Source organism: Rhodococcus sp. KBW08 (assembly GCF_003852455.1).
Lineage (GTDB): Bacteria > Actinomycetota > Actinomycetes > Mycobacteriales > Mycobacteriaceae > Rhodococcus_F > Rhodococcus_F baikonurensis.
In genome coordinates this window covers 57672-173014 of the sequence record NZ_QAJJ01000016.1, presented here as the reverse complement: position 1 = coordinate 173014, position 115343 = coordinate 57672, and the positions used below count along the sequence as shown (strand labels likewise).

Sequence of the window (115343 nt, the reverse complement as noted above, 5' to 3'; positions counted from 1 at the left end):
TCGGAGCCGAGCCGGTCGAGCCACCACTGAGCCACCGGCAACAACGGCACGTGGCCAACCCCGCCTCCGGGAAGTTCTTCGAGCACCTCGGGTTCGTCGTCCTTGGTCGATGCCAGCAAAACCGCAAGACCGGCGACCGATTTCACCTCGAAGACGTCACGCGGGGTGAACACGAGCCCGGCGTCGCGGGCACGGGCGACGAGCTGAATCGACATGATCGAATCGCCGCCCATCGAGAAGAACGAGTCGTCGACGCCCACCGATTCGACACCGAGGACATCGACGAACAAGGCGGCCAGCGTGCGCTCGGTATCGGATTCGGCAGCCCGCGAGCGTGCCTGGGTTGCTCGCAGGTCGGGAACCGGCAGGGCTCGGCGGTCGAGCTTTCCGTTGGCAGTCATCGGCAGTTCGTCGAGCACGACCACCGCCGCAGGAACCATGTACGGGGCCAGAGCCGAGCCTGCGAACGCGATGACGGCCTCGGGATCGACAGTCTGAGCATCGTTGGCGGGCACGACGTATCCGACGATTCGCGCGGCGCCTCCGTCACGTTCGAGCGTGGTCACCACGGAATGCGCGACCCCGGGGTAACGAGCCAGAACTGCTTCGATCTCGCCGAGTTCGATGCGGAATCCACGAATCTTGACCTGGAAATCGCCTCGGCCCTGGTACTCGAGTTCGCCGTTCTTGTTCCACCTGGCGAGGTCGCCGGTGCGGTACATCCGCGAGCCGGCACTGCCCGCGGGATTGGGCACGAATCGTTCGGCGGTGGTGCCGGCGCGGTTGCGGTAACCGCGGGCGAGTCCGTCGCCGCTGACGTACAGCTCCCCCGTGACTCCGACCGGGACGCGGTGTAGGCGATTGTCGAGGACCCACGCCGTGATGCCTCTCGACGGGCGACCGATCGTCACTCGATCGGCCGGGGACATCGGCTCGGTGATGCTGGCGACGACCGTCGATTCGGTCGGTCCGTAGGCATTGATCATGATCCGGTGATCACTGACCCAGGCGGCGACGAGATCGGGCGGGCAGACGTCGCCACCCGTTCCGATGCAGACCAGCTCGTTCAGTTCGCTCGGATCGACTGTAGCGAGAGCAGCGGGGGTGATGAAGGCGTGCGTGATGTGCTGGTCGGCGATCAGGCTCGTCAGTTCGGTTCCGCCGATGATGCTCGGTGGAGCGATGACCATCGTGGCCCCGGCACCAACAGCCATCAAGAGTTCGAGAATCGAGGCGTCGAAGCTCGGTGAGCTGAAATGCAGCGTGCGGGAGGTCGATTCCACTCCGAATCGACTACGTTCCTGTTCGGCGAGTGCCGAAAGCCCACGGTGAGTGACCATGACGCCTTTGGGGACGCCGGTGGAACCGGAGGTGTAGATGACATAGGCAGGATTGTCCAGAGAGACCGTTCCCGACAGTTCCGAGGCCTCCAGCCGCTGATCTCCGAACTGTTCGAGGGTTGCCAGTGTCTCGGCCTGATCGAGCAGAACTGCGTCTGCCTCGTCGGGGACGACACCCACATGCTCGGCGGTGGTGAGGACGACGCCCGCTCCCGAGTCGTTGATCATGTGATGTACGCGGTCGACGGGGTACGCCGGGTCGACGGGTACGAATGCGGCGCCGGTCCGAGCAACCGCCCAGATCGCGACCACGGAGTCCAGTGAGCGTGGCAATGCCAGGGCGACAACGGATTCCGGACCTGCCCCGCGGCCGATCAACAGTCGTGCAAGCCGATTGGCGCGGCGGTCCAGATCGGAGTACGTCAGATGTCGGTCGCCGAAAATCAGTGCAGGTCTTTGCGGTTCGTCGACGTACTTCCGCTCGAGCAACGTCGAGAAGTGAACCTGGTCGGGAAGTTCCGGTGCAGACACGACGCTGATCGTGTCGGTGTCGACCACGAGATCGATGTCGCCGACCGGCGTGTGCGGTGATTCGGTCACCGCACCGAGGATCCGAATCAGATATCGAGCGAAACCTTCGACGGTCGACTCGTCGAACAGGGCGCTCGCATAGGTGAACCCGGCCTCGATTCCCGCGGGCCTGCCTTCCTCGTCGAACTTCTCGGCAAGCGTGAGTTGCAGATCGAAATTCGAGACGGCGGATTCGAGTTCGAGGACCTCGACGTCGAGGTCCGTCAGACGAACCGCTGGTCGACTGGTGTTCTTGAACTCCAGCATCACCTGGAACAACGGTGAATGCGAAGTCGACCGCTCCGGAGCCAGCGCATCGACGACGCGCTCGAAGGGGACGTCTGCATGAGCGAAGGCGTCGAGGTCGGTGCTGCGAACTCTGGCCAACAGATCGGTGAACGAGGCTGCCGGGTCGACGTCGGCGCGAAGCACCAATGTGCCGACGAACATACCGACCATCGGATCGAGGAGGGCATTTCCGCGCCCGGCGATCGGTGAGCCGATCGTGATGTCTTCCATGCCGGACAACCTCGCCACGAGCACTGCGTATGCGGCGTGTATCGCCATGAACATACTGCTTCGGTGTTCGATCGCGGTTTCGCTCAGACGACGGTGGATGCCGGCATCGATGTCGAATCGAACGACGCCGCCCGAGAGATCCTGTACACGCGGCCGCGGTCGATCTGCGGGGAGCGCAAGAAGTTCGGGAACACTCGCCAGTTGACGTGTCCAGTACTCGAGCTGACCGGCAAGAGTGCTGTCCGATTCGTCGATCCGACCGAGAGCCCTCTCCTGCCAGATAGCGAAGTCCGCGTACTGGACTGGAAGAGGAGACCAGTCGGGCGCCTCACCTCGATGCCGTGCCGAGTACGCGGTCATCACGTCGAACGCCAACGGTGCCATCGAGAATCCGTCGGCGCAGATGTGATGGACGACCACAGTCAGGACGTGATCTTCTGGGTCGACCTCGATCAGTTCCGCCCTGATCGGCGGAGCCTGCGTCACGTCGAAGCCCCTCGAGGCGACACGTTCGATCTCCCCGAGCACCGCTTCGGTGTTCGCGGCCACCACCGGCAGCGCACCCAACGCTTCACCGGGTTCCACGATCACCTGCGCCGGCACTCCCTCGATCATGGGAAACAGCGTGCGCAGCGATTCGTGGCGAGTAAGCACGTCGGTGATCGCGCCCTCCAACGCGGCAACGTCCAACCGGCCTCTCAGCCTGATCGCAATGGCGACGTTGTATGCCGCGGACGTGACGTCGAATTGATTGACGAACCACATGCGCTTTTGTGCCAGCGAAAGCGGGATCGTCTGTGGCCGCGGCAAGGCCTCGAGCGGAAGGACTACCGGTCCCCCTCGCGCCGTGGCGCACTCGACCGCCAACTGTGCAACGGTCGGCGCGTCGAACAACTCTCTGATCGACAGGTTCAACGACAGCGAATCGTTCACGCGCGCCACCGCGCGGGCAGCGACGAGACTGTTTCCGCCGATCTCGAAGAAGTTGTCGTGAACACCGACTGCCCCGGATTCCAGAAGCTCTTCGAAGATCGCCGCCAATTGCGCTTCGAGCGGTGTTCGCGGCGCCAGATACGTCTGCGAGCTGTCGAAGCTGGGCGCGGGCAGAGCCTTCCGATCGAGCTTGCCGGTCGAGCCGAGCGGGAACACGTCGAGGGCGATGACCACTGCAGGGACCATGTAGGCCGGAAGGAGACCTCTCAACTCGGTGCGTAGGCCGTCCGTGTCGATCGAAGTGCCGGTCGCTGCGATGACGTAGCCGACCAAGCTGTCACCGACGACGTCGTCGTGATGGACGAGAGCAGCAGCTTGCGCGACGCCGGGCAGCCTGAGCAACGCTGCTTCGACCTCGGCGAGTTCGATGCGCTGGCCGCGGATCTTGACCTGGAAATCGCGTCGACCGACGTAGTCGAGCAGCCCGTCGGCGCGCCACCGGACGACATCACCGGTGCGGTACATCCGGGTGCCCGACGGGCCGTACGGATCGGCCACGAATCTGTCTGCGGTCAGATCGCTGCGCCCGAGGTATCCGCGCGCCAGTTGTACTCCCGCCAGGTACAGCTCGCCGTGAACGCCGACCGGAACGGGATGCAGCCGCCCGTCGAGGACATAGAGCTGGGTGTTCCACACGGGCGCACCGATGGGAACGGTGACGGTCATGTCTGGGGTGAATTCGGCGGCGCTGACGTCGACGGCAGCCTCCGTGGGGCCGTACAGGTTGAACAATCCTGCAGAACTCAGACGGGTGAACGCCTCCGCAGTGGTCGGCGCAAGAGCTTCACCGCTGCAGAACACCTGACGCAGGCTCGCGCACTGCCCGGCAGTCGCGACAGCGACGAATTCCGCGAGCATCGACGGAACGAAGTGCGCCGTCGTGACGCCCTTTTCCGCGATCAACGCCGACAGGTATCCGGGATCTCGGTGCCCCTCCGGTTCCGCGATCACCAACTGCGCGCCGGTCTGCAGGGGCCAGAACAGTTCCCACACCGAGACGTCGAAGGTCACCGGAGTCTTGTGCAACACCACGTCCGACGTGTGAAGTGGGTAGGTGTCCTGCATCCACAGCAGGCGATTGACGATCGAACGGTGCGATACTGCAACACCTTTCGGCCGACCCGTCGATCCGGACGTGAAGATAACGTAAGCAGCATTGTCCGGGTGGAGGGGTCCGACCCGATCAGCGTCGGTGATCGGCGCCGTCGTGGACACCTGACGATCGAGATCGACGTCGACGATCGGGACTCGCGAGGGAAAAGCTCCGTGGTCCTGGGGCCTGCTCAGCACGCAGACGGGTTCCGCGATGTCGAAGACGTACGCGATGCGTTCGGCGGGATGATCGGGGTCCACCGGGACGTATGCCGCACCGGCACGGATCACGGCGTGGACCGCGACGAGTAGTTCCGGAGACCGGCGAATCGACACCGCGACGCGCATGTCCGGGCCGACGCCTCGGCCGATGAGGGTTCTGGCGAGATCGCTCACCCTCGCGTCGAACTCCGCATACGTCAGCGTTCGCTCACCGAAGATCAGCGCGGCCTTCTCGGGTGTCCGGGCTGCCTGCTCTGCCGACAGGTCGGCCAGGGTAGTGATCGGTACCGCGTGCTCGGTGGCATTCCACCGCTCGAGGACCAGTTCTGCCTCGCCCGGAGCTGTGAGGTCGACGTCGCCGACGACGGAGTCCGGATGCGCAGCTACCGCGTCGAGCAGCATCGTGAAACGATCGGCCAGGCCCGACATGGTGTCCGAGTCGAAAAGTTGACTGGCGTAGTTCATCTGGCCGTCGAGATGGTCGCCGCGATCGGTGAGGATGACCTGAAGATCGAACTTTGCCGCGCCCGTGGACAGTTCGTCGACCGTGACCTCGAGCTCGGGCAAAGTGACCTCGGTGGGAGCGGCGCCCTGCATCACCAGCATCACCTGGAACAGCGGCGTCTGGCGCTCTGCGAGGGATTCGACGAGTACGTCGTACGGGACTTCGGTGTGCTGCAAGGCCGCCACGTCGACGTCGCGGACACGGGTGAGAACTTCACCGAAGGTGAGCCCGCCGTCGAGAACGGTCCTGAGCACCACGGTGTTGACGAACATCCCGACGACGTCGTCGAGGGCGCGCTCACTCCGCCCGGCCACCGGAGTGCCGATCGTGATGTCGTTCGCTCCGCATTCTCGGCTGAGCAGGACGGCCAGTGCGGCGTGGATCACCATGAACGTGCTGACATCGCTGCGCGCCGCGATCTGGGCGACGCGGCGGTACGTCGCGGAGTCGATCCGGAAATCGAGATTGCCCCCGCGCAGTGAGACGCCCGCCGGCCGCGGATGATCCATCGGAAGTTCCGCGAGCTCCCCGCGGTCGGTGAGGGCGTGCGACCAGAACCGCAACTGCTCCGCCAGAATCGAATCCGGGTCGGACGCTTCGCCGAGCGCACCGCGTTGCCACTCGCTGAAATCGCCGTACTGCACTTCGAGTGGCAGCCACGCCGGAACGCGTCCGCTCGCCCTCGAGGCGTACGCGACCATGACGTCACGAGCCAGCGGCGCCATCGACAGGCCGTCCGCTGCAATGTGGTGCACGACGAGGACCAGGGTGTGCTCACGTTCGTTCACTTCGAGCAGAGTGGCGCGGATCGGCACCGATTCACTGACGTCGAATCCCTCTCGCGCAAGTTCACTCGCCCGCGCTGCGGCCGCTGCGGCCGGCACCGTTTCGACCTCGAGATGATCGAACATCTCGTCCACACCGAGAACGTGCTGTACCGGTCCACGAGCGCTCTCGGGGAAAACGGTCCGCAAGACCTCGTGCCGAACGATCACGTCCCGCAGTGCGGTGAACAGTGCGTCGACGTCGAGGTCGCCGGTCATCGAAACCGCGATCGGAATGTTGTACGCCGGCGAACTCGGATCGAGTTGATTGGTCAGCCACATTCGTTGCTGCGCCAGAGATACCGGTATCCGGTCAGGGCGATCGATACGCGTCAATGCGGGGGCACGTGTGTTCCGCGAGTCCGCGAGGTCGGCACGTGCAGCGAGAGCGGAGACGGTCGGCGCCTCGAAGAGGTCGAGAACGCTCAGCGTCGTTCCGAGCGCTCCGTTCACCCGCGACACGACGCGGGTCGCGATCAACGAGTCACCGCCGAGGTCGAAGAAACTGTCGTCTGCTCCTGCGCGGGTGATGCCGAGCAGATCGCAGAACACCGCCGAAATGCGCTTCTCGGTCGAGGTTTCGGGGGCACGGTATTCGGCCGAGCCGCCCGCCGAGTCGATGTCCGGTAACGCTTTCCTGTCGATCTTTCCTGCCGGAGTCAGCGGAATGGAATCGAGGACGACGATCCTCGACGGAACCATGTGGGGAGCCAACGAGGATCTCGCGTGGGCGATCAACTCGGAGTTGTCGATGTGTGTGCCCGCAACCGCTGTGACGTACGCGGCCAACAGTGTTTCCCCACTCGGGCCCGCAACTCCGGCGGTGACGGCCTGCGCGACGCTCGGGTGGCGGCGCAGTACGTCGTCGATCTCGCCGAGCTCGACGCGGAAACCGCGGATCTTGATCTGGAAGTCGCTCCGGCCGAGGTACTCCAGCTCACCGTCGCCGTTCCACCGCGCGAGGTCACCCGTGCGGTACATGCGCTCTCCTGCAGCACCGTTGGGGTCGGCCACGAATCGTTCGGCCGTGATCGTGGCACGCGCGTGGTATCCGCGCGCCAAGCCGACACCGCTCACGTAGAGCTCTCCGGCGACACCGATCGGCACCGGCTGAAGCCGCGAGTCCAGGAGGACGGCTGCGGCGCCGCGCATCGGCTTTCCGATGGTGACGGGAACATCGCTGCTCAATGGTCCGGTCAGGGTGGCGACGACGGTGGTTTCGGTCGGTCCGTACGCGTTGAACATCGAGCGTCCGTGTGACCATTGATCTACCAGCGCGGGTGAGCAGGCGTCGCCGCCGGTCACGACCACTCGTAGATCCGGTAGGCCGGCGGGATCGACTGTAGCCAGCGCGGCCGGGGTGACGAAGGCGTGGGTGACCCGGCCGACGCGCATCACCTGGGCCAGTTCGTCGCCGCCGTACACGGTGGGCGGCGCTATCACCATCGTCGCCGCGCCGCCGAAGGCAAGGAGAAGTTCCAGTACCGAGGCGTCGAAACTCGGCGAAGAGAAATGCAGGGTGCGGTCGCCTGGTTCGACTCCGAACCTGACTCGTTCTTCGTCGGCGAAGCTGCTCAGTCCACGGTGACTGACCACGACGCCTTTGGGGACGCCGGTAGATCCCGAGGTGTAGATCAGGTACGCCGGGTCGTCGTAGCGCACCCGGGAGCGACGTTCGGAGTCGTCGACCGGTGCATCCGAGCGGTATGTGTTCGGTTCGTCGGTGCTGAATTCGTCCAGAAGCAGCCAGTCCACCGAATCGGCGAGCCCTGCATGGTGTTCCCCCACGCTGATTCCGACAACAGCTCCCGAATCGGTGAGCATGTGCCGAATACGATCTTCGGGGTAGTGCGGATCTATCGGAAGGAAGGCACCGCCGGTCTTCGCCACCGCCCACGTCGCGGTCACGGATTCGATCGACCTCGACAGCGCAAGGGCGACATAGGTGCCGGGGCCGACTCCCCTGTCGATCAGTTCGCGGGCGAGTTTGTTCGACTCGGCGTCGAGTTCCCGGTAGCTCATCTCACGATCACCGAAAACGAGCGCTGGGGTATCGGGGTTCACAGCCGCGGCCCGGCGGAGGATGTCGGGAAGGGTCAACGGGGCGGACGCGGTCGCTCCCCGTGCCGGTACCAGGGACTCACGCTCGAACTCGTCGAGAAGATCGAGGTCTCCGACCGGCGTTCGCGGGGCTGCTGCTGCGCCGGCAAGGATGCGTACCAGTCGCGAGAGGAAGGCTGGGACCGTGGATTCGGCGTAGTGCTGCGTGGAGTATGCAACCTCGAGGGCGCCGGTATCCGCGTGGACCCCGATCGCCACATCGATGCCGGTAATCGCTGTCTCCTGCGAGCCGTCGTCGAGATGGACGTGCAACTCGGGCAGCTCGGGGACACCTGCTGCCGATCGAAGAACCAACGTTTCGCGTTCTCGAGCGAGAGAACTCACGAACTCGTCGAAAAACGCTTCCGGATCGACCTCGCAGCGCAGAGGCAAAGTCCCCCACTCGGTCCTCGTTCCGATCAACACGTCACGGCGCTCGGTCGATCTCGACAACAATGCCGCAAATGCCGCGTGGACAACGGCAAAGAGTGAAACACCTTCCGTACGCGCGAATGTGGCGACCGCGGGATCGAGCGGGACGCTCAGCCGAGTCGCGCCGGTGGGCTCCGATTCTGCGTCGATTCGCTCGAGCCCCAGGATGGAGCCCTCGTCGGCGTCCCCCAGATATCCAGCCCAGAACCTTTCGTTTTCCCTCCGCCGCGCGCTGCGTGCCCCGGCCTCGGCGCTTGCCGGATGAATTCGGCTCATCGGCGTGCCGGCCGGTGCTGCTGACAGTTCTGCGACCAACTCGGTGAACGCCCGGTGATGTTCGGCCAGTTCGTCGTGACCGTAGCGATTGGGGTTTCCGCGAAAATCGATCAACGTCTGCGCCGGATCGCCGCTCTGGTACACGTTGACCAGCAGATCCTCGACCGGACCCGACGTGACGATGTGATATTCACCGGTCAGCGGCCCCAGGGTTATCTCTTGCCGGAAGAGCATCACATTCATCATCGGACCGGACAGACGCGCGTCGCCGACGGTCAGACCGGCATCACGTCGAATGTCCTCGAGGCTGCATCGCTGATGACGAAGCGCACCGAGAAGTTCGAGTTGGACCCGCCCGACCAGGTCGTCGACGCTTTCGTCGGGGTCGACGTGGATGTGAAGTGGCGCGACGTTGACCAGCATGCCGCCGGACCGTTGCAGCGGGGCCGTCGTCCTCGCGGAAACCGGCAAGTTGATCAGAACGTCGCCGTAGCCGGTGTTGCGAGACAGGTAGCACGCCAGTGCTGAAATCAGTACCGCCGCCGGAGTCGCCCCGGAACGCGAGTTCCATTCGTCCAACGCGGCAAGGCTTTCCGTCGACATCGAGGCGCTGACGAGCTCACTCCGAGCGGTCGGGGGTCCCTCGCGGGTCGCCAACGTCGAACCGTGTTCGACGCCCGCCACTCGCTGGGCCCAGTACTCGCGGTCGGCTTCGAACCGACTCGATTCTCGGTACTTCTGATCGAGTTCGGACAGCGTCATGACGTCGAGTGCCTTGTTCACCGCAGGCTCTCGACCTTCGACGGCTGCGGTGTAGATCGCCGCAATCCTATTGACGATCGTCATTCCGCTGTATCCGTCGAGAGCGACGTGATGAATTCTGGTGTACCACAGGTAATCCCGATCACCAGTTTGGAGAATTGTCATCTCGACGAGACGATCGCGAGTCAGATCGAGCGTCGTCGCGTAATCGTTGTCCATCCACTCCGACGCAGCCTGCCGAGGGTTCTCACGCTCGCGGAAGTCGAAGTAGTCGATGCCCGGGTCGATCGTGAAGTCCACGATCTGGCACGGCTCCCCGTCCGGGTACATCAACCGTAGAAACGGCGATTCGAACTCGTGGGCAGCCTCCACTGCGGCGCGACTGAGCAGTTGCATGTCCAGATCGCCGTGGAACTCGATGTACTGCGCGATGAAGTACGGGACAGTCGGGTGAAGTTGCTGCGCGAACCACATACTGCGCTGCACCGCTGACAGGGGGAACGCTCCCGCCGGCAGGCTTCGCGATCCGGTCAGCGGATCGATCCTCTTGTCGGTATCCATTACGACCACCCCCACACAGCGTTGTGACGATCAGCGCCGGGAACTGTGGCTCGGGGATTGAAGAGAAACATCGCACCGCCTCGATATCGAGTGGAAACCATGTGGCGATCCTGCGAGAGCGCAGCCGAAGGTCATCGACCTCGACGAAGGGTCGCTTCGAAGTCCGAACCTCCCCGAAGGTCCGAACTCAGGATCAAAATTTGTCGTCGTCAGGCGTCAGGAGCACCGCAGTGCTGCAGTGCTCGACGCAAGGCTAGAAACCGGTTGCCCACACCTGCTTCACCGGAAACGTTCGGCTTCACGGGCAAGTTCGGTCAACCGTTCACATAACTGCGTGAGCTCGGAACTCTGGGCGCCCTCGGCGACAGCTGTCGCTACATCTTCGGCGGCGCAGCGAACCTCGAACATTCGATCCACCAGTTCGACAGCCTCGATTGCGGTCAAGATGACGGCATCAGCCGGGATGGACGTGCCCTTGACGGCGTTGCGCTGCTCGTATGCGCGCTGGCGACAGGACTGGCTGCAGTACCGGCGACGTCGACCCACTCCCGTGACCGCAACCTCGCGGCCACACCACACACACGGATTTCCGGAACGCGCAGTCTGCGGTGATCCGACGCGTGTGCTTTCAGCCATGAGTCGACACTGTACTCGAGATTCGGACGCCTTCGATGAACGCGCACGGCACCCGGTAAGATGGAGAGGTTGCGTCTTCTCGCCACACGGGAACCAATCGGGTGCTCGTGGCGTTGTAGATGAGTGTGAGCGTCTACTCCCCAAGTCAGGGCGCCCACCAGCGGTGACGAACGAAGAGAGGACACCACCATGGCAGATCGCGTACTTCGAGGTAGCCGTCTCGGAGCTGTGAGCTACGAGACCGACCGTGACCATGACCTCGCGCCCCGTCGTATGGCCAAGTACAAGTGCGAGAACGGCGAGATCTTCGACATCCCGTTCGCGGACGAAGCCGAGATCCCCGGCACCTGGTTGTGCCGTAACGGACTCGAAGGCACCCTCATGGAGGGAACTGCTCCCGAAGCCAAGAAGGTCAAGCCTCCCCGCACCCACTGGGACATGCTGCTCGAGCGTCGCTCGGTCGAGGAACTCGAAGAGCTCCTCAAAGAGCGTCTCGATTTGCTGAAGGCCAAGCGTCGCGGCGCATGAACTAGCACTTCGATCAAGACCGTCCGGTTCTACACCGGGCGGTCTTTCTCGTTCTTCGGGGAGTGATCGTTCACAAGTCGACGTCATACTTCGGCCCTTCTTCGACGTGGCAACTCCGGGATGCCTCGCCGTAGTGAAAAATGTTTCAGCACAGCGTCATTCAGCATCCAGGCGCACTCACGGGCCGACAGTGCGCAAATCCTGGATTCGCGCTGGAGAACCATCGGCACTGCTTCGTGCACCAGTGTGAGCTGTATCCCCCACCCTGCGACACACCAAACTTCCAGCTGTCGAGCGGCGTCCGAATTCGACTGCCCCGAATGTTCGCGGACTAGTCGACGGTGAACCTTCGCATCGCCAGATGCCCGAATACGCCGACCAGAATCAATGTGACGCCCGCGGTCACGGAAACCGAGTCGGTCACCAGCCCCGCAATACCGGTCACGGCTACGAACACCGGCAGAAAGTCGAACAGCCTGAAAATCGACTGCGGGGGTTCGGTTTCGCGACCCTGCGCCTGAGCAGCCTTGTTCGGCGCGTACTCGGGATACCACTCGGTGAACGAGATCGCGAAGAACGTTCCGAGCAACTGCAGAATCCATCCGGTCCAGAAGTTGTCACCGTCGTGCAGCCGTGCATCTCCGAACAGGCCCACCGCAGCCGACCAGGTGAAGGCGAGAGCCCACACTGCCGTGATGACGTAGTTGATGCGCAAGAACAGTGGCGTCGTCCAATACTCTTCGGGCGTCGACTCTTTCGCGTACTGCAACGTGAACGGATTACGAAGCAGGATCGACCCGAAGGCAAAGACCACCAGTGCGATGTTGGTCAGTTCCCCGCCCCAGAGTTCGAACCACCGAATCGTGTTCGCCGACGCGAGGAGCCCGATGGATGCCAGAACGCCGAAGAACACGACGTCGAAGACCTCCAACAGCTTCACGGTACCGCCGCGCCGGTGACTGGCCGCCAAGATCAGCAGCGACAACCCGAGCGCAGCGGCCGCGGATTCCTCGAACCTTCCCGGCCCGGAGAGCAAAGACAGCAGGATCCACGGTGACAGGCCGGCGAGAGGTGACTGCAGAACCGCGTCGACGACACTGGTCTTGCGAACTGCAGTCTGGGGCTCGGTCTTCTCAGGCTCGGTCTTGTCTGGCTCGGTCACGGGAGGCCGCCTTTACGCAGGAACGGGTGGCACAGCGAGTACCCGCGTAGGTGCCCCTCGGAACATCGAGTGCCCGATATCCGTTGCTCGGCTCAGACTGCCGCAGTCTCCTCGGGTGATTGCTCAGCCTGATCTCGGCGCCGGGCTACCACGGCCATGGCAATCGCGCCGACCGCGATGATGCCGAGCACGATCTCCGGCGCCGGGCCTACTCGAGTGGCGAGAGTGGAGCTGGTCGAGAGTGGCACCTTCGCCACCAGTGCCGCCGGCACGAACAGGTCGGTCTGCGAAGTCACTGCACCATCGGGACCGATGATGGCACTGACACCACTGGTTGCGGCGACAACGACGGCGCGGCCGTGCTCGACTGCACGCACACGAGACATTGCCAGCTGTTGATACGTCATCTCGGTGTCCCCGAAGGTGGCGTTGTTGGTCGGTACCGCCAGCAGTTGCGCACCGTTGCGCACCGATTCCTGGAACGCTCGGTCGAACGCCACCTCGTAGCAGGTCGCGACGCCGATCGGTACACCCGCTGCGTGGACGACACCGTTGCCCTCGCCGGGTACGAAATTACCCGCGCGATCGGCGTACGAGGAGAAGTTCCGGAAGAAGCTTCGGTAGGGCAGGTATTCGCCGAACGGCTGAATGATCTTCTTGTCGTGCTGTTCCTGAGGACCGTTGGCGCCGTCCCACACGATCACCGAATTGGTGGTCGTACGATCGGCATTCACGAGTACGGTGCCGACAAGAATCGGCGCTCCGATGGCTTCGGAGGCTCGGGTGATGTCGGCCGCGGCATCGGCGTTCCGCAGGGGGTCGATGTCCGAGGCGTTCTCCGGCCAGATCACGACGTCAGGCTGATCGACGCGGCCTGCGTCGACCTCGGCAGCAAGTTTCACGGTTTCGGTGACGTGGTTGTCGAGGACCTGCTTGCGTTGCGAATTGAAGTCCAAGCCCAACCGCGGAACGCTTCCCTGAATGGCGGCGACGGTGATCGTTCGGTCTCCGGAATCCATGGTGGACAGGAACGGCGACATCACAAGAGCAACGATCACGGGCACGAGTACGGCGGCAACAGCTCCGAAGAATCCGCGGTCCCATCGTTTGGCCGCGACAGCGACGGCAACTGCTGCCAAGCCGGTACCGGTCAGGGCCACCGCGAAGCTGAGCAGCGGCGCACCGCCGACACTCGCGAGTGGGAGGAGCCACCCTTCGGATTGGCCGAATGCGAGCCTGCCCCAGGGAAATCCACCGAAAGGAACGCTGGAACGAAGCCACTCGGTCAGCGTCCAGGTCGCGGCAATCCACAACGGCGCCCACGGCAATCTCGCCACCAGGACCGCAAGCAACCCGAACAGTCCGATGAACAACGACTCCACGGCAGCCAACGCGATCCACGGGACCGCGCCCACGAACACACCGATCCACGGAAGCAACGGCACCAGGAAACCGAGACCGGCCAGATACCCGTAACCGAATCCGGCACGAAGGCGCAGTCCGCCACGACCGAAGTTCGTCAACACGCATGTCAGAAGAGCGATCCCGACTGGCGCCAGAAACCACAGGGGGCGGGGTGGGAATCCGGCGAAGATCAGGAATCCACCTGCGGCTGCGTACAGCGAACGTAGCCAGGCGGAACCGGTGAGCACCGCATTCACGCGTGAGCGGTCACCGACGGGCGCCTGGGCGCCGGCCTCACTCACTCGTCGAGCCGCGCTGATAGACAACGCGTCCACGATGAACCGACTTGATGCAGACCGGAATCGGCGCATCTTCCGCCAACCTCGGCAGAGCGGGTACTCGCGAGCGCGGATCGGTAGACCATCGCTGAACCGAATCGGCCGGTGCGCTCACTTCGAGTTCGCCTGCCTCCCACAACACGTAGGAGGCCGGTGCGCCCGGATTGAGGGTTCCCGCTGCGCCGTCCCGCACTCCGCCCGCGCGCCAGGCTCCGCGTGTTGCCGCGGAGAAGGCCGCACGCGGCGAGATTCCACTTCCGTCGGTGCGGTGCTGGACAGCGGCGCGCAGCATCGCCCACGGCTCGATGGGGGTGACCGGGGCATCAGAGCTGAATGCGAGTGAGACACCCTTACCGGCAGCGGGTGCGAACGGATTCAACGCTGCTGCGCGGTCGTCTCCCAGGCGTGTGGCGTACAGACCGTCGGTGCCACCCCACAGTGCGTCGAATACCGGTTGGACGCTCGCAATGACGCCCAACGCCGCGAAGGTCTCCGCGTCGGCCATCGACATCATTTCCGCGTGCTCGAGACGGTGACCCAGCGCAGCGAGCTTGGGGCCACCCAGTTCGTCGGCGACCTTGCGGAACGCGGCAGCTGCCGACGAGACGGCGCCGTCACCGATGGCGTGGAACCCGGCCTGGACTCCTGCAAGCGTGCAGGCCCGGATGTGTGCGGCGATCGCGTCGACGTCGAGATAAGCATTACCCGTCGAATCTGGTTGGTCTGCATAGGGTTCGAGCAACCACGCGGTATGCGAACCGAGCGAGCCGTCGATGAAGAGATCCCCGCCGAGTCCGTGCGCTCCGGTTTTGTCGAGGAGTGCCCGAGCATCCGACTCGCTGTCTACGCGCTCACCCCAATAGCCCCGAACCTCCACGCCGTGGTCGTGGGCCAGCAGTTCCTGGAAGTCGGTCAATCCCGAGATGTCCGGTCCTCCGCACTCGTGCACGGCAACGATCCCGCGGGAGGCGCACAGATCGAGCGCCGCGGTGCGGGCAGACGCGCGCTGATCTTCGGTCAGCAGGTTCCGAGCGGCATTGCGCGCGAGGTGGTGTGCGTCGAAGGTCAACGGGCCGTCGGCCGAGTATCCGGCAGTGTCGGCGAGGCCGGAGATCCCGTCGCGCAATGCGCTCGAGCACGCGGCCGAGTGAACATCGATCCGCGAGAGATACACCTTGCGGCCAGGGGCGGCCGCGTCGAGATCTTCGGTCGACGGCGGCGTCTGATCGGCCCACTCGGTGTCGTCCCAACCGTGTCCCCAGATGACTGCGTCGGGATGGGCGGTTTCGGGGTTTGCCGCTGCGAATGTTCGTACTCGCGAGAGGCATTCGTCCAGTGAGTTCGCGCCCACGAGATCCAGACCGACGAGATTGAGGCCCAGTGCAGTGATGTGGACGTGGGTGTCGACGAATCCCGGAGTGACAAACGCACCGCCCAGGTCTTCGACCTCCGCGGCGGGATGCAACGCCCGTCCGGCGCGCTCGTCGCCGACCCACACGACGGTGCCGTCGGTGATGGCGATCGAGGTCGCATCAGGTGCAAATGAACTGTAGATCCGGCCGTTGACCAGCAGACGAGTAGTCACGAGCACCCAGTCTGCCTGTTAGTGCTGCGGCCCCCGCGAACGGGTGGGTGTATCCGTGTCCAGAATCTCACCCTCGAGGACCAGTTCCTTGCCGTTGCTGGCGACGTACTCGGTGGTTTCGGGTGTCTCGACGATGATCTCTCCGTCGATCACCTCGCCGTTTCCGCGCATGCGTGACGCATAGCCGACGGTTCCGGCGAAGGCGTCACCGCCGGCGGCAAATGCTGCTGCACGCTTGCCTGCCAAGAGGACCGCCAGTGGGCGGAGCGCCCAGCGGGTCGGTGGAATCAGAAGGAGAAGTCCCAGAACGGAAGTCACGAGTCCGGGCACGAACATCAAGGCGGAACCCGCAGCCACCAAGGCGCCGTCGGCGACCGCCAGTGACGGCGACCCCTCACCTCGCGTGGCCTTGCGGAAGCCGTCCATGACTCGTCGCCACTGCGAACGCATGAGGATCAATCCGACAAGCGAACCGGCGAGAAACAGCAGCACTGTCCAGGCGACACCGATGGCGTTGCCCACGATGACCAAGGCTGCGATCTCGACGATCACGTAGAGGAGGAATACGGCGGCGATCATGACGTCCCCTTTCAGACGGTCTATTCGTTCAACGCTCGGGGGGCCGGTTTTTCTCCCGACAACGACGCACAGGTGCAAAAACAGTGGGGTGCCGTGAGTCACACGGGCCTCCGTCGCTCACATGCGACTTGCCTGGCGTTAACTAACGCTCCGCTAACGATTCTAAACCTCAAGTTGACGTTGAGACTCTGCGCATGGTCAAGTCACTTCGGGCCGCATTTCCCGGCCTCATGAAATGAAGGAGCCCGACATGAGCCGACTCCCCGGCAAGACACTCGCCCGACGCATTCCCGCTGCCATCGCCGGCACTGCCGCCGTCGTGGCACTCACCGCCGGCAGCGCGATGATCAGCGCGGGAACCGCGGCCGCAGAACCGGTAGTACCCGAAGGGATTGCCGCACTGATCGCGCAGGCCGCAGCCATCTCCCCCGAAGCCTCTGCTGCTGTTCAGCAGTTGATCGGCACGGCAGGCGCTGATCAGATCACGGCCGCCCTCGATCTGCCGGACATCGGCGTCACGAAGCCGCAGTCGTTCATGTACCCCGCGCCGACGGTCGGGTGTGGCGTGGCCGGTGAACCCGTCACCGTCACCCTCAGCTCCGCACAGGCCGGTCCGAACTTCCCGTTGCCGCCGTGGGTCGAGGCCGACCACCTTCGGTTCCAGGCAATCCCGGGTTACGTGGGCATTCCCAAGACCTCAGGGTTGAGTGTCGCCTGGATCAACATCGGCACGTTCAAGGGTGGCATCGTTCCGTTGGACGAGAAGTTGCCGGTACTCGATACGCCGTTGCTCTCGAAGGTTGTAGACACCGGTGACGGCAAGGTGTTTGCCGCCCTGTTCGGCAACGTCGACTACGCGGACGGCAAGACCTGCATCGTGCTGCCCACAGTGGGCGCATTCGATGCCTGAGCAGAGCCAAGCGCTCGCAGCCTGACCGGCGGCCGGCCTACGCGCCCGGAGTCACCAGTCCGGTCTCGTAGGCCAGCACCACCGCCTGCACACGATCACGCAGGTCGAGTTTGGTGAGAATCCGTCCGACGTGCGATTTGATCGTCGATTCGGACAGGTACAGCTGCTGTGCGATCTCGATGTTGGACAGTCCCGTGGCGACGTGTCCGAGGACTTCGCGTTCGCGTTCGGTGAGGACGTCGAGGACCACCGGATCGCGTCGCGGTGCCGGCCCGTCGACGATGAATCTCGACAGCAGCCGACGAGTCACCTTCGGGGAAACAACCGCGTCACCGGCCGCCACGCTGCGGATGGCCGACACCAGATCCTCGGGCGGGGTGTCCTTGAGAAGAAACCCGCTGGCTCCGGCGCGCAGGGCGCCGAGCGCGTGTTCGTCCAGGTCGAACGTCGTCATCACCAGGACCCTGGATTCGATCCCGGACGCGAGAATCTGCTCCGTCGCTTTCACTCCGTCGACAATCGGCATCCGCACGTCCATCAACACGACGTCAGGCTTCAACGCCACCGCCGCGGCGACTGCCGCGGCTCCGTCACCGGCCTCGCCGATGACCGAAATGTCCTTATGTGCTTCGAGCACCATGTTCAGGCCCATCCGCATGAGTTCCTGGTCGTCGACTAGCAGCACGGTGATGGGCACGGCGTAAACCTATCGGGCCAGAGACGTCGGTGCCAACGCGATTGATCCCGGCCGGTATCAATCGTGGATCTCGAGCGGCACCTCTGCGTACACACGCCAACTGCCGTCGGGGCGTCGGCCGGTCTCGAGTGTTCCGTGCAGTACCGCCACCCGCTCACGCATGCCGACCAGTCCGTTGCCCGAGCCGTGCGCGAAGGTCGAACTCGACGTTCCGTTGTCTACGACCTCGAGCAGTACCGCGGTCTCGGTGCGGCGCACGGTGACTCGGGCCTTCGGGTTTGCGCCGGCGTGCCGGAGAACATTGGTCAGCGATTCCTGGACGAGGCGGTGAATGCCCAGGCTGACGGACGGACTGACGTCGTCGAGTTCACCGGTCAGCTCGAGGCGCACGCCGAGCCCCGCGGCACGCATCATCTCGACGACCTTGGCGATACCGGCTGTTCCGTGTTGCGGCATCGCGTCGCTGCTGACCTCGGTGCGCAGAAGGGAGACGGTACGGCGAAGCTCGGCAAGCGCGTCACGTCCGGTGCTGGAGATGTTGCCGAGCGCCTTCTTGGTCAACGCCGGATTGGAATCGACCGCGTACGAGGCGCCATCTGCTTGCACGATCATCACACTGACCGCGTGGGCGACGACGTCGTGGAGTTCGCGGGCGATTCGGGTTCTTTCCGTGGCCACCGCGTCCTCGGCGCGTCGATCCCGTTCGTACTCGGCCACTTCGAGTCTGGCGGCCACTTCCTCGTCGTAGGCGCGGCGCGCGCTCAAGAACTCGGCGGTGATCCAGGCGAGTGCATACAGCAGTGTCGCGATGATGATCGTGAGGATCACGTCTTCGCGGATCACGAGCAACGAGAGAGTCATGTCCAGGGCCAGGAAGCAGGCGAAGATCGCCCCGGTACGTCGATCGACATAGGCAACGAGGGTGTAGAGCGAGACCCCGAGAGCCAGCAGACCTGGATGTTCCGCAGCCGGATCCCCCGTCGCCCACATCACCAGGGTTGCGAAGTACGACATGGACAAGATGGACGCTGCCGAGGTGCGCGGAAACTTGCGGCGCCACACGACCGGCAGACAGATCAGAAACCCGACGACGAGCTGAGGCCATCTCTCCTCGCGGGGCGAGCTGACGAACGTGACAACTTCGAGCGCGAAGAAGACGAGCGCCAGAGCGCTGTCCGCGATCATCGGCTTTCCTCGCAGCCACAGGCTGAACCTCCGCATGTGCTCAAGAGTGTCACAGCTGTGAAAGAGTCACCGCCGTGGATATTGCTGATTGGGGACTGCTGATGACGGCAGCGACGGCGGCGGGTTGGGTGGACGCCGTCGTCGGCGGAGGCGGATTGATTCTGTTGCCCGCACTCTTTCTGGTCGCCCCGCAATTGACCCCGCAAGCGGCGCTGGCCACCAACAAACTCACGGCGTTCACCGGGACAAGTGCCGCGGTGTACACGTTCTCGCGTCGAATCCCGATGGAGTGGCGGCAGATGGCGCCGGCAGCCGCGTTGGCTGCGGTGACGGCCGCGTGCGGAGCGGCTGCCGTTTCACTGATCGACAAGAAGTACTTCATTCCGATCGTGATGGTGGTCCTCGTCGCTGTCGCCGTCTTCGTGACACTGCGTCCGACGCTGGGGACCACGATCGCCACTCATCGTCCGACGCAGCGCAAGACCGTCCTCGTCCTGCTGCTCTCCGCCGGGCTCATCGGCCTCTACGACGGTCTGCTCGGACCCGGTACGGGCACGTTCCTCATCATCAGCTTCGCCACCTTCCTCGGAACCGAATTCGTTCGGAGCGCAGCGATGGCGAAGGTGATCAATCTCGGCTCCAATTTCGGCGCGCTCGCGTACTTCGCCGTCACCGGGCATGTCTGGTGGAGTTTGGGTTTGGCGATGGCGGTGTGCAACGTTCTCGGCGCGGTCATCGGTTCGCGGATGGCGTTGAGCAAGGGATCCGGGTTCGTCCGGATCACGCTGTTGGTTGTCGTGATCGCCATGGTGATTCGCCTCGGATGGCAGCAGTTCGGCTGAGATCGGCGGTCGTCGACTAGCGTCGTGTGCGTGACCGTCACCCGAGATGTCGATGCAGATTTCCTCGCCCTCCCGTTGCGAGCTGTCGCTGATGCGGCGCTGTCGGCGGCGAAAACAGCCGGTGCCCAGCACGCCGATGTTCGTGTCCACCGTGTGCTCACACAGTCGATCCGGTTGCGCGACGGCGTAGTTCAGGCCGTGTCGGACGGAGACGAGATCGGGGTCGCCGTCCGCGTGATCGTCGACGGCACGTGGGGATTCGCCTCGCACGCCGAGGTGTCCCCTGACGTCGCGGCTGCGCTGGCACGCCAAGCGGTCGAGGTCGCGAAGGCATTGCGCTCGCTCAATCGGGATCCGGTCACCCTCGCCGACGAGCCCGTCTACGCCGACGCGACGTGGGTGTCCCCGTATCTCGAAGATCCCTTCGCGGTGCCGACGGCCGACAAGGTAGCCCTGCTGGTCGACTACTCCGGACGGCTTCAAGCCGCTGACGGCGTGGACCACGTCACGGCGAGTGTCCTCCAGGTCAAGGAGCAGACTTACTACGCGGATCTGGCCGGTTCGTCGATCACCCAGCAACGGGTGCGTCTGCACCCCGAACTCGAGGCGACTGCCGTCGACAAGTCTGCCGGCAGCTTCGAATCGATGCGTACCTTGGCGCCGCCGGTAGGGCGCGGATGGGAGTACCTCGGAGCGGAAAGCACGTGGAACTGGGGTGACGAGCTCGCGCAGATCCCGGAGTGGCTGGCCGAGAAGACCAAGGCGCCCACTGTCGATGCAGGTCCGACCGATCTCGTGATCGATCCGACCAATCTGTGGCTCACGATCCACGAATCCGTCGGGCACGCCACCGAATACGACCGCGCAATCGGCTACGAAGCGGCCTACGCCGGTACATCGTTCGCGACGCCGGACAAGCTGGGAACGCTGAAATACGGAACGCCACTCATGCACGTGACCGCCGATCGTAACGAAGCGCACGGCCTGGCCAGCGTCGGATTCGACGACGACGGAGTCGCCTCACAACGGTGGGATCTGGTCGCCGACGGAACACTGGTCGGATATCAACTCGATCGAGTGTTCGCGCCGAGGCTGGGGCTGACGCGTTCCAACGGCTGCTCGTACGCCGACTCCGCACATCACGTTCCCATCCAGCGTATGGCCAACGTCTCGCTCTCCCCCGACCCTTCTACGGACACCTCGACCGCAGACCTGATCTCGCGAGTCGAGAACGGCATCTACGTCGTCGGAGACAAGTCCTGGTCGATCGACATGCAGCGCTACAACTTCCAGTTCACCGGTCAGCGGTTCTTCAAGATCCGCGACGGAAAGCTCGACGGCCAGGTGCGTGACGTGGCATATCAGGCGACGACGACGGACTTCTGGGGCTCGATGGAAGCCGTCGGCGGTGAGTCGACGTGGCGCCTGCAAGGCGCATTCAACTGCGGCAAGGCGCAACCCGGCCAGGTTGCGGCGGTCAGCCACGGCTGCCCGTCCGCTCTGTTCCGCGGAGTCAACATCCTCAACACTCGTTCGGAGGCTCAGCAGTGATCGATCCGCAGCAAGTCGTCGAGCGTGCATTGGCCGCGAGGACGGTAGACGAATCGTTGGTGATCGTGACCGATGCGAGTGAGGCGTCGCTGCGGTGGGCCAACAATTCGATGACCACCAACGGAGTGTCGCTGTCCCGGACGTGGACGGTGATCTCGATCGTGCGCGAGGGAGACATCGCGAAGGTGGGCACTGTCAGTTCCAGCAGTGTCGATCCGGAGCAGATTTCTGCACTCGTGAAAGCAAGCGAACAAGCTGCGCGCACAGCCACTCCCGCCGACGACGCGTCCGACCTGATCACCCAGTCGGCGGCCGAGACCGACTGGGGCCTGCCGCCCGCCCTGACCGACATCGGTGTCTTCGCGCAGTTGGCTGCCGACCTGTCCACGGCCTTCGACGGCGGTGACCAGCTGTTCGGGTTCGCCCACCACCAGATGCACACCACCTGGCTCGGATCTTCGACGGGCGTGCGACGCAGAACTGCTCAAGCGACCGGCTCCGTGGAGATCAACGGTAAGCGCGGCGACGCCAGCGCTTGGGTCGGATCGGGGACCGTCGATTTCAGCGATATCTCGATACCGAACCTGTTGTCGCAATTGACCACTCGACTCGACTGGGCGGGCAATACCGTCAGCCTGCCTGCCGGCCGCTACGAGACGATTCTTCCGCCGTCGGCTGTGGCGGACCTGATGATCTATCTGATGTGGACCATGGAGGGTCGCGGCGCCGAAGAGGGGCACACCGCACTTTCCTCCACAGGCGGCACGCGGATCGGTGAGAAACTGGGTGCCTTGCCACTCACGCTGACCTCCGACCCCGGCGCCGAGGGCTTGCAGTCCGCGCCGTTCGTGATCACGACGTCGTCGAGCGAATCCGTCTCACTGTTCGACAACGGTATAGAGATCGAACCCGTCGACTGGGTCCGAGACGGCGTCGTCAATGCGCTGGCGTACCCACGCCACGCTGCACGAGAATTCGGTCGACCTGTCGCAGTTCCCGGCGAGAATCTCATCCTGACCGGTGGTGACGACACCTCGATCGAGGACATGATCGCAGGTACCGAGAAGGGTCTACTGCTCACAACCCTCTGGTACATCCGTGAGGTGGATCCGACGACGCTGCTGTTGACCGGACTCACCCGTGACGGGGTGTATTTGATCGAGGACGGCAAGATCGTCGGCGCCGTCAACAACTTCCGTTTCAACGAGAGCCCGCTCGATCTGCTGCGGCGGGTCACCGAGGCTGGACGCACCGAGATCACACTCCCGCGCGAGTGGAAAGACTGGTTCACTCGGACAGCGATGCCGCCGATGCGCATTCCCGATTTCCACATGTCCTCGGTCAGTCAGGCGCAGTGATGGCGAAGGTCGTGATCGCCGGTGGCACCGGTGCTCTCGGCCGCCGGATCAGCGACGATCTCGCCGACCGCGGTTATGACGTCGTGGTTCTGACTCGGTCACCGAAACCCGGCAGACACAGGCAGGTTCAGTGGGACGGCGTCACGGTAGGCGACTGGGCAGGAGAACTCGACGGCGCCGCGGTGATCAATCTGGCCGGCGAGTTGGTCGATCGCCGACCCACACCGGCAAACATCGCATTGCTCACCAGTTCCCGAGTCGATCCGACCCGCGCGCTGGTCGAAGCGTCGAAACTACTGGCGAACCCTGTTCCGGTGTGGATCCAGGCGAGCACGCTCGCAATCTACGGCGATGCGGGTGAGAGCCGATTGGACGAGGATTCTCCTCTCGCTGACGGGCCGCCTCAGATGACCGACGTCGCAAAGGACTGGGAGGCATCGGTCGAGGGCGCCAACACGTCACGAGTAGTGATCCTGCGGACCAGCGTCGTCCTGGAAAAAGGCACGCCGGCACTCGAACGACTCCTGTTGCTCGTGCGTCTCGGGCTGGGTGGACGCGTTGCCTCGGGTAGTCAATGGACCAGTTGGATTCACATCGACGACTGGCTGTCGATCGTGCGGTGGGCCCTGGAACCCGATTCAGCTGCCTCGGGCGTGGTCATCGCGACTGCTCCGGATCCCGTCCGAAACTCAGAACTGATGGCCGGGCTGCGCAAGCACCTTCATCGCCCACCTGCGCCGCCGACGCCCGCATTCATGGTCAGAATCGGCGCGTTCCTTTTGCGCAGTGACGCTGCCCTGGGCCTGACGGGTCGTCATGCCGTGTCGAAAGTGTTGGCGGACAACGACTTCTCGTTCACCTATCCGCGGTTCGATTCAGCGTTGGACGATCTGCTCGGCAACTGATGCGCGGTCAGGCTGCAGTGATGGCAAGTCCGATCGTTCCGGTCTTGCCGCGGCGCAGGAGACTGCCTTTCATGGTGATCCAGCCCAGGATTCCGTAGCGACGCGCGATCGCGTCGCGAGCATGATCGGTGCCCGGTCCGTCGAGGATCTCGGCGACGGCGGCAACCGATTCACCCTTCGGATTTCCCCGAGCGTCACACGCAGCCACGGTGACTGACGGGTTTCGCCTGATGCGCTTGACCTTGTAGGAATCTGTGACGGTCCACATCAGGAGCTTGTCGCCGTCCGGTGCGGCCCAGAGCGGAGTCGCCACCGGCGTTCCGTCCTTGCGAAAGGTCGTGAGTAGGACGTATTTGGCCTCGGAGACACGCTTGAAGTCGGGGTTCACTCCTCGAGGATAGGTGTGAGTGCCTCCCGCTGAACACAGACCGACTTCCGCGACTATCTGGCGACCGCTCAACCTCGGCTGAAACATGCCACTTATGCACGATTTATCCGGTTTTCTGAGGCATTGAAGACGCCGTTTCGTCCACAAACTCCACCTCCAGTTATTCTAAGGCAAATCGCCGAACTGGGGAGTCGAACAAACACATGCAGCGTCGTGACTTTTTCAAAGCGGCCGGGATGGGCGCAGCCGTTGCAGCCGCGACACCGCTCATGTCGACCTCGATCAGCCACGCCGCCCCCGCACCTCTGCGTGAGCTACCGATGGGTGCCGATCACTACCGCGCACTCGTCCCCGAGTTGTTCGCACCCTCGCCTACTCCCCCGGAGCATTCCGAGGCCATAGTCGTCGGTTCAGGTTTCGGCGCCAGCGCCACCGCTCTCCGGTTGGCGCAGAGCAGCACGCAGGTCACGATCCTCGAGCGCGGGCTTCGCTGGCCGCACGATCCGCAGCGGGAGATTCACACCTCCGACATGCTGGCCGACGGCCGCGGAGTGTTCCGGCGAACATCGTTCACCAACCTCACCGGGCTTCCCGTGGTGTGCGACTACTTCAGCGGCGTCCTCGATGCCACCGACTACGAACACATCTCGGTCTGGCGCGGCGCTGCCGTCGGCGGTGGTTCCATCATCTTCACCGGCGTGATGATTGCGCCCGAGCGCCGATTCTTCGAAGCAGTCTTCGGCAATTCCCTCGACTACGACGAGATGGCGTCCACCTGGTACCCCAAGGTGCGCCAGATGCTGCGTCTGAGCCCGTTGCCCGAAGACATCTACCAAACCCCGAACTTCGGCCACTCCCGTCGTTGGGACCAGGACGCTCGTCGTGCCGGATTCGATCCGCAACGCATCGACGGGATCTGGAACTGGGACGTGGTGCGCTCAGAACTCGACGGCCGAACCCGAGCCTCGGCCACCGTCGGGGACAGCAACATGGGTAACTCCAACGGCGCGAAGTTCGACCTCACGCAGAACTACATTCCCGCCGCCGAAGCCACCGGACGAGCCACCGTCTGTTACGGACATCAGGTGCTCGCGATCAGTCGCGAACGTGATGGACGCTACGTCGTCGACGTCGAATCGACGGATCCGACGGGTGGCGTTCTGGCCCGGAAGACTCTTACCTGTGACCGTCTGTTCCTCGGCGCCGGTTCGATCGGCACCTCCGAACTGCTGGTACGCGCCCAGGCGACGGGCGCGCTGCCGAACCTCAACGAACACGTCGGTAAGGGCTGGGGAACGAACGGCGACGCCGGGATGGTGCGCTCGTTCGGCTTCAGTGACGGCACTGCGCAAGCCGCACCGTCGGCATCACGCATCGTCGACGAGTCGGGAATGCCACTCTCCCTGGAAAACTGGTACGTCCCCGGGCTACCCGTCAACATCGGCATGCTCGGAACCTTGGGTATGACCCTCGATTCGCAGCGCGCCGACTTCGCCTATGACGGCGGCTCCGATCGGGTGGTGCTGAACTGGCCGAAGAACGGCAACGACGCCACCGTCGAGGCCCTGCGCGCCGTCCAGAACAAGATGGCCTTCGCCGGCACCACGCTGCCGTCCGCCCTGCCGTTCGCGAAAGACGTCAATTCCTCGTTCACCGCGCATCCCCTCGGCGGTGCGGTTCTGGGCAAGGCCACTGACGGCTACGGGCGAGTCAAGGGCTACGACGGCCTGTACGTGATGGACGGCGCGGCCATTCCGGGCAGCACCGGCACCGTCAATCCCTCACTGACCATCACTGCTCTGGCGGAGCGGAACATCGCTCAGATCATCAAGTCCGGACGCTGAAACACTTCAGCGCCCGGACCTGCCGGTAATGCTCGAGGTTTACTCCCCCTCGAGTTCGCCTTCGGTTTCGAGGTACACCTGACGCAAGCCGTCGAGTGTCTTCTGCTCGGGGTGCTCCCACATGTTGCGCTCGGCGGCTTCGAGGAGCCGCTCGGCGATTCCGTGTAGCGCCCACGGATTGGATTGCGTCATGAACTTCTGGTTCTGCTCGTCCAGAACGTAGGTCTCGGCGAGCTTTTCGTACATCCAGTCCGCGACCACGTTGGTGGTGGCGTCGTACCCGAAGAGGTAGTCGACGGTGGCTGCCATCTCGAATGCACCCTTGTACCCATGACGGCGCATCGCGTCGAGCCAGCGGGGATTGACCACGCGCGCGCGGAAAACACGCGCGGTCTCTTCCGAAAGTGTGCGTGTGCGAACCGATTCCGGCCGAGTGCTGTCGCCGATATATGCCTCGGGCGACTTTCCGGTCAGCGCGCGCACGGTGGCAACCATGCCGCCGTGGTACTGGAAGTAGTCGTCCGAATCGGCGATGTCGTGCTCACGCGTGTCGGTGTTCTTGGCCGCCACGTTGATTCGACGGTATGCACTGCGCATGTCGTCGGCTGCCGGGATTCCGTCGAGCCCACGTCCGTACGCGAAGCCGCCCCAGTTGGTGTAGACCTCGGCGAGGTCGTCGTCACCGCGCCAGGTCTTGGAGTCGATGAGTTGCAGCAGGCCGGCGCCGTAGGTTCCGGGTTTCGAACCGAAGATACGGGTGGTCGCACGCCTGGCGTCGCCGTGCTCGGCCAGGTCGGCCTGTGCGTGGGCGCGCACGTAGTTCTGCTCGTCCGTCTCGTCCAGTGCCGCGACCAGTTGAACGGCGTCGTCGAGCAATGCGAGCACATGCGGGAATGCGTCACGGAAGAATCCGGAGATGCGGACGGTGACGTCGATGCGCGGGCGGCCGAGTTCTTCGAGATCGATGACTTCGAGGTTGACGACGCGTCGGCTTGCCTCGTCCCAGACGGGGCGAACACCGAGGAGCGCAAACACTTCGGCGATGTCGTCGCCGGAGGTACGCATGGCGGCGGTTCCCCACACCGACAGCCCCACCGAGCGCGGGTACTCGCCGTGATCGGCGAGATAGCGAGCGGCGAGCGACTCGGCCATCGCCTGACCGGTCTCCCACGCCAGGCGTGAAGGAACTGCCTTGGGGTCGACGGAGTAGAAGTTACGACCGGTGGGAAGAACGTTGATCAGGCCGCGCAGCGGTGACCCGCTCGGGCCGGCGGCGATGAATCCGCCGTCGAGCGCGTGCAGGACCTGCTTGATCTCGTTGTCCGTCTGCCGCAGACGCGGAACCACTTCGGTTGCGGCGAACTGCAGGATCTTCACGACGGTCTCGTCGTCGCTGAGGTCCTCGGCGGCAGCGGGGTTCCAGTCGGCCTCGTACATGCCGCGAACCAGAGCGTGCGCCTTTCCCTCGACGTCGTCGACACGGCTTCGGGACTCGTCGCCGTCTTCGCTGAGCCCGAGAGCCTCACGCAGACCAGGGACGCTCTGTTCGCCGCCCCACATCTGACGGGCACGGAGCATGGCGAGAACCAGTTCGATTTCGGCGTCGCCCTCGGGCGCGCGGCCGAGAATGTGCAAACCGTCGCGGATCTGGACGTCCTTGATTTCGCACAGCCAACCGTCGACGTGCAGGAGCATGTCGTCGAACACGTCTTCTTCGGGCCGCTCGGCGAGGCCGAGGTCGTGGTCCATCTTGGCCGCCCGCATCAGCGTCCAGATCTGCTGGCGAATGGCCGGGAGCTTGGACGGGTCGAGTGCGGAGATGTTGGAGTGTTCGTCGAGCAGCTGCTCGAGGCGGGAGATGTCGCCGTAACTTTCGGCGCGGGCCATCGGCGGGATCAGGTGATCGACGAGCGTCGCGTGAGCACGCCGCTTTGCCTGTGTTCCCTCGCCCGGGTCGTTGACCAGGAACGGGTAAATCAGCGGCAGGTCGCCGAGCGCTGCGTCGGTGCCGCAGTTGCTGGACATGCCGAGCGTCTTGCCCGGCAACCACTCGAGGTTGCCGTGCTTACCGAGGTGAACGACGGCGTCGGCGCCGAATCCGCCGTTGTCCGGTGTCGCGGCGATCCAGCGGTATGCCGCGAGGTAATGATGGCTCGGCGGCAGATCCGGGTCGTGGTAGATCGCGACGGGCTTCTCACCGAATCCGCGGGGCGGCTGGACCATGAGGACGATGTTGTTGAATCGCAGTGCCGCGATGACGATTTCGCCGTCCGGATCCTGCGATCGGTCGACGTACAGCTCGCCGGGCGCTGCGCCCCAGTGTTCCTCGACCCCACTGCGCAGTTCTTGGGGCAACGTGGCGAACCATTCGCGATATTTTGCTGCGGAGATTCGGATCGGATTGCCCTCGAGCTGCTCGGCGGTGAGCCAGTCGGGATCCTGGCCACCGGCCGCGATCAGGGCGTGGATCAGCGCGTCGCCGTCCTTCGCCGCCAGGCCGGGTACTGCGTCAGGACCGTCGACGGGTCCGAGGTCGTAACCGGCAGAACGCATTTCAGTGAGAAGGTCGATTGCGCTCGCCGGAGTATCGAGGCCGACGGCGTTGCCGATACGAGCGTGCTTGGTCGGGTAGGCCGAGAGCATGAGTGCAACGCGACGCTCGGTGGTGGGAATGTGGCGCAGCTTGCCATGGCGGACTGCGATACCGGCGACACGGGCAGCGCGCTCGACGTCGGGGACGTACGTGGACAATCCGTCGGAGTCGATTTCCTTGAAGGAGAACGGGACGGTGATGATGCGACCGTCGAATTCCGGCACCGCCACCTGCGTCGCGACGTCGAGAGGCGACAGTCCGTCGTCGTTCTCGTCCCAGGTGGCGCGGCTACTGGTCAGGCACAGGCCCTGCAGGATCGGGACGTCGAGTGCAGCGAGTGCAGCGACGTCCCAGGCTTCGTCGTCGCCACCGGCGGAAGCGGTCGCGGGCTTGGTGCCGCCGGCAGCAAGAACTGTGACGACCATGGCGTCGGCGCGGCGGAGTGTGCTCAGAAGTTCGGCTTCTGCGGTTCGCAGAGATGCGCAGTAGATCGGGAGCGCGGTGCCTCCGGCCTCGGCGACGGCGTCGCACAACGCCTGGATGTACCGGGTGTTTCCGGCCAGATGCTGGGCGCGGTAGTACAGAACTGCGATGACGGGACCGGTCGCCGAGTCGAGGTCGGGCGCGAAATCAGCGATTCCCCAGGAAGGCAGGTGAGCCGGCGGCTCGAAACCGTGGCCGGTGAGCAGAACGGTGTCGGAGAGGAAGTGGTGCAGCTGTGCCAGATTCTGCGCGCCACCCTCGGCCAGGTAATTGTGGGCCTCGGCAGCAACGCCGGCGGAGACCGTCGAGCACTCCATGAGGTCGGCGTCCGGCGCGTGCTCACCACCGAGGACGACTACGGGGAGTCCGGAGGCGAGGACCATGTCCAAGCCGTCTTCCCAGCTGCGACGGCTGCCGAGGATACGAACGATCACGAGGTCGACGCCGTCGAGCAAAGGCGGCAAGTCTTCCGAGACCAACAAGCGTGAGGGGTTGGCCCAGCGGTAGGAAACTCCGTCGCCGGCTTCCTGGCTGGCGCGGGCGCTCAGCAGATCGGTGTCGGACGTGGAGAGCAGAAGAATCACGGGTGAAGCCTTCCTGGGGTTTCGCGCCCCGTGGCACAGATCTGTCATCGACGGCGGTTGAGGGTCTGACTCGTGTTTCCGAGCGGAAACGCGTCCCGCTCGAGCAACACTCACAGTGGCGCGACCGCACCGGACTTTCACCGGTTTCCTCAACTGCCGTCACTGGTGGTGGTGATGCTACCGGTCCGCAGAAGGCACTCATGACAGGTCGTACCCTGGAGCCATGCCCACGGACCGTTCACAGCCAGACGCGTGCCCGGGTGCACTGCAAGTTCACCACGCCGCCGACGGCGCACTGGCACGCGTGCGCCTACCCGGCGGACTCCTCACCCCCGCCCAATTGCAGACGCTCGCCGACGCAGCGCGCGATCTGGGCAACGGCCAGATGGAACTCACCTCGAGGGGCAACGTCCAACTGCGCTCGGTCTCGGACCCCGAAGCCTTCGCAGCGCGAATCGCGTCGGCCGGTCTGCTGCCGTCCGCGACGCACGAGCGAGTGCGCAACATCCTCGCGTCCCCACTGTCCGGCCGTATCTGGGGCGTCGCCGATATTCGTGAACTGGTCCACCGGCTCGATTCCGCCATCCAAGCGGATCAGGCATTGGCGGACCTGCCCGGGCGAACGCTGTTCACCCTTGACGACGGGCGCGGAGACATCACCGGGCTACGGGGCGATTTCGGACTCCACGCGCGCAGTGCCACCGAACATTCACTGGTGCTCGCGGGTCACCACACCACTCACCTCGTACAGGCGGACGACGCCGTCGAATTGCTCATCGAGGCGGCTCGATCGTTCCTCGACGTCCGCGACAAGCATTGGCGCCTGGCCGAGGTTCCGGACGGAATCGAGCGCACTCTCGAGCAGTTGGGTCTGAGCGCCGAGTCCACCGGTGCGGCAGATCTCACGGCGGATGCACGGCCCACCATCGGTTGGATCGAGCAGCGAGACGGAACGGTCGCCCTGGGCGGCGGCCTGCGATTCGGGCTGCTCGACGCTCGGCTGGCCGAGTTCCTCGCCGCCGTCGACAAACCCGTCGTCGTGACGCCGTGGCGATCGGTGCATATCTTCGACCTCGACGAATGGGCTGCCGAGCAGGTAGTCCGGGTGTTGGCGCCGATGGGGTTGATCTTCGACGAGAACTCACCGTGGCTCGACGTCACCGCGTGCACCGGAAGCCCGGGATGCGAGAAGTCGCTCGCCGATGTGCGCACCGACGCCATCACCGCGGTAGAGCAGGCAGAACTGCCCGTCGTCGGGCGCCAGCACTGGGCCGGGTGCGACCGCAGCTGCGGACGTCCCCGCGGGGACGTAGCGGATGTGATTGCGACGGGTGACGGTTACCGGGTGAATCCGGCCGATCGGTGATGCCTCTATCGTGTGGCACATGATCGAGTACATCCGTGACGGCGCGGAAATCTATCGCCAGTCCTTTGCCACCATTCGGGCCGAAGCCGACCTGAGCCGTTTCCCGGCGGATGTCTCGCAAGCTGTAGTGCGCATGATTCATGCAAGCGGCCAGGTCGATCTCGTCGACGACGTCGCCTTCACACCCGGTGTCGTCTCGGCTGCGCGTGCCGCTCTGCGCGACGGCGCGCCGATTTTCTGCGACGCTCAGATGGTGGCTGCCGGCATCACGCGCAAGCGTCTGCCCGCCGGCAACGACGTCATCTGCACCCTCGGAGATCCGCGGGTTCCCGTGCTGGCGTCGACCATCGACAACACTCGCTCGGCGGCTGCTCTCGAACTGTGGGGAGCCAAGCTCGAGGGCGCTGTTGTCGCAATCGGAAACGCACCCACCGCACTGTTTCATCTCCTGAACCTCATCGAAGCCGGCGCGCCCCGTCCGGCCGCCATCGTCGGAGGTCCGGTCGGCTTCATCGGTGCTGCCGAGTCGAAGGAAGCCCTCATCGAACACGCCAGCGGGATCGATCATCTCGTGCTCCGCGGCCGACGCGGTGGCAGCGCGATCACTGCGGCCGTCGTCAACGCGATTGCGAGCGAAGTCGAATGAGCGCAGGCAAGCTCTGGGGTGTCGGTATCGGCCCCGGCGATCCCGAATTGGTGACCGTCAAGGCCGCCCGCGTCATCGGCGAGGCCGATGTGATCGCATTCCACTCCGCGCGGCACGGCAAGAGCATCTCCCGCGCAGTTGCAGCGCCGTACATGCGCGACGGCCAGATCGAAGAACACCTCGTCTACCCCGTCACCACCGAGACCGTCGATCATCCCGGTGGATACCAGGGCGCGATGGACGAATTCTACGAAGCAGCTGCCGAGCGATTGGCAGCTCACCTCACGGCCGGTCGAACCGTCGCGCTGCTCGCCGCCGGCGATCCGCTCTTCTACAGCTCCTACATGCACATGCACAAGAGGCTGGCCGATCGCTTCGACGCCGAAGTGATTCCCGGCGTCACCTCCGTCAGCGCGGCGTCTGCTGCCCTTGGAAAACCGCTGGTCGAGGGTGAAGAAATCCTCACGATCCTGCCCGGAACATTGCCGCAGGCCGAGCTGACCAGGCGGCTCAAGGAAACCGACGCCGCAGCCATTCTCAAGCTCGGACGCACGTTCCCGCCGGTCCTGCAATCGCTCGAGGATTCCGGCCGCCTGGGCGAAGCGCACTACGTCGAACGCGCGAGCACCACACGTCAACGCGTCGAATCCGCTGCCGAGGTCGACCCGGACGGAGTTCCGTACTTCTCGATCGCCATCGTTCCGAGCCCGTCGAACAACCCTCGACCTGCAACCGAGTCGCGCGGCGAGGTGGTCGTGGTCGGACTCGGACCGGGCGACACCGCGTGGACCACACCCGAAGTGGCGCATGAACTTTCGTTGGCCACCGACCTCGTCGGCTACGGCCCCTACGTCGATCGAGTTCCGACGCGTCCAGGCCAGCGGCGCCATTCCAGCGACAACCGCGTCGAAGCGGAACGCGCCGCGATGGCGTTGGACCTGGCGAAGAACGGCGCCCGTGTAGCTGTCGTCTCGTCGGGAGATCCCGGCGTATTCGCCATGGCTGCAGCAGTTCTCGAAGTTGCCGCCGAAGACCAGTGGCGTGGCGTGCCGGTCCGCATCCTTCCCGGCATGACGGCGGCAAACGCTGTCGCCAGTCGCGTCGGCGCTCCCCTCGGGCACGACTACGCGGTGCTCTCGCTGTCTGATCGCCTCAAGCCGTGGGATGTCGTCGCGCGCCGTATCTCGGCAGTTGCAGCCGCGGACATGGCGTTTGCGGTCTACAACCCGGCGTCCAAGTCCCGGACGTGGCAGGTCCAGGCCATGAAGGACCTCGTACTCGAGCACCGCTCCCCCGAGACTCCTGTTGTCATCGGGCGCGATGTTGCCGGCGCCGAGGAATCCGTTCGCGTCGTGACCCTCGGTGAGCTCGAGCCTTCCGAGATCGACATGCGGACTCTGCTGATCGTCGGCTCCTCGATGACAACCGTCGTCGAAACCGGTTCGGGCCGTCAGGTGTTCACCCCGCGGCGCTACCCGGAGTGACATCCACGCAGCGATAGCATGGCGTCATGCCCGTCAACCGGACCCGGAAAGCCAGATACGCGCGCAAGCGCAAACGCCGAATGGATCTGGTGGAGCACGACCTGTCCGCCGAGCAATGGTCCGCGCTCAAAGCCGCCTGGGGTGGATGCGCGTACTGCGGTGAGCCGGACGGGTCGCCGCAACGTGACTGCGTGCTGGCGATCTCCCGCGGTGGGCGCTACACCCTCGACAACATCGCACCGGCATGCCGCTCGTGCAATGCGAGCAAATGCAACAGCGAGGTCACTCTCTGGTTGCGGCGCAAGGGGTATGACGAGAAGGCCTTCCTCCTGCGCCACGCGGAGATCGGCATCGAGATGAGGGCTCAGTTCTCGGAGCAGTCGTGACGACCCCGGACGAGTTACGCCCGATACTCGACGAGTTGATGGAGTTCGAACCTCTGTTTCACCGAACGCGAGTAGCAATGTCACGAGACGAGTTCGGTGCGGTCGTCGACCCGGGGTTCCGCGAAATCGGCGCCTCGGGTGCGCGATACACCCGCGACTACGTGCAATCGGTAGTCGAGAGCCGGCGACTCCTCGGCGAAGTGAACGACGCGGCCGAACTCGGGTGGACAGTTGACCGGCCTGCGCTGAACCGAATCGCTCCTGACGTGTATCTGGTGACGTATCGGCTGGCCCAGGCGCATCGGGTTACCGAGCGATCATCTATCTGGCGGTTCACGGAGAATCGATGGAGTGTGCTGTTTCATCAAGGAACAGTCGTGGAAAGTGGCCTGGAAGCGTGAACGAATCGATCCACAACCCCACCATTCCGCTTTGGGTGGACATCACCTTCACCGTCTTCGTTCTTGCCTGGATCTTCATCACGATTAGCGCGCTCGTGGCGATCGTGCGCACCGACTTCGACCGCTCGGGCGGCAAATTCTGGTGGTCGGCACTGGTGATCGCGGTGCCTGTACTCGGTGCGCTCGTCTGGTTGTTGTTCGGACGACCCCCGCGTGACTCCAGGTCCCGAACCTGATCTACACCGACGGTCCGGCAGTAGTCTGAGTACGGTCCGGTGCTGTCACTCTGCTCGTATCAGGGGAGAACAACGAGATGAGACTACTTCGATACTCGATCAACGTCACCCTCGACGGCTGCTGTCATCACGAGGCGGGGCTACCACCCGACAAGGATTCGATGCGCTACTGGACCGCTCAGATTGAACGAGCAGATGCCTTGCTGTTCGGCCGTGTGACCTACGAGATGATGGAGTCGGCGTGGCGGCGTCCCGCAACGGATGCGTGGCCTGACTGGATGGACGAGTGGGAGATCCCGTTCGCCGATGCCATGGACCGGGCGAAGAAGTACGTCGTGTCGAACACAGTGAGCGGGGTCGATTGGAATGCCGAACTCGTGCGAGGCGACTTGGGGCCAGCGATTCAACGGCTCAAGGAGCAGCCCGGCGAAGGCCTGTGGGTTGGCGGCGTAACACTCCCCCTGGCATTGGCAGACCTTGGACTGATCGACGAGTACGAGTTCGTTGTGCAACCGGTCCTCGCCGGACACGGACCGACGTTGCTCGCGGGCCTGCGCGAGCGCATCCGACTCGAGCTCGTCGATCGCCACGAGTTCCAGTCGGGCGCAGTCGCCGTGCGATATCGGCCTGCGCGAGGACCGGCTAGACATGACTGACTAATGCGAACATTCCGCTCCCACCACCGGAATCAAGTGGTGAGGCATCGCGGCGTCGACCTTGGTCGTGTTGGAGGTTTGTGGTGGAGAAAGACCAACGCAGTCACCGCGACTGCGTTGGTGCAGTCCAGCATCGAACCTGTCCGCGCACCTGACTACTCGTCGAGCCGCTATTTCATCAGCAACGTGACGTCCCCGATGACGTATCTGCGGGCTGCGAATGACCTCGCACTGGTGACCGTCTCTCAGGACAACTGCGGTAGCTGGAGTTCGATAGTCGTTGAAGTCAGATCGAATTCGGGATATGCCACGGTGATCCACAATGGCCCCAGAGGGGGTGGGCTGAGGAAGTATTCGCCGCCAGTGGTGATGCCGTACAGGTTCTCGGCGATACCACGCCACGAACGGCCACCATGCAACCACGGCTCGTTCGGGTCGTCGGGGTAGTCACCGGGGTGGGTCGAGTTCGCGAGAATCGGCCCGGTGATGGTGTCGACAATGAGTCGAATTCTGTGCGGTTCACCGGGTTTGATCCGGGATCCGAAATTCATCTGTTCATTGCTCGGCTGGTTCAGGGATGGCATCTGTTCGACTGTTGTTTCGTGGGCCACGACATGAAAAGCCAGCCCGGTGCGAAACAATCGCAGGCTTTTCAATCGGAGATCGATGGCTGAGTTGGTCTTGAACGGCAGAGCTATGTCGAATGACACGCGGAGTTCGGAATCGCCCCGAGGGATCCTTCGGTAGTCGGGGAGATCGCGGCTACGAATCAGTTGTTCGGTGCGGGATCGTTCAGGACGGTTCAGAGCGTCAAGTTGCGTTGCCAGTCTCGGATCCGGGATGTCGTCGCCGGCGAGCCGAAGAACCTGTCCGCTGCGCAGTAAATGCGCATCCCACCGCGGAGTGGACCGTACGTAGGCGAAATTGATGCGTTCCGACATTCGTAATCCTCTCGGTACCCGGATCCGCTCCAGATCGGTCCCGTCCCTGGACTATCTGCACGCTACGATACCGCCCGTCGAGCTAAGCGGTCGCTGGAACTTCCGAAGCCGCACATCAGCCGTTCAAAGCGCCGGTCTTCGAACCGGATCCGAGGTAACTCAGGTTTTGATTGCTTCCATATCTTCACCGCTCGTGGATCTGTTCAAATCACTGCCTCTGTCGAGCCGTTTGTGGGCTGCGGGAATGCGAAGTTGCGTAAGTTCATCGATAGCTGACCGCGGCGGTGATCTGCTGCGGCCTCACTGATTTGGCCAGTTCTCTCCCAGTTGGTCAGCGCGTCGTGGGGTCCGACCTGGCGCGCACCATTGGTCGACATCGTATCGGCGCCCGGCGGCGCCGGACGCCGATACGTGTTCACGTCAGCTCACGGCGCTCCCGCCGAGGTGGCGGGCGAAGAACCGAGCCGAACTGTCGCGCTCGTAGTCGGGCACCGGATAGTGCCTGCCCGAGTAGGCGTGCAGCGTCTTCTCCTTCGATCCGAAGGCATCGAACAACGCCACCCCTGACGTGCGGTCGTAATCCTTGTCGTCCCAAGGGATCCGATACTCGACCGGGACCGTGAGCTTTCGCGCTTCCTCGAGGAGGGAGTCGTCGACAAAAACTCCGCCGAAGCTCACGGCAGCGATCCTGGATTCGACAGGGGCCAACATCAGCCCGGTAACGACCCCTAGCGACACGCCGCCGAAGCCGATCGGAGCGTCGGCGTCGATCTCGGGCAGCGCTTGCAGGGCGTCCAGGGCGGCCTGCCATTCCGGCACTGCACGCTCCGCCAGCGACCGGCTGTACTCGACGACGATCGGGGCGATCGGCTCGTGGGCCGCCCGGGCCTGGTGGATCGCCTCGACCCACTGTTCGTCCTGGGCGTTCCGCGGCCGGTCGCCATGTCCGGGCGCATCGATTGCAGCGACCGTGAACCCGTGGGAGCTCACGCTGTGGAGCGCGCTCGCAACCAGTCCCGGTGCTTTCTTGTGCATGCCGCCGGAGTGCCCGGACAGCAGAAGTGGTGATCCGACGGATCCGGATGCGGGTGACCAGAGGACACCGGTGATGTCGTCTACAACGAAATGCCGTTCGACGACACCGTTCGATGTTGTCTCGGAAGTGAATTCGATGGTCTGAGAATGAGATTGCATGGTGCTACCTTTCGGGATTGCCTAGTCGAGGCGCTCCCGGCGACACCTACGTCAATCGCCGATCCGTGAACACGAGTGGGAGCACCCACATGGTTACTGCGTTCATGGGTCTCACCTCCTGGCGTGTTGTCACGGTCTCGCACAAGCTATCAATCCGAACCGGACCTCGTCCAATCAATTTCTCGCCCGCTGATCCGACAGACGGCTCAGCCACTTCTACGATCATGTGTAGTAGATTCCACACCGTAACCAACCGGTCGTTATGGGGAGTCGAATGTCGGTCGATCCAGTTTTCGCGCAGTACAGCGACTACGCTTTCGCGTCGTCTTTCGCGATTTACGTTCTCGCCCTGGTTCTTTCCGTTGTCGACTTCTCCAGCACACCCCTCTCGACCGCAGCGCGACCGGCACTCGTATGTGTCGGAAGCGCATCGAATCCAGCATTGCCCGGTCGGATCGCTTTGCCGCCGAATCGAACCCGTGCGCATCGTGCGGGTCGCGCTGCCGTGTCTCTCACCGTCGTCGCCCTGGTTCTCAACGTCACCGCGCTTGCACTTCGCGGCATCTCGACGCACCGATGGCCTCTCGGAAATCTCTACGAGTACGCGCTCTTTCTCAGCGCGGCATTGGTGGCATGCTGGCTGGTCATCCTGCGGCGGTACCCGATTCGCTCGTTGACCATCTTCGTTCTGGCCCCCACCGTCGTGCTTCTGTTCGTCGCTGCTGCAAGCATGTACGCGGAGGCAGCGCCTGTCGTCCCCGCTCTTCGTTCGTACTGGATCGGCGTACATGTCACGATCATCGTTGCCGCCTCCGGCATCCTTACGTTCGCAAGTGCGGTCAGCGCGCTTTTCATTATTGCCGAAGTAGGTCCGCAGGCGAAGAATCCCGCGTTGCGTTGGATTGCGGCCAGGCTGCCGTCATCCGAATTGCTTGACCGCGTGGCTTACCGAACAACGATCGTCGGGTTCCCGCTGTTCAGCATCGGGGTGATCTGCGGGGCGATCTGGGCGGAAGCCGCGTGGGGACGTTTCTGGGGCTGGGACCCCAAGGAGACGGTCTCGTTCATCTCCTGGGTTCTCTATGCCGCGTACCTCCATGCGCGCGCCACCGCCGGGTTGAAGAACATGCGTGCGGCATGGATCAATGTTGCTGCGCTCGCAACAATGCTCTTCAATATGTTTGCAATCAACTACGTCGTGTCGGGATTGCATTCGTACGCTGGGTTGAATTGACACCGACAACGGGTCATACCCGCGATCGGTCGACGCTCTCGCGGACGGCGCGGATGTAGCGGCGCGTGACAAACGCTTGCACTCGACGTCCGATCGGAGCGCCGAGACGCACCCACCACGTTCCCGGCTTGGAGAACGCGATGATCTCGATGCGGACCGCTTTGCTGGCCTCGTCGAACTGGACGACAAACAGCTCCTCCCCACATTCGGGGTGGCCGGCGCGGGTTCCGTATGCGAAGCCCTTGCGATTGGGTTCGTCGACGACGTAGACGATCCGAACTGGGATAGTCACCGGACCGAGTCCGAAGGTCGCATCGTGGCCAGCCACGGCGGTCGGGGCCGCCGTACGGACGGTCAGACCGGCTCCGCGGTGCATTCCCCAATTCAGGACGGTACGAGCGGCAACCTCGAAATCCTCACGTCCGGATCCGACAGTCGCGCTCTCGTGAACGTGGTGATAGCCGGCGGGGAGAACGCCGGACGTTGCGCCCACCTCGAGGTACGTCAGCCCGCCCGGGCCGGACGCCATCACGGCTCGCGTCGGTGGCTGAGGATGTTGATCACGTGACCGTCGGGGTCGGCAGCGAAGAACCTGCGCACACCCCACGGCTCCTCCGTGACGGGATAAACGATGGTGTCGCCGCGCTGCACCGCGGCCTCGTACGCTGCGTCGAGATCGTCCACCTCGACGGAGACGTCGGGAACCACGGGCGCGTGAGCGTCGTGCGTCATGACGCTGATCTGCAAGGACGGATCCGTCGGCGAAGCCAACGTCACGATCCACCCGTGATCCATGACAACTTCGAGGCCCAGCACTTCGGTGTAGAAGCGCTGCGCGGCCTCGAGCGAACTACTCGACAGATCCGAAACTATCCGCGTGACGGCCATGTCCCGCAGGTTACGCCGCCGCCGGAGTCCACCGCGACTTGACGAGCCGTTCGATGTCACCGGAAAGTTCGTCGCTGACGATTCCTGGAAGCAGGATCTGCCACATCTCGTCGACACGATCCGGAAGATCCGAGCGTCGGGTGAGAACGTTCGAAACCAGCTGTACCCCGGTGAATGCCGAGGGCATGAACCTGCCGAACGATTCTGCGCTGACCGATTTTCGGATTTCACCTTTCGCCTGAGCTCTGGCGGTGAGATCGGTGATTGCCGAGATCCATTCGGCGTACGGTTCCACCGGCCCCTCGTACGTGCTCAATTCCAACGTGAGGCGAATGCCCGCGCGAACGATCGGCTCGTCGACAATCTGGCGTGCCATTTCGTGCGTGAGCATGATCATCTGTTCCAACGGGTCCTTACCCGTCGCGGAAATCGCCTGCACCGATTCGATCGAGAGCCGATGCTGTTCAGCAATGATGAATTGGGCGAGCTCGTCCTTCGACGCGAAATGGAAGTACAACGCGCCCTTGGTAGTACCGGCCCCCGAGACTATGTCGGCCATGCTGGTGCTGCCGTAACCAGTCTTCTCGAACTGCGCGGCCGCGCCGGCAACGATTTGCTGCCGAGTCAGCTCGGCGCGTGCTTGCTTGACCACTGAATCCCTCTCGTCCTCCCAAGGCCCCCGCCCAGCAAACCCCACGGTTCGCGCCACACTTCAGCTATACCCAAAAACTTCACAATTGCCCCACATTACCAGCGCTCCTTCCATTGCTTCAATTACGAATGCAACAAAGTCGCTGGTCAGACGTCCGATTTAGAGGGAATCTCCTCTCCCCAACGTGCTTTCGTCAACCCGCGCACGATCTACCAACTCTCCGACGAGGAGCGTCAATTCCATCATCTGGTCCGTGATTTCCTCACGCAACTGCGCGGCATCTGCCTCGGAAATCGCCCCGGACTTGGTATCGAAGGACATCAACAACTCGATATTGGTGCGCAGTGCAGTGAGCGGAGCCAGAAGGTCCTGGCCCGCTTCGGTGATGAGACTTCGCTGGCGCGCTCGCGATTCCGACAACGTCCCGAGCATCCGATTGAAACTGACTGTCAACGACGCCAACTCGTCATCACCGGTCACAGGGATCGGCGCGAGATCATCCGTTTCGGCAACTCGCCGCGTCGCCGCAGTGAGTCGCGAAATCGGCCGTAATCCTGTGCGTGCCACAGCATCTCCGGCCGCGTAGGCAAGGGCGATACCGGCCGCCCCGAGAGCCGCCAACACCACTGCGAGTCGCTTGAGGACCGAACGCGTCGGCCCCAGGGACTGGGCGACAACCAAAGTTTGGCCCGCAACCGAGGGTTCGACAAGAATTCGATACGCATCGACGGTTGCGATCGTCTGCGACGAATTGCCGTCTGCGATCGACCTGATGGCGTCTGCACTGGTGCTGAACGGCGGCAGACCGGGGGTCGCCGTCACCAAGGCGCCGTCGGCAGTGAGAAGCCCCACCGCCTGGATGACCGCGGTATCCGCGCCGGCCGTCAATCCCAGAACCGGTGTGACACCGCCGAAATTGACGGTGTCGGTGATCGCGTCACTCGTGCGCTCGAGTTGCCGATCGACGTTGCCTTGCAAATAGGCGTTGAACACGATGTACACCGCCGACGCCGACACGATCACTGCGATAGCCACCAGGCCTGCGGTCAGCAACTTCACGCGTGCATGGAGCGTCCGAACGTGAATTCCCGTTGGTTTTCGACGGCTCATTCCGGGAACCGACACTCTCATGCGCGGTCCCGCAGTGCGGCGTCGAAAGATCCCAACATCCCTCCAGTATGGTCACGGAACCTTAGACGAACCTGAAGCGAACGCCCTGTCGGCCTCACGGCGCCGTTCCACGACCGAAAGCCGTGAGCCAGTCCACGGCCCCGGCTTCGGTGTCGAATGCCTCGACCGCCTCGGGGGCCGGTGGTCGCTCGACGACGATTACCGGGATCGACAGCTGCCTGGCCGCAGCGATCTTTGCGTACGTCTGTTCGCCGCCACTGTTCTTGGTGATCACGACGTCGATGCCGTGAGCCCGCATCAGATCGACTTCTGCTTCGACGTCGAATGGGCCACGTGCGAGTAGCAAATGCGAGTGAGGCGGCAACGTCCCGGACGGCGGATCGATCGAGCGCACGAGAAACGAGACGTCCTTCACACGGTCGAACGCCGCAACTCCTTGCCTCCCGATCGTCAAGAATGCGTGGGAGCCGACCCTCGGCAGCAAGTCTGCGGCGTGATCGAGATCGCGTACCGGAAGCCAGGTGTCGCCGAGTTGCTCACGCCACGGCGGGCGTCGGTACATGGCATACGGCACGGAATTCGCGACGCACGCCTCGAATGCATTCTTGGTGATGCGAGCGGCGAACGGATGCGTGGCGTCGAGCACTGCACGAATGTCGTTGTCCGACAACCACTCCGAGAGCCCTTCCGCCCCCCCGAACCCGCCGATGCGCACTTCCCCCTCGGGCCACCGAGGATCGCGAACCCGGCCGGCCAGTGAGGTGACAACTTCGAGGTCTGCTGAACCTGCCAACCGAGACGCGATCACTCGGCCTTCGCCCGTGCCTCCGAGTAGGAGTACGCGACGACGGACACCTGCCGAGGTCAGTGTGTGCTTCTCTCACGCGCTGCCGAGTAGAGGTAGCTGTCCGGAAATCCTTCCGCAGTCAACACTCGGCCGACGATCACAACGGCCGTCTTCGTGATGCCGGCTGCATGGACAAGTTCGACGATCGTGTTCAAAGTGCCTCGAACAACGATCTCCTCGGGCCGTGAGGCAAAGGCGACCACCGCCACGGGGCAGTCTTCGCCGTAATTTTCGGCCAACTCGGATGCGATCTGTTCGATGCGATGAGCGCCGAGATGAACCACCATCGTGGCGCCGCTGCGGCCCAGGGACCGCAGATCCTCACCCTCCGGCATTGCCGTCGACAAGGTGGAGACACGGGTGAGAACAATGGTCTGGGAGACGCCTGGAACGGTCAGCTCGCGCCCCAGCGCGGCTGCTGCCGCGGTAAATGCAGGAACTCCGGGAACCATGTCGAAATCGACGCCCGCGGCGTCCAGACGGCGGGCCTGCTCGGCCACAGCGCTGAAGATCGACGGATCACCGGAATGCAGGCGCGCGACGTCCAGCCCGGCCGAGTGCGCTTCGACAAGGATCGCGGTGATCTCGTCCAGGCTCAGGCGAGCGGTATCCACGACCTGTGCGCCGACCGGGCACCACTCGAGCAATTCCGCCGGAACAAGGCTGCCGGCGTACAGGCACACGGGGCTCGCGGCGATAATGCGCTGCGCGCGGACAGTGATCAGATCGGCCGCACCGGGACCCGCACCGATGAAATGAACGGTCATTGTGAGGATTCCTCCGGCGTATCGGTGTCCGCGTCTGCAGACGGCTGACTTTTTGTGACGGACCATTGGACCACCGGAAGTTGCGGGCGCCAAACGTTGAACGTGCCCAGTGGCTCGGCGCGCTGAACCTGGAAGCGTCGCAGCGTCCCTCCATGTCGGCCCATCCAGCCGAGCAGCAACGATTCGGATTCGGCGGTCACGGCGTTGGCGACAAGACGTCCACCCACGCTCAGCTGCTCCCAGCACGCATCGAGCATTCCCGGTTGCGTGACGCCGCCGCCGACGAACACCGCGTCAGGACGACGAGCCTCGTTCGCGAACGCCTCGGGTGCGGTTCCTTTCACCGCCAACGCAGGCACGCCGAGATTGCGCGCATTGGTGCCGATCTGTGAAACACGGCTCGCAACCTTTTCGAATGCTGTTGCGGTGCAACGCGGGTGGGTTCTCATCCACTCGATGGCCACGGTTCCCGACCCGCCGCCGACGTCCCAGAGGTGTTCTCCCGGCGCCGGCGCGAGTGCGCACAACGTCAGCGCACGAATCTCCTGTTTGGTCATCTGACCGTCTCCGACAAACGCTGCATCGGGTAGTCCCGGGATTCGAGTCAGCCTCAACGGATCATCGGCCGCGATGCACTCGACGGCCAGAACGTTCAACGCGTCCACGTCCTCGTCCGCGTGATCCCACTCGTCCGCAACCGTGACGGTCCGCGATTCCTCGGCCCCACCCAGCTGGGCCAGCACAGTCAGGATCGATCGACCGAATCCCGCGCCGGACAAGAGACGAGCCACCTCCCCCGGTGTCGCGCGGCCGTTGCTCAAAACCAGCAGGCGCGCACCACCTGCCACTGCCGCCAACACGGTCGCCGAGTCTCGGTTCACCAGGCTCACGACTTCGATGTCGGCCGACGCCCATCCCATTCGCGCGCTCGCCAATGCCACCGACGACGGGTGGGAGATCACTCGCACGTTGTCCACGCCGAGCAGCCGAACCAACGTGACGCCGAGGCCGTGGAACATCGGGTCACCGCTCGCGAGTACACATACTCGCCGATCGGCGCTCTCGGCGAACATCGACGGCAACGCCGGGATCATCGGAGACGGCCAGGTCAGCCGGGTGGGCGCACGTCGCGCCCCGAGGTGTGTCGTCGGGACCAAGTCCAACTGTCGCGACGACCCCATCAGGACCTCCGCGCCGAGGATTGCGCCCTTTGCACTTTCGGACAGCCCGTCCCAGCCGTCGGCACCGATGCCGACGATCACCACCGGGTGTGCGGTCATCGCGGCATCCGGCGCCAGATCGTCTGAGGCAGAAGCCGCATGACGAAGAACACCGGCTGCAGGATTCGCGGTACCCACACACGCGTCGCCCCGGAGTTCAGTCCCCGTACGACGGCGTCGGCGACCTGCGACGGGGTGCTCGACATCGGGGCGGGCGACATCCCTTCCGTCATCTTGCCGATGACGAATCCCGGCCGTACCAGCATCAATTGGACGCCCGAACCGTGCAGTGCGTCGCCCAGACCGCTGGCAAATCCGTCCAAGCCGGCCTTTGCGCTTCCGTAGACGTAGTTGGCGCGGCGAACCCGAACGCCGGCGACTGACGAGAACACCACGATCTTGCCGGTTCCCTGTCGGCGCATGATCTCCGCGAGGTGCGTGAGGACGCTGATCTGAGCCACGTAGTCGGTGTGCACCACCGCGACCGCATGCGCCGCGTCGGTTTCGGCACGCGCCTGATCGCCGAGAATTCCGAAGGCCAGCACTGCAACCGAAATCCGACCATGCTTGGCGACCACGGCGTCGAGGAGGTCTCCGTGCGTATCCACGGCGTCGGCATCGAACTCGACGGTGGAGACGCCGATCGCTCCGGCGTTCCTGAGCATCTGCTCCTGCTCCGACAGCTCGCCGCTGCGCCTGGCAGCCAGAACGATGTTGCGGCCCGGCGCGAGCCTGACCGCGATCTCGAGGCCGATCTCACTTCGTCCGCCGAGGAGCAGTACCGTCTCGACGTCATTCACGTTCGCACCCGCAGTCACCGCTCCAGTGTCCTGGATTACCGTCGTGGCATGACGCTCACCCCCTCCACCACACCATCGTCACAGCAGACTCTCACCGAAGACGGGCTGAAGTTCGTCGGTGAGTACCACCTCGCGACACTCACGACGTTGCGTCCGAACGGCACCCCACACGTCGTGGCCGTCGGATTCACCTGGGACCAGGAAGCCGGAAAGGCGCGCGTGATCACCAGCGGTGGTTCGCAGAAGGCGATCAACGCAGCGCGCGGTGGATACGCCGCAGTCAGTTCGGTCGACGGCGGCCGCTGGCTCACGCTCGAGGGGCCGGCACGCGTGCTCACCGACGCGGACTCCGTGGCCGACGCCGTCCGGCGCTATGCCGAGCGGTACCGCCAGCCACGGGTCAACCCCGCGCGCGTGGTCATCGAAATCGACGTCACACGCATACTCGGGTCCGCAGCGTTCAAGGAAAGCTGATCAGTCGAGGACAGTCAGGCCGTGCGGACGGTTGTTGAACGACTCGCAACCGTCCGCGGTCACGACGACGATGTCCTCGATTCGGGCGCCCCAATTTCCGCGGAAGTAGATTCCCGGTTCGATACTGAAGGCCATACCTTCGACGAGTTCGATGGTGTTGCCCTCGACGATGTACGGCTCTTCGTGCACGGACAGCCCGATACCGTGGCCGGTGCGGTGAACGAACACCTCCGCAAGTCCCTGTGCGGCAAGAACTTCACGGGCGGCAACGTCCACCGATTCTGCGGATACACCTGGCCGCACCGAATCGACAGCAGCCTGTTGCGCCGCCTCGAGTACCGCGAACTGTGCTGCAACCTCCGCCGACGGCTGTCCCATGCTGTACGTGCGGGTGGAGTCCGAGTTGTATCCGGGCTCGACCGGTCCGCCGATGTCGATCACCACGACATCGCCGCTCTCGATCACCCGGTCCGAGACCTCGTGGTGCGGGTCGGCTCCGTGTGGGCCCGATCCGACGATCACAAACGCAGCCTCGGTGTGCCCCTCTTCGAGAATCGCCGCCGAAATCGCCTCGCCCACTTCGGCTTCCGTACGACCGACGATCAAGAACTCTGCCATGCGGGCGTGAACACGGTCGATCGCCGCACCGGCCCGTCGCAGCGCCTCGATCTCGGCGTCGTCCTTGACCATCCGCAATTCGCGCAAGACGCCGGTGGCCAGGATCGGCAACGCACCCAACGTGTCTGCCAGGGGGATCAAATGCAGCGCGGGCATCGCGTCCGTCACTGCAACCTTGGCACCGGCCGGGAGTTGAGCCGCCACAATGGCATACGAATCAACACCGTCGACCCAGTCGAGGACGGTCAACCCGAGGTCGCCCACTGCCGATTCCTTCAACGACGCCAACTCCAACCGAGGAAGTACGACGGAGGCCTTCGCGGTCTCCGCAGCGATGACCAACGCGGTCAAGCGCTCGAACGAATCAGCCCGAGAACCCGTCAGGTACCGCAGATCCGGACCGGGAGTCACCACCAGACCGTCGAGTCCTGCTGATCGAGCCAACTCGGCGGCGCGAGCGATACGTGCGCCGTACACGGCGCTGGAGAATCGGGAATCCTGTTCGGCTGGAGACGTCATGGCTTACAGGTTAGTGCCGACTGGCAGGATGGTGACCATGAGTGGGCCATTGCTTCTCCTCGACGGTGCCAGCCTGTGGTTTCGTGCGTTCTACGCGCTGCCCGAGTCATTCGTCGACCCCGACGGAAGACCTGTCAACGCGGTGCGCGGTTTCACCGACATGGTGGCGTCCCTGATCACCAAACACCAGCCGAGTCGTCTCGCCGTATGCCTCGACTTGGATTGGCGACCGCAGTTCCGCGTCGACGCCGTCCCGACGTACAAAGCGCATCGCGTCGAAGAAGGATCTGACGGTTCCTCCGAAGAAGTTCCGGACACGTTGACACCTCAAGTCGACATGATCATGGACGTACTCGCAGCAGCGGGAATCGCGACGGCGGGTGCTGTCGGACTCGAAGCCGACGACGTGCTGGGCACGCTTGCCGCCACCGAGCGCGAAGATCTCACCGTCGTCGTCAGTGGTGACCGCGATCTACTGCAGGTTGTCACCGACGAGTACGTGCCCGTTCGTGTCCTCTACGTGGGCCGTGGCCTGTCCAAGGCAGAACTGTTCGGACCGGTCGAGGTTGCCGAGAAGTACGGAGTGCCCGGAGACCGTGCGGGTGAGGCCTACGCCGAACTCGCGGTACTGCGAGGAGACGCCTCCGACGGTCTACCCGGCATCAAAGGTGTCGGTGAGAAGACTGCGTCGACGCTGATGCTCCGCTACGGCTCGTTGGCCGGACTTCGGGCGGCCGCGGCTGATCCGGAATCCGACATGGCCAAGGGAATTCGCGCAAAACTCACTTCACCGGAAGCAATGGCTTACCTCGACGCTGCATTACCCGTCGTTCGGGTGGTTCGCGACGCGGACGTGCAGTTCTCGAAGGACGACCAACTCCCGGCGACCCCCGTCGATCCCGCACGATTCGAGGAAGTGGCGGCCTCGCTGAACATCGAACGCTCGGCCGGCCGGCTTGCCGCCGCGCTGAAGGCTGCGGCGGCAAGCCGTTCCGATCAGTAGAGCGTCAGCTCGGGCGGCTTACCTCGTACGTGCCGTTGTCGTCGACAAACGTCACGGTCACGTTCGACTTCACGCCCGCGATCGAGAGCGTGCAGGTGAACTTGTTGCCTGACTTGACTTCCTGATCCGCGGGGCACTGAACATTGCTCACGTTCTTTGCCCCGTAGGACTCGGTGACGATCTTCTCGACGCCGGCCTGAGCCGCGCTCTGATCGAGCGTGTTCTTGCCGAAGACACCGAACACCAGAGCTACCACGACAGCTGCCAGAACGACGAGAACACCGATCGCACCGAAGATCAGGGGCTTCTTCGACTTACCCGACTGGTTTCCGGGCGCACCGGGACTCGGGAACGGCTGAGCCTGGTTCCACTGGTTCTGCTGCCCCGGAGTTTGGCCGGGAGTCGCGGCGCCCCACGCCTGCTGCGGTGCGGCGGCAGGAGGCTGACCCCACGCCTGGGTTGCGTCAGGTGCCTGCTGTTGCCCGGGCTGTCCCCACGGCTGACCGGGAGGCTGCTGCTGGGGCTGTCCCCACGGCTGTTGCTGGCCGGGTTGTCCTTGCCCAGGCTGCTGCGGCTGACCGTACGCAGGCTGACCACCCGGCTGCGCGGGCTGCCCGTATGCAGGCTGTCCCCACGGCTGTTGCTGGCCGGGTTGTTGACCGGGCTGCGGTGTCTGACCAGGCTGACCCCACGGCTGTTGCTGGCCGGGCTGCTGACCAGGCTGCTGTTGACCGCCCGGCTGCTGAGGATTCTGCCCCCACTGCTGCTCGTTCGGCTGCTGCTGATCACCAGGACCCCATTGCCGATTCGGATCGTTCGGTCCGTAAGGCCCGCTCATGTTCGCCTCCCACTCGAAATACCAGTCTGCGAATCAAACCACATAGTTGAGGTCATGCTGCGTCGACAGCAACTACCCCGCGACGAATTGCAGCTACCGCCCGCGCCGCAGTCTTCGCAACGTCGGCATCCGTCGAAGTCAGGCGGACCTGATCGAGGAGGTCGATCACCTGACGACACCAGCGAACAAAATCACCCGCAGACAGTGCACGGCCCTGCACTCCGGCCGCGATCAGCGCGTCGACAAGCGAGTTCTCACTCGCCCAGTGATAAACGGCAGTGACGAATCCGAGATCCGGTTCCCGCGTCGGCGGTAGCTTGTGGCGAATCTCGTCCGACCGCAGTTCGCTCCAGAGTCGTTGAGTGTCGTTGAGCGCGTGACGAAGTGCCGCCGTCGGCACCCGGTCAACGGTGTCGCCGTCCCGACGCGATTCGTAGACCACCGAGGACACGACGGCTGCAAGTTCGGCCGGGCTGAGACCCGTCCACGCGCCGGTTCGCAGGCACTCGGCGACCAGAAGGTCGCTTTCCGAGTAGATGCGGCTGAGTCGTCGTCCGGATTCGGTGACTTCTGGGGCTGCTTCGGCAGTCATGTACTCACGCTCTTTGAGTAGCGCGATGATTCGGTCGAACGTCCGCGCCAGCGAGTTGGTGGTGGCCGCAGCCTTTTCCCGCATCGCCTGTGTTTCGCGGGCCAGGCGGTTGTAGCGCTCACCGATCCGGCTCAGATGTTCGCGATCAGGCCAGCTGTGGCACGGATGCGACCGAATCGCGCGACGCAAAGTAGCGACCTCGGCGTCCTCGGACGCGCCCGCTTTGTGGCGCTTCTTCCGCCTGGGCGCACTGATCCCGGTACTTCGCAACGCCGAAGCCAGATCGCGCCGGATCCGGGCGGTGTGGTGATCGACGTGCTTGGGCAGGCGCATCTTTCCCAGGACCTCGGCGGCTTCGGGGAAATCACCCGACGAGAGACGGCCGGCCCACTGATCGGCAGTCAGAACGAGCGGTCGTGGGTCCTTCGGATCGTTGTCCGGGACGAGGACCACAGCCACTCCGGAATGACGACCGATGGGAATTGCGATGACGTCGCCGCGGGCGAGTGCACGGAGGGACTCCACCGCATCTCCGCGGCGGTCCTCGCGGCCCTTACGTTCGAGCGCACGCTCGCGCGCACCGAGCCGCTCACGCAACGACGCGTATTCGAAGTACTCGCCGTCTGCACCGCCGAGTTTCTCCTGCAAACCCTTCAGTGCTTCTTCGTTCCGCTCGATGCCACGCACCAGGCCGACCACCGAGCGGTCCGCTTGGAACTGTGCGAAGGAACGCTCGAGCAGCTTGCGTGAATCGGCCGCACCCATGCGCTCGACCAGATTGATCGACATGTTGTAAGAAGGCCGGAACGAACTGCGGAGCGGGAACGTCCGAGTCGACGCCAATCCGGCGACGTCCGTCGGCTCGACACCGGGCTGCCACAGGACCACAGCGTGCCCTTCGACGTCGATACCGCGTCGGCCGGCTCGACCAGTCAGCTGCGTGTATTCCCCCGGCGTCAGTTCGGCATGCGATTCGCCGTTGTACTTGACCAGCCGTTCGAGCACCACCGTTCGGGCCGGCATGTTGATCCCGAGGGCCAACGTCTCGGTCGCGAAAACCGCCCGCACGAGACCTTTGACGAACAGTTCCTCGACTGTCTGGCGGAATGCCGGCAGCATGCCGGCATGGTGAGAGGCCAGTCCGCGACGCAACGCCTTGCACCAGTCCCGATATCCGAGAACTTCGAGATCTTCCTCGGGGAGTTCGCCGGTGTGCTTTTCGATGATGGTGTCTATCTCGCGAACCTGCTCCGGGGAAGTCAGGTCCAGCCGGGATCGTATGCACTGTGCAAGAGCCGCATCACAACCGGCACGGCTGAAGATGAAGGTGATGGCCGGTAGCAGTCCGGACTGATCGAGCTGAGCGATGACGTCAGGTCGCGGCAGGGGCCGGAAATCATTGGAACTCTGGTAGCTGCCACGGCGTCCGCGGCCACGCGGCTGCCAGCTCTCGACGCGTTCGAGAGCCTGACGCTGTTTGACGTGGCGAACCAGATCCTGGTCGACGAGCACGGTCTTCGGCCCAGCGGCAGGGTGACTGCGGCTGTCGAAGAGATCGAAAATTCGTCGACCGACCATGATGTGCTGCCACAGCGGAATCGGCCGCGTTTCGTCCACGACCACAGTGGTATCTCCCCGAACGGTCTCCATCCAGGCGCCGAACTCCTCGGCATTGCTCACGGTGGCCGACAAGCTCACCAGGCGAACATCCTCGGACAGGTGCAGGATCACTTCCTCCCACACCGCCCCGCGGAATCGGTCGGCCAGGTAGTGCACCTCGTCCATGACGACGTGCGAAAGCCCGCGCAGCGCCTCGGAGTTGGCGTAAAGCATGTTCCGCAGGACTTCGGTGGTCATGACGACCACCGGTGCGTCGGAGTTGATACTCGAATCACCCGTCAGCAGGCCGACTTCGCTGGCGCCGTAGCGCTCGACGAGTTCGGCGTACTTCTGATTGCTCAACGCCTTGATCGGCGTCGTGTAGAAACACTTGCGTCCCGCTGCCAGAGCCAGGTGGACAGCGAACTCGCCGACCACGGTCTTGCCTGCGCCGGTCGGTGCGCAGACAAGGACTCCGTGGCCCGCTTCGAGCGCAACGCATGCCTTCACCTGGAAAGGATCGAGTTCGAACTTCAGGCTGGACGCGAACGTGCTCAGTTCACTCTTGTTCATAACCACCTCGTCAGGGTTTCACACGCCGCCGACGTGGTGGCACGGCGCTCAGAGAGTGTCGGTGAAATCCTGGCCGGGCGCGTTGTCGCCGGCAGTGTCGGATTTCTCCGCGACCGAAGCCTTGGACTTGGACTTACGTCCGAACAATCCACTGGATTCGGCCTTGGGTTTGGTCGGATTGTCGAAAGCCTCGTTCAGATCGGACGGAGCCGAGATGGAGGAAGCTTCCTCGTCGGACAGTGCGCCCCAGTCTTCGCCGGCTCGCTTGGCCTTGCGCTTGTCGTTGAGACGAGCGATCTGGACCGCGACCTCGAAGAGAAGCGTGAGAGCCAGAGCGAGCGCCAGCATCGAGAACGGATCCGAACCCGGCGTGGCAACTGCAGCGAATACGAAGAGCCCGAAGATCAATCCTCGACGCCAGGCCTTCAGACGCTCGTACGTCAGAATGCCCGCAAAGTTCAGCACGACCACGAGCAGTGGAATTTCGAAGCTGACACCGAAGATGAGCAGCAGATTGATGATGAAGCCGAAGTACTCCGAACCACTGAGCGCGGTGATCTGGACGTTGTCGCCGATGGTCAGGAGGAAGTGCAAAGCCTTCGCCACGACGAGGTACGCCAGGATTGCGCCGAGAATGAAGAGAGCGGCACCGGCGGTGACGAATCCGACCGCGTATCGACGTTCCTTTGCGTAGAGGCCCGGGGTGATGAATGCCCACAGTTGGTAAAGCCACACCGGGCAGGCAAGAACGATGCCGGCGGTGAGCGCCACTTTGAATCGCAGCATGAACTGCTCGAACGGACCGGTCGCCAGCAATCGGCACGCGTCGTCGGTGCTGAGGTTGGCGCGACTCTCGGACGGAAGCTCACAGTACGGTCCACGAAGCAGATCGCCCAGACTTTCGAGACCGAGTATCGAGTGTGAGTACCAGAAGAAGCCGAACGCCGTGGTGATGATCACGCCGAGGAATGCGAACAACAAACGAGTCCGCAATTCGTACAGGTGGTCGACCAACGACATGGTGCCGTCTGGGTTGACCTTCCGCTTGCGGTTACGCGGGTCTAACGGAATACGCACTGTGCATCCTGGTCTTGGTCAGCAGACAACCGGGGTGAACGAATATTTCACCCCGGTTAGAACGCAGTGTGTACTAGAGCGGCTTGACTTCGGTCGGCTGCGCAACAGGTGCTGCTGCACCGTTTGCGACCACCGCGGTGTTGGCCGTCGGCAACTGTGCCGGAGCAGGCTGTGCGACCGGCGCGCTTGCGGGCGCCGCATCGTCGTTCTGCATTTCCTTGACTTCGCTCTTGAAGATGCGGAGGGAACGACCCAGACCGCGTGCTGCATCGGGAAGCTTCTTCGACCCGAACAGAATTACGACGACAACAGCGACAATCAGCCAATGCATCGGCTGCATTGCACCCATAACGACCTCCCATGATCAGATTCCTCGATGCTACCGGACACAACCGGCGCTCGGAGGTGCCAAAGCACTTACTTCAGCTACCTTTTACCTGTTTGTTTCCTGCGAACTCACTGAACGTGACGTTTCCCGAAGTTTTACGAACCGATTACGTCATAGGCGTCGAGCGCCGCAACGGCCCGATCATGTACTTCGGAGACCAGTTCCGGTGGATGAAGGACCCGAACTCCCTCACCGAATCCCAACACCAGCCTCGCCATCCATTCCAGTGTTCCGAAACTCATCGTCGCCTCGACCGACCCGTCGTCGTTCACGTGCTCGACGTCCATCGGGTAGTAGTCGAGCATCCACACCCACTCTTTGGTGATGGACAACCGTGCTTCCGGAAGGGAACCGTCGCCGCTGAACAACTCGAGATTCGAATCCTCCTCGAGGGCCTGCGGCGGCGGGTCGGCCGGCTCGTCGAGTTGGACGGCAGCGTCGATCCGATCGAATCGGAACAAGCGCACGCCCTCGGCTTGACGGCACCACGCCTGGAGGTAGCTGTAGTTGTCGACCAACACGATGCGAACGGGGTCGACGATGCGCTCGGAGACCGCGTCACGCGAGGCCGAGTAATACGTCAATCTGAGGGCGGTCTTGTCCGCGAGCGTGGCTCTGACCGTCGCGGCGATCGGATCTTCGGCGATGTCCGGCGTCGGCGACGTGTCTCGATCTTGACCGATGGCTCGTGCCGCGGCCGATCCGGCGGCGTCCTCGATCTTCGCGATAGCGCGCTGAGCCGAAGACGGATCGACCATCCCCGGCATTTCCACCAACGACCGAAGGGCGATCAGCAATGCCGTCGCTTCCGTGGAGGTGAGGCGCAACGGGCGATCGATCCCGGCCGAGAACGTGACCTCGATACTTTCCTCGGAGAAGGACAGGTCGATGAGATCACCGGGGCCGTAACCGGGCAGTCCGCAGACCCACAGTTGATTGAGGTCGGTCATCAGTTGGGTGGTGCTGACGCCGAGTTCCTCGGCGGCCTCGGCGGGACTGATACCAGGATTCGCGATGAAGTACGGCACGAGGTTGAGAAGCCGCGCCAACCGCGACGACAGTCGATTGCTCATCAGTTGTCCCCCTGTCCATTGCTGGTGACCGGGCTTGCTGCGGCGGCGCGAAGCTTCGCTACGACCTCCGCACGCAAATCCGGTGGGTCCAACACCAGCGCATCCAACCCGTGCCCGGCGATCAACCGAGCGGTCCATTCCCAGGATCGGACGGGAATGGCCAGCACGCTGCCGTCGCGATCGGTCAACCGCCGATCGGAAGACGACGTCCCAAGCCGGCGAAGCTCATGCGCGCGGCCGTCTGCGACCCACACGGTGGCAGTCCCGGTAACGACGCCCGAACCGGTCACGCGATCGACGACCTCGCGGAGATCGACACCTTCGGGTTTGTGAACCGAACCGGCCGGGCCGAACTCCCTGACGTCGTCCCCGATTCGGGAGAGCCGGAAGGTCCTCACCGCATCCCGGTCGACGTCGTGCCCGACCAGATACCACTTGCCGTTGTGCGTGACGACGCCCCACGGTTCGACGGTGCGCTCGGTGAACGGTTCGTTCAATGCCCCGCGGTGCTGAAAATGAACTGCTCGGCCGGCGTCGACCGCTGCAAGCAGCTTGCCGAGCGCGGGCTCCGAACCCCGGGTTCGTGCCGGAATCGCGGTGACCGGCGCGGCACTGACTTCTGAGTCGACCTGGACGCCGGCCGCTCGGAGTTTGAGTAGTGCACTCTGGGCTGCCGAAATCAGTTCCGGCGATTCCCACAACTGCACCGCGACGGCGACCGCAGCAGATTCCTCGCTGGTGAGGTCCACGTCCGGAAGCTCGTAGGCATTGCGATTGATCCGGTACCCCTCGACCGTCGAGAACCGTCCTGCCAGACCGGTTTCCAACGGGACACCCAGGTCACGAAGTTCGTTCTTGTCGCGCTCGAACATGCGACTGAACGCTTCGTAGTTCGCGGATTCGTTGTACCCGGCCACACTGTCACGGATTTTCTCCGCCGTGAGGAACTGTCTGGTGGACAGCAATGCGATCACCAGGTTCATCAACCGCTCGATTTTTGATGTCGCCACGCCGAAATCCTAGTGGCTATCCGATAACCGAACGCGCGCCGGACACTTTCGTGCCCGGCGCGTCGCCGCAAAACAGACCTGCCGTGTTGTAAATCGCGAAATTGGGTGACCTACATCGAAGCGATCAAACGCTCGACACGCTCGTCGACGGAACGGAACGGGTCCTTGCAGAGCACCGTTCTCTGTGCCTGATCGTTGAGCTTGAGGTGAACCCAGTCGACCGTGAAGTCCCGGCCTGCTGCCTGGGCTGCGGTGATGAAGTCGCCTCGCAATTTCGCGCGCGTGGTCTGCGGCGGATTCTCGACAGCGTCGTCGATCGTCTCGTCCTCGGTGACCCGCTTGACCAAGCCCTTGCGCTGCAGCACGTCGAAGACGCCCCGGCCGCGTTTGATGTCGTGGTAAGCCAAGTCGAGCTGCGCGATCTTGGGATCGGACAGGTCGAAACCGTGACGGTCCTGGTATCGCTGGAACAGCTTGCGCTTGATGACCCAGTCGATCTCCGTATCGACCTTCGCGAAATCCTGAGCTTCGACGGCGTCGAGGGTGCGACCCCACAGGTCGACAACCTGCTCCACCTGCGCGTCCGGTTCGCGGTTACGCAGATGTTCGACTGCCTTGGCGTGGTACTCGCGTTGAATGTCGAGGGCACTGGCCTGACGACCACCAGCGAGGCGGACAGGCTTCTTGCCGGTCACGTCGTGACTGACCTCGCGGATGGCACGAATCGGATTGTCCAGGGCGAAATCGCGGAACGAAACCCCGGCTTCGATCATCTCGAGCACCAGTGCTGCAGAACCGACCTTGAGCATCGTCGTCGTTTCGGCCATGTTCGAATCGCCGACGATCACGTGCAGTCGGCGGTACTTCTCGGCGTCCGCGTGCGGTTCGTCGCGGGTGTTGATGATCGGACGCGAGCGAGTGGTGGCCGACGAGACGCCCTCCCAGATGTGTTCCGCGCGCTGCGAGAGGCAGAACGTCGCGGCCTTCGGTGTCTGCAGTACCTTGCCGGCACCGCAGATCAACTGGCGCGTGACGAGGAACGGCAGCAAGACGTCCGAAATGCGGGAGAACTCACCGGCGCGCGCGACGAGAAAGTTCTCGTGGCAGCCGTACGAGTTCCCGGCCGAGTCGGTGTTGTTCTTGAAGAGGTAGATGTCGCCACCGATCCCCTCCTCGGCAAGTCTCGCCTCGGCGTCGATCAGCAGTTCTTCGAGCACACGCTCACCGGCGCGGTCGTGATTGACCAACTGGATGAGACTGTCGCACTCGGCCGTCGCGTACTCCGGGTGCGAACCCACGTCCAGGTACAAGCGGGCCCCGTTGCGGAGGAAGACGTTGGAGCTGCGGCCCCACGACACGACACGACGGAAGAGGTAACGAGCAACCTCGTCGGGGCTCAGTCGCCTGTGCCCGTGAAAGGTGCAGGTAACGCCGAATTCCGTCTCGATACCCATGATTCGTCTCTGCACACTTCGACACTACAACCAGAATGGGAGGTTCACCCGTGTACTTCGATCGCGTCGTAAGTCACGACTCGACAACGTCGGGCAGCGGCATAGTGTGACGGTGTGAGCCTTATTCGCCGAAAAGTTGTCCGAAGCGACGTCAAAGTCATGGAAAGTACTGGAGCACTGCGCCCTTCCGTGCTCGACCCGACCATGCGGTTTCTCTCCAGAGCCGCCGATCACGGCGTTTTGTGGATGGTTGTCGCCGCCTTGCTCGCGATGATCGGCGGGCGGCCCCGTAGGGCAGCAGCACGCGGGCTGCTCGCACTGGCCGGTTCGAGCGCGCTGGCCAACGGCATTCTCAAGCCCCTCTTTCCCCGCCGACGCCCACCGGCACGCGTCTGGCTGAGCCCCAAGCGAGGAGTCGACATCCCGACCTCGTCCTCGTTCCCCTCCGGCCATTCCTCATCAGCAGCGGCATTCACTGCCGCAGTGGCCATGGAATCCCCGGTTGCGGGAGCTGCGCTGGCACCACTCGCTGCAGCAGTGGCGTATTCACGCGTTCACAACGGAGTCCACTGGCCGTCCGACGTCTTCGCGGGCCTCGCGGTCGGCGGCGCAATCGCTGCCGGCACCCGCCGTTGGTGGGCGGTGCGCGACGAAGAACCCGCCGAACTCGGACCCGAGTGCGTCGTCCCCGCGCTCCCGCGCGGAGAAGGCTTGTTGGTCTTCACCAATCCTGGTTCGGGCTCCGAGGACGACGGGATCGTGGAATCGATTCGAGAACTACTACCGGATGCGATCGTCTACCAGTTCGACGCGGACATCGACTTCGACATGCAGATCGATGCCAAGATCCCCGAACTCTCACCGAAGGCGTTGGGAGTATGCGGGGGCGACGGAACAGTGGTCACGGTCGCGACCGCGGCGACAAAGCACGAGCTACCACTTGCGGTTTTTCCCGGCGGAACGCTTAACCACTTCGCCCGCGACGTCGGGGCGGTGAATGTCGAGGAGACCGCACAGGCAGTCGAGTCGGGGCAGGCGGCATTTGTCGACCACGCGGTGGTGCGCACGGATTCCGGAGTGACTGCACGTTTTCTCAACACCGCAAGCCTCGGCGGATACCCCGACGCTGTGCGTCTGAGGGAAAAGTGGGAACCGCGTTTCGGGAAGTGGCCGGCCGCGGGAGCCGCGATGATGCGTGTTCTCGCAGCGGCGGAGCCGATGACTGTCACCATCGACGGGAAGCGGACCACCATCTGGATGCTGTTCGTCGGAAACGGGAGGTACTCCCCCGCTGATCAGGTGCCGATGTCGCGTCCGGAGATGAACCGGGGACTACTCGACGTCCGCTATCTGCGCGCGGACAAGAAATTCTCGCGCTCACGTCTGCTGTTTGCGGCTGCCACAGGAACATTGGGCAGCTCGCGGGTCTACGTTCGCGAACTCGTCTCGTCGATGTCGGTTCGAGTGGCCGATTCACCGGTAGCCATCGCCACCGACGGTGAAGTGGTGGCAGACGCGCGCCGGTTCGATTTCGACACCGAACCGGGCGCGGTGGCCGTCTACAGAATCACGCAGTGACTATGAGGGTGCGTCGCCGTTTGCCGGCGGCGCATCCTCGGTTGCTGCCGGCGCTGGAAGCATCTCTTCCAACGCCGTCCCCGCGATCCGTTTGAACGCACGGCGTGGACGGTTGCTGTCGAGGACGGCAACCTCGAGTGCACTCACGTCGAGAGTTCGCGGTTCCGCCTCGGCGGTTCCGGCCGGCGCCGGGCCGCCCTTTTGGAGCGCCCCGACCGCGAGCCGCACCGCGGATTCGAGGTCGAGGTCTCGCTGATAGGACTCGCGCATCGCCGTCACGATCGGTTCGGTCGTGCCGCCCATGACCACGAATTCCTGCTCGTCCGCGATGGAACCGTCGTACGTGATCCGGTAGAGCTGGGCCGGCGTACTACTCCCGAAACGCCCGATCTCGGCAACGCAGATCTCGACCTCGTAGGGCTTGGGCTGCTCGGTGAAGATCGTTCCCAATGTCTGTGCGTACGCATTGGCGAGCGAACGCCCCGTGACATCCCGACGGTCGTACGAGTACCCGCGCATGTCCGCGTGGACGATGCCCGCACGACGCAGATTCTCGAACTCGTTGTACTTGCCCACCGCCGCAAATCCGAGACGGTCGTACAGTTCGCTGACCTTGTGCAGAGCACGCGACGGATTCTCCGCGACAAAGAGCACTCCGTCGCGATAGGTGAGAACGACGACGCTGCGTCCGCGGGCAATTCCCTTGCGCGCCAATTCCGAACGATCGCGCATGATCTGTTCGGCTGATGCGTAATACGGCATCGTCATAGCGCAGACTCCCCTTCCGGACTCGCGGTCGCCGTGCGAGCCGCGACGATCTCCCTGGCGATCTCGGCAGCCTTGGTGGGCGACAACTCCACGGCGCCGGCCGAGGTGATGGTGACCGCTGTCGGATAGATCCCGCGTGTCAGGTCAGGACCACCGGTAGCCGAATCGTCGTCTGCCGCGTCGTACAGCGCCTCGACAGCGAACCGAAGCGCAGTGTCCTCGTCGATTCCCGGTGAATACAGCTTCTTGAGCGCCGATTTCGCGAACAGGGAACCTGATCCGACTGCGTGATAGCCAGCGCGCTCCTCGTATCGTCCACCGACGACGTCGTAGGAGACGATGCGACCGGCGGTCGACGGATCGACCGCGTCGAGGTCGTAACCCACGAGCAGTGGCACGACCGCCAAACCCTGCATCGCTGCTCCGAGATTCCCTCGAACCATCGACGAGAGTCGATTGGCCTTGCCGTCGAACGTGAGGGGGACGCCTTCGATCTTCTCGTAATGTTCGAGCTCGACCGCGAAGAGTCGGACCAGTTCGATTGCGATCCCGGCCGTTCCGGCGATACCCGCAGCCGAGTAGTCGTCGGTGACGTACACCTTCTGCACGTCACGGCTGGCGATGAGGTTGCCCATCGTCGCCCGGCGATCACCAGCGAGCAGAACTCCACCCGCGTAGCTGATCGCGACGATGGTGGTGCCGTGCGGAGCTACGTCTCCCCCGCCCATGACAACACCTCCTGTGTCGGCGAAGCGGTTCTGCGGAAGATGTTCCGGTGCGTGCACCCGAAGGTATTCCGAGAATGACGACAGATTCGAGCCGAAGCTCAACCGTGTGTCCCCGTCTGTGATCCGGGGCGCGCGATCCACCGTCACTGGCCGCCCTTCTGGACGTAGGCACGGACGAAGTCCTCGGCGTTCTCTTCCAACACGTCGTCGATCTCGTCGAGCAGGTCGTCGGTTTCTGCAGCGAGCTTCTCGCGACGTTCCTGGCCGGCACTGCCGTCGCCACCAGTGGTTTCGTCGTCTTCGCCGCCACCGGCACGCTGCGTCTGTTCTTGAGCCATCGCCGTCGACCTCCTTGTGTGAAGGGAGCTCTCGCGAGCATCCTGTTCGGCCCAGCAGAGTCGGTAACTGATCCCGCTCGGACCTTCACCCTACCGAGCGGCACCGTCAGGTGTGGAGAGACGCGACGGCGAGCCGCATCGGCTGATTTCAGTGAGTGAGCTGATCGACCAATTCCGCGGCGCTGTCCACGGAGTCGAGCAATGCTCCGACGTGCGCTTTGGTACCTCGAAGCGGCTCGAGGGTAGGGATGCGGATCAACGATTCGCCGCCGAGATCGAAGATGACCGAATCCCAGCTCGCGGCCGCGATATCGGCACCGAATCGGCGTAAGCACTCGCCTCGGAAGTATGCGCGAGTGTCGGTGGGAGGGTTCGTGACCGCGTCGAGAACCTGCTGTTCGGTGACAAGCCGCTCCATGGAGCCGCGAGCAACCAGGCGGTTGTACAGGCCCTTGTCGAGTCGCACGTCTGAGTACTGCAGATCCACCAGATGCAATCGCGGCGCCGACCACGCGAGTCCCTCACGATTGCGGAAGCCTTCGAGCAGACGCAGTTTGGCCGGCCAGTCGAGGATGTTCGCGCACTCCATGGGATCGCGCTCGAGGAGATCGAGGACCATCGCCCACTTGGCGACGATATCGTCCGCTCGCGGGTCACGATCGGCCTCGCGATCGAGGAACTTCGAGACTCGTTCGAGGTAAATACGTTGCAGCGCAAGCCCAGTCAGTTCGCGACCGTCGGCCAGTGCAACGGTCTTGCGCAGCGTGGGGTCGTGGCTGATGTGGTGGACGGCGGTGACCGGACGTGCCAGTTGCAGATCGGTGAGGTCGACACCCGCTTCGATCAGGTCGAGTACCAGCGCGGTTGTTCCCACCTTGAGATACGTCGACATCTCCGCGAGGTTCGCATCACCGATGATGACGTGCAGACGGCGGTACTTGTCCGCATCCGCGTGCGGTTCGTCGCGGGTGTTGATGATTCCGCGCTTGAGCGTGGTCTCGAGGCCTACTTCGACCTCGATGTAGTCGGATCGCTGCGAAAGCTGGAATCCGGCGTCGTCGCCGGACTGACCGAGACCCACACGACCGGAACCGCAGATCACCTGCCGAGACGCGAAGAACGGCGTCAAGCCGGTGACAATCGAGGCGAACGGGGTGTCACGCGAGCAGAGGTAGTTCTCGTGCGTGCCGTACGACGCACCCTTGCCGTCGACGTTGTTCTTGTACAACTGCAACCGTGGGGCACCCGGCACGCTGGAGGCGTGCCGTGCAGCCGCTTCCATCACTCGTTCGCCGGCCTTGTCCCAGATCACGGCATCGAGCGGGTCGGCGACCTCGGGGGCCGAGTACTCCGGATGGGCGTGGTCGACGTACAACCGTGCCCCGTTGGTGAGAATCATGTTCGCGGCGCCGATCTCGTCCGCGTCGATCACCGGTGCGGGACCGCTCATTCGCCCCAGATCGAAGCCTCGGGCATCTCGCAGCGGAGATTCCACTTCGTAATCCCAGCGTGTGCGCTTGGCCCGTGGCACGCCCGCTGCGGCGGCGTAGGCAAGCACCGCCTGGGTTGAAGTGAGAATCGGATTCGCCGACGGCTCACTGGGTGAAGATATTCCGTATTCGACCTCGACACCGATGATCCGCTGCATGACACAAGAGCCTATGTGATTGCGGCGCGGCGCCTACAGGCGTGGCACAGTTGGAGGAATGCACCAACCTCTCACCGCAGACCTGAATCCCGCGGACGAGGTAGTCGCCGTGTACGACCGGACGGGTAATCCGATCGGCCGAGCAACGCGTTCCGTCGTCTACTCGGGTGGGCTCTGGCACGCGAGCGCGGGCGTTCTGGTTCGCACCGGGGACGGCTCTCGCATCTACGTTCATCGCCGAACCGACACGAAAGCGGTGTTCGGGGGCTATCACGACTGTCTTGCCGGAGGTGTCGTGGATCCAGGTGAGACGCCGCAGGAAACTGCGATCCGTGAAGTGGGTGAAGAACTCGGAATCTTCGGAACAGCAGATCAGCCACTCCAACTGACGGAAATCGCTCGAAAATCCTGGGACGGTGAGTGGAAGAACTCTCCGTTGCGCTGTCACCTGTTCGCGTTCGAACTCAGATACGACGGGCCGATGGCACATCAACCCAGCGAGATCGCCGAAGGTTGGTGGTGGACGCCGAAAGAACTCGGCGCCCACCTGCAGGATCCGTCGTGGCCGTTCGTTCCGGACTCACGCGCGCTGCTGGCCGACTATTGCTGGAGCTGAACATCACTGGAGCTTGAACACCCATGGGGCTTGAACACCACTGGGGCTTGAATACCACTGGGACTGCGATCAGCCCGGGGTGATCGCCGAGAGCCACGCGGCGAACGCGCTGGGGTTGCGGGTCTGTGCGAGCACGCGACCGGGTCCGGTGAAGTCGAAGACAAATCCTTCGCCGGACTTCATCGACTGAATGGTGCGTCCCTGAACGGCGCGCCGCATGTTGAAGTTCATCCCGAGGTCGTAGGCGACCACGTGACCGGTATCGATCGTGACCGTCTCACCTGGCTGCAAGTCGATGACGTCGATCGCGCCGTAGACGGCCAGCACTACTTCACCGTCACCACTTGCCCGCAGGCCGAAGCCGCCCTCACCGCCGAAGAGGTTGGACATGCCTCCCCACTTGGACTCGACCGTCACACCGTAGGAGTTGGCCAACCAGGTTCCACGGTTGAGGAAGAACGGGCGATCGGACGTGATGGTCAGCGGGATCAGATCACCGGGAAGCACACCGGTCACGTCGACCCAACCACCTTGCGGCGGAGCGGTATACGTCGTGACGAAAAATGATTCGCCGCTCAGCATCGACCGCTTGAGTCCCTGCAGGACGCCGCCCTGCGCCTTCGCTTCGAGAACCACCCCGGCGGAATGCGCGAGCATTGCTCCGCTCTCCACGCGCAGCGGTTCGCCGGGCGCGAGGTAGCAGCGAGCCACAGTGGACGACGGATTGTGTCGAAGATGTATCTGCACGGCGGGACTCTAAACCAGCGCGACCGACCGGTCCAATCGCAGCGGAGGGAACAGCAGCGACGCATCGATCGGGCCGGCAACTCTCGAGGAGTAGCCGGCCCGATCGATGTTCGTATTTCTACAGATACTGGCCCGTGTTCGACTCCGTGTCGATCGCGCGGCTGGCACTGGCGTTCTTGCCCGTGACGAGAGTGCGGATGTAGACGATCCGCTCTCCCTTCTTGCCCGAAATACGTGCCCAGTCATCAGGATTGGTGGTGTTGGGCAGATCCTCGTTCTCGGCGAACTCGTCGACGATGGAATCGAAGAGGTGCTGCACACGCAAGCCCGGAGCACCGGTGTCGAGTACCGACTTGATCGCGTACTTCTTGGCGCGGTCGACGATGTTCTGGATCATCGCACCCGAGTTGAAGTCCTTGAAGAACAGGACTTCCTTGTCACCGTTGGCGTAGGTGACCTCGAGGAAACGATTCTCTTCGCTCTCCGCGTACATGCGATCGACGACGCGAACGATCATCGCCTTCAAGCATGCAGTGCGATCTCCGCCGAACTCGGCGAGGTCGTCCGCGTTGATCGGCAGACCGTCCACCAGGTACTTCGAGAAGATGTCCTGCGCGGATTCCGCGTCGGGACGCTCGATCTTGATCTTCACGTCCAGTCGGCCCGGACGCAGGATGGCAGGGTCGATCATGTCCTCACGGTTGGAAGCACCGATCACGATGACGTTCTCGAGCCCTTCCACGCCGTCGATCTCGCTGAGCAGCTGCGGAACGACCGTTGTCTCCACATCGGAGGAAACTCCCGAACCACGGGTACGGAAGATCGAGTCCATCTCGTCGAAGAAGACGATCACGGGCGTGCCCTCGGACGCCTTCTCACGAGCACGCTGGAAGATCATCCGAATGTGACGCTCGGTTTCGCCGACGAACTTGTTCAGGAGTTCCGGGCCTTTGATGTTCAGGAAGTAGGACTTGGCGTCCTTGCTGTCCTGGCCGCGGGCTTCGGCGATCTTCTTGGCCAACGAATTGGCGACGGCCTTGGCGATGAGCGTCTTACCGCAACCGGGCGGGCCGTAGAGCAGTACGCCCTTCGGCGGTCGAAGCGAATACTCGTGGAACAGATCCTTGTGCAGGAACGGAAGCTCGACGGCGTCACGGATCTGCTCGATCTGACGACCGAGACCACCGATGTCGTCGTAGTGAACGTCCGGAACTTCCTCCAGAACCAGATCCTCGACCTCGGCCTTCGGGATGCGCTCGAAGGCGTATCCGGCCTTGGTGTCGACGAGCAACGAGTCGCCCGGACGCAGTTTCCTGGTCGGAGAATCGGCGTCGTACGCGATGATGTCGGCCTCGGGGTCGGCGAAGACGGCTGCCAACGGCGCTGCGAGCCAGACGATGCGCTCTTCGTCGGCATGACCGACAACCAGTGCGCGCAGGCCGTCGTCGAGTACCTCACGGAGCGTACTGATCTCGCCGACCTGCTCGTAAGTCCCGGCTTCGACGATGGTGAGTGCCTCGTTGAGACGAACCGTCTGCCCGAGCGCGAGGGTGTCCGTGTCGATATTCGGTGAGCACGTCAATCGCATCTTGCGACCTGACGTGAACACGTCGACGGTCTTGTCCTCGTGTACCGAGAGGAGGACTCCGTAACCGCTCGGCGGTTGACCGAGTCTGTCGACTTCTTCACGAAGTGCGATGAGCTGCTGACGGGCCTCCTTGAGGGTGTCCATCAGCTTGCTGTTTCGGATGGACAACGAGTCCACCTTCGACTCCAGCTCACGCACCTGCTCCGGCGATTGTGCAAGTTGTCGGCGCAGAACTTGTGCTTCCACTCGTAGCGCGTGGAGTTCTTCTGCTGCCGCAACCGAATCCGGGTTCTCTGTCGAGCTCATGTGCGTCTCCTCCCAGTGCGATCCATCAACGCTACCGGCATAAGGGCCCAACTGTCGCCAGACACGGTGCGCGAGTGCGAATTCACACCTGCGCGCGGACCGTGCCGACTGGTCTCGAGCCAGAATTTGGTCATGTTAGCCTTGCCTACAAGATGGAGACAGCGCCTGTCTCTCTTTACAACGAAAGGTAACGCTGTGATCATCCGCAAGACTCTCATCAGCGCTTGTGCCGTCGCTGCCGTCCTGACCATGGGTGCATGCAGCTCGGACGACAACAAGGACTCGACGGCTGCCAGCTCGACTTCCGCCGCCGCCTCGAGCACCACGGCCAAGGCCTCGGCTTCCGCCACGACGTCAGCTGCCGCTGCCGCTGCGGCTCCGACGGCCGAGGAGCTCAACGCGTCGCTCGTCGCTCTGATCGATCCGGCCAAGCCGATCGAGGAGAAGACCGCTCTGGTGGTCGACGGAACCAAGCGTCAGGCCAACATCGAGACGATGAGTGCTGCGCTGGGCGGTAACCCGGCCTACGCGATCACGTTCAACGTGGACAACGTCAAGGTTGACGGTCAGACTGCAACCGCAGACGTCGCGGTCGTAAGCCCGCACGGCGCCGCACCGGCCACCCCGTGGACCTGGGAGCTCGAAGACGGCTCCTGGAAGCTGTCCGACACCTCGGCTTGCGTGCTCCTGGAAATGGGCCGCGCTTCCTGCACCGCATAACTTCCAGCTACAACAAGAGCGGCGATCCNNGGATCGCCGCTCTTGTTGTTTTCGTCTGGTTACTTGGCCGCGGTGTTCGAGCCCTTGCCCGCACGCCGCTGAGGCTTCGGGGTGACCGTTCCTTCGGCCAGACGACGAGCGCTCACGAGGAACGCGGTGTGGCCTTGCATCCGATGCTCGGGGCGCACCGCCAAACCGACGACGTGCCAGCCGCGAACGATCGATTCCCACGAGCGGGGCTCGGTCCAGCATTCCTGCTCGCGCATCGCTTCGACGACCTTCGAGAGCTGAGTAACGGTCGCGACGTAGACGATCAGAACGCCGCCCGGGACGAGGGCCTTCGAAACTGCGGGTAGGACGTCCCACGGAGCCAACATGTCGAGTACGACGCGATCGACCTTGCCGCCGTGCGCTTCCGGATCGAACTCCGCGAGATCGGCGATGGTCAGTTCCCAGTTCGGCGGACGTTCACCGAAGAAGGTCTCGACGTTGCGAACCGCATGTTCGGCATGATCGTCGCGGACCTCGTAGGAGATGACCTTGCCTTCGGGTCCGACGGCACGCAGTAGTGAACACGTCAATGCGCCGGAGCCGGCTCCGGCTTCGAGCACGCGTGCTCCGGGGAAGACGTCGCCCTCGTGGACGATCTGAGCGGCGTCCTTCGGGTAGATGACCTGGGCACCGCGCGGCATGGAGAGCACGTAGTCCACCAGTAGCGGACGCAGGGCGAGGTAGGGCGTGCCGTTGACGGACTTGACGACGCTGCCCTCGTCGGCGCCGATCAGATCGTTGTGAACGATTCCGCCCTTGTGGGTGTGGTACTCACGGTTCGCCTCGAGGACGATCGTGTAGTGGCGTCCCTTGCCGTCGGTCAGCTGGACTCGGTCACCGACTCGGAACGGCCCGGAAGGACGCTTTCCCGGCGCAGTGATGTCGGCTTCTGGAAGTTCTTGTTCGGGAATCTCGGCGACAGCGGACTGCACAACCTCATCCACTTCGGTCGTGCCTTCTTCTGGTTGTAGCTCGTTCGCCATGCGCAGATGATCCCTGTTCGTTTGTTTCCGGTGTCCTCGCCACCGGCTCCGACGGAGTTGTCGGACCAACCGCATAGCCTGCCAGGTGTGAGCTCCGTCGAATTGCCAGCCCCCACTCCAACGGGTGCAACATCACAGGAGCGCCCGCGTAGTCGGCCGGCGCTCTCTCCGTCCCGAGCGGGCGACTACAAGCAGTGCCCCCTGCTCTACCGGTTTCGAGCGGTCGACAGAATTCCGGAAACGCCCACCAGAGCCCAGGTCAGAGGCACCGTCGTGCACGCTGCGCTGGAAGCTCTGTTTGCACTTCCGACCGGCCACCGGGTGCCGGACCGCGCGGCCGAGCTCGTCCGTCCCGCGTGGGAACGTGTCAGTGCCGAGAGTCCCGAGGCTGCTGATCTGATTCCGGAGGACGAACTGGACGCGTTTCTCGGCGAAGTCGCCAAGCTGGTCGCGACGTACTACACACTCGAAGATCCCACTCGATTCGATGCCGAGGCGTGCGAGGTGTACGTCGAGACCGAATTGGACAACGGCGTTCGACTCCGCGGCTTCGTCGACCGGATCGACGTAGCGCCGACGGGTGAGGTGCGGGTCGTCGACTACAAGACCGGGAAGGCGCCCCGCGAGTTCACCGAATCCAAGGCGCTCTTCCAGATGAAGTTCTACGCGCTCGTACTGTTGCGCACTCGCGGAATCGTTCCCGCTCAACTGCGGCTGATTTATCTGGCCTCCGGTTCGATTCTCACGTACGCCCCGGACCACGACGAGCTGATCAGATTCGAACGGACCCTCTCCGCCATTTGGAAAGCGATCCTCGCAGCAGGTGCGACCGGAGACTTCAGACCCAAGCCTGGCAAACTGTGCGACTGGTGCGATCACAAGTCACTGTGCCCCTCGTTCGGCGGAACACCTCCGCCGTATCCAGGCTGGCCTGATCTGTTGAGCACCGAACCTGTTGTCGCAAAGGAGAATTCATAACATGACGGACAGTTCGTACTACCGCTACCTCGGAACGACGGAGGAAGGGCACGAGCGGTTCGCGAGCACGCAGGCAACTGTCAGCATCTGGGGCCCGACGCTGCAGCACGGCGCTCCCCCGTCGGCGCTGTTGGTTCGAGCCCTCGAGCGGTGCGGTGCGCGCGACGAAACCCGTCTCACGCGCGTTGTCGTCGAGATTCTCGGACCGATTCCGATTGCCGACCTCGAAGTACGGTCCTGGATCGAACGACCCGGTCGCCGAATCGAATTGATCGTTGCCGAGCTGTGGGCGACGACTGCCGACGGATCTGCACGCGCCGTAGCGCGCGGAACGGCCTGGCGGATGGAGACAGTCGATACCGGCGACGTCGTCCACGTTGTCGATCCTCCACTCGAACCCCGCGACAGCGGTACCCCGGGCGTTCTCGAGGGCCTCTGGAGCGTCGGCTATCTCAAGACTCTCGACTGGTCCTGGATTGCTCCGATCGGGTGTGTCGGAACCGGGAAGGTATGGGCGCGCCCCAAGCCCGAGCTGGTCGAGGGCGAGAAGATGTCTGCTCTCGAGCGTTTGTTCGCGGTGGCGGACATCTCCAACGGCGTCGGCGCCAAGCTCGACCCGGAGCACTGGACGTTCCTCAACACCGATCTCACGGTGCATGTCTTCCGTGTGCCCGAGGGCGAGTGGGTCGGTGTCGCCGCCGAAACCACCACCGGTCCGGACGGCGTCGGTATGTGTGCGGGAGTGCTCTACGACGAGCAGGGTGCCGTCGGCCGTATCGCCCAGACTCTGCAGATTCGCGCCCGTTCCTGATTTCCGGGAACGGGCGCGAATGCGCGTAAATCTATTCGGGCTGTGATCAGAAAGCGCGTACCGAGCGGATGTTCGACGCGAGGATGGCCTTGGCGCCGAGTTCCGCCAAGGCATCCATCACCTGGTTGTGCCCCTTGATCGGGACCATTGCGCGAACCGCGACCCAGTCGGGATCGGCCAACGGCGAGAGGGTCGGCGACTCCATACCCGGGGTCATCTTGATGGCGTCGTCGAGGATGGTGCGCGGGCAGTCGTAGTCGATCATCAGATTCTGCTGAGCGAAGACGATTCCGCGTACGCGTTCGATGAGCTGGTTGCGTGCGGGATCGTCCTGCGGAGCGCCGGTGCGCTCGATCAGGACACCTTCGGAATCGCAGAGCGATTCACCGAAAGCAACGAGGTTGTGTTGACGGAGAGTGCGACCCGACCCGACCACGTCGGCGATTGCGTCGGCGACACCGAGCTGAATCGAGATCTCCACGGCGCCGTCGAGACGGATGACGGTGGCGTCGAGTCCACGATCGGTGAGGTCCTTGCGGACGAGGTTCGGGTACGACGTCGCAATGCGCAGGCCGGACAGATCCTCGACCGTCCAATCCTTGCCGGCCGGTGCTGCGTAGCGGAACGACGAACGGCCGAACCCCAACGACAGACGCTCGGACACGGGAGCTCCCGAGTCGCCGGCGAGGTCGCGACCGGTGATGCCGAGATCGAGCTCACCGGAGCCGACGTAGATCGCAATGTCCTTGGGGCGCAAGAAAAAGAACTCGACCTGGTTGGCAGGATCCAGGACCGTCAGATCACGGGAATCGGTGCGTCGACGGTAGCCGGCCTCGCTGAGGATCTCGGCGGCGGACTCGGACAGTGAGCCTTTGTTGGGAACTGCTACGCGCAGCATGGTGGATGTCCTTTCGGAAGGTGTGGGTGACGTGAGACGACGTGAATCGGAAGCCCTGGACGAGCGAGATGGAGAACATCTCGCTGGTCAGCTCCGATCACAGATGTCGGTACACGTCCTCGAGGGTCAGTCCGCGACCGACCATCAACACCTGCGTCCAGTACAGCAGCTGGGAAATTTCCTCGGCTAGCTGCTCATCGCTCTGGTATTCCGCAGCGATCCACACTTCACCGGCTTCCTCGATGACCTTTTTGCCCTGAGCATGCACACCGGCGTCGAGGGCGGCGACAGTGCCGGACCCCTCGGGGCGAGTAGCAGCACGCTCGGTCAATTCGGCGAACAAGGATTCGAAGGTCTTCACGGGTAGACATTCTTTCACGAGGACGGAAGCGGTTTTCACACCCCCACGAACAGCGGTGTTCACAGGCCTGCGTCGAGGGTGCGCGAACTCACGAATCTGCGGGTCTGCCCGGTGATCGGATCCGGGTACTCGAGTGCCCTCGCCAACAATCGCAATGGCGTGGAGAAGTCGCCGGGCACCGCAGGCAGATACTCGGGGTAGTAATTGTCACCGACGATCGGGACGCCCAGCGAGTTGAGGTGCAGGCGAAGCTGATGGGTCCGGCCGGTCCGTGGGAGCAACCTGTATCGCCCGAGAGTCCGGCCGGCCGAGTCGGTGATCACCTCGATCAGGTCGATCGAGGTCTCACTGTTCGGCTCGCCGTCGATCTCGGTTGCCGTCATCTCGCCGTGAACTTTATTGATGCGGCTAAGCACCGTGCGTGGGAAAGTCAGTTCCGGATCGAAGCCTGCGATCGCCTCGTATTCCTTGACGATCCGCTGCTCGGCAAAAAGTTCCTGGTACGGCCGTCGTAGGTCCGGTGTCACAGTGAAGACGATGACACCCGCCGTCATTCGGTCGAGGCGGTGAACGGGCGCAAGATCGGGAAGATCCAAGTCACGACGCAGTCGCACGACGGCGCTTTCGACGATGTGCGCTCCCCGCGGAATGGTCGCCAGGAAGTGCGGCTTGTCGATCACGAGAATCGAGTCGTCGCGGTACAAGATCTCGATCTCGTGCGGTACCGGAATCTCGGGCGCCGGCTCGCGGTAGAAGTACACGAAACGGGTCGGCTGATAGGGCGTTCGGCTCGTGATCTTCCGCCCGTGCTCGTCGACGACGTCCCCGGCGTCGACGAGGTCCGTCCACAGGTCCCGCTCCCCCGGGTGCTCGCCGATCAGGTGCTCGAGGACGGTACGCGCCGACGACTCCGCCGGCATCCGTAGCCGGTCAGGTCCGAGACCGTTTCGGATCGGCAACGGAGCCTTGGGCACTGCTCAGTCCTGCTCGAGGTCTGGTGAACAACTCTCGCAGAGCAATTCGAGCGTTCGGCCGTCGCCGTCGATCCGATTGCGGTACCGCGGTGTCGGAGTACCACAATCGACGCACACGCCGAGTGTCTTGGCTTCGGATGAGAACTCGATGTTCATCCGCTTGTCGAACACGTACAGGGAACCGTCCCAGAGACCGCGGTCGCCGAAAGTTTCGCCGTAACGGACGATTCCGCCGTCCAACTGGTAGACCTCGTCGAAGCCACGTGAGCGCATCAGCGAAGACAACACCTCGCAGCGCACGCCGCCGGTGCAGTACGTGACTACGGCTTTGCCCTTGAGATGGTCGTATTTGCCGCTGTCGAGTTCGTCGACGAAATCGCGAGTGGTGGCGACGTCCGGAACTATCGCATCTCGGAAACGACCGATCTCGGCTTCGAAGGCATTGCGCCCGTCGAAGAACACGACGTCGTCACCGCGACTGTCGACGAGTTCGTGTAGTTCCTTGGGGGCCAGGTGAACTCCGCCGCCGACAACACCGTTCTCGTCGACTTTCAGCTCGTCGGGGGCTCCGAACGTCACTATCTCCGAGCGGGCCTTGACGCTGAGACGGGGGAAGTCGTTCCCGAGTCCGTCCGACCACTTGATGTCCGCGGTACGGAAGGGCTCGTAGCCACGCGTACCGCGGACGTATCGCTTGACGTCCTCGATGTCTCCACCGACCGTCGCATTGATCCCGTGAGGCGAGACGATGATTCGGCCCGTCAGGTTGTTGGACTCGGCCAGGCTGTGCTGCCACAGCTTGATCGCTTCCGGGTCCGCCAACGGCGTGAACTGGTAGAAGAGAACAATTTTCGGAATAGCCACAGCAAATCCAGCCTAACGTGCAGCGCTCGAGTGAACGTCGTGAAGATCGTGAATGGACAAGTCCACCAGAGACTCTCGAAACACGCGTCCAGGGCCGGCCGGGACATCGACCTCACACGGAACGACGAGCACCGCGCAACCCGCAGCGTCGGCCGACGCCGTGCCGGTCGGCGAGTCCTCGATCGCGAGGCACTGCGCCGGCTCGAGCCCGAGTAGGTGCGCGCCGCGCAGGTACGGATCCGCCGCCGGTTTCCCGTTGGGGACCTCGTCGCCGCACACCGAGTGGTCGAAGAACTCACGGCCGAGCATCCCGAGTGCCCGATCGACCAGTACTCGCTCGGTGTTGGTGACCAGTGCGGAACGCAGACCACCGTCACGCACGGTCGACAGTGCATCGCGAGCACCCGGCCGCCAGGTCACGCCGTCCTCGAACAGATCGCCGACGCGGGTGTACATCCAGTCCTTCGCCTCGGCGATGGCATCGGGATGCTTCTCCAAGCCGAGCGCGTCGAACACCGTCGCCAAGGCGAAGGGGCTCGACGCGCCGATGACGGCGACGCGTGTCGCTTCCGTCATCGGTCCGCCCAGGCGTAGGGACAGCTCACGAAGCGCGATGTCCCACAGCTTCTCCGAATCGAGCAGGGTGCCGTCCATGTCCCACAGCACACCCCCGAGGGTTGATTCGGATACTTCGGTCAACAACTCAGACATTGAAATACTTTGCTTCCGGGTGGTGCAGGACAAAAGCGTCCGTGGACTGCTCGGGATGCAGCTGCAGTTCCTCGGACAGTTCGACGCCGATTCGCTCGGGTTCGAGCAACGCAACCAACTTGGCACGATCCTCGAGATCCGGGCACGCGCCGTATCCGAACGAGTAACGAGCGCCGCGGTACTCGAGATCGAAGTAACCGGCGACCTCGGTGGGGTCCTGCTCCGCGACGGTGTGACCCTCGGGAAGCACAAGCTCTTCACGAACGCGTCGATGCCAGTACTCGGCCAGAGATTCCGTGAGCTGGACGCCGATTCCGTGAACTTCGAGGTAGTCGCGGTACGAGTTCGACGCGAACAATTCGTTGGCGAAGTCCGCGATCGGCTGACCCATCGTCACCAGCTGGAACGGAAGAACGTCGACCTGACCGGTTGCCTCGGCGTCCTTGCGCGAGCGGACGAAGTCCGCAATGCACAGGAATCGATCGCGGTGCTGACGCGGGTAGGTGAACCTGAACCGTTCGGGTGCATCCGGTTTGGGCTCGGTGAGCACGATGACGTCGTCGCCCTCCGAGATCGCCGGGAAGTACCCGTACACAACGGCGGCGTGCGCGAGGATGCCCTCGGACGTCAGCCGATCGAGCCAGTACCGAAGCCTCGGACGGCCTTCCGACTCGACCAGTTCCTCATATGTCGGACCGTCGCCCTTGCGCTGACCGCGCAGGCCCCACTGGCCGAGGAAGAGAGCGCGCTCGTCGAGCAGCCCCGAGTACTCGGACAGCGAGATTCCCTTGACGATGCGTGAGCCCCAGAACGGCGGTGTCGGTACCGCGATGTCGGTTGCGACATCGGAACGCTCCGGCAGGACGACGGGAACCGCTGCAGCTTTACGCTTTTCGGCAATGCGCTTGGAACGCTCGTGGCGGGCCTTACGCTCGGCAGCCTTCTCGCGAGCAGCGATGGCCTCCGGGCTGTCCGGCGCGGGGCCACCGCCACGCTTGGTCGTCATGATCTGGTCCATCAAGTTCAGACCCTCGAAGGCGTCGCGGGCATAGCTGACGTCGCCCTCGTACACCTCCTGCAGATCGTTCTCGACGTAGGAGCGCGTGAGCGCCGCACCACCGAGCAGAACCGGGAACTTCTCGGCCACTCCGCGTGCGTTGAGTTCCTGGAGGTTCTCCTTCATCACGACGGTGGACTTCACGAGCAGGCCGGACATGCCGATCACGTCGGCCTTCTTGTCCAACGCGACGTCGAGAATGGTCGCGATCGGCTGCTTGATGCCGATGTTGACGACCTCGTAGCCGTTGTTGCTCAAGATGATGTCGACCAGGTTCTTGCCGATGTCGTGAACGTCGCCCTTGACGGTCGCGATCACGATGCGACCCTTCCCGTCCTCGTCGCTCGCTTCCATGTGCGGTTCGAGGAAGGCCACGGCAGCCTTCATGACCTCGGCCGACTGCAACACGAACGGCAACTGCATCTGACCGGAGCCGAACAGCTCACCGACGGTCTTCATGCCCGACAGCAAGGTCTCGTTGATGATGGCCAGCGGCGGCTTGATCGTCATCGCCTCGGTGAGGTCGTCGTCGAGGCCGTTGCGCTCACCGTCGACGATGCGACGTTCGAGGCGTTCGAACAACGGAAGTCCGGCGAGTTCCTGTGCACGGGACTCACGTGCCGACGCAGCCGATACGCCCTCGAAGAGAGCCATCAGCTTCTGCAGCGGGTCGTAGCCCTCGCTGCGACGGTCGTAGACCAGGTCGAGTGCGGTTTCGCGCTGCTCGTCCGGAATACGGGCCATCGGCAGAATCTTGGACGCGTGAACGATCGCCGTGTCGAGTCCGGCCTCGGTGCACTCGTGCAGGAACACCGAGTTGAGGACCTGGCGAGCGGCCGGGTTCAAACCGAACGAAATGTTCGAGATGCCCAGCGTGAAGTGCAGTTCCGGGTACGCAGCCTTGAGCTGACGGATCGCTTCGATAGTCTCGATGCCGTCGCGTCGCACCTCTTCCTGACCGGTGGAGATGGGGAAGGTCAAGGCGTCGACGATGATGTCGGACTCGGCGAGTCCCCAGTTTCCCTTGATGTCCTCGATCAGACGCTTGGCGATGGCCACCTTGGTCTCGGCCGTGCGTGCCTGGCCTTCTTCGTCGATGGTCAGGGCGACGACCGCCGCGCCGTGCTCCTTGACCAACGTCATGATCTTGTGAAAACGCGATTCAGGGCCGGCGCCGTCTTCGTAGTTGACGGAGTTGACGGCGCAGCGGCCACCGAGGTGTTCGAGACCGGCCTGCAGCACGGCAGGCTCGGTGGAGTCGAGCATGATCGGCAGCGTCGATGAAGTCGCCAGACGACTGGCCAGTTCCGACATGTCGGCGGCACCGTCGCGGCCCACGTAGTCGACGTTGAGGTCGAGCATGTGTGCGCCGTCGCGGGTCTGGTCCTTGGCGATGTCCAGGCACTTCTGGTAGTCCGCGGAGAGCATTGCCTCGCGGAAAGCCTTGGAGCCGTTGGAGTTCGTGCGTTCACCGATCATCAGGATGCTGGCGTCCTGCTCGAAAGGCACCGCCGAGTACAGCGACGAGGTGCTCGGCTCGTGGATCGGAGTGCGCTGGGCCTTCTCGACCTGACGAACCGCGTCGGCGACGGCGCTGATGTGCTCGGGTGTCGTACCACAGCATCCACCGACGAGACCGAGTCCGAACTCGGAGACGAAACCACTGAGCGCTTCGGCCAATTCGTCGGCGGTCAGCGGGTACTCGGCCCCCTTGGGGCCGAGCTGCGGCAGACCGGCGTTGGGCATGACCGACACCGGCAGCGTCGAGTACTTGGAGAGATGTCGGAGATGTTCGCTCATCTCGGCCGGCCCCGTGGCGCAATTCAGGCCGATCATGTCGATCCCGAGAGGCTCGAGTGCCGTCAATGCTGCACCGATCTCACTGCCCAGGAGCATCGTTCCGGTTGTCTCGACCGTCACGTGCGTGATGATCGGCAGCCGCAGTCCGAGTTGCTCCATCGCACGCTGACTGCCGAGGATCGCGGCCTTCACCTGAAGCAGGTCCTGGCAGGTTTCGACGAGGATGGCGTCGGCGCCACCGTCGATCATGCCGAGCGCAGCTTCGGTGTACGCATCACGAAGGACTGCATACGGTGCGTGTCCGAGACTGGGGAGCTTGGTTCCCGGTCCCATCGAGCCGAGTACGAAACGGGCCATGCCGTCGCGGCCGGGTCCCATCTCGTCCGCTACTTCGCGGGCGAGAGCAGTGCCTTTTTCCGCGAGCTCGCGGATCCGGTGAGAGATGTCGTAGTCGGCGAGGTTGGGCAGGTTGCAACCGAAGGTGTTGGTCTCGACGGCATCGGCACCAGCGGCGAAGTACGCACGGTGGATGTCTTTGAGCACGTCGGGACGGGTGTCGTTGAGGATCTCATTGCACCCCTCGAGGCCGAGGAAGTCGTCCAGGGTGAGGTCCGCGGCCTGCAACATGGTGCCCATCGCTCCGTCGCCGATGACAACGCGCTGTTTCAGCGCATCAAGCAGGGCAGAGTTAAATGGGGCAGACATGCCGTCCAGAGTAGTGGGCGCACCGACAAGCTCTGGCCGTAGGCTGGGTGGGTGAGTCCAAGTGAGTTCCCCGTCACTCCCGACGGCCCGGTCGATTTCGACGATTCCGCGGCCTTCGAGAGTCCTGACGGCTTTGCCGTCGACAGCAGCGACCGCCTTGAAGGCGACATCCCTGTCCTTCGTGATCCCATCCTCGTTGCAGCTTTCGAGGGCTGGAACGACGCCGGTGACGCGGCCAGTGGTGCGGTCGAACATCTCGAGCTGATCTGGGACGCCCAGCCGCTCGCCGAACTCGATTCCGAGGACTACTACGACTATCAGGTCAACCGTCCCACGGTCCGTCAGGTCGACGGAGTGACCCGCGAAATCGTCTGGCCGGCAACACGTTTGTCGGTCTGTTCACCTCCGGGTAGTGAGAGCGACATCGTCCTGCTTCGCGGGATCGAACCCAACATGCGGTGGCGCAGTTTCTGCGAGGATCTGCTCGAGCTGATCGACCAACTGAACGTCAAGACCGTGGTCATCCTCGGCGCCCTGCTCGCCGACACTCCGCACACCCGCCCGGTACCGGTCACGGGCACGGCGTACAGCAGCGAATCCGCTGCACGATTCAACCTCGAACAGACCCGCTACGAAGGGCCGACGGGCATCACCGGAGTCCTTCAGGACGAGTGTGTTCGTGCTGGTGTACCCGCTATTTCGTTCTGGGCGGCGGTTCCGCACTACGTGTCGCAGCCACCCAACCCGAAGGCCACCGTGGCCCTCCTTCAACGGGTCGAGGATGTGCTCGACATCGAGGTCCCCCTCGGGGAACTCCCGGCTCAATCGGAGGATTGGGAGGAAGCGGTCAACGAAATGACCGCGGACGACGAGGAAATCGGCGAGTACGTGCGCACTCTCGAGGAACGGGGGGACGCCGAGACCGACATCAGTGAAGCGATCTCCAAGATCGACGGCGACGCCATCGCCGCGGAATTCGAGCGCTACCTCAGACGGCGAGGCCCCGGCAGCTTCGGACTGTGAGCAAGAACACCCCAGGAGGCGACGGCGGGAGTCCACAGCGTCCACTGCGCCTCCGGCTGCAACTGATCGCGCTGTACGCCGGCGGGTTCCTCGGCCCGTTCGGCGGCGGTGTGGTTGCTTCCATCCTCCCCGAGATCGGTGACGATCTCGGGGTCGGACCATCGGCGGCAGCCTCTTCGCTCACCGCGTACCTGCTCCCCTTCGCCGCTCTGATGTTGGTGTCGGGGACGCTCGGAACACGCTGGGGCAAAGTCCGGACGGTACGGATCGCATACGGGGTCTACGTTTTCGCGTCGTTGGCATGCTTCCTGGCCCCGACTCTCGAAATCTTTCTGGCCGCCCGGGTACTGCAGGGCTCCGCGAACGCATTCACCACACCGCTACTGCTTGCCTCTCTGGCGGCCGCAACACCGCAGGCCCGACTGGGTCGGGCCCTCGGCGCCTTCGGTGCCTTCCAGGCCGCAGGGCAGTCGTCGGCTCCACTGATCGGCGGTCTGGCGGCTGAATTCGACTGGCGTCTTGCCTTTCTCGTCATTGCAGTGGTCGCAGGCATCCTGGGTGCCGTCGGACTCCCGAAGTCCGAAACCCCGACAGCGACTGCTCCCGCACGCCTGCGTGATGCACTTCGCCCGGAAGTGCTCCGCATCGGCATCGCCGCACTGCTCGGCTGGGGCGCTCTCGGTGGGCTGAGCTTCCTGCTCGCCTTCCGCTTCGAAGACGAGTTCGGGCTGTCCCCCACTGTCCGCGGCCTACTGCTCACCGTCTTCGGTGTGGCCGGCATCCTCTCGGCCCGGCGCATCGGAATCCTCATCGATCGCATCGGCGCACGTTCATCCGTGATGATCGGCGCCCTGGGCGGTGCTGTCCTGGTCTCCATCGTCGGCCTCGCCGGCCTGGTGCCTGTGATCGCGATCGCATGGTTCGTCGCAGGTGTCGCGAGCCAGTTCGTGCTGGTCGGCGTCAACGCGGCGGTACTCGGCTCCGAGGGGCCCAACCGCGGCGGTGCCGTGTCGGTCGTGCAAGCAATGCGCTTCGGCGGCGCTGCACTCGCTCCCCTGGCGTTGACCCCGATCTACGACTCCTCGCCTGTCGCGAGCTTCCTGATCCCTGCACTACTGCTCGCCGTCGTCGCTCCCCTGGTCATGCCGAAGCAACGCTGATCGGTCTTTGCCATTTTCGGAATTCGAGTTGTGCGGACGGTGAAGTTCGCCGGTGAAAGTGACCACCGTTGTGTGTGATGGCGTGACGGACCAATATTCGGAAAATCTAGTGTTTCCGTCAACGACAGATATTGATACCATTGGAACATGAGCGAATCTGAATCGGAACCGGAACGGCCGATCGACATTTTTCGACGATCGGTTGCCGTCATCGAAGAAAATTTGCCTCCTACCTGGTCTTTGTCGACGCAGCGCTCCCCCGACCTGTCCGAGGCCCCGCTCCGACTCGACCTCCGCTCCCCTGACGGCGCGGTGGCCAAATTCGGCGTCTACGCCGCGCACGGTGTCCTGAGCAGCGACGTTCCCGGTATCGCCGATCGCTTCCCCACCGGTCAATCGGGCTTCGTGTGCGCAAAATATCTGTCCGAGCCCGTGCGCCGGCAGCTCGATTCCCACGCGATCTCGTACGCAGATGCCACGGGCAACGTGTCGTTGACCGCTGATCGACCCGCAGTCTGGGTGCGTGGACGCGGAGCCGACGCCGACCCGTGGCGGGGGCCCGGACGTCCTTCCGGACAGCTGACGGGCGATCCGTCAGCTCGCGTCGTGCGAGCGCTTGCCGATTTCGCGGCGCCGCTGGCGATCACCGCCTTGGTGCGCCTGGCCGGTGCGTCGACGGGAGCAACCTATCGGGTGGTTCAGACACTGTCGGATCGTGAACTGGTGACCAGGCTCCCCCGCGGTGGGATCGGCGACGTCCGATGGCCGAAGATGCTTCGGGAATGGGCAGCTGAAGCCGGCGCCAAAGCGCCGACGCCTCACGGCTTTCACGCACCGGACGGTCTGGAGGCTCTCTTCGATCAACTGCGTCAACTCAGCGGTCACATCTATGCCGGTACCGCCTCGGTGGCCGCTGCGCCCTTTGCTCGGTATGCGCCCACCCGACGTGCTCACTTCCATGCCGACAACGTCGATCAGTTCGCCGACGCTCTCGGCCTGCGGCGAGTGGAATCCGGCGGTGACGTGTGGATCACCGCTCCCCTCTCACCGTCCGCGTTCGACCGATTGCTCACTCGCGACGGCATTCGCATCGTCGCACCCAGCCAGGCGTTCGCCGATCTGCTGGTCGGTCCGGACTCCGACGAGGCGGCAGCCGAGCACCTGCTCACATGGATGATCGAGAACGAATCGCAGTGGCGACGCGCCGCATCCCCTGCTACGGATCGCCCGTAGGAAAAAGAGGGGCCGTCTCTCGCCTACCCTGTCATGGTGGAAGAAACGAGTGCGCCCGATTACGCCGCGTACGCCGACACCAATCGACTGAAGCTGTTTTCGTTCACGATCGCGGAAAAACGGGCCGAGTACCTCTGGGTGCTCCGTGCCTTCGACCATGCTCGCGCCAACTACACAGTGCTGCTGCATGCCGGAACCGTCGCGCAAATCCTCGAGAAGATCGGTGGCTCGGATCCGGCGGCCGATCTGTCGGCGGCGGAGGTCACTCCCCTGTTGGATCAGCTTCACGTCTGGCAGATCCTCGAGCGCAGCTACGACGGCACCCGCGCGGCCACGCTGGCCGAGTACCGTAATCGCCACTTCGTCTACCAGTTCGGTCAGGCCGGATATCAGGTCTATCGATCGGTCGAGGACGTTCTTGCCGCCCGCCTGGACTCGGCGTCGCTTTCGCGTCTCGCCTTGGCGGATCTGCTCGCAGACATGTCCGAACTTGCCGAAGCCAACCGCAGTTCCGACGGCGACCTGATCTTCCGCAAGCTCAAGCGCCTGGACTCGACGCTCTCCGACATGGCTGATCGAGCCGCGCACTTCTATCTGACACTGGGCGACCTGGTACGTACCACGGAGATCACTCCGCAGGCTTTCCTCACGCACAAGGACGCTCTGCTGACTCACATGCGCGAGTTCAGTTCCGACCTGGCGCGCTACGCCCCCAAGCTCAAGGAAGCGATCGAGCACGTCGAATCCACCGGTGTGGATCGCATGATCCGCCTCGCCGCGGCCAGTGACGAGCGGGTGTTCGTCCCGATCACCGAACGTGAAGACGATTGGGCGGCGCGGTGGCGAGGATTGACCGCCTGGTTCGTCTCCGCGGAATCGGGGATCAGCGAGTCCGAACGCCTCCGTGAGGGCACGATGAGTGCGATCGCCGCGGTTCTGGCCCTCCTTCGCCGCGTCACGGAGACCCGTCGCGGCGGCGTCAGCCGCGAGAGCCAGCTCCGGCACCTCGCCGGCTGGTTTGCCGCCACGCCGTCCGAAGACGCAGCTCATGCTCTGTTCCAGGCAGTGTTCGACCTCGGCCGTCCACGCCATCTCTCGATGGTGCATCCGGACGCCGACATCATTTCTCACTCGCGTTCGTGGTGGGAGGCGCCGCCGGTGGAGATCGCACGAACCCTCGCCGAAACCGGCCGTCCGCCCTCACCCGGATTGCCGAGCAAGGTCGCCCGCAACGACGGCAGCATCCGCCGACTGCGCGAAGAGCAGTTGGCGGCGCAACGTACCCGCAGCGCCGCCGCGCAATCTCTCGCGTCGAACGGTGTCTATCAGCGTGAACTCAACGAGCAGGAGACCGAAGTTTTGCTGAGTCTGCTCAATGCAGCATTGACCGCGCGTGTTCCGGTGGTGGGACGCGTCAAGAGCTCCACCGGTAGCGAGAACGGGGTGAAGCTGACACTGAGTCCCTCGGACGGTTCGACCACCATCAAGACCGCCCGCGGGCGTATGCATCTCGACGGTATCGAGGTCAGTGTTCGATGAGAGCTCGCGAGATCACCCCCCTTGCCCTCGATTCGTACCAACGCGCGGCGCGCGTCATTCTGTCCAACCACCTGATCACCTCGACGTATCCGGATCGAATTGCGTTGCCGCTCTTGCGCCGTTGGGCCACCGAGCTGCGCGACGACCTACTGGAACTGTTCGGCTACCGCCTCGAGGTGACGGAGACCACCGCGCGCCTGTTCACGGTGTCGGATCGACTCAACCCGTCGGCACCGGCCCGGACTGCCTCCGAGCGAACCTTCGATCGCACGCGCTACGCGTACCTGGCGTTGTGCCTGGCCGCGTTGGGCCGCGCCGGAAACCAGATCACGTTGTCGGAGTTGGCCGATCATGTCGCGGCCGACGCCGCGCAGGTGGACGACGTCGAACTGTCCACCGATCGTGCGTCGGACCGCGACGCGTTCGTCGACGCCGTCGGTTGGCTCGGCGTCAGGGGCGCCATCGCCCTGGCCGACGGTGACGCTAACGGCTGGGCGTCCAATCCCGAAGCGGGCGAAGCGCTTTACGACATCGATCGTTCCGTCGTCGTCGCCCTCTTCCGTCCGCCGCGTGCCCTGCAGCACCTGCACTCCATTCGAGGACTGTTGGCCGCCGAGACCTCGAGCGCCTCTGAGGACGACGGAATTCCCGTGGACGCGAAGGAGATCGGCCGCCGGGTCCGCCGGGCTCTCGTCGAGCGGCCGGTCGTACTGGCCGGCGAACTCGATCAGCACGAGTTGATCGCGTTGGCGCAGCCCAAGACCGCGTCGGAGGTCGAACTCCTGACGGGGTTGGTGGCCGAGCGCCGTGCCGAGGGGATCGCGATGATCGATCCCACCGGTCGCCTCTCCGACGTCCGCTTCCCGAGTACCGGAACGATCGCTCAGGTGGCGCTACTCCTCGCCGGCGAGATTGCCGACCGTGTACTCGACGTCGACGCTCCCGAACTGCCGAAACTCCCGATACCGCACGTGTCGGACGATCACCTCATCGAACAACTCGATGCCGCCATCCCCGAGGCCGGGATCTTCGAAGACCTCGCAGACGAGGACGACGAATTCGCGCTGCCTGCCGGCGAACCGGCCGAGTCACCGGAACCCGTCACGTACCCGAAAATCGACGACGACTGGCTCGCTGACAAGGTCACCGAGTTGGTGGATCAGTTCGGACGAACCTTCGCGGCGCAGTGGCAGGCCGATCACAACGGACTGCGCAAGCAGGCCCTCGGATTGTTGCAGCGCCTACGCCTGACGCACGCGGTCGACGGCGGAGTACTGGTGTTGCCCGTGCTGGCCCGGTACCGAGACGTCGTGGTCTCCGTGCGTGAAAGAGACCCTCACATCGATTTCGCGGTGGACAACTCCGCACCGGATCCGGTCGACGAGTTCGGCCCCGGATCTTCCCCCAACGGCGAACTATCAGAGGTAGAGAACGTATGAGCAACGCCCGCTTCCGACCTACTCGGGCTGGAATCATCAACCTCTGGGACTACCGCGACCAAGAGTTCTCGTTCGCCGACGGTCGACTGGTTCTACGAGGGCCCAACGGATCCGGTAAGACCAAGGCCCTCGAGGTCTTGTTCCCGTTCGTCTTCGACGGTCGCATCGAACCGCGGCGCCTCAACCCGTTCGCCGGTGAAGAGCGCACCATGAAGTCCAATCTGCTCTACCGCGGTCAGGACAGCGCGCACTCGTACGTGTGGATGGAGTTCTGCCGCGGCTCACTCGAAGATCCCGAGTCGGTGACCGTCGGGATCGGCATGCGTGCCACACGCACCAACGACAAGGTCACCCGTTGGTACTTCGTCGCCGACGGCCGCGTCGGGGTCGACTTCTCGCTGATCGGCAACGACGATCGTCCTCTCACCAAGAAGCAGCTGGCCGAACAGCTCGGCAGCGACTCCATCACCGACCGCCCCCTCGACTACCGCACCGCGATCGACGCGCGGATGTTCGGTCTCGGTGTGCAGCGTTACGACCAGCTGATCAACCTCATTCTCACGCTTCGCCGACCCCAGCTCGCGAAGAACCTTGATCCGAAGGGCCTTTCGCAGGCACTCACCGACGGCCTCCGTCCGCTCGACGATCAACTCGTCCTCGAAGCTGCGCGTTCGTTCAGCGACATGGAGGAGGTCGGCCGCGCGCTCGAGGGACTCGCGGCCGCCGATCAGGCAGCACAGAGTTTCATCGGGGTCTACACCAAGTACCTGCGTCAGCAGTCGCGCGGAGAGATCGAACAGGTCAGCACCCGCCTCGCAGCGGTCACCAGAGGTGTTTCCGCCATGGACGAGTCGTCGCTCGCCCAGACCCGCAGCCGTGAGGCACGCGCAGCAGCCGAGGAGCGCTTCAACCAGGCCGAACAGGCACTCGAGAATGCGCGCGCCAATGTCGAAGCGTTGCAACGCTCGAGCGCCTACGAAGGCAAACAGCAGCTCGACGATCTCGCCCAGGCGGTCGCGACGCTCAAGCTCTCGACCGAGCAGCAGGCAGACAAGTCACGGAAAGCGCAGGCCGCACTGGCGCAGCGCGGCGACGAAGCCGACAAGGCCGCATCGTCGGTCAAGCGTGCGGCCGAAGCACTCTCGCGCGCCGAGGACGAACTGCAGGCAGCCGCCGAGGACGCCGGCATCGTCTGGACTCCCCTACCCGACGGCTCACGCAGCGACCAGATCACGGCAGCCGTCCGTGGACATGCCGAAGAGCGTGACGGGGACGTGCGCGTCGTCCGCGCCGCTCTGGCGACCGTCGAGAAGGCCGCGACCGAACGCTCTCGGGCCGAAAACAGCTCGCGCCGTGGACAAGAGCTGCTCGAAGCGTCCAAGGCCGCCGTGCTCGAGGGCGAAGCTGCCGTGGAACTCGCGCGCAGTCAGTGCGCCAGCGGGCTGCGCGCCTGGTGGACCGATCATTCCTCCTTGTTCTCGGCTGTCGGCGCCGACACATCGATGTTCGAGGCACTCGACTCAGCGCTCGCCCAGGTCGGCGACGAGGACGCTCCGGCGTTGTCCGCAGTGCTCGCCGAGCACACCGAGGCCGGCACCGAGACGCTACGCGAGCGTCGACGCGAAGCAGAGGCGGAAATCTCGGCATCACACGCCTCGATCGCGGCTCTGAAGGCCGAACGCAAGACCGTCTCGGCGGAACACGACGACGCTCCGCCTGCCTTCCACGCACGTACCGACAACCGCAGTGCCCTGGGTGGTGCACCGCTGTGGCAGCTGGTGCGCTTCGCCGACTCCGTCGAACCGGACGTGGCGACGGGAATCGAATCCGCACTCCAGGCGGCAAATCTGCTGGACGGCTGGGTCTGCCCGGATGAGACGATTCCCGAGCACGTCAGTGAGCAGTTCCTGACGGCTCTTCCGGTCAAGCAGCGCCCGAAGGGACGCACGCTGGCCGACGTCCTCGAGGTCGAAGGCAATGCCGACGTACCCGACGCTCGGGTACAGGACATTCTCGCGTCGATCAGTCTCGTCGAGGCACCGGGCGACACGGACGCAAGCGTCGCGATCGGCGTCGACGGCCGCTTCTGGCAAGGCGTCTCTCGCGGCCGGCACGTCAAGTCCGACGCCGAGTACATCGGCACGACAGCGCGGGCGCGTCGACGCGAAGCTCGGATCACCGAGATCGATGCGGCTCTGGAAGTACTTGCCGCGGCAGTCGATACGGCCAAGGCACTGGTAGCGCAGACCACCGAGCAGCTGAGTCGGATCAACTCTGTGGCAAAGGAATTGCCGAAGACAGGTTCGATCCTGCGCGCACTCAAGACCGTCACCGAATCCGCCGGAGCACTCCGCACTCGCTCGGAGGCCACGGAAACGGCACAACGCGAACTCGATGCGGCGATCGCCGATCTCGCGGCGAAGGAAAAGCAACTCCGAGCGACGGCGTCGCAGCACCGGACCCCGCACGTCGGCCGTGAACTCGACTCCCTCGCCGCAGCCATCCGTCATTTCGAGAAGCAGGGCGAACTGGCACTGCGCTGCCGACGCGAGCATGCCAAGGAAGTCGAACTCGAACGCGAGTCCCGCGACCGACTCGACGAATCACGTGCCAATGCCGAGGAATTCGCCGAGGAAGCCGCCATCGCCGAGGAGAGTCTGCTCCAGCAGGTGCAGCGTCTCGAGACACTGCGCGACACCCTCGGTGCGAGCGCCGAGCAGATCGATCTGGACCTGGCAAAAGCCCGCGCGAAGATCGAGGAATGCAAGGTCGAGCAGCGTGCAGCGCGAAAGGCGTACGACGCCGCGGTGCTCCAGATCGGCACAGCCGAGGGTGCGTACAACACCGCTGTCGAGACGCTTCGGCACACCCTGACCGAAACCCGCAGTGATGCAGAGCGACTCGCACCCTATGCTCGTCCGGATCTACTCGAGTTGTTGGGCGTCAAGGAACATCTGAGCTGGCCGGCAAGTTCGGCGGCGTGGATGAGCCCCGATCAGTTGGTCTACCGCATCCAGAACGAAGATCGCAGTGAGGACGCGGCCCACCCGCCGGTCCTGCCCGAAGACGTCGACAAGTTGTACCGAGCGCTCGAGGCTGCGACCTCGGCGGTACGCGTCACCGACGGCGCCCGCAAGGCAACCCGTACGGCACTGACCTCGGCGTTGCAGGACTTCGACGCCCAACTCGCAGCAGCCGGACAGGACTACCGTCTGCAGTGGGATGCACCGGACGGACTGACCGTCGTACGAGTGCAGGATGATCAGGGCTATTCGTCGATCGGTGAATTCGCAACGCGGATCCACGATGCTCGCGGCGATCAGGAGCAGTTGCTCACCGAATCCGAGCGTCGCATTCTCGAAGATGCCCTGCTGACCGGATTGGCTCAGCAGATCCACGAGCGCACGGTCGACGCACGCGTGTTGATCGCACAGATGGGCACAGAGATGCGTGAGCGTCGTATGTCCTCGGGCAACACCATCGGCGTTCACTGGGTGCTCGCCGACAACCTCGACGACAGCTCGCGAGCGATCTCCAAGCTGCTGGATCGAGATGCGTCGGCCCTCGGCGTCGACGAACTGGCCACTCTGCGAGCACATTTCGCGACCCAGATCCGCACCGCCCGCGCCGCGCATCCCGAGCGTTCGTACCCGGAGATCCTGTCGTCGGCGCTCGACTACCGCCAGTGGCGCGTGTTCTCGTTCACCCTCATCAGCGGTGAGGGCAAGGAGGACCGGCTGACCGTTGCGCGACACAGCGCACTGTCCGGTGGCGAGCAGTCGGTTTCACTGCACCTTCCGCTGTTCGCCGCGGCGCACGTCATGCTGGACTCGGCCGACCCGCACGCCCCACGTCTGCTGGCACTGGACGAGGCTTTCGCCGGTGTCGACGACAACGGTCGCAGCGAACTGCTCGGTTTGAGCGTTCAGTTCGACCTGGATCTCTTCATGACCGGCTACGACCTGTGGATCACGTACGCGGACGTCCCGGGGTGTGCTCACTACGATCTCGCGCACTCCACGGCCGAGCAGGCAGTCAGCGCGGCGCTGCTGGTGTGGTCGAACGGTGAGCTGCTCGCCGAGCACGACGGAACCGATCTGGCGAGGGCGTTGGGCTCGCCGCTGCGGCGCCGGGTGCCGACACCAGCCGAAGGTGCGCTGGACTACGCCTAGAAACTGCTGTGCGCCTTTATTAACCGCGGGCGGTTAATAAAGGCGCACAGCAGGGATTCAGCGAAGCGAAATACCCAGCAAAGCGTCGACGGCATCGGCGAACTCGCCGGGTGCCTGCGCGTCGGATCCGCCGCCCTCGATTGCTCGGCGTGCCCAGCCGTCGAGCGCGTCGAGCGCCTTCGGGGTGTCGAGGTCGTCGGCCAGGTGCTGACGCAACCGTGCGACGGTGTCGGTGGCGGACGGCGCGGAACCGAGGGCGGCCGCCTCCCGCCACAGCTTCAGACGTGACTGCGCATCCTCGAGGACCTGTTCAGTCCAGGCGCGATCCTGGCGGTAGTGACCGGAGAGCAGTCCGAGGCGGATCGCTGCGGGGTCCACCCCTTCGCCGCGCAGCTTGGAGACGAAGACCAGGTTCCCGCGGCTCTTCGACATCTTCTCGCCGTCGAGGCCGATCATGCCGGTATGCACGTAGTGCCGCGCGAAACGGCGATCACCCGTTGCCGATTCCGCATGTGCTGCCGAGAACTCGTGGTGCGGGAAGATCAGGTCGCTGCCGCCGCCCTGGACGTCGAATCCGGAGCCGATGCGATTGAGCGCAATGGCAGCGCATTCGATGTGCCAACCGGGGCGTCCCGGCCCGAAGGGTGAGGGCCACGAGGGCTCGCCCGGACGCTCGGCACGCCAGACGAGTGCATCGAGCGGATTGCGCTTTCCGACGCGATCGGGATCTCCGCCGCGTTCGGCGAAGAACTTCTCCATCGTCGCGCGGTCGTACCCCGACTCGTAACCGAACTGCTCGGTCGCGTCGGCGCGGAAGTAGACGTCGGGGAACTCGGCGTCGTCGACGATGTATGCGGCGCCGGAGGCCACGAACTTCTCCACCAACTCGACTACTTCGTTCACCGATTCGACGGCGCCGATGTAGTCCTTAGGCGGAAGCACGCGCAGCGCTTCCATGTCCTCGCGGAAGAGGGCCGTCTCACGCATGCCGAGGACGATCCAGTCCTCGCCGTCGCGGTTGGCGCGCTCGAACAGCGGGTCGTCCACGTCAGTCACGTTCTGGACGTAGTGAACGTCGTGTCCGGCGTCGCGCCAGATGCGGTTCACGAGGTCGAACGTGAGGTACGTGGCTGCGTGACCGAGGTGGGTGGCGTCGTACGGGGTGATGCCGCAGACGTACATCGTCGCCTTCTTGCCCGGCGTGACGGGGCGAACCTGACGGTCGGCTGTGTCGTACAGCCGCAACGGCGGCCCCTGACCGGGAACGGACGGGAGTGCGGTATCGGACCAAGACTGCATGCTGCCGAGCCTAGTGGAGACTGCTCTGGGGCTGGGAAGGTGCTGGCTGATCCTGCTCCGGTTCGGGCGTCGACGCGAGCTTGCTCGGCCACCAGATCTTCTGACCGATGTCGTAGGTCAAGGCCGGGACCAGCAAGGATCGGACGATCAGGGCGTCGAGTAGGACACCGAACGCCACGATGAACGCGATCTGTGCGAGGAACAACAGCGGGATCACCGCCAACGCCGAGAAGGTTGCTGCCAGAACAACTCCGGCAGAGGTGATCACTCCACCGGTCACGGTGAGTCCCCTCAGCGCACCCGCCCGAGTGCCGATCTTCAGCGCTTCCTCACGCACCCTCGTCATGAGGAAGATGTTGTAGTCGATTCCCAGCGCCACGAGGAACACGAACGCAAACAGCGGGACCACCGGATCCGCGCCCGGGAAGCCGAAGATGTGGTCGAACACCAGCGACGAAATGCCCAGTGTCGCAGCAAACGAGAGCACAACGGTGCCCATGAGGAGCAGCGGTGCGAGCAGCGAGCGCAGCAGGAGCGAGAGAATCACGAAGACCACGATGATCACCACGGGAATGATCAGTGTCCGGTCCCGCGTCGAGGTGGTCTTGGTGTCGAGGTCCGTCGCGGTCACACCGCCCACCAACGCATCGACACCGTCGACGGCGTGAACTGCATCACGTAGCCGAACAATCGTGTCTTCGGCCGCGAGCGAATCGGCAGCGTCAGTCAGCGTCGCCTGCAGGGAGACTCGTCCGTCGACCACCAGAGGTGCTCCCCCGTTCTGGACAACACTCACATCGCTGACACCTTCGACGCGACTCGCTTCGACGACGGCATCGGCTTGGTCGGCATTGGCGATCACCACCGCCGGCGACCCGGAACCCGCGTCGAAGTGCTCACCGAGAATCTCCTGGCCTGCAACCGAATCGACGTCGAGCAAGAAGATGTCGGACGAAGAGACACCGCTGGCTTTGAACTGCGGCATCATCAGCGCGAAGATCACAAGCACCAGCGTCGACGCCACCCAGAAGCGGCGCGGATGCCGACCGATTCGAGCAGCGAGCCCGGCCCAGAACCGGTGATCGCTCGCCTCGTCGTGGTGCTCGCGGTCGGCGTCGAACTTCGGTGTGGTCGGCCAGTACGCCGTCCTCCCGAACAGAACGAGGACAGCAGGTAGGAACGTCATCGATGCGAGGAAGGACGCGGCGATGCCGATGGCGGCCACCGGACCGAGTCCGCGGTTCGAGTTCAGGTCGGAGAGCAACAGGCACAGAACGCCCGCGATGACCGTTCCGGCAGATGCTGCAACTGGTTCGAGCGTCGCGCGCCACGCAGTGCGCATTGCTGCGTACTTGTCCTTCTCGATCCGCAGTTCCTCCCGGTAGCGAGAGACCAGAAGTAGCGCGTAGTCGGTGGCGGCACCGAACACGAGGATGAACAGGATGCCCTGGCTCTGACCGTTCAGTGCGATGACGTCCGCGTCGGCGAGCAGATACACGAGCAAGCTCGACAATCCGAGCGCGAAGATCGCCGAGAAGATCACCACGAACGGCAGGATCGGGCTCCGGTAGACGACGATCAGGATCAGGATCACGACGGATCCGGCAACTAACAACAGCAGTCCGTCGATACCGGCGAATGCCGCCGACAGATCCGCAACCTGCCCGGCGGGACCGGTGACCTTGACTGTCAGTCCGTCGGGGCTCGACTCCAGCGCCGCGCGCAGCGCTTTCACGCTGTCCTTGACCTCGAGGGTGCTGTCGACGGGCAGGAACATCTGGAGCGCCTGCCCGTCGGCCGACGGGATCGGCGGCGATGCGGCGTCTCCGAATCCCTCGGTACCGACAAACGAATCGACGGCCTGGGACAGGAAGGTGGAGTCGGTGGGCTCGAGTCCTCCGGATCGTTCCGCCACGACGATGGCCGGCACGAAACGTGTGTCCGTGAAGCTCTCTTGAAGCTTCGCCACCTCGGTGGCTTCGGCCGAGGCCGGCAGGAACGACGTGTTGTCGTTCTGCTGCACCGTGCTGAGCTTTCCGGCGAACGGCCCGCCGAATCCTCCGATGGCCAGCCAGCCGATCACGAGGAGAGCTGGCACAATCCATCGAAGGCGACGAACAGGACGATTTTGTACTGGTGTGCTCACTGGGTCTCCAGGGATCGGCAGCAGAGAGGGCTTGCCGACTATTTTGTTCAGCATGCTGAGTAATTGCAAACGGAAGGCACGAACATGAGTAGCGACGGCCTGGACGACTGGCCAACCGGCCGACTGTTGTCCACCGCTGCGCGCCTGGTAGAGCACTCGTGGGAGAAGGTTCTGCGGTCTCAGGACATGACGCACGCCGGACTGATCGTGCTCCACTCCATCGCCGGTGGACCCGCGTCGCAACGCGACATCGCAAAGAATGCCCGAGTAACCGATCAAACGATGAGCCGCACCATCGATCGCCTCGAACGAGCGGGTTACGTCACCCGAGACACCGATCCGCGCGACGAACGTCGGCGCGTGATCGCGATAACCGACGCCGGACGACTCACCTACGAGCGACTGCTCACGCTCGAGAAGGAAGACGCCGCATTGACCGTCGGTGTCGGGGACGTCGCCGCGCTGCGCGAACAACTACTGCGGTTGGTTCGCTCGCCCGGATTGAAGACGGCAACTCGCGAACAGCAAGAACCTGCGCGCGAGTAGAAAGCGCGGCTAGAAAGCCGGCCAGGGAATCGTTCGATGGCCGTTCGGTTCGGGCATCACCGCGGACTCGGCGAACTGCATCGCCCGCACGGCCAAGGCCACGACTTCTTCTTCGGTGATCAGTTCGGACAACTCGTCCCCGAGATCCCCGTCGAGGGTTGTCGCGAATTCGGCGACGTCGGCGATCAAGGCACCGGGTACGGGCTGGCCGGCCCAGCCCCACAACACGGTCCGCAACTTGTTCTCCGAGTGAAGACAAATTCCGTGATCAACTCCGTACACCGAGCCGTCGACGCCTTCGAGCGCGTGACCACCTTTGCGGTCGGCATTGTTGATGAGGACGTCCAGAACGGCCATTCGCTGCAGCCGTGGATCGTCCGCATGGATCAGCGAGACGGGTTCGCCCTCCGAGTCGAAGGCCTGCAGGACCTCGAACCACCCGGGCGGAACATTGCCGGGACTGCACAGGTCGACCATCTCGAGTCCGCCAGATCCGTCCGCACGGCGATCGACGGTGTCGATCCATCGCTGCACCATTCCCGGCCCGAAAGGCCCGTCCCGCAACACTGTTCGCGGAATCACACCCCAGCCCAGCGCCTCGGACACCCGGTACGACGCGACCTCACGCCCCGCCAGAGTGCCGTCCGGGAAGTCCCACAGGGGACGCTCCCCACGCACCGGCTTGTAGACCACACGGGTGGACTGCTCCCCCAGAGTCGACTCGCACACCAGCGTGGCGTTGCTCGCTGTCGTGATCTGACCGATGAGCGTCAGATCACCCTCGAGCAGAACGTCCGGCACACCAGGTTCGGACACGACGTCAGACCTCGTCGTCGTCTGCGTCGTCGATCGCAAAACCGAAGGACTCGCCGCGACGGTATCCGTTGGTGCGGATGCACACGTGTCCCTCGGGCGCCAACGGTTCACCACACAGCGGGCACGGAGCGCGTCCCGCCGCGATGACGCGCTCGGACCGCAGCGAGAATTCACGCGCTTGCTCCGGGGTCAGGAACACACGGACAGCGTCCGGACCGTCGTCGGCGTCGTCGAGGACAACCGATTCGTCGAACTCCGTCTCACTGACGGCAAGCAGCTCCACGACGACCGCACCGGCATCGGCGTCCCAACCGAGCCCCATCGTGCCGACCCGGAACTCCGCGTCCAGCGGAGTGACCAGTGGGCTGAGATCGGAGACGTCGTCGGCCTGCGGCGGAACTTCGGTACCGAAGCGTCGATGCACCTCTTCGAGGAGAAGACCCATGCGATCGGCGAGGACCTGAACCTGCTGCTTCTCGAGCAGCACACTCACCACCCGTGATTCGTGCACGGCCTGGAGATAGAAAGACCTGTCACCGGGTTCGCCCACCGTTCCTGCGACAAATCGGTCAGGAGTGCGAAATACGTGAATCGCGCGCGACATTGCACCTCCTCGAGTTCGAGCAGAACATCACTGAATACCCATTATCCGTCACAGCTCACGCACCGACCTCTCCGCCGGGGACTGACTCCTGTGCGGGAGCCGAACCGTTGGTCGCGGCCTTCGCTGCGCCGATCGCGGCGAGCACGTCTCCGGTGTCGTTGACTCGCAGAACGAACGGCAGTGTCGCCGTGTAGCGAATCACGCTGACCGAGGCGGGCTCGGCGACGATGCGCTGGAACGAATCGAGGTGCATCGCAAACGCGTCGGCGAGAACCGATTTGATGACGTCACCGTGCGTGCACGCGATCCAGACGACGTCCTTGCCGTGTTCTTCGGCCAGCCGTGCGTCGTGCTCTCGGATCGCGGCGACGGCTCGCGCCTGTACCTGAGCGAGCCCTTCACCGCCGGGAAACACTGCACCGGAAGCGTGGCGCTGCACCACTTTCCAGAGCGGTTCTTCCAACAACTCCTTGAGCGGGCGACCCGTCCAGTCGCCGTAATCGACCTCGATGAGGCGATCCTCGACGACCGGTGTCAGACCACGGTCGACGGCAATGGGGCCGACCGTCTGCTCGCACCGCAACAGCGGCGAGCGGACGATCTCCGCGATGTCCAGACCGACCAGCCGATCGACGACGCCTTCGGCCTGTTTCCGGCCGTGGTCGTCGAGTTCCACACCCGGCGTTCGACCGGCCAGGGTATGGGCAGTGTTGGACGTCGACCGCCCGTGCCGCAGTAGGACAACTGTCATTCCACAACCCTAATGGGGCGGTGGCCGCACGGACGGGTGGTCGACGTCGAAACGGGCACTATGTCGCGGACACGACCCCTGTGGCCAGCAACGCAAGGACGACTACGCCGAGAGCGATTCTGTATCCGACGAACCAGTACATGGAGTGATCGACAACAAATCGAAGCAGCCAGGCGATCGCTGCATAACCGACTGCGAAGGCGATGACGGTTGCCACCAGCAACTGCGGACCGCTCGCGTTCAGACCCTCACCGGCAGGTTCGAAGGCATCCGGGAGGCTGAAGAGGCCGGAGGCGAGAACCGCCGGAATTGCCAGCAGGAACGAGTAGCGTGCCGCAGCCTCGCGGGTGAGCCCGAGGAAGAGACCGGCACTGATCGTGCCACCCGAACGTGAGACACCCGGGATGAGCGCGAGCGCCTGAGCCGAACCCATGATGATGCCGTCGCGCGCCGTGAGCGATTCGATCGGACGCGTCTTGCGTCCGTAGTACTCGGCAGCGGCGATGACGAGTGCGAACACGATCAGCATCGTGGCAATCAGCCACAGATTGCGTGCGCCGGTACGGATCTGGTCTTTGAAGAAGAACCCGAGGATGCCGACCGGGATGGTGCCGATGATGACGTACCAGCCCATCCGGTAATCGAGATCTCCCCGGTGCTCGGCGTTGAACATACCCCGAAACCAGGCAGTGATGATCCTCACGATGTCGCGCGCGAAGTAGATCAGGACCGCCAACTCGGTGCCGAGCTGCGTCACCGCGGTGAACGACGCACCGGCGTCACTGCCGAAGAATATCTCCGACACGATTCGCAAATGTCCGGAAGACGAGATGGGCAGGAACTCGGTCAATCCCTGCACGAGGCCCAGGATCACGGCCTGGAGCCAGGTCATCGCTTCGCCCATCACTCACCGATCCCGGCTGATTCGAATGGGGTTACTGCACACAGGTTTCGTGTGTCGGGTTCACGTTTCACCGGCGCCACGCTACCGGGGCCCACCGTGCCGCGCCGCGCCCGGCACGTCCGTGTCCGAATACCCCGACTCGAGGCGAGCGCCTACTAGTCTGCACGTGGTGAGATCTCTCGGGTGCCGCACTTGCGCACACGAGTCGGGCGCGAGATGCAGGCGGTTATGAAGCACAGATCTGTCGGAACGAGCGGACTTCGGGTCTCGCGACTTGGGCTCGGCACACTGACATGGGGACGCGACACGGACGGCGACGAGGCCGCTGCGCAGCTACTCGCGTTCGCCGAGGCCGGCGGAACCCTGGTCGACACCTCGCCCGCGTACGGCGCCGGTGCGGCGCAACGGATCCTCGCCGAGTTGCTCGACGACGTCGTTCCACGTGACGAACTCATCATCAGCTCGAGCGCCGGCATCGATCCCACTCCGATCGGCACCGACCGCGTCGACTGCTCGCGGCGCGGATTGCTCCGCCAGCTCGACGCGACTCTTCGTGAACTCGGAACCGACTTCCTCGACATGTGGCAGGTCGCAACCTGGGATCCGCTCACGCCCGTCGACGAGGTTGCAGCAACCCTCGACTACGCGGTCTCGAGCGGCAAGGTGCGGTATGTCGGAGTGCGCGGCTACCTCGGCTGGCAGCTCGCAACGGCCGTCGGAGCCGGTGGCGCAACAACACTCGCCGCGACGCAGGCCGAGTACTCGTTGCTGGCGCGCGGCGTCGAGGAAGAATTGTTCGCAGCGGCGGCCCATCACGGCGTCGGAGTGTTCGCCGCAGTACCCCTCGCGGGCGGCGTTCTGACCGGCAAGTACCGCGACGGCATTCCCGTCGATTCCCGCGGCGCCGACGAGGCACATTCACAGGACGTGCAGAGCTATCTGACCGATTCCTCGATCCGGGTGGTCGACGCAGTCGTTACCGCCGCCGACGGTCTGGGTACTTCTCCACTGGCGGTGGCACTGGCCTGGGCACGCGATCGTGCCGGGGTGGCCAGCGCCGTCGTCGGTACGCGTGATCTCGCCCAGTTGACGGGAGTACTGGCAACCGAAGAATTGGAACTGCCGAAAGCGATTGCCGCGGCTCTCGACGACGTGAGCGCTTAGTTCGTCCCGCTGATCGAAATACCGGAGGTATCGTCTTGGCGAGGGCAGGCTAACCTAGTAGGCAACGCTTGACTACAGCCTCAGGAGAATCAATGACCACGCTCGACGTAGACAGCCTTTCCGCAGACGCAGCCCCCTTCTCCGAACGAATCAAGACCGAGACGGACGCAGCGCACCGCGAGACCGAGCAGTCGCGTTTCGTGGGTGCTCTGCTCGGTGGCGAACTGACCACCGCGGGTTACGCCGCTCTCCTGGGACAGACGTATCTCGTCTACACCAGCCTCGAAGAGGCCGGCCGCACGCACGCCGACAACGAGTTGGTCACTCCGTTCCTGTCCGAGGATCTGCTTCGGGTGGCTTCACTCGAAGCAGATCTCGAGTTCCTCGGCGGACCGAACTGGCGCGACGAACTCGTGGCACTACCCGCGACCGAGCGTTACATCGCCCGACTCAAGGAGGTGGCGTTCGACTGGCCTGCCGGCTTCGTTGCTCACCACTACCTGCGCTACATGGGCGATCTGTCCGGCGGACAGATCATCCGGCGCATGCTCGAGCGCGCGTACGGTTTCGAGACCGACGGACTTCGCTTCTACATCTTCGAAGGCATCCCCAAGCCGAAGCCCTTCAAGGACGACTACCGCTCGAATCTGGATGCACTGCAGATTCCCGCCGAAGAGCAGCAGCGTTTCATCGACGAGGTGAATCTGGCGTACCGCCTCAACGGTGACCTGTTCGCCGATCTCGAAGGCGACATCGAGAGCTACCTCGTCAAATGATGAAGCGCTTGGCCGCGGCGGCACTGGTCGCAGCAGCGGGGTTCGGTCTGGTCGCTTGCGGCTCCAGCGACAATTCCACGACCTCGCCGGGTGCCCGGACCGCGGTACTCGAAGATTCCAGCCCGGTTCCCGTGGCCGACAACCCGACCGCGACTCTGCCCGTGACGGTCAAGAGCTTCGACGGCGTCGACGTGACCATCACCGACAACAGCCGGATCGTGGCGGCCGACCGCTACGGGACGCTCGCAACGACGACGGTAGCTCTCGGACTCGGTGACAATCTTGTGGGCCGCGACACCGCAGCCAAGTTCCCTTCAGTCGCGGACGTGCCGGTTGTCACGGTCGGCGGCCAATCGCTCAATACCGAAGCGATCCTCGATTTGAATCCCACCGTGGTACTCACCGACACGAGTATCGGGCCCAAGAGCGTCCAGGATCAGTTGCGCGCTGCGGGTGTTCCCGTCGTCTTCTTCGATCCCACCCGAACACTCGAAGGTGTGCCGAGTCAGCTCCAGGCCGTCGCCGACGCCCTCGGCGTTCCCGCGCAGGGCGCCGCGCTTGTCGACCGAACCGAATCGGAGATCGCTGCAGCTCGCGACCTGGTTCCCGACGAGGGTGATCCACTGAAGATCGCGTTCCTCTACATGCGAGGATCGGCCATCACCATGATCGGCGGTGAGGGTTCCGGAGCCGATTCCTTGATCGAGGCGCTCGGTGCCACCGATGCAGGCACGGCCTCGGGCATCACCCAACAGTTCGTGCCCATTACCAGCGAGGCGCTGATCGCAGCCGCGCCGGACGCTCTCCTCATGATGACGGATGGGTTGGCGTCGATCGGCGGTATCGACGGCCTCGAAAAGGTCCCCGGCATCGCTCAGACACCGGCTGGAAAGAACAAGAACGTAGTCGACATGGAGGACGGGGTGCTACTCAGCTTCGGGCCGAACACCGGACGTGTCATGGCGGCCCTCGCCGAAGCGATCTACGCGCCTGGTGGATCGTGAGCAGAGATTCGTGAGTGCTGATTCGTGAGTACAGAAACAGGCAAGACAGAGACAGGTAAGTCTGGGCCCGGAGCCGAGGATTCACACGACGTCAAGGGTGCCGACAAGTCGGCATCCGGCCCCGCATCGAGGTCGCGGGTGAGTGCGGTTCTGATCAGTTTGACCCTCGCTCTGGTGATCGTGGCAGTGCTGTCGGCGTGCATCGGTCAGGTTCCGACGTCGCCGCTCGAGGTTTTGGGCAGCATCCTGCACAGCATCGGCCTCGATCTCGGTCCGATGCCCGCCCATCCCAGTGGTGAAGTGACCTTGTGGGAGGTTCGCTTCCCCCGCGTCGTGCTCGCCATCTGTGTCGGCGCGGCGCTGGGATGTTCCGGAGCGCTACTGCAAGGTGTGTTCTCCAATCCGCTCGCCGAGCCCGGAGTGATCGGAGTGTCCGCGGGTGCGGCGGTCGGCGCGAGTGCTGTCATCGTCGTCGGCGGCACGTTCGTGGCCGGCTGGGCCGTGGCTGCCGCTGCGTTCGTCGCCGGGCTCGTAACCACCGCGGCGGTCTACCTGCTCGCTCGGCACGAAGGCCGAACCGAAGTGGTGACGCTCGTTCTGACCGGCGTTGCGATCAATGCGTTCGCGGGCGGCCTCATTGCGTTCTTCACGTTCGTGGCCAGCCCGTCTGCTCGCGATCAGATCGTGTTCTGGCAACTCGGCTCACTCAACGGCGCTTCCTGGAACGCCGTCCTGATCGTGGCTCCGATGGCCGTCGTCGGGATTGCCGCGACGATGATGATCGCCCCACGTCTGGACCTGCTGGCTCTCGGCGAACACGCGGCTCGTCATCTGGGCGTCAACGTCGAACGACTGCGCCAGTTCGCGGTACTGATCGTCGCCCTTCTCGTCTCCGCGAGCGTTGCCTTCACCGGCATCATTCTTTTCGTCGGGCTGGTCGTTCCGCACCTGATGCGCATTCTCGTCGGGCCTGGCCATCGCGCGTTGATTCCCGCCAGCGCCTTGGCCGGAGCACTGGTTCTGCTGGTCGCTGATCTCGGCTCGCGTTCGCTGATCGACAACGCAGACCTGCCGCTCGGGATGTTGACCGCGCTGGTCGGCGGACCCTTCTTCTTCTGGCTTCTCCGACGCACCCGCGCGCAACAGGGCGGATGGGCATGAGCAGCCTCATACGAAACTGGCGCGAACTGTTCGGCCGCGTCACTCCCGAACCGGAGAGCCCAGCCGTCGGTGACGTCACGCTCGAGGCGCGCGACATCACCGTCGAACGCGGTGGTCGACACATTCTCGAAGGCGTGTCCATCGAAGTCCGGGCGGGAGAAGTGGTCGTCCTCGTCGGACCGAACGGCGCCGGCAAGTCGACTCTTCTTGCGGCGTTGGCCGGTGATCAGCCCGTCATCGCCGGGCGGGTGGACGTCGAAGGTACTGACCTCACTCAGTGGTCGCCGATCGACATGGCGCGCCGACGCGCGGTGCTCCCCCAAAAACACACCATCGGATTTTCGTTCAGCGCTCGCCAGGTCGTTCGCATGGGACGTTCGCCCTGGGCCGGAACTGACCGAGAAGACCGCGACGGCGCTGCTATCGCTGCGGCGATGAAGACCTGCGATGTCGAGGGATTCGCCAATCGGCCGTTCGCCGTCCTGTCCGGCGGCGAGCAGGCGCGGGTCGCTCTTGCCCGGGTACTGGCACAGGAGACGTCGACCATCCTGCTGGACGAGCCGACTGCAGCACTCGATCTCGGACACCAGGAAGCGGTGATGTCCGTGGCACGCGCCCGCGCTGCCGACGGCGATGCCGTCGTCGTGGTGTTGCACGATCTCGCGCTGGCAGCGGCGTATGCCGACCGAATCGTCGTACTCGAGAACGGTCGCATCGCCGCCGACGGTCCCCCGGAATCGGTGTTGCACGAAGAGCTTCTGACCCGCGTCTACGGCTATCCGGTCGAGGTGTTCCCGCATCCGACAACCGGAGCGACGCTGGTCATCCCGCGCCGAGAGTTCACCGAACAGAATCGATGATCGATCCCAGTCTGTGGAGGACGGCTCTCACCGTCGGCAGGCTGCGTCCGTCGCCCTCCCGATCGCCGTCACCGATATCGGGATGTGACCAATCAGTCTCGGTCGAGAGAACTGCGTCACGGACCACACCGGCGATGCTTCGCTCGTCAGTCAGATCGATGTCGGTCACCGATCGCTCCGCCGTGGCGACAACGTCCGACAGGGTCGGCACACTGTGCTCGCAGTATTCGCCGTATACCTCGACGAACAGCATGCTCTTGCGTACGCGGAACGCGAAAGTTCGACCGTCGGACCTGCCGAAACCGTGTGCATGAGCCCCGACGGTGAGGTCCTCGATCTCGAAGCCCGGCCGCGCCGGTTCGGGCGGCTGTGCGCCGGAATCGGTGGGTTCTGTGGGAATCACAATGATCTCCTCGGTGATTGCAGCGTCAACCGCAATCGCTGTTCGTACGGTATCGCGTCAAGGGTGTGAGCGGAATGGTCGGTAGTTCCTCGACGCGATGAACGGCGCCCGACTGCGATCAGGGATGATCGATGACAGTCGCACTGCGTGAAGAACAGATGACAAGAAAAAGAGGAACTACACATGGCTCGCCTAGGGATCCGCACCACTGCAGCAGCAATGGGGGCGGCGGTTCTGCTGGTCACAGGATGTTCTTCCGGAGATGGCGGAGACGACCTCATCACGATCGATCCCGCTACGGCAGCGGTCTCACCGGCCACCACCAGCACCCCGGACGGCGTGGTTCACCCGTATTCAGGTCTGATCGATTCCATCACATTCGACCCGGTCACGCGCAGCGCTGTCGTGGTTGCCAACGACCCCCGGTCGGTGCTGGTCGTCCCTTCGGACGGTTTGGCCGGCGCCGACCCCGCCTCGGCAGGTCGTCCGACAGCCCTGGATTCCGACGTACGCGACGTGTCGATCGGCTCTGACGGTAGCGCTCTCCTGTCGATGGATCGCCAGGTAGTGAAGCTGAATCTGACTTCGGGCGAACAGACGTCCACCCCTGTCGACGGCCAGGCGAATTCCGCGGTCGAGCTCGACGACGGCCGTATCGCGATCGGCACGGACAATGGTTCAGTTCACATCGTCGACCCGAAGACCGATCAGTCACAGACGGTTTCGGGATTCGCATCCGTCGACGAACTCGCGGTCACCGGCGACAACCTGAGCGCCCTCGATCACCGTCAGACCTCGCTGACCGCGATCAATCTCGAAGACGGCAAACTCGGCGTCGCTCTCCGCGCCGGTGAGGGCGCAACACATCTGGCCACCGATCGCTTCGGACGCATTCTGGTCACCGACACCACCGGCAACGAACTGCTCGTCTTCACTGCCGATCCGCTCCTGATGCACCAGCGCTACCCCGTCGGCGAGTCGCCGTACGCCGTTGCCTACGACGAGACCGCTGATCGGGTGTGGGTCACGCTGACCGCGACCAACGAAGTGGTCGGCTTCGATCTGTCGTCCGGCATCCCCGTGGAGACCGGACGGTTCAAGACGGTGCGACAGCCGAATTCGTTGGCCGTAGACTCTTCCAACGGCAATCTGATCGTCGGATCGGCAATCGGTGACGGGCTGCAGGTCATCCCGTCACGGGAGAACTGATGGAAAAGCGTACGCGCGGGATCCCCGCGCAGTGGGAAACGTCGGACGACAAGTTCGACTATGTGCCGCTCCGGCTACCACCGAACGTTTCGCGGGTCACCGCGTCGATGCGGCTGGCGATCTCCGCCGAGTTCGGCGGATGGGAACTCTCCCGGGTCCGTCTGTACCCCGACGGCAGTCGTCGTGTGCTTCTCAAGCGGAAGAAGACGCCGCTGCACGTGACCGATCCGGACGGCATTCAGCACTGATCGTTCAACAGACGACCCAGAGCCCGCCGCTATCGAAACCGCTGACGAAATCACACCATCGAAGAGCTGGAGAATCGTGTACCAACTGCTGCTGAGCCTGATGTTCCGGATCCCGCCGGAACGCATCCACCACATTGCCTTCACCGCGATGAAACTGGTGACACGGTTCGCTCCCCTTCGCTGGCTGGTCGCAAAAGTCCTAGTCGTCGACGACCCGGTACTGCGAAGTCAGGCTTTCGGTCTGACGTTCCCGGCACCTCTCGGCCTCGCCGCAGGCTTCGACAAGGACGCCACCGGAGTCGACGCCTGGGGCCCGTTGGGATTCGGTTTCGCCGAGGTCGGAACAGTGACGGCCCAGGCTCAGCCCGGTAACCCCGCGCCGCGTTTGTTCCGTCTTCCGGCCGACCGCGCTCTGATCAACCGGATGGGCTTCAACAACCACGGCGCTGGTCACGCGGCGAACTTCCTGCGACAGCGCCGCGTCACGGTCCCGATCGGTGCCAACATCGGCAAGACCAAGATCGTCGAAGCCGCCGACGCCGCTGCCGACTACACCGCCAGCGCGCAGCTTCTGGGTCCGCTGGCCGACTTCATGGTCGTGAATGTCAGCTCGCCGAACACACCCGGACTCCGTGATCTGCAGGCCGTCGAATCACTGCGCCCGATCCTGCAGGCCGTGCTCGACACCGTCAGCGTGCCGGTACTGGTGAAGATCGCGCCCGACCTCTCGGACGAGGACGTCGACGCTGTCGCCGATCTGGCAGTCGAACTCGGACTTGCCGGAATCGTCGCGACCAACACCACGATCCGCCGCGACGGTTTGAAGACCCCGGACGCCGAGGTGGCTGAACTCGGGGCAGGCGGGCTGTCCGGTGCACCGGTTGCTGAGCGCTCCCTCGAAGTACTTCGGCGCCTGTACGCCCGGGTCGGCGACAAGATGACCATCATCTCGGTCGGCGGTATCGAGACAGCCGATCAGGCGTGGGAGCGCATCCTCGCCGGTGCGACGCTGGTGCAGGGATACACGGGCTTCATCTACGGCGGACCGTTCTGGGCCCGCAGCATCCACAAAGGCATAGCCAAGCGCGTGCGCGCAGCCGGCTTCTCGTCGATCGCCCAGGCAGTTGGAGCCGAGAACCCTCGCTAAAACTGCTGTGCGCCTTTATTAACCGCGGGCGGTTAATAAAGGCGCACAGCACAGTGATTATTCGACCTCGAACGTCCCGGTCAGGGTTGCACGCGCAATCGCGTGATGGAACACGTTGAAGCCGAGGAACGCCGGCGACGAGTCAGGGGTGACTCCGACGAGCGTCTCCACGTCGAGGGCATGCACCGCGACGATGTAGCGATGCGGACCGTGCCCGGGAGGCGGGCCCGCACCGATGAAACCGAACCCGCCACCGTCGTGGCGGAGGGTGACGGTTCCGGCGGGCAGGACATCGCTGTCCGCCGCGCCGGCACCGGCGGGGAGTTCGGTGACGGAAGCGGGGATGTTCGCCACGGCCCAGTGCCAGAATCCCGACGCCGTCGGTGCGTCCGGATCGAACACCGTCACGACGAAGCTCTTCGTCTCGGCCGGAAAGCCAGACCACGAGAGCTGCGGTGAGATGTCTTCGCCACCGGGGACACCGAAGGCTCCACTGGCCTGAGCGAGCTTCAGCGGCTGGCCGGCAGTGATGTCGTCACTGGTCAGCTCGAAACTCGGCAACTTCGGCAATGGTTCGTACGGATCGTGCGCCATGCGAATCCTTTCTGTGACAAGAGAGCTCGATGTGCGTCGAGCTCACGGATCTATCCACGTGCTCGTCAGGAATTGAGCAGGAAATGTTCCAGAACACGTGTCCCGAACAGTAGTGCGTCCACCGGAACTCGCTCGTCGACACCGTGGAACAGCGCACTGAAATCGAGCTCGGGCGGCAACTGCAACGGCGCGAAGCCGAAGCAGCGAATGCCCAGTTTCGCGAATGCCTTCGCGTCGGTTCCGCCGGAGAGCATGTACGGCACGGTGCGAGCTTCCGGATCGTGCGCAAGGATCGCCTCGTTCATGGCATCGACGAGATGGCCGTCGAACGTCGTCTCGTACGAGTCCAGCTTGGTGATCCACTCGCGGGTCACGTCGGGACCGATCAGTTGGTCCACCGTGCGCTCGAATTCGGCCTGCCGTCCCGGCAGCACACGGCAGTCGAAGACCGCCTCGGCCGTCTGCGGAATGACGTTCGCCTTGTATCCGGCCTTGAGCATCGTCGGGTTCGCGGTGTCACGGAACGTCGCCCCGATGATGTTGGCGATCGTCCCCAGCTTTGCGAGGGTGCCGTCGATGTCCGGTGATCCCGGATCGAAATCCAATCCGGTCTCTTCGCCGACGGCGGTGAGGAACTCGGCGACCGAATCCGAGATCACGATCGGGAACTGATGCGCAGCGAGCCGCGAGACCGCGCCGGCGAGTGTCGCGACCGCATTGTCGTCGTGGAGGAAGGAGCCGTGCCCGGCGCGTCCCTTGGCAGTCAGACGCATCCAGCCGAGACCCTTTTCCGCAGTCTCCACGAGGTAGAGCCTGCGGTCGGTTCCGTCGGGCCGCGGAACCGTCAGCGAGAAACCGCCTACCTCACCGACGGCCTCGGTCACTCCCTCGAACAAATCCGGGCGATGCTCGACCAACCATTGGCATCCGTACTTTCCGCCCGCTTCCTCGTCTGCCACGAAGGCGAACACCAGATCGCGCGGCGGCACGACGCCTTCCGCCTTGAACTGCCTGGCAAGAGCCAGGATCATCCCGACCATGTCCTTCATGTCCACGGCGCCGCGCCCCCACACGTAGCCGTCCTGGACGGTGCCGGCAAAGGGATGGACGCTCCAGTCGGCAGGCTCGGCCGGGACGACGTCGAGGTGACCGTGAAGCATCAACGCACCTCGACCCGACTCAGCTCCCTTCAATCGGGCAAAGACATTCCCGCGGCCGGGTGCACCGGACTCGACGTATTCCGTCTCGTAGCCGACTTCTTGAAGCTGCGCGGCAACCCACTCCGCGCACGCACGCTCACCTTTTGTGGTTTCGAGTTCTCCCGTGTTCGAGGTGTCGAAGCGGATGAGAGAACTGACCAGTTCGACTACTTCTGCTTCGGCTCTGCTCGGATTCGGATTATTCGGGGTTGTGGTCATTCCACTTTCCTACCATCGAATCAAACGACGCGGGCGACCGGAATGCCCCGCAACCTGGCGATTTGGGGCAGCTCACCGAATCGGATACTCTTTCCCAGCACCGAGAAATCGGGGCCGAGTCCGAGTGGCGGAATGGCAGACGCGCTAGCTTGAGGTGCTAGTGTCCTATTAACGGACGTGGGGGTTCAAGTCCCCCCTCGGACACTCTGTGTTGAGACAGACAGGAAAAGCTCCGGTTCATCGAACCGGAGCTTTTCTCGTAATTGGCGAAGTTCCCGCACCAGGGAACAGTCCGCGCGAGCGGCGATCGAGATGGAACAGAAGTTCGAAGTGGATACAGACACCAAGAAGTCGGATGCACTGCAGGCAGATTCGCTGGAAACAGCCGATTCAGAATCTGCTCGAGCCGAACTCACCGGACTCGACCCCGCAGAACTCGAAATCTGCCTGAAGGTCCTTTCCGAAGCCGCTGAACTCGACGACGAGCATCCCGACTCGATCACCATGCAGCGCGCTGTCGGCCATCTGTTCAAGCGGCTCAAGAAGAAGCGTCGCCTCGCCTCGCGCGCAGCGGTCAACGAAGCCGACCGCCAAGTGGTCGCCGCGACTGCCACCGGTTCACCCGATCGCATCGACGACGAGACCGCAGGCATTCCGATCAAGTCGAACACCGCCGGCGCCTCCGCCGGCACACTCATCAAGGCGCGGCCGTGCTACATCTGCAAGCAGCGCTACACCGCAGTCGACGCCTTCTACCACCAACTGTGCCCCGATTGCGCTGCCACCAGCCGCAGCAAACGTGATGCGAGCACCGATCTCACCGGCCGACGCGCACTTCTGACCGGCGGCCGCGCGAAGATCGGCATGTACATCGCGTTGCGCCTGCTGCGTGACGGTGCGCACCTGACCATCACGACACGATTCCCCAACGACGCGATCCGCCGATTCAAGGCGATGGAAGACAGCAACGACTGGATACACCGTCTGCGCATCGTCGGCATCGACCTCCGCGACCCCGCCCAGGTTGTTGCACTCGCGGATTCCGTTGCCGCACAGGGGCCACTCGACATCCTCATCAACAACGCCGCGCAAACCGTCCGACGCTCCCCCGGTGCCTACGGCGCTCTGGTCGACGCCGAGTCCGGAGCACTGCCCGCCGGCGAGCTGCCCGATGTGCTGACCTTCGGCAAGACGAGTGACGCTCACCCCGCGGCTCTGGCCGGATCGCTGTCGGACGTCGCTAGCATCACCTCCGGAAATCTCTCCGCCGACGCGGTCAGTTCACTCGCACTCGTCGCCAAGTCGGCTTCACCCGATCGCATCGAGCAAGGCATCGCCATCGACGCCGGCGGACTGCTCCCCGACCTCGCACACACCAACAGCTGGGTCCAGACCGTCGAAGAGGTCGATCCGATCGAGCTTCTCGAAGTCCAGCTCTGTAACTCGGTCGCGCCCTTCATCCTCGTTTCGCGCTTGCGACCGTCCATGGCCGCAGCAGCTGCGCGACGCAAGTACGTCGTGAACGTCTCGGCCATGGAAGGTCAGTTCAGCCGCGCGTACAAGGGCCCCGGCCACCCGCACACGAACATGGCCAAGGCAGCACTGAACATGCTGACCCGCACCAGCTCCAAGGAAATGCTCGACGACGGCATCCTCATGACCGCCGTCGACACCGGCTGGATCACCGACGAACGCCCGCACTTCACGAAGATGCGTCTGGCTGACGAAGGTTTCCACGCACCACTCGACCTCGTCGACGGCGCCGCCCGCGTCTACGACCCCATCGTTCAGGGCGAGCTGGGCGTCGACCTGCACGGCTGCTTCCTCAAGGACTACAAACCGTCACCGTGGTGATGGGCGGCACCCCGCAGTGGTGACAGGCAGCACCTAGGCGCCCCAATGTGGCGATCTCGTCACCGCCAAACCCCCGTGTCGAGTAGCTCATTTCAGGTAGGGCACAGCATTGCAGGCGATAATGGACTGCGAACCTGCTCACCGACTCGGAGGAACCATGACGATCGCCGTCGTACACAAGGACAGCCCGGAAGGCCGCGCCGCAATCGTGGCCGCCGCACGGGAATCCGTGGGTCGAAGCGAGGAACTGCTGGTTCTGCACGTCCTGGACGACGTCAACATCGGGGACACGGTCAACACCGGAGACACCGAGGACGATCGGGCCGCTCTTCGCGGCGAGATTCAGTCAGCTCTCGATGCCGGCGGATTCTCGGAGACGAAGTGGGATCTGCGCACCACCGAGCACGACGGCGATCCGGTGACCGCGCTCGTCAACCTGGTCCACGGCGCGGGTGTCGATCTCCTGGTCGTCGGAACACGCCGGATGTCCCCCATCGGCAAGTTCCTGCTCGAACGCCCGCTGCAGCGACTTCTGCTCGAAGTGGAGGCTCCGATCCTCGTCGTCAAGGAGCCCCTCCCCGCCGAGTGACCTCGGTCACATCACTTTCGGGTACTCGTTTGTAGGCTGGCTCCATGACTGGAACCTCGCCCGCCCGAGAACTCGACATCATCGTCTACGGAGCGAGCGGCTTCGTCGGAAAGCTACTCGCCGACTACCTCGTCAAACACGCTCCCGAAGGTACGAAGATCGGCCTCGGTGGCCGTTCCCTCGAGAAGTTGGCAGCCACTCGGGCCGATCTGGGTACCGCCGCCGCCGATCTCCCCCTGATCATCGCCGACGCCGACGACGCCACGGCGTTGAAGGCGCTCGCGCAGCGAACCCGGGTCGTCGCCACCACGGTCGGCCCGTACGCCAAGTACGGCCACACCCTGGTTCACGAATGCGCCTCCGCCGGAACTCATTACGTCGACCTCACCGGTGAGGTGCTGTTCCATCGCGAGAGCATCGACGCCAATCACGAGCTCGCGGTCTCGACCGGCGCAAAGATCGTCCATTCCTGTGGATTCGATTCCATCCCTTCCGATCTCGGAGTTCACGTCCTCCACGAGAAGGTCACTGCCGACGGCGCCGGTGAGCTCACCGACACAACGCTGGTGGTCACGGCGCTGCGCGGCGGCGTGAGCGGCGGCACGATCGATTCGCTTCGCAACCAGATCGACGTGTCGAAAGACGATGCGCGCCTGCGGAAACTCGCTGCTTCGCCGTATTCATTGAGCCCCGATCGTGACCGGGAGCCTGACCTCGGACGACAGAGCGACGTGAGCGTGGTCGACGGCAAGAAGATCGATCCGTCGTTGAAGGGTTGGAAGGCACCGTTCGTGATGGCGTCGTACAACACACGAGTCGTCCGTCGCAGCAATGCGCTCCGAGAGTGGGCGTACGGCAAGAAGTTCAAGTACAGCGAGGTGATGAGTGTCGGTTCTTCGGTGGTGTCACCGGTGATCGCGAGCGGCGTGGCGGTCGGCCTCGGTGCGCTGGTCGCCGGACTCGCCCTTCCCCCGACGCGCTTCCTTCTCGACAAGGTATTGCCGGCTCCCGGCGAAGGTCCGAGCGAGAGCACCCAGAAGAAGGGTCATTTCACGCTCGACGTGTTCACCACGACCACGACCGGCGCTCGATACACATCACGAGTGAAGGCGAAGGGCGACCCTGGATACAGCGCAACGGCGGTAATGCTCGGCGAATCTGCGTTGTCGTTGGCGAAGGACCACAAGGATCTCCCCCCGGCCACCGGCGTTTTGACCCCGGCGACAGCGCTCGGCGGCGTCCTGGTCGAGCGCCTACGCGCGGCTGGTTTCGAGATTTCCGCGCGAAAACTCTAGACAGAACGAATTTCACTTGATCGTTTCAGCTCTTCGCGCCCGATTATCGCAGCTCAGGGCGCGGACAGCGGTGGGAATACTCCCAGGTAACATTGATGTTGGTTCATGGCATCCATATGTGGTGCTCCGCTTTCGGAAAAGTGAGGCTATTCATGACTGAGCGCGTTCAGGTCGGCAGTCTTCAGGTTGCCAAGGTTCTCTACGACTTCGTGGTCGAGGAGGCTCTTCCCGGCACCGGTGTAGATGGCGAGACGTTCTGGGCCGGCGCCGACAAGGTCATCACCGAGCTCGCACCGAAGAACCGCGACTTGCTTGCCAAGCGTGACGATCTGCAGGCTCAGATCGATCAGTGGCATCGCGATCACGCCGGCGCTCCCATCGACGCCGCTGCGTACAAGGCATTCCTGCAGGAAATCGGCTACCTTCTGCCGACGCCTGCCGAATTCTCGGTCACCACCGCGAACGTCGACACGGAGATCACCTCGACGGCCGGCCCGCAGTTGGTCGTGCCGATCCTCAACGCGCGCTTCGCACTCAACGCGTCCAACGCCCGCTGGGGTTCGTTGTACGACGCGTTGTACGGCACCAACGCCATCTCGGAGGAGAACGGGGCCGAGAAGGGTTCCGGCTACAACAAGGTCCGCGGCGACAAAGTCATCGCCTGGGCGCGTGAATTCCTCGATGCGGCAGCACCTCTCGCGTCGGGATCGCATGCAGATTCAACCAAGTACGTTGTCGACGGCAGTGAACTGAAGATCACGTTGGCAAACGGTACGGTCACCACGCTCGCCCAGCCGGAGAAGTTCGTCGGCTACCTCGGGGAGAAGGACGCACCGACGAGCATCCTGCTGCTCAACAACGGCCTGCATGCCGAGATCCAGATCGACGCCTCGTCCCCGATCGGGAGCACCGACGCCGCCGGCGTCAAGGACGTCGTTCTCGAATCCGCCGTCACCACGATCATGGACTTCGAGGACTCGGTCGCCGCTGTCGACGCCGACGACAAGGTTGTCGGTTACCGAAACTGGTTGGGTCTCAACCGCGGTGATCTGTCCGAGGAGATCAAGAAGGGCGCCAAGTCCTTCACCCGCACGCTCAACGGCGACCGTAAGTACACCGCCGTCGACGGCAGCGAACTCAGCCTGCACGGTCGTTCGCTCCTGTTCGTCCGCAACGTCGGTCACCTCATGACCAACCCCGCGATCCTCGACGCCGACGGCAACGAGGTCCCCGAGGGCATCCTCGACGCCTTGATCACCAGCGCCTGCGCTGTGCACGGCCTCTCGATCAGTGACGCGAACGGCCCGCTCGACAACAGCCGCACCGGCTCGATCTACATCGTCAAGCCCAAGCAGCACGGCCCTGAGGAAGTTGCCTTCACGACCGAACTGTTCGGCCGTGTCGAGCAGGTCCTCGGCCTTCCGGAGAACACGCTCAAGGTCGGCATCATGGACGAGGAGCGTCGTACGACGGTCAACCTCGCTGCGTGCATCAAGGAAGCCAGCGACCGCGTCGTGTTCATCAACACCGGCTTCCTCGATCGCACCGGCGACGAAATCCACACCTCCATGGAGGCCGGCGCGATGGTGCGCAAGGCCGAGATGAAGAAGCAGAAGTGGATCGGTGCCTACGAAGACTGGAACGTCGACACCGGACTGGCCTGCGGTCTGCAGGGCAAGGCGCAGATCGGCAAGGGCATGTGGGCCATGACCGAGCTGATGGCGGACATGCTCGAGCAGAAGATCGGCCACCCCAAGGCCGGCGCCAACACCGCGTGGGTTCCGTCGCCGACCGGCGCAACGCTGCACGCGACGCACTACCATCGCGTCGACGTGTTCGCAGTTCAGGATGGTCTGAAGGGCAAGCCTCGCGCGAGCGTCGACGACATCCTGACCATCCCGCTCGCGCCCAGCACAGACTGGACGGACGCGGAGAAGAAGGAAGAGCTCGACAACAACTGCCAGTCCATCCTCGGTTACGTCGTCCGCTGGATCGACGCAGGCGTCGGCTGCTCCAAGGTTCCCGACATCCACGATGTCGCGCTCATGGAGGACCGCGCCACGCTCCGCATCTCGAGCCAGTTGCTCGCCAACTGGCTGCGTCACGGCATCGTCAGCGAGAGTGACGTCGTGAGCGCGCTCGAGCGGATGGCCCCGGTTGTCGACCGTCAGAACGAGGGCGACGCCGAGTACCGCAACATGGCACCTGATTTCGATTCCAACATCGCGTTCCAGGCTGCCAAGGAACTCATCCTCGAAGGCGCGAAGCAGCCCAGCGGGTACACGGAGCCGATCCTGCATCGCCGCCGCCGCGAGTACAAGGCTGCCAACGCCTGATTTCACCTTCTTCGAACTCGAAGCTGAACCCGAACAGCCTCGGCGCCGCTCCCGGTGCCGAGGCTGTTCGCGTAGGCCCCGAAGATTCGTCACTAGACTGGCCGAGGACACAGTCCGTTCAACAGACATTCTTCGAGTGACCGAGGTAGGGCAAGGTACGTGGGCGAACATCGCGGCGGGTCAGGCGCCAGAGGTATCAGCAAGGGGCCGATTCTCGTCGTCGTGCTGATCGCCTTGATCGTGGCAGGCTTCTTCGGGTGGAAAGCCCTCAGCAGTCGCATCGACGATCAGGGGCAACAAGCAGCAGGCACGTGCGTCGAAGGCAACAAGACGCTCGACGTCACCGCGGATCCGTCCATCGCCCCACAGGTCGAGGAACTGGCCAAGCGGTACACCCAGACTTCACCGGTGGTGCGTGATCACTGCATCGCCGTCGCGGTGCACGGTGCACCGTCCGCGTCAGTGTCGACGGCACTCGAAGCCGGTCCGGCGGCACCCTGGGACGACGCAGCATTGGGACCGCGCCCCTCCCTGTGGATCCCGACGAGTTCTTTCGAACTCGCGCCGCTGGCGGGCAAGGCCGTGATCAACGGTGATCCTCGCTCGCTCGCGAGTTCCCCGATCGTTCTGGCAGTCGGCCCCGAGACCGCGGCAGCATTAACCGGCGCAGCATCGAGTTGGAAGTCGTTGCCTTCGGATCTGACGGTTGCCCTGCCAGTCGGAAGTACCGAAACTTCCATGGCGGCACAGGCAATCGCTGCCGACGTCGCCGATGCGGGTGCCGGTCCGGTCACGACAGATCAGGCGAAGTCCGCGCAGGTCAACGCTGCGCTCAGTGCGCGGGCGTTGCAGTTCCAATCCTTGCCGACTCCCCCCACGTCCACTGCCGAAGCCCTCGGGGCACTGAGCGCCGGAACACCGGATTCGGTGAAAGCCGTTCCGGCCACGGAACAGTCGATAGCGCAGAGCGCGAACGCTGCGATGACGACGTACTCCCCCGCCGGCGCAACGCCAGTTGCTGATTATCCGGCGGTCATCATCTCGGGCAGAGGGATCGACGAAACCGCTTCGCGCGCAGCGGCACAGTTTGCCGATTTCATGCGTGAGCCGAATCAGTCACAGTTGTTCGTCGGCGCCGGTTTCCGGGCCGAGGGCCAAGACCTTCCCGATCTCGGTGCGGTGTCCCCGGCCAAGGTCTCGTCCACGTTGATTCCCGCGTCGACCGAAACCGCAGCTGCGCTCGGTGACATCGTCGCCAATCCGGTCTCTCCGCGCAGTGCCACCATCCTGATGGACACGTCGGCGTCGATGGGTACCGACGACGGTGGCACTACCCGCTTGGCGAACGTTGCTGCGGCAGTGAACACTCAATTGGGTCGCAGCCCTGACGCTTCCGACATCGGCCTCCGCGAGTTCAGCACGGGCACCGACGGAAAACCGTCCGAGCGCATCCTGGTTCCGGGCGGTTCGCTGGCCGAACCGAATCGGCGTGCCACCATCACCGATTTCCTCAACGGACTCCGAGCCGGCGGAAAGACGTCCAAGTACCCGGCGCTTGCCAGCTCGTACAAAGCTGCGGTGGACGGTTTCGACGCGGGACGAGTCAACTCGGTACTGCTGATCACTTCGAGCACACCTGACGAATCCACCACAACGCGAGCCGAACTGCTCAGCGCGATCGCGGCAGCGGGCAATCCGTCGCGTCCGGTGCAGGTCGACGTGATCGTCGTCGGTACGGGTGACGACGTCTCCACTCTCCAAGACGTCTCGGATCGGACGGGTGGAACTTTGGTTCGCGTCGATTCGACATCCGACCCCGCTCTCGCGGCCGCAGTGACCAAGATGCTGTCCTGATGGGGCGCGTCGCGGTTTTTGCAGTCCTTCTCGCCCTTCTGACCTGGTTCCTGCACCGCAGACTCGTTCGCGCCACCGGCATCCCGAGGCGATGGGCTCGTCTTGCCGATACTGTGCTTGTCGTTTTGGCGGTCTCGACGCTCATCGGGGTCGGCAGTGGCGAAGTCTTTCCGACGTCGTGGGCGCGACCGATCGGATTCGTCGGATGGGTCTGGCTGGCTTCGTGGCTGTATCTGATTCCCGGACTGCTCGTGATCGGCCTGTTCGCCGGGATCGGTCGACTACGTGCACGCCACACGGACACCACGACCGAAGTCGACCCGTCCAAGCGTCGTACGTTGCAGTTGGCTACAGCAGCAGTCACTCTCGCGGCGATCGGCACCGCCGGCTACGGCGTCTACGAGGCGTCGGGCCCGAAGATTTCCCGCGTCCGCGTGCCGCTCGCTCGCCTACCTGAGGGCTTCAACGGATACCGGATCGCCTTGATCACCGACCTGCACGTGGGACCGGCCCGCGGGGTCGACTTCACCCGCAAGGTGGTCGATATCGTGAACTCGCAGAATGTCGATCTGATCGCGATCGGCGGCGACCTCGTGGACGGAACCGTCGCGAAAGTTGCTCCCGATCTTGCTCCGCTCGCCGATCTGCGGGCGCCGGACGGAATCTTCGGAGTCAGCGGAAACCACGAGTTCTATGCCGACGACGGCGGCAAATGGCTCGATGTCTGGGAATCATTGGGGATCACGACGCTTCGCAACAGTCGCGCCTCGATCCAGCATGACGGCGACACCATCGACGTCGTGGGCATCCACGACTACACGTCACCGGCCCCGTACGAGCCGAACCTGACAGCTGCGCTCGCAGGCCGCGATCGGAATACTTTCGCCTTGCTTCTCGCACACGAACCGCGCCAAGCGATCGAGGCGTCCGAGATGGGTATCGATCTGCAACTGTCCGGGCACACTCACGGCGGACAGATGTGGCCGCTGCGCTACCTCGTTCCGCTGCAGCAGCCTTCGGTGCAGGGCTTGGACAAGATCGAAAACACCGTGCTGTACACGACGCGTGGCGCTGGTGCGTGGGGTCCGCCGGTACGCGTCGGCGCCCCGCCGGAGATCACTGTTCTCGAACTCGTACGCGAGAGGTGATGATCTCCGGCGGGCACACGCTCTAGTTGCCTGCGAACGCTTCGATCGGCGGGCAGGAGCAGACCAGGTTGCGGTCGCCGTGTGCACCGTCGATACGACGCACGGACGGCCACACCTTCGGGCGAGCCTTGCCGCGCGGGAAGACTGCGATCTCACGCGAGTACGGGTGATCCCACTGCGCTGCAATGCTTCCGGCGGTGTGGGGAGCACCCCGAAGCGGGTTGTCCTCCACCGTCCACTCGCCGGCGCCGACGCGATCGATTTCGCCGCGAATGGCAATCATCGCCTCACAGAACTCGTCGATCTCTTCGAGGTTCTCGCTCTCGGTGGGCTCGACCATCAGTGTCCCGACCACGGGGAAGCTCATGGTCGGAGCGTGGAACCCGTAGTCCGCCAAACGCTTTGCGACGTCGTCGACGGTAACTCCGGTGTCCTTGGTCAACCCGCGGAGGTCGAGGATGCACTCGTGCGCGACCATGCCGTTCTCACCGGTGTAGAGAACCGGGAAGTACTCGTCGAGTCGACGCGCGATGTAGTTTGCCGACGCGATGGCGGTCAGGCTGGCGCGGCGCAGACCCTGTGCACCCATCATCCGAATGTAGGTCCAGGTGATGGGCAGGATGGACGCACTGCCGTACGGCGCTGCCGAGATCGTGCCTCTGCCACCGAGTTCGGGGGCCATCGGGTGTCCGGGAAGGAAGGGCGCGAGGTGTGAGCGCACACCGATCGGCCCGACGCCGGGTCCGCCGCCGCCGTGCGGGATGCAGAACGTCTTGTGCAGGTTCAGGTGGCTGACGTCGCCGCCGAATCGTCCCGGACGGGCAAGGCCGACAAGCGCGTTGAGATTGGCGCCGTCGACGTACACCTGGCCGCCGGCGTCGTGTACCGCCGCGCAGATGTCGGAGATCTCGTGCTCGTAGACACCGTGCGTGGACGGGTAGGTGATCATGATCGCGGCGAGACGCTCGGCGTGATCGGCGATCTTCGCACGCAGATCGTCGACATCGACGTCACCGTTGGGGCGGCAGGCGACAACCTCGACGCGCATCCCGGCCATGACGGCGGACGCCGCGTTGGTGCCGTGAGCACTCGATGGGATGAGGCAGGTGTCGCGGTGGTCGTCACCCCGGCTGAGGTGGTAATTACGAATCGCGAGCAGGCCCGCGTACTCCCCCTGGCTGCCGGCGTTGGGCTGGAGGCTCACGTTGTCGTAGCCGGTGACCGCAACCAACCAGTCTTCGAGATCCTTGATGATCTTCAGCAGACCGGGCGCATCCGACGTCGGCGCGAACGGATGGATCGCGTTGAACGCAGGCCAGGTGATGGATTCCATCTCGGCGGTGGCGTTGAGCTTCATGGTGCACGAACCCAGCGGAATCATGCTGCGATCGAGCGCGATGTCCTTGTCGGAGAGCGCGCGCAGGTAGCGGAGCATTGCTGTTTCCGTACGGTAACGGGTGAAGGCTTCGTGCTGCAGGTAGTCGGAGGTGCGCTCCTGAGCAGCGGGAACCGCGTTGCCCTCTGCTTCGATAGCGACAACAGCGTCTTCGATGCCGAACGCGTCGAGCACCGCGAGGACGTGATCGGCTGTGGTGGCCTCGTCGCACGAGATGCCGACATGATCCGCGTCGACCAGGCGCAGGTTGATCCCGGATTCCTTCGCCGCAGCGACGACGTCGGCCGCCTTGCCCGGAACCTGAGCCAGCACGGTGTCGAAGAACGAATCGTGGACTACGGTCACGCCACCCTCGCGCAGGCCGTTTGCCAATGCGTGTGCGCGGGCAGCGACGCGCAACGCAATCGCCTTGAGTCCCTCGGCGCCGTGGTAGCTCGCGTACATCGCTGCGAGGATGGCGAGGAGTACCTGCGCGGTACAGATGTTGGACGTCGCCTTTTCACGGCGAATGTGCTGCTCTCGTGTCTGCAGCGCCAGGCGGTATGCCTTGTCTCCGTCGGCGTCGATGGAGACGCCGACCAAGCGGCCGGGCAGCTGACGCGCGTGCTTCGAGTGCACCGCCAGGTAACCGGCGTGCGGTCCGCCGTAACCCATGGGAACACCGAAACGCTGGGTGGTGCCGAAGCACGCGTCCGCACCGAGTTCACCCGGCGAGGTGATGAGCGTCATCGCAAGAAGGTCGGCGCCGACGGCAACCAAAGCGCCGCGCTCGTGAGCTTCCGCGATGATCGCGGTGTAGTCGACGACTCGTCCCGAGGCTCCGGGGATCTGGGCGATGACGCCGAAGAAGTCGCCTTCCGGAAGACCGGCAGTGAGGTCCGCGGAGACGATCTCGATGCCGAGCGGCTCGGCGCGTGTCTCGATGACGGCGAGTGTCTGCGGGTACAGATCCGCGTCGACGACAAATCGCGGAGACTTGCTGCGGTTCGCGCGACGCAGAAGCGTCATGGCTTCGGCAGCGGCGGTGGCCTCGTCGAGCATCGACGAGTTGGCCAGTTCCATGCCGGAGAGATCGGCAACCATGGTCTGGAAGTTGAGGAGGGCTTCGAGGCGGCCCTGGCTGATCTCGGGCTGGTACGGGGTGTACGCGGTGTACCAGGCCGGGTTCTCGATGATGTTGCGCAACAAGACCGGCGGCGTCAACGTATCGAAGTAGCCGAGGCCGATCATCGACGTCGCGACGGTGTTCTGGGCTGCGAGTGCAGTCAGTTCGGCAAGTGCCTCGTGCTCTCCGACCGGAAGCGGTAGAGCGTCGAGTCCGGCCGCGATACCGTTCGGGGCAGCGTCGAGGATGACGGAGGGAACGGCCTTGGTTGCCAGTTCGTCCAGAGAATCGACCCCGACAAGTTCGAGGATGCGCGCGAGTTCCGCGGCGTTCGGACCGACATGGCGGTCGGCAAATATACGGCTTGCAGCGTCGATCACGACAACTCCCAGACAGATCGGAGGATCAGGACACACACCGAACTGCGGTGTGTTCCTCCCCCTCTGTCGCATGCTCGATTCCCGAGCGCCTGAGAGATTCGGTAGTGATCCGCCGACTGACGGAAGCCACAGCCTTTCCCCGTCGGCGGGTGGGTTGTCCCACCGCTTTCCAGAGGCGTCGGAGCCCGTACGGTCCTTGGTGCCTGAGAGATTGACGGGGAGGTATTGCTCCTTCGGCGCCCTGATCCCGCTCACCACTGGGCTCTGCAACAAAGACTGCAGCAAAAACAAGTTCGGTGAATCGGTATCCGAGGCTCTCCCGTACGCCGGCGACGCAGGCCCAGTCTAGTTGACCGAAACGCCTACCTGCACCGTGGCATCCTCCAAAGAGATGTGACGTACGTTATCCGGTTTTGCGGCTGGCGCGATTCTTGCGTCGCGAAGCCAACTCGTCTTCCGGATTGGGATCACTTTCGCCGCCGTCAGCCCGCTCGGCAGGAAAGTCGGCGATCGTTCCGGTGAGTTCACGCATCGCGCCACTGACTGCGATGCCGAATACGCCCTGCCCACCCTGGAGGAGGTCGACGACCTCTTCGGGAGACGTGCATTCGTAGACGGTGGTGCCGTCGGAGAAGAGTGTGATGTTCGCGAGATCGCGCACGCCGCGCTTGCGCAGGTGGTCGACGGCAACGCGGATGTTCTGCA

At 63.9% G+C, this 115343-nt stretch carries 95 protein-coding genes, 1 tRNA gene and 2 riboswitches (2 of these 98 cut by a window edge); of the genes, 44 read left to right on the top strand and 52 right to left on the bottom strand.

Annotated features, from left to right (window positions below; genetic code table 11):
- Both DBV08_RS19760 and DBV08_RS19755 read right to left on the bottom strand, forming a co-directional pair.
- Positions 1–10196, bottom strand: the beginning of a protein-coding gene (locus DBV08_RS19760) for a non-ribosomal peptide synthase/polyketide synthase (RefSeq protein WP_124568578.1). 16381 nt of this gene lie to the left of the window's left edge; only the first 10196 of its 26577 coding nucleotides appear in the window; it begins with the start codon at positions 10194–10196; its stop codon lies off the left edge, out of view.
- 279 nt (positions 10197–10475) lie between these two features.
- Complete coding sequence (locus DBV08_RS19755) at positions 10476–10832, bottom strand: hypothetical protein (RefSeq protein ID WP_172436540.1); 357 nt, start codon at positions 10830–10832, stop codon at positions 10476–10478.
- Between the two features lie 189 nt (positions 10833–11021).
- Here DBV08_RS19755 and DBV08_RS19750 point away from each other — a divergent pair, with 189 nt between their 5' ends.
- Positions 11022–11360 carry an RNA polymerase-binding protein RbpA gene (locus tag DBV08_RS19750; protein ID WP_003944971.1) on the top strand — a complete coding sequence of 113 codons (339 nt, stop codon included), beginning with the start codon at positions 11022–11024 and terminating at the stop codon, positions 11358–11360.
- Between the two features lie 331 nt (positions 11361–11691).
- Here the strand turns inward: DBV08_RS19750 and DBV08_RS19745 are convergent, their stop codons facing one another.
- From DBV08_RS19745 to DBV08_RS19730, 4 genes are all read right to left on the bottom strand, one after another.
- Positions 11692–12522, bottom strand: coding sequence for a hypothetical protein (locus DBV08_RS19745; RefSeq protein ID WP_095970123.1), 831 nt, complete (start codon positions 12520–12522; stop codon positions 11692–11694).
- A 92-nt stretch (positions 12523–12614) separates the two neighbouring features.
- Positions 12615–14183, bottom strand: a complete 1569-nt coding sequence (gene lnt / locus DBV08_RS19740; RefSeq protein ID WP_124568677.1) for an apolipoprotein N-acyltransferase — start codon at positions 14181–14183, stop codon at positions 12615–12617.
- A 37-nt stretch (positions 14184–14220) separates the two neighbouring features.
- The gene (locus DBV08_RS19735) at positions 14221–15855 is read right to left on the bottom strand and encodes an amidohydrolase (RefSeq protein ID WP_124568577.1); all 1635 of its coding nucleotides are present in this window, start codon (positions 15853–15855) and stop codon (positions 14221–14223) included.
- Positions 15856–15867: 12 nt separating this feature from the next.
- Entirely contained in the window at positions 15868–16428 is a 561-nt protein-coding gene (locus tag DBV08_RS19730; RefSeq protein ID WP_124568576.1) for an FxsA family protein, read from the bottom strand.
- A 250-nt stretch (positions 16429–16678) separates the two neighbouring features.
- Here DBV08_RS19730 and DBV08_RS19725 point away from each other — a divergent pair, with 250 nt between their 5' ends.
- Positions 16679–17338, top strand: coding sequence for a hypothetical protein (locus tag DBV08_RS19725; RefSeq protein ID WP_095970261.1), 660 nt, complete (start codon positions 16679–16681; stop codon positions 17336–17338).
- A gap of 37 nt (positions 17339–17375) precedes the next feature.
- Here DBV08_RS19725 and DBV08_RS19720 read toward each other — a convergent pair whose 3' ends face one another.
- Entirely contained in the window at positions 17376–18035 is a 660-nt protein-coding gene (locus DBV08_RS19720) for a response regulator transcription factor (protein WP_124568575.1), read from the bottom strand.
- 57 nt (positions 18036–18092) lie between these two features.
- On the bottom strand, positions 18093–19256 hold the full coding sequence (locus tag DBV08_RS19715) for a sensor histidine kinase (RefSeq protein WP_185564764.1): 1164 nt from the start codon (positions 19254–19256) through the stop codon (positions 18093–18095).
- 38 nt (positions 19257–19294) lie between these two features.
- Here DBV08_RS19715 and DBV08_RS19710 point away from each other — a divergent pair, with 38 nt between their 5' ends.
- Genes DBV08_RS19710 through DBV08_RS19695 form a run of 4 tightly spaced genes read left to right on the top strand, consistent with a single transcriptional unit; the run spans position 19295 to position 23876 of the window.
- Entirely contained in the window at positions 19295–20062 is a 768-nt protein-coding gene (locus DBV08_RS19710) for a TSUP family transporter (protein WP_095970119.1), read from the top strand.
- Positions 20063–20092: 30 nt separating this feature from the next.
- Complete coding sequence (locus DBV08_RS19705; protein ID WP_124568574.1) at positions 20093–21613, top strand: TldD/PmbA family protein; 1521 nt, start codon at positions 20093–20095, stop codon at positions 21611–21613.
- Positions 21610–22971 carry a metallopeptidase TldD-related protein gene (locus DBV08_RS19700; RefSeq protein ID WP_124568573.1) on the top strand — a complete coding sequence of 454 codons (1362 nt, stop codon included), beginning with the start codon at positions 21610–21612 and terminating at the stop codon, positions 22969–22971. Before DBV08_RS19705 ends, DBV08_RS19700 begins: the two co-directional genes overlap by 4 nt.
- Complete coding sequence (locus DBV08_RS19695; protein WP_124568572.1) at positions 22971–23876, top strand: TIGR01777 family oxidoreductase; 906 nt, start codon at positions 22971–22973, stop codon at positions 23874–23876. Before DBV08_RS19700 ends, DBV08_RS19695 begins: the two co-directional genes overlap by 1 nt.
- A gap of 7 nt (positions 23877–23883) precedes the next feature.
- Here the strand turns inward: DBV08_RS19695 and DBV08_RS19690 are convergent, their stop codons facing one another.
- Positions 23884–24264, bottom strand: a complete 381-nt coding sequence (locus DBV08_RS19690; RefSeq protein ID WP_124568571.1) for a PPOX class F420-dependent oxidoreductase — start codon at positions 24262–24264, stop codon at positions 23884–23886.
- Between the two features lie 203 nt (positions 24265–24467).
- On the opposite strand from DBV08_RS19690, the gene DBV08_RS19685 reads away from it, so the two are divergent.
- Entirely contained in the window at positions 24468–26108 is a 1641-nt protein-coding gene (locus DBV08_RS19685) for a GMC oxidoreductase (RefSeq protein WP_124568570.1), read from the top strand.
- Between the two features lie 39 nt (positions 26109–26147).
- On the opposite strand, the gene cobN is transcribed toward DBV08_RS19685, so the two are convergent.
- Complete coding sequence (cobN, locus tag DBV08_RS19680) at positions 26148–29768, bottom strand: cobaltochelatase subunit CobN (RefSeq protein ID WP_124568569.1); 3621 nt, start codon at positions 29766–29768, stop codon at positions 26148–26150.
- Between the two features lie 63 nt (positions 29769–29831).
- Positions 29832–29917, bottom strand: a riboswitch (cobalamin riboswitch).
- A gap of 74 nt (positions 29918–29991) precedes the next feature.
- Here cobN and cobG point away from each other — a divergent pair.
- The 7 genes from cobG (at position 29992) to DBV08_RS19645 (ending at position 34943) form a co-directional block, all read left to right on the top strand.
- Positions 29992–31134: a precorrin-3B synthase gene (cobG, locus tag DBV08_RS19675; RefSeq protein WP_124568568.1), complete on the top strand. Its 1143-nt coding sequence runs from the start codon at positions 29992–29994 to the stop codon at positions 31132–31134.
- 19 nt (positions 31135–31153) lie between these two features.
- Entirely contained in the window at positions 31154–31780 is a 627-nt protein-coding gene (locus tag DBV08_RS19670) for a precorrin-8X methylmutase (protein WP_007729839.1), read from the top strand.
- The gene (cobJ, locus tag DBV08_RS19665) at positions 31777–33264 is read left to right on the top strand and encodes a precorrin-3B C(17)-methyltransferase (RefSeq protein ID WP_124568567.1); all 1488 of its coding nucleotides are present in this window, start codon (positions 31777–31779) and stop codon (positions 33262–33264) included. Before DBV08_RS19670 ends, cobJ begins: the two co-directional genes overlap by 4 nt.
- Before the next feature lie 26 nt (positions 33265–33290).
- Positions 33291–33650 (top strand): HNH endonuclease, encoded by a 360-nt coding sequence (locus DBV08_RS19660; RefSeq protein WP_124568566.1) that lies wholly within the window; start codon positions 33291–33293, stop codon positions 33648–33650.
- The gene (locus tag DBV08_RS19655) at positions 33647–34051 is read left to right on the top strand and encodes a hypothetical protein (protein WP_124568565.1); all 405 of its coding nucleotides are present in this window, start codon (positions 33647–33649) and stop codon (positions 34049–34051) included. Before DBV08_RS19660 ends, DBV08_RS19655 begins: the two co-directional genes overlap by 4 nt.
- Entirely contained in the window at positions 34048–34287 is a 240-nt protein-coding gene (locus DBV08_RS19650; protein ID WP_020907792.1) for a PLDc N-terminal domain-containing protein, read from the top strand. The genes DBV08_RS19655 and DBV08_RS19650 overlap by 4 nt, the downstream gene beginning before the upstream one ends.
- 77 nt (positions 34288–34364) lie before the next feature.
- Complete coding sequence (locus DBV08_RS19645) at positions 34365–34943, top strand: dihydrofolate reductase family protein (RefSeq protein ID WP_124568564.1); 579 nt, start codon at positions 34365–34367, stop codon at positions 34941–34943.
- 245 nt (positions 34944–35188) lie between these two features.
- On the opposite strand, the gene DBV08_RS19640 is transcribed toward DBV08_RS19645, so the two are convergent.
- The gene (locus DBV08_RS19640) at positions 35189–35884 is read right to left on the bottom strand and encodes a hypothetical protein (RefSeq protein WP_124568563.1); all 696 of its coding nucleotides are present in this window, start codon (positions 35882–35884) and stop codon (positions 35189–35191) included.
- A gap of 420 nt (positions 35885–36304) precedes the next feature.
- Positions 36305–37078 carry an alpha/beta hydrolase gene (locus DBV08_RS19635; protein WP_124568562.1) on the bottom strand — a complete coding sequence of 258 codons (774 nt, stop codon included), beginning with the start codon at positions 37076–37078 and terminating at the stop codon, positions 36305–36307.
- Positions 37079–37352: 274 nt separating this feature from the next.
- Between DBV08_RS19635 and ccsB the strand changes: the two genes are divergently transcribed.
- Positions 37353–38312: a c-type cytochrome biogenesis protein CcsB gene (gene ccsB, locus DBV08_RS19630; protein ID WP_124568561.1), complete on the top strand. Its 960-nt coding sequence runs from the start codon at positions 37353–37355 to the stop codon at positions 38310–38312.
- 13 nt (positions 38313–38325) lie between these two features.
- Here ccsB and DBV08_RS19625 read toward each other — a convergent pair whose 3' ends face one another.
- From DBV08_RS19625 to DBV08_RS19590, 8 genes are all read right to left on the bottom strand, one after another.
- A complete protein-coding gene (locus tag DBV08_RS19625; RefSeq protein ID WP_124568560.1) occupies positions 38326–38841 on the bottom strand; it encodes a DUF1990 family protein in 516 nt (171 codons plus the stop codon).
- Positions 38841–39200: a VOC family protein gene (locus DBV08_RS19620; protein WP_124568559.1), complete on the bottom strand. Its 360-nt coding sequence runs from the start codon at positions 39198–39200 to the stop codon at positions 38841–38843. The genes DBV08_RS19625 and DBV08_RS19620 overlap by 1 nt, the downstream gene beginning before the upstream one ends.
- A gap of 10 nt (positions 39201–39210) precedes the next feature.
- Entirely contained in the window at positions 39211–39852 is a 642-nt protein-coding gene (locus tag DBV08_RS19615) for a ScbR family autoregulator-binding transcription factor (protein ID WP_095970103.1), read from the bottom strand.
- 159 nt (positions 39853–40011) lie between these two features.
- Entirely contained in the window at positions 40012–40911 is a 900-nt protein-coding gene (locus tag DBV08_RS19610; protein WP_234036699.1) for a HAMP domain-containing protein, read from the bottom strand.
- Between the two features lie 166 nt (positions 40912–41077).
- Complete coding sequence (locus tag DBV08_RS19605; RefSeq protein WP_124568558.1) at positions 41078–41851, bottom strand: cobalt-precorrin-6A reductase; 774 nt, start codon at positions 41849–41851, stop codon at positions 41078–41080.
- Positions 41848–42597 (bottom strand): precorrin-4 C(11)-methyltransferase, encoded by a 750-nt coding sequence (gene cobM / locus DBV08_RS19600; RefSeq protein WP_095970100.1) that lies wholly within the window; start codon positions 42595–42597, stop codon positions 41848–41850. The genes DBV08_RS19605 and cobM overlap by 4 nt, the downstream gene beginning before the upstream one ends.
- Entirely contained in the window at positions 42594–43877 is a 1284-nt protein-coding gene (cbiE, locus tag DBV08_RS19595; protein ID WP_124568557.1) for a precorrin-6y C5,15-methyltransferase (decarboxylating) subunit CbiE, read from the bottom strand. Before cbiE ends, cobM begins: the two co-directional genes overlap by 4 nt.
- The gene (locus tag DBV08_RS19590; RefSeq protein ID WP_124568556.1) at positions 43874–44635 is read right to left on the bottom strand and encodes an SDR family NAD(P)-dependent oxidoreductase; all 762 of its coding nucleotides are present in this window, start codon (positions 44633–44635) and stop codon (positions 43874–43876) included. Before DBV08_RS19590 ends, cbiE begins: the two co-directional genes overlap by 4 nt.
- A gap of 30 nt (positions 44636–44665) precedes the next feature.
- Here DBV08_RS19590 and DBV08_RS19585 point away from each other — a divergent pair, with 30 nt between their 5' ends.
- Complete coding sequence (locus tag DBV08_RS19585) at positions 44666–45091, top strand: PPOX class F420-dependent oxidoreductase (protein WP_030536346.1); 426 nt, start codon at positions 44666–44668, stop codon at positions 45089–45091.
- Here DBV08_RS19585 and DBV08_RS19580 read toward each other — a convergent pair whose 3' ends face one another.
- Complete coding sequence (locus tag DBV08_RS19580) at positions 45092–46228, bottom strand: Xaa-Pro peptidase family protein (RefSeq protein WP_124568555.1); 1137 nt, start codon at positions 46226–46228, stop codon at positions 45092–45094.
- Positions 46229–46265: 37 nt separating this feature from the next.
- Here DBV08_RS19580 and DBV08_RS19575 point away from each other — a divergent pair, with 37 nt between their 5' ends.
- On the top strand, positions 46266–47231 hold the full coding sequence (locus DBV08_RS19575; protein WP_095970259.1) for a 5'-3' exonuclease: 966 nt from the start codon (positions 46266–46268) through the stop codon (positions 47229–47231).
- Between the two features lie 4 nt (positions 47232–47235).
- Here DBV08_RS19575 and DBV08_RS19570 read toward each other — a convergent pair whose 3' ends face one another.
- The 7 genes from DBV08_RS19570 to pafA all read right to left on the bottom strand — a co-directional run bounded on the left by DBV08_RS19570 (position 47236) and on the right by pafA (position 55850).
- Positions 47236–48069 carry a DUF4333 domain-containing protein gene (locus DBV08_RS19570; protein WP_124568554.1) on the bottom strand — a complete coding sequence of 278 codons (834 nt, stop codon included), beginning with the start codon at positions 48067–48069 and terminating at the stop codon, positions 47236–47238.
- A gap of 52 nt (positions 48070–48121) precedes the next feature.
- On the bottom strand, positions 48122–50833 hold the full coding sequence (locus DBV08_RS19565; RefSeq protein ID WP_124568553.1) for an RNA helicase: 2712 nt from the start codon (positions 50831–50833) through the stop codon (positions 48122–48124).
- 48 nt (positions 50834–50881) lie between these two features.
- The gene (gene tatC, locus DBV08_RS19560) at positions 50882–51910 is read right to left on the bottom strand and encodes a twin-arginine translocase subunit TatC (protein ID WP_124568552.1); all 1029 of its coding nucleotides are present in this window, start codon (positions 51908–51910) and stop codon (positions 50882–50884) included.
- A 73-nt stretch (positions 51911–51983) separates the two neighbouring features.
- Complete coding sequence (gene tatA, locus DBV08_RS19555; protein WP_003944836.1) at positions 51984–52259, bottom strand: Sec-independent protein translocase subunit TatA; 276 nt, start codon at positions 52257–52259, stop codon at positions 51984–51986.
- Positions 52260–52393: 134 nt separating this feature from the next.
- Entirely contained in the window at positions 52394–53371 is a 978-nt protein-coding gene (locus DBV08_RS19550; RefSeq protein ID WP_124568551.1) for a YafY family protein, read from the bottom strand.
- Positions 53371–54381: a YafY family protein gene (locus tag DBV08_RS19545; protein WP_124568550.1), complete on the bottom strand. Its 1011-nt coding sequence runs from the start codon at positions 54379–54381 to the stop codon at positions 53371–53373. Before DBV08_RS19545 ends, DBV08_RS19550 begins: the two co-directional genes overlap by 1 nt.
- Before the next feature lie 110 nt (positions 54382–54491).
- Positions 54492–55850 (bottom strand): Pup--protein ligase, encoded by a 1359-nt coding sequence (gene pafA, locus DBV08_RS19540; RefSeq protein ID WP_185564761.1) that lies wholly within the window; start codon positions 55848–55850, stop codon positions 54492–54494.
- 144 nt (positions 55851–55994) lie between these two features.
- On the opposite strand from pafA, the gene DBV08_RS19535 reads away from it, so the two are divergent.
- On the top strand, positions 55995–57413 hold the full coding sequence (locus DBV08_RS19535; protein ID WP_185564758.1) for a bifunctional phosphatase PAP2/diacylglycerol kinase family protein: 1419 nt from the start codon (positions 55995–55997) through the stop codon (positions 57411–57413).
- Here DBV08_RS19535 and prcA read toward each other — a convergent pair whose 3' ends face one another.
- The 4 genes from prcA to dop all read right to left on the bottom strand — a co-directional run bounded on the left by prcA (position 57414) and on the right by dop (position 60895).
- Positions 57414–58181 (bottom strand): proteasome subunit alpha, encoded by a 768-nt coding sequence (prcA, locus tag DBV08_RS19530; protein WP_095970089.1) that lies wholly within the window; start codon positions 58179–58181, stop codon positions 57414–57416.
- Positions 58178–59056, bottom strand: coding sequence for a proteasome subunit beta (gene prcB, locus DBV08_RS19525; protein ID WP_095970088.1), 879 nt, complete (start codon positions 59054–59056; stop codon positions 58178–58180). Before prcB ends, prcA begins: the two co-directional genes overlap by 4 nt.
- Positions 59053–59247, bottom strand: a complete 195-nt coding sequence (locus DBV08_RS19520) for a ubiquitin-like protein Pup (RefSeq protein WP_003944925.1) — start codon at positions 59245–59247, stop codon at positions 59053–59055. Before DBV08_RS19520 ends, prcB begins: the two co-directional genes overlap by 4 nt.
- A 148-nt stretch (positions 59248–59395) precedes the next feature.
- Entirely contained in the window at positions 59396–60895 is a 1500-nt protein-coding gene (dop, locus tag DBV08_RS19515) for a depupylase/deamidase Dop (protein ID WP_095970087.1), read from the bottom strand.
- Positions 60896–60953: 58 nt separating this feature from the next.
- Between dop and DBV08_RS19510 the strand changes: the two genes are divergently transcribed.
- Positions 60954–61511, top strand: a complete 558-nt coding sequence (locus DBV08_RS19510; protein WP_124568548.1) for an NUDIX domain-containing protein — start codon at positions 60954–60956, stop codon at positions 61509–61511.
- Positions 61512–61580: 69 nt separating this feature from the next.
- Here the strand turns inward: DBV08_RS19510 and DBV08_RS19505 are convergent, their stop codons facing one another.
- Together DBV08_RS19505 and arc are read right to left on the bottom strand one after the other, a co-directional pair.
- On the bottom strand, positions 61581–62258 hold the full coding sequence (locus DBV08_RS19505) for a TIGR00266 family protein (protein WP_003944961.1): 678 nt from the start codon (positions 62256–62258) through the stop codon (positions 61581–61583).
- A 118-nt stretch (positions 62259–62376) separates the two neighbouring features.
- Positions 62377–64152, bottom strand: a complete 1776-nt coding sequence (gene arc / locus DBV08_RS19500) for a proteasome ATPase (RefSeq protein ID WP_003944870.1) — start codon at positions 64150–64152, stop codon at positions 62377–62379.
- A gap of 195 nt (positions 64153–64347) precedes the next feature.
- On the opposite strand from arc, the gene DBV08_RS19495 reads away from it, so the two are divergent.
- Positions 64348–64872 carry a hypothetical protein gene (locus tag DBV08_RS19495; protein ID WP_003944789.1) on the top strand — a complete coding sequence of 175 codons (525 nt, stop codon included), beginning with the start codon at positions 64348–64350 and terminating at the stop codon, positions 64870–64872.
- Between the two features lie 59 nt (positions 64873–64931).
- Here the strand turns inward: DBV08_RS19495 and DBV08_RS19490 are convergent, their stop codons facing one another.
- Complete coding sequence (locus DBV08_RS19490; protein ID WP_095970258.1) at positions 64932–65855, bottom strand: tRNA (adenine-N1)-methyltransferase; 924 nt, start codon at positions 65853–65855, stop codon at positions 64932–64934.
- Between the two features lie 138 nt (positions 65856–65993).
- Between DBV08_RS19490 and DBV08_RS19485 the strand changes: the two genes are divergently transcribed.
- Positions 65994–66884 carry a RecB family exonuclease gene (locus DBV08_RS19485; protein ID WP_124568547.1) on the top strand — a complete coding sequence of 297 codons (891 nt, stop codon included), beginning with the start codon at positions 65994–65996 and terminating at the stop codon, positions 66882–66884.
- Between the two features lies 1 nt (position 66885).
- Positions 66886–67695, top strand: a complete 810-nt coding sequence (locus tag DBV08_RS19480; protein WP_095970084.1) for a thioesterase family protein — start codon at positions 66886–66888, stop codon at positions 67693–67695.
- A 46-nt stretch (positions 67696–67741) separates the two neighbouring features.
- Here DBV08_RS19480 and hisG read toward each other — a convergent pair whose 3' ends face one another.
- From hisG to metH, 6 genes are all read right to left on the bottom strand, one after another.
- Positions 67742–68593: an ATP phosphoribosyltransferase gene (gene hisG, locus DBV08_RS19475; RefSeq protein ID WP_095970083.1), complete on the bottom strand. Its 852-nt coding sequence runs from the start codon at positions 68591–68593 to the stop codon at positions 67742–67744.
- A gap of 97 nt (positions 68594–68690) precedes the next feature.
- Positions 68691–68954 (bottom strand): phosphoribosyl-ATP diphosphatase, encoded by a 264-nt coding sequence (locus tag DBV08_RS19470; RefSeq protein WP_003944933.1) that lies wholly within the window; start codon positions 68952–68954, stop codon positions 68691–68693.
- Between the two features lie 59 nt (positions 68955–69013).
- The gene (locus DBV08_RS19465; RefSeq protein ID WP_397487711.1) at positions 69014–69874 is read right to left on the bottom strand and encodes a pseudouridine synthase; all 861 of its coding nucleotides are present in this window, start codon (positions 69872–69874) and stop codon (positions 69014–69016) included.
- 57 nt (positions 69875–69931) lie between these two features.
- Entirely contained in the window at positions 69932–70792 is an 861-nt protein-coding gene (locus DBV08_RS19460; RefSeq protein ID WP_124568545.1) for a rhodanese-related sulfurtransferase, read from the bottom strand.
- Between the two features lie 12 nt (positions 70793–70804).
- Complete coding sequence (locus DBV08_RS19455; protein ID WP_095970080.1) at positions 70805–71503, bottom strand: HAD family phosphatase; 699 nt, start codon at positions 71501–71503, stop codon at positions 70805–70807.
- Complete coding sequence (metH, locus tag DBV08_RS19450; protein WP_124568544.1) at positions 71496–75065, bottom strand: methionine synthase; 3570 nt, start codon at positions 75063–75065, stop codon at positions 71496–71498. Before metH ends, DBV08_RS19455 begins: the two co-directional genes overlap by 8 nt.
- Positions 75066–75233: 168 nt before the next feature.
- On the opposite strand from metH, the gene DBV08_RS19445 reads away from it, so the two are divergent.
- The 6 genes from DBV08_RS19445 (at position 75234) to DBV08_RS19420 (ending at position 85631) form a co-directional block, all read left to right on the top strand.
- Positions 75234–76088, top strand: a complete 855-nt coding sequence (locus DBV08_RS19445; RefSeq protein ID WP_223257810.1) for a PAC2 family protein — start codon at positions 75234–75236, stop codon at positions 76086–76088.
- Positions 76085–77248 carry an MFS transporter gene (locus tag DBV08_RS19440; RefSeq protein WP_124568543.1) on the top strand — a complete coding sequence of 388 codons (1164 nt, stop codon included), beginning with the start codon at positions 76085–76087 and terminating at the stop codon, positions 77246–77248. Before DBV08_RS19445 ends, DBV08_RS19440 begins: the two co-directional genes overlap by 4 nt.
- A 147-nt stretch (positions 77249–77395) precedes the next feature.
- Entirely contained in the window at positions 77396–78481 is a 1086-nt protein-coding gene (locus DBV08_RS19435; protein ID WP_095970076.1) for a hypothetical protein, read from the top strand.
- Between the two features lie 33 nt (positions 78482–78514).
- Positions 78515–80020, top strand: coding sequence for a TIGR02677 family protein (locus tag DBV08_RS19430; protein ID WP_124568542.1), 1506 nt, complete (start codon positions 78515–78517; stop codon positions 80018–80020).
- Positions 80017–81459, top strand: coding sequence for a TIGR02678 family protein (locus DBV08_RS19425; protein ID WP_124568541.1), 1443 nt, complete (start codon positions 80017–80019; stop codon positions 81457–81459). Before DBV08_RS19430 ends, DBV08_RS19425 begins: the two co-directional genes overlap by 4 nt.
- On the top strand, positions 81456–85631 hold the full coding sequence (locus tag DBV08_RS19420; protein ID WP_124568540.1) for a TIGR02680 family protein: 4176 nt from the start codon (positions 81456–81458) through the stop codon (positions 85629–85631). The genes DBV08_RS19425 and DBV08_RS19420 overlap by 4 nt, the downstream gene beginning before the upstream one ends.
- Before the next feature lie 57 nt (positions 85632–85688).
- Here the strand turns inward: DBV08_RS19420 and mshC are convergent, their stop codons facing one another.
- Positions 85689–86930, bottom strand: coding sequence for a cysteine--1-D-myo-inosityl 2-amino-2-deoxy-alpha-D-glucopyranoside ligase (mshC, locus tag DBV08_RS19415; RefSeq protein ID WP_124568539.1), 1242 nt, complete (start codon positions 86928–86930; stop codon positions 85689–85691).
- Between the two features lie 10 nt (positions 86931–86940).
- Positions 86941–89130, bottom strand: a complete 2190-nt coding sequence (locus tag DBV08_RS19410; protein WP_260395656.1) for an MMPL family transporter — start codon at positions 89128–89130, stop codon at positions 86941–86943.
- A gap of 30 nt (positions 89131–89160) precedes the next feature.
- Here DBV08_RS19410 and DBV08_RS19405 point away from each other — a divergent pair, with 30 nt between their 5' ends.
- Positions 89161–89622: a MarR family winged helix-turn-helix transcriptional regulator gene (locus tag DBV08_RS19405; RefSeq protein ID WP_095970070.1), complete on the top strand. Its 462-nt coding sequence runs from the start codon at positions 89161–89163 to the stop codon at positions 89620–89622.
- A 9-nt stretch (positions 89623–89631) separates the two neighbouring features.
- On the opposite strand, the gene DBV08_RS19400 is transcribed toward DBV08_RS19405, so the two are convergent.
- From DBV08_RS19400 to DBV08_RS19385, 4 genes are read right to left on the bottom strand one after another with little or no spacing between them, the layout of a single operon-like run.
- Positions 89632–90438 carry an SCO1664 family protein gene (locus tag DBV08_RS19400; protein ID WP_095970069.1) on the bottom strand — a complete coding sequence of 269 codons (807 nt, stop codon included), beginning with the start codon at positions 90436–90438 and terminating at the stop codon, positions 89632–89634.
- Positions 90439–90442: 4 nt separating this feature from the next.
- Positions 90443–91042: a DUF3090 domain-containing protein gene (locus DBV08_RS19395; RefSeq protein ID WP_003946200.1), complete on the bottom strand. Its 600-nt coding sequence runs from the start codon at positions 91040–91042 to the stop codon at positions 90443–90445.
- Positions 91043–91097: 55 nt separating this feature from the next.
- Positions 91098–91793, bottom strand: coding sequence for a histidine phosphatase family protein (locus DBV08_RS19390; RefSeq protein WP_003946173.1), 696 nt, complete (start codon positions 91791–91793; stop codon positions 91098–91100).
- Between the two features lie 58 nt (positions 91794–91851).
- On the bottom strand, positions 91852–92697 hold the full coding sequence (locus DBV08_RS19385) for an undecaprenyl-diphosphate phosphatase (protein WP_124568537.1): 846 nt from the start codon (positions 92695–92697) through the stop codon (positions 91852–91854).
- 228 nt (positions 92698–92925) lie between these two features.
- Between DBV08_RS19385 and DBV08_RS19380 the strand changes: the two genes are divergently transcribed.
- The 5 genes from DBV08_RS19380 to DBV08_RS19360 all read left to right on the top strand — a co-directional run bounded on the left by DBV08_RS19380 (position 92926) and on the right by DBV08_RS19360 (position 97662).
- Positions 92926–93861 carry an aldo/keto reductase gene (locus DBV08_RS19380; RefSeq protein ID WP_003946175.1) on the top strand — a complete coding sequence of 312 codons (936 nt, stop codon included), beginning with the start codon at positions 92926–92928 and terminating at the stop codon, positions 93859–93861.
- Between the two features lie 92 nt (positions 93862–93953).
- Positions 93954–94637: a heme oxygenase (biliverdin-producing) gene (locus DBV08_RS19375; RefSeq protein WP_124568536.1), complete on the top strand. Its 684-nt coding sequence runs from the start codon at positions 93954–93956 to the stop codon at positions 94635–94637.
- On the top strand, positions 94634–95641 hold the full coding sequence (locus DBV08_RS19370; protein WP_124568535.1) for a hemin ABC transporter substrate-binding protein: 1008 nt from the start codon (positions 94634–94636) through the stop codon (positions 95639–95641). The genes DBV08_RS19375 and DBV08_RS19370 overlap by 4 nt, the downstream gene beginning before the upstream one ends.
- 138 nt (positions 95642–95779) lie before the next feature.
- On the top strand, positions 95780–96802 hold the full coding sequence (locus DBV08_RS19365) for an iron ABC transporter permease (protein ID WP_095970064.1): 1023 nt from the start codon (positions 95780–95782) through the stop codon (positions 96800–96802).
- Positions 96799–97662, top strand: coding sequence for a heme ABC transporter ATP-binding protein (locus DBV08_RS19360; RefSeq protein ID WP_095970257.1), 864 nt, complete (start codon positions 96799–96801; stop codon positions 97660–97662). Before DBV08_RS19365 ends, DBV08_RS19360 begins: the two co-directional genes overlap by 4 nt.
- On the opposite strand, the gene DBV08_RS19355 is transcribed toward DBV08_RS19360, so the two are convergent.
- The gene (locus DBV08_RS19355; RefSeq protein WP_124568534.1) at positions 97643–98065 is read right to left on the bottom strand and encodes a hypothetical protein; all 423 of its coding nucleotides are present in this window, start codon (positions 98063–98065) and stop codon (positions 97643–97645) included. The genes DBV08_RS19360 and DBV08_RS19355 overlap by 20 nt on opposite strands.
- A gap of 183 nt (positions 98066–98248) precedes the next feature.
- On the opposite strand from DBV08_RS19355, the gene DBV08_RS19350 reads away from it, so the two are divergent.
- The 3 genes from DBV08_RS19350 (at position 98249) to DBV08_RS19340 (ending at position 100669) form a co-directional block, all read left to right on the top strand.
- Complete coding sequence (locus DBV08_RS19350) at positions 98249–99274, top strand: hypothetical protein (protein ID WP_124568533.1); 1026 nt, start codon at positions 98249–98251, stop codon at positions 99272–99274.
- Entirely contained in the window at positions 99274–99522 is a 249-nt protein-coding gene (locus tag DBV08_RS19345) for a DUF5703 family protein (RefSeq protein WP_003946171.1), read from the top strand. Before DBV08_RS19350 ends, DBV08_RS19345 begins: the two co-directional genes overlap by 1 nt.
- A gap of 76 nt (positions 99523–99598) precedes the next feature.
- The gene (locus DBV08_RS19340; RefSeq protein WP_124568532.1) at positions 99599–100669 is read left to right on the top strand and encodes a quinone-dependent dihydroorotate dehydrogenase; all 1071 of its coding nucleotides are present in this window, start codon (positions 99599–99601) and stop codon (positions 100667–100669) included.
- A gap of 57 nt (positions 100670–100726) precedes the next feature.
- Here DBV08_RS19340 and DBV08_RS19335 read toward each other — a convergent pair whose 3' ends face one another.
- Both DBV08_RS19335 and DBV08_RS19330 read right to left on the bottom strand, forming a co-directional pair.
- Positions 100727–101263, bottom strand: a complete 537-nt coding sequence (locus DBV08_RS19335; protein ID WP_124568531.1) for a YbhB/YbcL family Raf kinase inhibitor-like protein — start codon at positions 101261–101263, stop codon at positions 100727–100729.
- 65 nt (positions 101264–101328) lie between these two features.
- A complete protein-coding gene (locus DBV08_RS19330; protein ID WP_003946170.1) occupies positions 101329–102681 on the bottom strand; it encodes a M20/M25/M40 family metallo-hydrolase in 1353 nt (450 codons plus the stop codon).
- A gap of 118 nt (positions 102682–102799) precedes the next feature.
- Here DBV08_RS19330 and DBV08_RS19325 point away from each other — a divergent pair.
- From DBV08_RS19325 to DBV08_RS19295, 7 genes are all read left to right on the top strand, one after another.
- Positions 102800–102885, top strand: a tRNA-Leu gene (locus DBV08_RS19325).
- 108 nt (positions 102886–102993) lie between these two features.
- Positions 102994–104535, top strand: coding sequence for an SDR family NAD(P)-dependent oxidoreductase (locus tag DBV08_RS19320; RefSeq protein WP_074447104.1), 1542 nt, complete (start codon positions 102994–102996; stop codon positions 104533–104535).
- 157 nt (positions 104536–104692) lie between these two features.
- Positions 104693–105124: a universal stress protein gene (locus DBV08_RS19315; RefSeq protein ID WP_124568530.1), complete on the top strand. Its 432-nt coding sequence runs from the start codon at positions 104693–104695 to the stop codon at positions 105122–105124.
- Positions 105125–105168: 44 nt separating this feature from the next.
- Entirely contained in the window at positions 105169–106419 is a 1251-nt protein-coding gene (locus DBV08_RS19310; RefSeq protein WP_124568529.1) for a trans-acting enoyl reductase family protein, read from the top strand.
- A gap of 152 nt (positions 106420–106571) precedes the next feature.
- Complete coding sequence (locus DBV08_RS19305) at positions 106572–108755, top strand: malate synthase G (protein ID WP_124568528.1); 2184 nt, start codon at positions 106572–106574, stop codon at positions 108753–108755.
- 159 nt (positions 108756–108914) lie between these two features.
- Positions 108915–110609: a VWA domain-containing protein gene (locus tag DBV08_RS19300; protein WP_124568527.1), complete on the top strand. Its 1695-nt coding sequence runs from the start codon at positions 108915–108917 to the stop codon at positions 110607–110609.
- Positions 110609–111757 carry a metallophosphoesterase gene (locus DBV08_RS19295; RefSeq protein WP_124568526.1) on the top strand — a complete coding sequence of 383 codons (1149 nt, stop codon included), beginning with the start codon at positions 110609–110611 and terminating at the stop codon, positions 111755–111757. The genes DBV08_RS19300 and DBV08_RS19295 overlap by 1 nt, the downstream gene beginning before the upstream one ends.
- A gap of 22 nt (positions 111758–111779) precedes the next feature.
- Here the strand turns inward: DBV08_RS19295 and gcvP are convergent, their stop codons facing one another.
- Both gcvP and DBV08_RS19285 read right to left on the bottom strand, forming a co-directional pair.
- Positions 111780–114638 carry an aminomethyl-transferring glycine dehydrogenase gene (gene gcvP / locus DBV08_RS19290; RefSeq protein WP_124568525.1) on the bottom strand — a complete coding sequence of 953 codons (2859 nt, stop codon included), beginning with the start codon at positions 114636–114638 and terminating at the stop codon, positions 111780–111782.
- 53 nt (positions 114639–114691) lie between these two features.
- Positions 114692–114821, bottom strand: a riboswitch (glycine riboswitch).
- Between the two features lie 220 nt (positions 114822–115041).
- Positions 115042–115343: the 3' portion of a MerR family transcriptional regulator gene (locus tag DBV08_RS19285; RefSeq protein WP_021344354.1), read on the bottom strand. Its footprint extends 253 nt past the window's final position; the window shows 302 of its 555 coding nt (coding positions 254–555); its start codon lies off the right edge, out of view; the stop codon is at positions 115042–115044.

Coding starts and splice junctions, on each gene's coding strand:
- DBV08_RS19520 (WP_003944925.1), bottom strand. CDS start 59,247: ATGGCTCAAGAACAGACGCAGCGTGCCGGTGGCGGCGAAGACGACGAA.
- DBV08_RS19330 (WP_003946170.1), bottom strand. CDS start 102,681: ATGACCACAACCCCGAATAATCCGAATCCGAGCAGAGCCGAAGCAGAA.
- DBV08_RS19620 (WP_124568559.1), bottom strand. CDS start 39,200: ATGGCCGTCACGCGGATAGTTTCGGATCTGTCGAGTAGTTCGCTCGAG.
- DBV08_RS19430 (WP_124568542.1), top strand. CDS start 78,515: ATGGTGGAAGAAACGAGTGCGCCCGATTACGCCGCGTACGCCGACACC.
- cobG (WP_124568568.1), top strand. CDS start 29,992: ATGCCCACGGACCGTTCACAGCCAGACGCGTGCCCGGGTGCACTGCAA.
- DBV08_RS19305 (WP_124568528.1), top strand. CDS start 106,572: ATGACTGAGCGCGTTCAGGTCGGCAGTCTTCAGGTTGCCAAGGTTCTC.
- ccsB (WP_124568561.1), top strand. CDS start 37,353: ATGTCGGTCGATCCAGTTTTCGCGCAGTACAGCGACTACGCTTTCGCG.
- DBV08_RS19320 (WP_074447104.1), top strand. CDS start 102,994: ATGGAACAGAAGTTCGAAGTGGATACAGACACCAAGAAGTCGGATGCA.
- DBV08_RS19380 (WP_003946175.1), top strand. CDS start 92,926: ATGAAGCACAGATCTGTCGGAACGAGCGGACTTCGGGTCTCGCGACTT.
- mshC (WP_124568539.1), bottom strand. CDS start 86,930: ATGCAGTCTTGGTCCGATACCGCACTCCCGTCCGTTCCCGGTCAGGGG.
- DBV08_RS19345 (WP_003946171.1), top strand. CDS start 99,274: ATGGAAAAGCGTACGCGCGGGATCCCCGCGCAGTGGGAAACGTCGGAC.
- DBV08_RS19425 (WP_124568541.1), top strand. CDS start 80,017: ATGAGAGCTCGCGAGATCACCCCCCTTGCCCTCGATTCGTACCAACGC.
- DBV08_RS19635 (WP_124568562.1), bottom strand. CDS start 37,078: ATGCAATCTCATTCTCAGACCATCGAATTCACTTCCGAGACAACATCG.
- hisG (WP_095970083.1), bottom strand. CDS start 68,593: ATGCTGCGCGTAGCAGTTCCCAACAAAGGCTCACTGTCCGAGTCCGCC.
- dop (WP_095970087.1), bottom strand. CDS start 60,895: ATGCAGCGGATCATCGGTGTCGAGGTCGAATACGGAATATCTTCACCC.
- DBV08_RS19435 (WP_095970076.1), top strand. CDS start 77,396: ATGAGCGAATCTGAATCGGAACCGGAACGGCCGATCGACATTTTTCGA.
- DBV08_RS19685 (WP_124568570.1), top strand. CDS start 24,468: ATGCAGCGTCGTGACTTTTTCAAAGCGGCCGGGATGGGCGCAGCCGTT.
- DBV08_RS19575 (WP_095970259.1), top strand. CDS start 46,266: ATGAGTGGGCCATTGCTTCTCCTCGACGGTGCCAGCCTGTGGTTTCGT.
- cbiE (WP_124568557.1), bottom strand. CDS start 43,877: ATGACCGCACACCCGGTGGTGATCGTCGGCATCGGTGCCGACGGCTGG.
- DBV08_RS19310 (WP_124568529.1), top strand. CDS start 105,169: ATGACTGGAACCTCGCCCGCCCGAGAACTCGACATCATCGTCTACGGA.
- DBV08_RS19315 (WP_124568530.1), top strand. CDS start 104,693: ATGACGATCGCCGTCGTACACAAGGACAGCCCGGAAGGCCGCGCCGCA.
- prcA (WP_095970089.1), bottom strand. CDS start 58,181: ATGACGATGCCGTATTACGCATCAGCCGAACAGATCATGCGCGATCGT.
- DBV08_RS19385 (WP_124568537.1), bottom strand. CDS start 92,697: ATGGGCGAAGCGATGACCTGGCTCCAGGCCGTGATCCTGGGCCTCGTG.
- arc (WP_003944870.1), bottom strand. CDS start 64,152: ATGAGCTCGACAGAGAACCCGGATTCGGTTGCGGCAGCAGAAGAACTC.
- DBV08_RS19465 (WP_397487711.1), bottom strand. CDS start 69,874: ATGCCGGCGGAGTCGTCGGCGCGTACCGTCCTCGAGCACCTGATCGGC.
- DBV08_RS19625 (WP_124568560.1), bottom strand. CDS start 38,841: ATGGCGTCCGGCCCGGGCGGGCTGACGTACCTCGAGGTGGGCGCAACG.
- DBV08_RS19360 (WP_095970257.1), top strand. CDS start 96,799: ATGAGCAGCCTCATACGAAACTGGCGCGAACTGTTCGGCCGCGTCACT.
- DBV08_RS19750 (WP_003944971.1), top strand. CDS start 11,022: ATGGCAGATCGCGTACTTCGAGGTAGCCGTCTCGGAGCTGTGAGCTAC.
- tatA (WP_003944836.1), bottom strand. CDS start 52,259: ATGGGTGCAATGCAGCCGATGCATTGGCTGATTGTCGCTGTTGTCGTC.
- DBV08_RS19725 (WP_095970261.1), top strand. CDS start 16,679: ATGAGCCGACTCCCCGGCAAGACACTCGCCCGACGCATTCCCGCTGCC.
- DBV08_RS19570 (WP_124568554.1), bottom strand. CDS start 48,069: ATGAGCGGGCCTTACGGACCGAACGATCCGAATCGGCAATGGGGTCCT.
- DBV08_RS19335 (WP_124568531.1), bottom strand. CDS start 101,263: ATGGCGCACGATCCGTACGAACCATTGCCGAAGTTGCCGAGTTTCGAG.
- DBV08_RS19645 (WP_124568564.1), top strand. CDS start 34,365: ATGAGACTACTTCGATACTCGATCAACGTCACCCTCGACGGCTGCTGT.
- cobJ (WP_124568567.1), top strand. CDS start 31,777: ATGAGCGCAGGCAAGCTCTGGGGTGTCGGTATCGGCCCCGGCGATCCC.
- DBV08_RS19375 (WP_124568536.1), top strand. CDS start 93,954: ATGACCACGCTCGACGTAGACAGCCTTTCCGCAGACGCAGCCCCCTTC.
- cobM (WP_095970100.1), bottom strand. CDS start 42,597: ATGACCGTTCATTTCATCGGTGCGGGTCCCGGTGCGGCCGATCTGATC.
- metH (WP_124568544.1), bottom strand. CDS start 75,065: ATGTCTGCCCCATTTAACTCTGCCCTGCTTGATGCGCTGAAACAGCGC.
- DBV08_RS19390 (WP_003946173.1), bottom strand. CDS start 91,793: ATGACAGTTGTCCTACTGCGGCACGGGCGGTCGACGTCCAACACTGCC.
- DBV08_RS19640 (WP_124568563.1), bottom strand. CDS start 35,884: ATGTCGGAACGCATCAATTTCGCCTACGTACGGTCCACTCCGCGGTGG.
- DBV08_RS19510 (WP_124568548.1), top strand. CDS start 60,954: ATGCACCAACCTCTCACCGCAGACCTGAATCCCGCGGACGAGGTAGTC.
- DBV08_RS19585 (WP_030536346.1), top strand. CDS start 44,666: ATGACGCTCACCCCCTCCACCACACCATCGTCACAGCAGACTCTCACC.
- DBV08_RS19565 (WP_124568553.1), bottom strand. CDS start 50,833: ATGAACAAGAGTGAACTGAGCACGTTCGCGTCCAGCCTGAAGTTCGAA.
- DBV08_RS19350 (WP_124568533.1), top strand. CDS start 98,249: ATGGCTCGCCTAGGGATCCGCACCACTGCAGCAGCAATGGGGGCGGCG.
- DBV08_RS19695 (WP_124568572.1), top strand. CDS start 22,971: ATGGCGAAGGTCGTGATCGCCGGTGGCACCGGTGCTCTCGGCCGCCGG.
- DBV08_RS19455 (WP_095970080.1), bottom strand. CDS start 71,503: ATGTCTGAGTTGTTGACCGAAGTATCCGAATCAACCCTCGGGGGTGTG.
- DBV08_RS19480 (WP_095970084.1), top strand. CDS start 66,886: ATGACGGACAGTTCGTACTACCGCTACCTCGGAACGACGGAGGAAGGG.
- DBV08_RS19410 (WP_260395656.1), bottom strand. CDS start 89,130: ATGCTGAACAAAATAGTCGGCAAGCCCTCTCTGCTGCCGATCCCTGGA.
- DBV08_RS19295 (WP_124568526.1), top strand. CDS start 110,609: ATGGGGCGCGTCGCGGTTTTTGCAGTCCTTCTCGCCCTTCTGACCTGG.
- DBV08_RS19715 (WP_185564764.1), bottom strand. CDS start 19,256: ATGCGGAGGTTCAGCCTGTGGCTGCGAGGAAAGCCGATGATCGCGGAC.
- DBV08_RS19395 (WP_003946200.1), bottom strand. CDS start 91,042: ATGTCGCGCGCGATTCACGTATTTCGCACTCCTGACCGATTTGTCGCA.
- DBV08_RS19405 (WP_095970070.1), top strand. CDS start 89,161: ATGAGTAGCGACGGCCTGGACGACTGGCCAACCGGCCGACTGTTGTCC.
- DBV08_RS19370 (WP_124568535.1), top strand. CDS start 94,634: ATGATGAAGCGCTTGGCCGCGGCGGCACTGGTCGCAGCAGCGGGGTTC.
- DBV08_RS19420 (WP_124568540.1), top strand. CDS start 81,456: ATGAGCAACGCCCGCTTCCGACCTACTCGGGCTGGAATCATCAACCTC.
- DBV08_RS19580 (WP_124568555.1), bottom strand. CDS start 46,228: ATGACGTCTCCAGCCGAACAGGATTCCCGATTCTCCAGCGCCGTGTAC.
- DBV08_RS19755 (WP_172436540.1), bottom strand. CDS start 10,832: ATGGCTGAAAGCACACGCGTCGGATCACCGCAGACTGCGCGTTCCGGA.
- DBV08_RS19660 (WP_124568566.1), top strand. CDS start 33,291: ATGCCCGTCAACCGGACCCGGAAAGCCAGATACGCGCGCAAGCGCAAA.
- DBV08_RS19670 (WP_007729839.1), top strand. CDS start 31,154: ATGATCGAGTACATCCGTGACGGCGCGGAAATCTATCGCCAGTCCTTT.
- DBV08_RS19535 (WP_185564758.1), top strand. CDS start 55,995: ATGGAAAGTACTGGAGCACTGCGCCCTTCCGTGCTCGACCCGACCATG.
- DBV08_RS19730 (WP_124568576.1), bottom strand. CDS start 16,428: ATGATCGCCGCCGTATTCCTCCTCTACGTGATCGTCGAGATCGCAGCC.
- DBV08_RS19550 (WP_124568551.1), bottom strand. CDS start 53,371: ATGAGCAATCGACTGTCGTCGCGGTTGGCGCGGCTTCTCAACCTCGTG.